Source organism: Phenylobacterium sp. LjRoot225 (assembly GCF_964252855.1).
GTDB lineage: Bacteria > Pseudomonadota > Alphaproteobacteria > Caulobacterales > Caulobacteraceae > Phenylobacterium.
In genome coordinates this window covers 386697-500002 of sequence record NZ_CAXUPL020000001.1, presented here as the reverse complement: position 1 = coordinate 500002, position 113306 = coordinate 386697, and the positions used below count along the sequence as shown (strand labels likewise).

Sequence of the window (113306 nt, the reverse complement as noted above, 5' to 3'; positions counted from 1 at the left end):
CGATCGAGGTCCAGGTCGGGCGCAACTTCGCCATGGATCTCGACCTGGCCGTCCAGGCCTACCCCGAGACCAATATCGAGAACGTCATCCGAATGTACCGCGGCATCCGCCGCTGCAACGACATGAAGCTGCGGCGCGAGCTGACGCACGGCGCCCGCTACGACCATGTGATCCGCACCCGGCCGGAGATCCAGCTCGCCTCGACCTTGGACCTGGCCAGGTTCATGCCGCTGACGCGGGAATTCATCGTCTTCCCCGAGAACGGCCACTGGCGCGGGGGCCTGAACGACCAGTTCGCCTTCGGCGCCTCGGAGAAGATGGACATGTACTCCCTGGTGATCGACTACATCCCGGAGCACTGCGCCAACGGTTGTCCCTTCCACCCGGAGACCCTGCTGCGCTTCCATCTCACCCGCATGCAGATCATGCCGATCCTGGCGCCGATCTCGGTGCAGCTGGTGCGGACATGAGCCAAGCCCTCGCCGCCGCCGAGCAGCGGCGGGCGAGGTTTGGTCGGTCAGCCGATGTCGGAATAGCTGATGTCGCTCAGCGATTTGCCGACCAGGAGGACGGCTGACTCGACCACCTGGTCGCGGCCGTCGGTGAACACCAGGACGTCAGAGCCCACCTGGACCGCGACGTAGTGCGTGGAGCCGCTGGCGAACAGGGCGTTGGCGCTGCTCAGCGCGCTGTCGAAGTCCGCCGCGGTGCTGGTGGCGTAGTTCGACGCCGTCGCCGCGCCGTGGCCCAGCTTCAGGTGGTCCTCGCCGCTGGTGAAGTCGGTGATCTGGTCGACCGTAGCTGCGGTCAGGGTCTCATGGCCGCGCGAGTGATCGATGCGGAAGACATCGTTCCCTGCGCCGCCCGTCAGCACGTCGACGCCCTGACCGCCGAAGAGGGTGTCAGCGCCGGCGGTTCCGTCGAGCGTGTCTGCGCCGGCGCCGCCGATCAGGACCTCGTCGATCGTGGAGCCCGCAATCGAATCATCGCCGGCGAGACCGTTCACCACCGTGTGGACGCCGTCCGCAACCAGGCTGTCCGCACCGGTCGTTCCGATCTGCATGTCGGCGGGCGTCGGCGGGACGCCGCCATGACCCGGCCCGTGGCCACGCGGCCCAAATCCCCCAGAACCCTTCATTCTCGCCTCCGTCATCTGTTTCGAGCCTCGCGCACGTCTGAAAGCGGTGCGGCTCGGTCAGTTCAGGAAGGCTGGGGACCTACGCCGGCCTAAGTTTGGCCGGCCGGTATCGGCAATGTATCGGGACCGCAATCTTGCGTCTGGACGGCAAGCCCCTAGCCGCTGGTCAGTCGCTCCATCCGGCGCCCAGCGCCTGGCCGACGCGGACGTAGGCGAGCGCCGAGCGGGTGCGCGCCACCGCCAGACTGTCCTCGAACCCGGCGAGGGTGCGTTCGGCGTCGAGCACCGCGAAGAAGGGATCGGCGCCCTCGCGATACCGCAGGCGGGAGATCCCGGCCGCGCGCCGCGCCGCCTCCACCGCGGTCGTGTAGTTCGCCTCGGCCTGCAGCGCGCCGGCGAGGCTCGCGAGCGAAGCGTCGAGATCCCGCGCGCCGCTCAGCACCAGCTTTTCGTAGCGCTGGTACTCCACGTCCGCCCCGGCGCGGGCCGCTTCCAGCCGCAGGGCGTTGCGGCGGAAGTCGAGCGCCGGCCAGTCGATGCGCGGCCCCAGTACGAAGGAGAAGCCGGCGTTGTTGTTCAGCGCCGCCACATTGGCGCCCGTCGCCGCCCCCTGGGCGACGAAGCTCAGGCGGGGCCACCAGTCGACCTTGGCCGCGCGGGCGCGCGCCTGGGCGGCGGCGAGCCGCGCCTCGGCCTGGCGGATGTCCGGACGCCGCCGCAGCAACTCCTCCGGCGTGCCGATCGCCAGCCGCCGCGGCGGGTCCGGCACGAGGCTCTGCGCCTTCAGCGCAGCCGTCATTTCCGGCGTCAGGCCGGCGGCGAGGACGTCGAGCGCGGCGATGTCTTCGGCGATCTGCGCCTGCAGCAGGGGCCCGGCCGCCCGGGTGGCTTCCAGCTGCGCCTGGGCCCGCATGACGTCGAGCGGCGTCGAGCGGCCGGCGTCGCGCAGCACCTCGGTGAGGCGCAGGGTGGCGGCCTGGGCCGTGGCGTTGGCTTCGGTGGCGGCCAGGCGGGTCTGGGCGCCCCGCAGCTCCACATAGGTCGAGGCGATCTGGCTGGCGATGGCGGTCATGGCGCCGCGGCGCGCCTCCTCGAGGCTCAGGGCGTCCAGCCGCGCGGCCGAGACATTGGCCCGCAGCCGGCCGAAGACGTCCGCCTCCCAGGTGACCTCGCCGCCCGCGGCGACGAACCCGCCCTGCTGGTCCAGGCTCGCGTCGCGCTGACGACCGCCGCTGACGTTGAGGCCGCCGAGCGGCAGCAGGCTCCAGCCCTCGGCCTTGGCCGAGGCGCGGGCCTGTCTCACCTGCGCTTCCGCAGCCCGCAGGTCGCGGTTGCGGCTCATGGCGTAGGCGACGATCTGGTTCAGCAGCGGATCTTCCAGCCCGGCCCACCAATCGACGCGCGGCGCGGCCGCCTCGACCGGCAGGGTCGAGACCAGCTCCGGCGCCGCGGTCGCCGAATGGGCGGCGACCGGCGCGGTCGCCAGAGCGGCGACAAGCGCCGCCAAGACCGTCTTGTTTCTCACCACTGCACCCATGACAACTTTCCTCATTCCGCCGGCGCCGGGCGACGGCGAAGACGGATCTGCGGCAGCCAGCGCGAGAGGCGGCGGCTGAGCACGTAGAAGGCGGGCGTCAGGATCAGGCCCAGGATGGTGACCCCGATCATGCCCGCGAAGACCGCCGTGCCGATGGCGACCCGCTGCTCGAACCCTGCGCCCGTCGAGAAGACCAGCGGCGACACGCCCAGGATGAAGGCGAGCGAGGTCATCAGGATCGGCCGAAGCCGCAGCCGCGCTGCGTCGATGGCGGCCTTCTCCGGGCTGAAGCCTTCCTGATCCTCCAACTGCTTGGCGAATTCGACGATCAGGATGGCGTTCTTGGCCGCCAGCCCCACCAGCACGATCAGCGCCACCTGGGTCAGGATATTGATCTCCAGTCCCCGCAGCAGCAGCCCTGCGAGCGCGCCCAGGATGGACATCGGCACGACCAGCAGGACCGAGATCGGCAGGGTCACGCTCTCGTACTGCGCCGCCAGCACCAGGAAGACGAAGAGCGCGGCCAGCAGGAAGACGCCCAGTGCGCCGCTCGCCTCGGTCTTCTGCAGATAGGCCAGCTCAGTCCATTCGAAGGCGAAGCCCGGCGGAAGCGCCTTCTGGGCGGCGCGCTCCATGGCGTCCATCAGCTGGCCGGACGAGGATCCCGGCCCGGCCGCGGCGCTGAGGTCGGCGGCGGGGAAGAGGTTGTGGCGCGGGACGCGAGCCGGCCCGGTCGCGTCATGCGCCGTGACCACGCTGGCGAGCGGCGTCATCTTGCCGTTGAGATTGCGCGCCCATAGCCGGTTTAGGTCGTCCGGCGTGCGGCGGAAGTTGCCGTCCGCCTGGGCGGTGACCCGGTAGGTGCGGCCGAGATAGTTGAAGTCGTTGACATAGGCCGAGCCCAGATAGACCTGCAGGGCGTCGTTGATCTCGGAGACCGGCGTTCCGGCGGCCTCGGCCTTGTCGCGATCGACGTCGACCTTCAGCCGCGGCGTGCGCGCCTCGTAGGGGCTGAAGGCGAAGGCCACATGGGGGTCCTTCATCATCTCGCCGATCACCGCCTGGGTCGCCTGGTCGAGCGCGGCGTAGCCCTTGCCCTCGCGGTCCTCGATCAGCATCTTGGCGCCGGCGCTGCTGCCCAGGCCCATGATCATCGGCGGGCTGACGACCACCGTCACCGCGTCCTGGATCGGCGCCAGCGCCTTGCGCAGGTCCGCCTGGATCGCCGCCTCGGTCCGATGCGACCTCGCCCGCTCCTCGGCGTCCGCATAGGGGACGAAGATGGTCGCGATATTGGTCGACTGCGACCCGGTCGCCGCCGAGAAGCCGACGAAGCTCACGTCGTGGATGACGCCGTCGACGGTGTGGATCCGCTTGACCGCGTCCTGCACCACCGCGCGGGTGCGCTGCAGGGAGGCGCCCTCCGGCAACTGGGCGAGCACGATGCCGTAGCCGCGGTCCATCTGCGGGATGAAGCCCTTGGGCGTGGCCAGGAAGGCGCCGCCAGTGGCCAGCAGCAGGCCGCCGTAGAGGATCCCGACGATGGCGATGTAGCGGACCGTGCGCGCCGTCAGCTGGCCGTAACGTTCGCCCAGCCACTCGAAGCCGGTGTTGAAGGCCCTGAAGAAACGGGCGAGCGGCCCGCGTCCATGGCCCTCCGCATGCGGCTTCAGGAGAATGGCGCAGAGCGCCGGCGACAGGGTCAGGGAGACGAAGCAGGAGATCAGGGTCGCGCTGCCGATGGTCAGGGCGAACTGGCGGAAGAACTGGCCGGCCACGCCGCCGGTGAAGGCCACCGGCAGGAAGACGGCGGTCAGCACCAGGGCGATGGCGATCAGCGCCCCGCCCACCTCGTCCATCGAGACCCGTGCGGCTTCCTTGGGCGAGAGGCCCCTGGCGATGTTCCGCTCGACGTTCTCCACCACCACGATGGCGTCGTCGACGACGATGCCGATGGCCAGGATCAGGCCGAACAGGGACAGGGTGTTGATCGAGCCGCCGGTCATCGCCAGGAAGCCGAAGCTGCCGAGGATCGAGACCGGGATGGCCAGCACCGGAATGATGGCGGCGCGCCAGCTCTGCAGGAAGACGAAGACCACCAGGACGACCAGCAGGACCGCCTCGAGCAGGGTGTGTTCGACCTTGTCGATGGAGGCGTTCACGAACCGCGTCGTGTCGTAGACGATCTCGTACTTCAGCCCGTCCGGAAAGCTCTTGGAGAGGGCCGTCATCTCCTTCTTGACCTCGGCGGCGGTCTGCAGCGCGTTCGAACCCGGGCGCTGGAAGATGCCGATGGCGACAGCCTTCTTGCCGTCGAGCGAGGCGTCGGCCTGGTAGGTCTGGGCGCCCAGCTCCACCCGGCCGATGTCGCTGACGCGGACCAGGGCGCCGTCGGGGCTGCGGGCGACCACCACCTGGGCGAACTGCTCCGGATCGACCAGCCGGCCCGGGGCTTCGACGGTCAGCTCGTAGGCCGCGCCATTGGGCTGCGGCTCCGCGCCGAGCGAACCGGCGGCCACCTGAACGCTCTGGCGGCGCAGGCCCGCCAGGACGTCGCTGGGCGAGAGGTTGAGAGCGGCGATCTTCTCCGGATCCAGCCAGATCCGCATCGAATAGTCCCGCCCGCCGAACAGCTGGGCGTTGGCCACGCCGGGAATGCGCGCCAGCTCGTCGCGGACCTTCAGGCTCGCATAGTTGGAGATGTAGAGCGGATCGTAGCGGCCGTCGGGCGAAAGCAGGTGCACCACCATCAGGAAGGTGGGCGAGCTCTTGTCGACGACGACGCCCAGCCGCCGCACCTCTTCCGGCAAGCGCGGCTCGGCGGTGGCCACCCGGTTCTGCACCAGGACCTGGGCCTTATCGAGATCCGTGCCGAGCTTGAAGTTGGCGTTGATCGTCAGCTGGCCGTCCGACGTGGCCTGGGAGGTGATGTACATGATCCCCTCGACCCCGTTGACCGCCTGTTCGATCGGCGCAGCCACGGTTTCGGCCAGGGTCTCGGGGCTCGCGCCCGGATAGGTCGCGGTGATGGAGATCGTCGGCGGAACCACGTCCGGATATTCCGAGATCGGCAACTTGCCGACCGCCAACACGCCCAGAAGGGTGATGACGACGGACAGAACGGCGGCGAAAACCGGCCGGTCAATGAAATAGCGTGGCAGACTCATCGTCGCCCCCCTTCGCCCAAACCTGGCGTCGTAATCTGTTCGGATCAGCCCTGAGGCGCGGCCGCTTGGCCGATCGAGGCGGCGGTGATGTTGGCGATCTGGCCCGGCGTCGGATGGACCTTCTGGCCCGGCCGGGCGAGCTGCACGCCGCGGATGACCAGGCGCTCATTGGCGGCAAGGCCGGTTCTCACCACCCGCAGGCCGCCCACCACCGGCCCAAGCTCGACCTGCCGGTACTCGACCTGGTCAGCGGCGTTCACCACCAGCAGGAACTTGCGCGACTGGTCGGAGCCGATCGCCGTCTCAGGAACGAGCATGGTGGGCTTGGGCGCGCCGAAGAAGACCCGCACCCGTCCGAACTGGCCCGGCGTGAAGGCGCCGTCGGCGTTGGCGAGCTCCACCCGTCCACGGATCGCGCCGGTGCCGGCGTCGACGCGGTTGTCGATGAAGTCGAGGCGGCCCGGATGGCTGAACTGGCTTTCGCCCTCCAGCTTGAGCAGAGCCTGTTGCGGCTGGGCCTGGGCCTGCAGCGGGAAGGCGCCGTCCGGCGCGGAGAACTCGAACCGGATCGGGTCGACGGAGACGATCTGGGTCAGCACGGTCTCGCCGTTGGCCACCAGATTGCCCGGATCCACCCGCCGGTCCGAGATGCGGCCCGAGATCGGCGCGTAGACGCGCGTATAGCCGAGGTCCAGCGCCTCGCTCTGTAGCGCCGCCCGGGCCGCGGCCAGGGCCGCCACCGCCTGAGCCTGGGCCTCCTTGCGGCTGTCGTATTCCTCGGTCGAGATCGCGTCCGCCGCCCGCAGGGTCTCGGCGCGCTTCAGCTCGCTGCGGGCCCGGTCGAGACGGGCGTCGGCCTGCGCCAGTTCGGCGCGGGCGCGGTCGGCGCGGGCCTGGAACGGCAGCGCATCGATGGTGAAGAGCAGCTGGCCCTTTTTCACGAACTGGCCGTCCTTGAAGTGGACCGCGCTGAGATAGCCGGAGACACGGGGGCGGACATCGACGGTCTCGGCGGCGACGAAACGCCCCGACTGCTCCGACCAGTCGGCCTCCATCCGCACCAGCGGCTTGGCCACGGTCACCGTCGGCGGCTCAGGCGCCGGACCCTGGGCCTGCGCACGGGTGCAGGCCTCGAGGCCCGCGGCGGCGAGCACGACGACCGCGCTGGCTGCGATCAAACGACGCCGGAAAAGCTGCGGCATGGCGAAACCCCTGACCCACACTATATGACGATCGTCATGCGTTATGACGTACGTCATAGTACAATGACGATCGTCATGTGGCGTTGTGAAGCTGGCGTTCAAGGGGTGACGGCTTTGGGGCGCAAAAAAGTTGCTGCACCGCAACGTCCACTCTTCGATTGGAGCCGAAAGTGAAACTGCTAAGAGTTGGACAAAGCGAGAGGAAACGCCGTTGAACCCGCTACTCAGCCGCAAGGAGGAAACCCGCCGACGCATCGTCGACACCGCGGCGCGGCTTTTCCTGGAGAAGGGCGTCGACCGCGTGGGGGTCGACGAGATCATGCGCGAGTGCGGCCTGACGCACGGCGGCTTCTATGGCTACTTTCCCAGCAAGGAGGTGCTGATCTCCGAGGCCTGCATCGCCGCCCTGGATGAGGCCGCGCACCAGTGGGAAGACCTCGCGCGCGCCCTGGCCGACGACCGGCTGTGGATGACCTTCATGGAGACCTATCTGGCGGGCGACCTGGTCTCGGCGAACAACCCCGCCTGCCCCGCCGCCATCCTCGGCGCCGATGTGGCGCGCCGCCAGGACACGCTGCAGACCACCTATATCGCCCGCCTCAAGGGGATGATCGACATGTTGACCGTCGAGTCCGGCGGCAGCCGCTCCCACGCCATCCTCAGCTTCGCCGCCCTGGTCGGCGCGACCTCGCTGGCGGCCCAGGTCGGCCAGGACAAGGACCTGGCGGCCGAGATCCTCAACGCCACCCGCGACGAACTGCTGAAATGCCGGCCGATCGCGGCCAAGACCGCAGGCTAGGGGTCCGCGGGCGGCTCGATCACGAACTTGTCGTCCTTCGCCGAGGGCAGTTTCACCACCACCGTCACCACGTCGGTGAGCGCAGTGAAGTCGGTCGCCTCCCCGGGTTCGATGGTCAGGACGTCCCCCGCCCCCCATTCCTGGCCCAGCATCCGCACCCGGCCGGAGACGATGGCGGTGAGTTCGGTGGCGACGGCGTGGTAGTGGGCGGCCTCGTGGTCTCCGGCGGCGTAGTGTTTGATGGCGACTTCGCAGTGCTCGCTGCGGATCGCGACCGGCGCGAAGTCGCCGACGAACCAGCCCTTGACCATCCCCTCCAGACGATCGTGCTTCATGCGCGGCGGGCTTCCAGCGCCTGTTCGTAGGCCTCGACCTGGGCTGTCGCCTTCAGCGGATGGTACTGGTTGGCGGCCAGCGGGAAGGTGGCGATCTTCTTCTGTTCGAGGATGAACTCGTTCAGCGCCGGGCTGATGAAGAAGCGGTCCTGCACCTGGGCGTCCTTCAGGATCATCTGCTGCAGGGCGTCGAAGAAATCCCCGGCCCGCTTGAACCAGAAGAAGCCGGCGTTGGCCGTGCGGCTGATCGGCCGCTTCTCGGCGGCCTCGGTGACCCAGCCGTCCTGGTCCGTGCGGACGTAGGAATAGCGCGGATGCAGGCTCTCGAAGGTCATGACGCCGGCGTCGGCGCCCTTGGCCCGGAAGCGCTTGATGACGGCGGCGTAGTCGACCTCGATATGGTCGGTGGCGCTGGCGACGATCAGCTCCGCCTCCAGGTCCATCTGGCCCACGGCCAGCATGGCGGTGCAGGCCGCACCACGGGTGTCGCGGCGGATCTCGGTCACCGCGCAGTCGGCGGCCATCAGGCCCACGATGTCCTTCAGGTGGTAGCGCTCGACGTCGCTGCGGCGGAAGCAGAAGACGAAGCGCGCCTTCTTGTCGAAGGACAGCGCCTTGACCTGGCGCTCCAGCACCAGGCCGTCCTCCATCTCCGACAACCAGATCGGATAGGGATCGGCGGCGTTGGGATCCACCGGCTCGCCGGCGGCGAGGATCAGGACGTTCATGCCGCCTCCCGCAGCGCCGTCTCGATCCGGCGGTCGATGTTGGCGAGGTTCACGTCGTTCACGTCGCGCACCACCAGCACATGGGCGCCCGAGGCGCGCGCGGCCTGCAGGCCGTGCTCGTTGTCCTCGACGATCAGGGTCTCGTGCGGCGAGACGCCCAGCTTCAGCATGGTGGCGATGTAGATGTCCGGCGCCGGCTTCGGCCGCTCGACGTCCTCGTTCGACAGCATCAGGTCGAGATATTTGGCCAGGTGCGCCCGCTGCATCATCGCCTCGACCGTGTTGCGCACGGAGTTCGACGCCACCGCCAGCTTCAGCCCCCGCGCCTTGAGGCTGGAAAGCGCAAACTGGTGGATGAAGCTCGGTTTGCAGCGGGTGTTGACCATCTCCATCGTGTAGCTCTGCTTGAGCGTATTCAGGAAGGAATGCAGCTCGCGCGGCAGGTCCTCGGTGGTCGAGAGGATCTCCAGCTTCTTCTTCGTCGGCAGGCCGTCGAAGGTGGTGAGGTGATCAGCGCGGCTGATCTCCAGGCCGAACAGGCCGAGCGCCTTGTTCAGCGCCTCGTAGTGCCATTCCTTGGCGTCGATCAGGACGCCGTCCATGTCGAAAACCACCGCCTTGATCATAGGTCCAGCGCCGCCTTCGCGGTCTCGGGCCAATCGGTGCAGAGCGTCACCCGAGCCTCCCCCTTCAGTTCGGCCAACCTGTCCCAGAGCGGCCGGGGCTCGCGCCCGTGAAGCTCGGAGGAAACGACGCAGACAGACTTGCCCGCATCCAGGTGCCTGCGGACCAGATCAGGCCGAATCCATTGATCGTCGGTAAAGGAATCCAGCCAGACGCCGGCGGCCGCGGAATAGAGGATCGGTTGCGGCTCCACATCGCTGTGCCGGGTGTAGAAGGGCAGGCCCTGCCGGGCGAAGACCACCGTCTGCGGCCCCGACATGTCGAAAGCGAACCAGGGCGTGGCGCTCTCGGCGAAGGCTTGCAGCAGCTGCGGCGCGAGCCCGTCGGACTTCACATTGACCGCCAACGGCAGGCCCGAGCCGTCGAACAGGGCCAACAGCTCGGACCAGGCCATCTCGCCGCCGATCGGCGGATCGTGGGAGACCACCAGCTTGCCGGCGAGGTCGCGCACGTCGGTCTCGGTCCCGAAGCCCGCCTCGATCGTGCGGGCGAAGGCCGCGCGGCTGTTCTTCTCCGCAGGCTCTTTCCAATAGCCGCGGTGGCTGATGATCTGCACGCCTAGGCCGCCACGCGCTCGGCGATCGGCAGGCTCAGGAACAAGGCCAGGTCGGAGGGCACGCCCAGGCCGTACATGCCGTCGGCCTCGGCGCCGATATTGTGGATGGCGATCTTCGCGCCCTGCTCGATCAGCATGTTGTAGACGGGCGCGACATAGAACTCGCCGTTGACCCTGAGGTCCTTGGCGATCATCTCCCGCGCCGCCTCGGCGAAGTCCCGGCCGCGGGCGAAATTATAGACCCCGACGGTCGCCTCGTCGGAAATCGGAACCTTCTCGGCCACCTCTGTGACGAAGCCCTGGTCGTCCACGGCGACGAAGGACCACTTCGGATCGCTGGCCGTCATGGTCATGATCAGGCCGTCGCAGCCCTCCATGGCGTCCAGATAGTCGTCGATGGCGATGTCCAGGTACTGGTCGCTGTTGGCGATCATCAACGGGCTGTCGTCAAGCCAGGCCTCGGCCGTCAGCACGCTGCAGGCGGCGCCCTCCGTCACCCCGTCGAGCTGGACGATGGCTGAACCCGGAGCCCAAAGGCCCAGCAACCGCTCCAGGTCGTAGGCGGCGACATGCTCACGCTGGCAGATGAAGACGAAGCGGTGCGGCCGGCTGGGCCGCAGGTTGTCGATGACCAGCTTGATCATCGGCACGCCCTTCACCGGGATCAGCGGCTTGGGATCCTTGAAGCCGGCGTCGGCGAAACGGCTGCCGCGGCCGGCCATGGGAACGACGATGGTGAGAGGCTTCTGGGGCATGAGGCGGTCCCGATTCGCCCGGGATTGTAACGCCTTCGCCCGAGTCGCGCCCCGCCGCGCCGAAGCGTCGCAGCTAGGCCGGCGTCTCCATCCGCTCAGCCCGCTCGAAAACCATGCGTCGCCCCCGCGACGGCTTGGCGGCGGAGAGGGCCGAACAGCTGCCGTAGAACTCCACCTCGGCGGACTTCAGGGTGACGCGGTAGTGGCGCCCTGCGACGCTGGCCTCGATCTCCGACGGGCTCTGTTGGGTGACGGCGATCGGCGCGACCGAGTCGTTGACCAGGCCCTGACGCGCCAGGCCGGCGCGAACCAGCTGCGTGAGCTGGGGATCGAAAACGCCGCCGCGATAGCGCGCCGGGTCGAGCCGGCCCTCCGCCTCGGCCACGCACAGCGCGCCCAGTCCCGCCTCGTCCAGGTGGGCGTACATGCTGCCGGAGGGAAAGAAGATGCCGGTCGCGGCGAACCGGTCGCCGCCGAGGTGCGAGGACTCGATCGGCGCGAAGACGGACTCTCCGCTCTCGAACAGCCGCCGCGCCGCCTGGAAGGCCGCAAAGCCGAACTTGGCGCAGCAGCGGTCGCGTGTCCCGTGGGTGCAGATCGCCAGTCGGGGCGCGCCCGTCGCGTCGATCCGCCAGCGCCGGCCGAACATCGCCAGGAGCGTCGCCAGGCCCTCGGCGGGGTGGTCGCCGCGCATGTGAACCAGCACCGGCGCATCGTCGTCGGGGGGATTGTAGAGCCGCGCCACCACCCCGGCCCCGCGCGCCGCGCGGATCGCCAGCAGCTCCTCGCGCGACGCCCAGTGGGCGTTCATCTCCGCATCGTGCCAGACTTTTTTGGGGACCGGCAGGAAGACGTAGGTCTCGCCCCGCACGCCGGTTCCGGCGAAGGCCTCATGGGCGGCGAGCGAGACACGCGAACAGAACTCCACCTAGTCCTCCTCTTCGCGCGCCACGAAGGCGCCGCGCCGGACCATGTCGCGCAAGAAGGCCTGCACGTCGGCCTCCGACGCGGCATCGGCAAAGACCGCGGCGCTTAGGGTCTCTCCGGCGAGCAGGCGTCGCAGCGGGCTTTCCAGCACCGGCGCCAGGGTGAACTCGACGCCGCGCCAGCTCAGCACCAGGTCCTCGCCGTTGCGCTCGAGGCGCGCCGGCCCCTGGGCCAGGGAGATCCTCGCCGTCGGCGCCAGCAGGGTCTCGTCGCCGATATAGGGGAAGGCCAGGCCGGGCCGCTGCGGCAGCATGGCTTCGACGTGGCGGCGATAGCTGCGGGCGAGCGCCTCGGGATCGCGCGCGGCGAGCCCGGCCAGGATCTCGGCGATCCGGGCGCCGACCGCCGCCGCCCCGGCCTCGAACGGCAGGTCGGCGCGGCCCAGCGTCTCGGCCAGCAGGTCGTCGGCCAGCCAGTGCAGCAGGTCGGAGCCGGTCTTGCGGGTCAGGCCGATCGTCAGGTGCAGGGTCGGTCCGCCCAGCCCCACCGCGGCGTGCCAGTAGCCGCGCGGCAGGTAGAGCACGTCGCCGGGCTCCAGCACGATCCGCTCCGGCTCATAGGTCGGCGGACTGGCCTGCGGCGCCGGTCCGCGCCGGGTCGGCGCAGCCTCGGTGGCGCCGTAGAGCGCCCACTCCTTGCATCCCTCGATCTGGACCACGAAGACGTCGTGGTCGTCCCAGTGGACGTCGAACCCCTGGGTCGTCCCCCAGCAGGCGTAGAGATTGGCCTGGCTGGAGGCGGTGAACTCCGCCGACAGGCCCGAGCAGAGCTGCTGCAGGGGCGGACTGATCTCGTTCACCGCATCGACGATCAGGGTCGCCCCCTCGCGCAGACGGTCCATCAGGACGGACGGATCGAGATCCTGCATGGCCGCGCCGCGCCGGGTCCGGCGGGCCTTGAAGACGCCCTGGGTCACGTCGCCGCCGGCCCGCTCCAGGCGCAGCCGGGGCGGCGTCAACCTCTGCTCGGCCAGGGCGGCGTTCAGCTGCGGCCAGCCGAACAGGCCCTGCGCCACGCCGGGCGCAAGGCGGGTCCGATGCGCCGCCCTGCCGAGCGTCTGTTGGAGAAAGACTGCAACCTCCGCCGTCCCGACCAGGGCGGCGAGGCTGCGAAACGGCGTGGCGGACTCAGCTGTCGCCGTCGGTTCCGTCGGCGTCGGCGCCGTCGGTTCCGTCGGTGTCCGTTCCATCGGTCCCGTCGGTGTCGCTTCCGTCGGTTCCGTCCGTGTCCGCGCCGTCCGTTCCGTCACCGTCGTTCTCGTCCGTGCCATCGCCATCTGGATCCTTGCCCTGCATCCGGAGCGTAGGGTCCACCGGCTCGTCGATCGCGCGAATGAGCGAGCTGTCCGATTGTACGTCTTGATTCATCACCCGTCCTCTTGGCCGAGGGGGCGGCCGCGCAGGCGTCGCGCCCCCGTCAGCCAGAACTCCGTGCGGCGCAGTTTGATCCCGCATCGCCGGGCGAATGTAGAGGTTCAGTGGATGGTGCGACGACGGGCGACGTCGGCGCCCGTGCAAGGGGCGAGGTCCGGCCTGGAAAGCCGCCGGCCGCGGTCGGACAACAGCTCGGCGACGTAGCGGAGGGCCGAACTGAGACTGGCGTCCAGCGGGCCGCCGACCAATCGCACGAGGCCCGCGTCGGCCGCGGCGCGCGCATCGCTCAGGCCTTCGTCCTGCACTGCAGCCAGAGCCGCCAGGATCAGCACCTCGTCGCGGCTGACCGCGCTGCAGCCCGGCATGTGCAGCCGAAATCCCTCCGCCGAGCGCACGCCCAGCAGCCTGACCATCACCAGAAGGCCGCAGAGGATCTGGTCCGCGGCGGGCCCGTAGAGGTCGTAGAAGGTGCGTCGCAAGGAGGGACAATCGGCCCTCCCCACCGCCACCGATCGCATCGCCCATAGAACCGCGCGATCGAGATCGTCGAGTTCCACCGAGCCGTCCAGATCCGTCGCCGAATGCAGCTGCATTATCCGCCTCCGTGAAACCCAGATTGGAAGGTTCCATAGTTGCGACTAATTCGCAATAGCACTTTATCGGCGCGCGACGCGTGCTGAGCCGACGCGATGATGACGGGCCGACAGCAGATTTTTGCGTCGGACCGAATCTGACGGGCGCCTGTGGGTTCAGCAGCCCCTGCATGCTGGAAAGCTCACAGGATCTTGTACAAGTCCTCCGTCGTCACGCGCAGCGGCGGGCCGCCGCACAGAGGCTCACGGGGTGCGACGGCGCCCGCCATGGCCCGGATCGTCGCGCAACCCCTGGCCGGGCGCCTTTTTCGCGCCGCCGCTGCGGCGTCACCTATAGGCTCCCTCCTCGCCGCCGCCCTGGACTGCGCCGTGGAACCGGCTGACGAACAGCGCGCTGCACAATATTCGATCACTCTCGACGCCCCCCAGAAGACCAGTCTCACATTAAGTTTAACGGCCGAGGCATTTGATCGCGGAGAAGGGCGGCGTATGTCCTCGGCCCATGGAAATGATCGAAAACGCCCTCGAACATCTACCTAGGTTCGCTACAATTCTTGTGGCGTTCCATTCAGAGCCATATCGCCATGAACTCATTGAAACGCTTGAAAATCGGCACCTTAGCGTGCTCGGCCCGGTCTATACTTCAGAACAGGCGCTGACGCTGGCCTCCCAGGCCGGAGCAGACCTGGCGATCGTCGAGCAGGCCGAGGACGACAGCAGCCAGGCCCTGGTCCGCCAGCTGGAGGAGACATGGGGCATCCCCTGCGTCCTGCTCGAGGCGCCGGCATGAGCAACGGCTGCGACATCGGCCGCCAGTGGGGAGGCTCGCGATGCCGCGCCTGATCGTCATCTCAAACCGGGTGAACGCGCCCACAGACGAGAACGACGCCAGCGTCGGCGGCCTGGCGATGGCCCTTTCGGCCGCGCTTCGCGAATACAGCGGCATCTGGTTCGGCTGGAGCGGCCGAACCACCACCGAGTTCACCGGCCAGCTGTCCCTGCAGCGCAGCGCCGGGGTGACCGTCGCCACGGTCGATCTCGAAGAGCAGGATCGCCAGGAATACTACAACGGCTACGCCAACCGGACGCTTTGGCCGCTGTTCCACTACCGGATCGACCTGTCGGCCTATGAGCGCTCGTTCGACAAGGGCTATGCGCGGGTGAACGCCCGCTTCGCCGACACGGTCACCCCGCTGCTGGAGCCGGACGACCTGATCTGGGTGCATGACTATCACCTGATCCCGCTGGCCCAGGAGCTGCGCCAACGCGGCGTGCGCAACCGGATCGGCTTCTTCCTGCACATTCCCTGGCCGGCGCAGCGCCTGTTCACCACCCTGCCCAACCACAGCGACCTGGTGCGCGCCCTGTTCGACTACGACCTCGTCGGCTTCCAGTCCGAGGACTCGCTCTCGGCCTTCCGGGAGTACGTCACCGACGAGATCGGCGGCAAGATGACGGATACGGGCCAGGCGACGGCGTACGGCCGCCAGCTGCAGGTGGGCGCCTTTCCGATCGGCCTGGACGCGGAGGCCTTCACGGCCGGCGCGGACAGCGAGCCCGCCCGGACCTGGCGCGGCCGGATGGAGGCGAGCCTCGCCGGCCGCCAGCTGATCATCGGCGTGGATCGCCTCGACTATTCGAAGGGCCTCGAGGAGCGGTTCCTGGCCTACGAGGAGTTCCTGGCCAACCACTCCGAGGCGCTGGAGCACGTCTCGCTGATGCAGGTCGCGACGCCCAGCCGGGACGAGGTCTCGGCCTATCAGGACATCCGCGCCCGCCTGGACGCGGTCAGCGGCCGCATCAACGGCGCCTACGCCACCGCCGACTGGGTGCCGATTCGCTACGTGAACCGGACCTACCGCCGCGACGAGCTGGCCGGAATGTACCGCGCCGCCGCCGTGGGCCTGGTCACCCCGCTTCGCGACGGGATGAACCTGGTCGCGAAGGAATATGTGGCCGCCCAGGATCCCGCCAACCCCGGCGCCCTGGTCCTGTCGCAGTTCGCCGGGGCGGCGGAGCAGATGGGGGATGCCCTGATCGTCAACCCGTTCAGCCGCGAGGACATGTCCGACGCCATTCACCGGGCCCTGACCATGCCGAGGTCCGAGCGCATCCGCCGGTGGGAGCGGCTGATGGACGGCGTCCGCAAGAACGACGTGACCGCCTGGCGCGATCGCTATGTGCAGGCCCTGGTGAGCCTGCCGGAGCCCGCCCAGCTCGAAGAAGCCGCCGTCTGCTGAACCGTCGGCGGCCTATTCCAGCAGGTGCGCCTCGAGGCGGCCCAGGGCGTCGCCGGTCAGGCCCAGTTGGTCCTGCAGATAGCGCTCCACGGAGCCATGGGCGTCGTCGATGGCGGCGAGCGCGGCGCGGATATAGCGGTCGTCCACCCCCAGGATCGCCGCGGTCACCTCCGGGTCGATATGGGCGAGCGCGGCGGCGGTGGCCGAGGCCGCGCGATCATAGGCGAGATTGGAGAGCAGATAGTCCTCGACGATCGTCTCCTCCGGTACGCCCAGCGCTTGGAGGATCAGGGCGGCGGCCACGCCGGTGCGGTCCTTGCCCGCCGAACAGTTGAACACCAGCGGCGCCTCGCCGTCGGCGAGCCGGCGGAACAGCTCTCCATAGGCCGGGGCCTGTTCGAACGGCAGCTCGCGGTAGGCGGTGACCATGGCGGCGCTGGCCTGTTCGGCGGTGGGCAGGTCCGAGGCGATGACGGCGCGGAGGTCGCCGAAGCTCAGGTCGTAGTCGCGCGCCCAGTAGCTGAGGTTGGGGACCTTGCGCCAGTCCACGGGACTGGTCTCGCGCTCCGAGGTGGTGCGCAGGTCGCAGATCACCCGCACCCCGAGCTCGGCCAGCTGGACGTAGGCCGCCTCGGTCAGCGCCGCCATGCTCCCCGAGCGATAGAGCCGGCCCCACTTCAACCGACGGCCGTCCCGCGCGACGTAGCCGCCGAGATCGCGGAAGTTCCGCCCGCCCTCGAGAAGAATCACCCGCTCCACTGTCCCGACCGTCTCCACCGCGTCACCTCTTGTTATGTGGGCTCCAGTTTGCCGGGCTTTGGCCCGGCCTGGAATAGGCCGCGACCGTCGGCGGGCGATGCTCGACTTGACGCAAGGCGTCCGCCGGCTAGCGCTCGAGAGCGGCTTGGGGCCGCGCGGTCGAAAAATTGGTAGGCCGGGTGAGGTTCGAACTCACGACCATTCGATTAAAAGTCGAATGCTCTACCACTGAGCTACCGGCCCGCATCGTCGGCGCGAAGCCCAGGACGAAGCGGCGCGGACCTTAGGCGCCGAGCCTCGCCGGCGCAAGGGCGGCGGGGCCATAACTCCACAGCCCAACTTGCGATCGGGGGTCATTCCGCGGCCTAACCTTGGGCGCAGCCCGGCTCGGGCGCGAACGCGGCGCCGGCTGGGCCGGCGCCGCATCAGGCGATCAGACGCTGATGTCCACGTGTTTGCCGACGTCGGACGGCGTGGCCGCCTTCACCGGGGCGCTAGAGTCGGTGTCTTTGGCGCCATCCGAAACGCCGGCCGTCGGCTTTGGCGGGGGAATCGGCGGCGGCGCCTGCGTAGCCGGCAGCGGAATTGAACTGACTGAACTTATGCTCATCTCGTCGGCCTCCATAGTTGACCGAGAGCAGGATACGATACCAGCGTTCTATATATATTAATTACTGATTATGATATTGTTATACACGTTCCCGTCCACCGTATACTCAACAACAATTAAGCACGTTGGCCGCACATCGGGCCCGTCCGGCAGGATCTAGGCGACCCGCTGACGCGCCCGGAAGTCAGCCCGGAAGGCGTCCAGGCGGCCCTCGGCGATCGCCGAGCGCATCTGCGCCATCAGCCGCTGGAAGAAGGCCAGGTTGTGCCAGGACAGCAGCACCTGGCCGAGGATCTCCTCGGCGCGCACCAGGTGGTGCAGATAGGCCTTGGAATAGTCGCGGCTGGCCGGGACGTCGCTCGCGGGGTCGAGGGGCGCATCGTCCTCAGCAAATCGCGCGTTCTTCAGATTGACCGGGCCTTCCCAGGTCCAGGCCTGGCCGTGGCGGCCGGACCGGGTGGGCAGGACGCAGTCGAACATGTCGACCCCGCGATAGACGGCCTCGACGATGTCGATCGGCTTGCCGACCCCCATCAGGTAGCGCGGCCGGTCCGCCGGCAGCATGCCGGGCGCGAAGTCGAGCACCTCGCACATCGCCTCATGCCCCTCGCCCACCGCCAGCCCGCCCAGCGCATAGCCGTCGAAGCCGATCTCCATCAGCCGCTCAGCGGATTCGCGCCGGAACGCCTCGGACAGGCCGCCCTGCTGGATGCCGAACAGGTTCTGGGCGTCGCGGTCGCCGAAATAGGCCTTGCAGCGCGCACCCCAGCGGGCCGATCGGCGCATCGCCTCGGCCGCGCGTCCCTCTTCCGCGGGCAGGGCCACCAGTTCGTCCAGCTGCATGACGATGTCGGACCCCAGCAGGTCGGCCTGGATCTCCATCGACCGCTCCGGCGACAGCACGTGGCGCGAGCCGTCGATGTGGCTCTGGAAGGTGACGGACTCCTCGGTGACCTTGGCGATGTTCGACAGCGACATCACCTGGAAGCCGCCGGAGTCCGTCAGGATCGGCTTTTCCCAGCGCATGAACCGGTGCAGGCCGCCCAGCCGCTTCATCCGCTCGGCGGTCGGCCGCAGCATCAGGTGGTAGGTGTTGCCGAGGATGATGTCGGCGCCGGTCGCGGCCACTTGGTCGACGGTCAGCGCCTTGACGGTCGCCGCCGTGCCCACCGGCATGAAGGCCGGCGTGCGGATCTCGCCGCGCGGGGTGGCCAGCACCCCGGTGCGGGCCTTGCCGTCGGTGGCGGCGATGGTGAAGGGAAAGCCGGTCATCAGGTCTCCGCCCGCCAGAGCAGGCTGGCGTCGCCGTAGGAATAGAAGCGGTAGCCGGTCTCGATCGCGTGGGCGTAGGCCGCGCGCATGGTCGCCAGTCCCGCGAAAGCCGAGACGAGCACGAAGAGAGTCGACTTCGGCAGGTGGAAGTTGGTCATCAGCCCGTCCGCCGCGCGAAAGCGATAGCCCGGGGTGATGAAGATGGCGGTCTCGCCGTGGAAGGGCCGGATCACGCCGTCCTCGGCAGTCGCCGACTCCAGCAGCCGCAGCGAGGTGGTGCCGACGCAGACGATCCGACCGCCCGCGGCGCGCACGGCGTTGAGGCGCTCCGCCGTGGCCGCGTCGACCTCGCCCCATTCGGCGTGCATGCGATGCTCGGAGAGGTCCTCGGTCTTCACCGGCAGGAAGGTGCCCGCGCCCACATGCAGGGTGACGAAGGCCGTCGCGACGCCGGCGTCGGCCAACCGCTGGAACAGCTCGGGCGTGAAGTGCAGCCCGGCCGTGGGCGCGGCCACCGATCCGTCCTCGTCGGCGTAGACGGTCTGGTAGTCGGCGCGGTCCTGGGCGTCCTCGCCCCGCTTGGCGGCGATATAGGGCGGCAGCGGCATGGCGCCCCGCTCGGCGATGGAGGCGTCGAGGTCCGGTCCGGAGAGGTCGAAGGCCAAGGTCACCTCCCCGCCCTCGCCCTTTTCCTTCACCGTGGCGTCGAGCGCGCCCAGCAGGCAGGCGCGGTCACCCGCCTCATGCGCCTGCTCGCCGAAGACGATGCGGTCGCCGACCGCGAGCTTCTTTCCCGGGCGCATGAAGGCGGTCCAGACGTGGGGCGCGGTCCGCCGGTGCAGGGTCGCCTCGACCCGCACCCGGCTCTCGTCGCGATGACGCACCCCCTTCAGACGCGCGGGGATCACCCGGGTGTCGTTGAGCACCAGCACGTCGCCTGCGCGCAGCAGACCCGGCAGGTCGCGCACGGCGAGGTCCTGCAGGGGGCGGCCGGGCTCGACGAGCAGCAGGCGCGCGGAGTCCCGCGGGCTCGCCGGGCGAAGGGCGATGTGGTCGTCAGGCAGGTCGAAATCGAAATCGGCAAGTTTCATGAACCCGCGCCTGAGGCCACGCGACGCCGGGCGCGTCAAGCGCCGGGCGTGCTAGAGCCGCACGGATGCGTGCGCTGCGACTCGCCCTGAACCTTCTTCTGTGGTCGCCGGTCTTCCTCATGGCGGCGCTTTGCGCGCTGGCGGGGATCGCCGCGCAATGGGGCCGAGTGAGCCTCCAGTGGGACGTCGCCGCCCAGTTCGCTCCGATCTGGCTCGCCGGATCCGCCCTCTGCCTCGTCGCCTCGACGGTCTTTCGCCGCGGGCTGCGCTGGAGCCTGGCGGCTGTGAGCCTGGTCGGGTTCGCGGCCGCCGCAACCCTGATCGTTCCGGAGTTCCTGCGCCCGACCGGCCCTCACGCCGCCGCGGACGCGCGCGACACGCTGAAGATCGTCCAGTTCAACGTCTGGCATGAGAACCCCGACCCCAAGGCGGTCCTGGACTGGCTCGACGCCGAGCGGCCCGACATCGTGGTGATCGAGGAGAATTCGTGGCGCTTCGCACAGGCCGCCGCCGCGCGCTCCCGGGGCTGGTCGGTCGCCTGCGCGCGCTGCGAGGTGATGATGCTGTCGCGTCGGCCGGCGCTGCATGTGGAAAAGGGCCGCCGCGCCCCCAACGCGCCGCCGACGCCGCTGACCCGCGCGGTTTTCCGCGACCGGCACGGAGTCTTCGAAGTCATCGGCGTCCACAACGCCTGGCCGACCGACGCCGACCAGCCCTTTCAGGAGCGGCGCCTGGCGGCCCTGATCGCCAGCCGCCCACGCGAGCGTCTGATCGTCACCGGCGATTTCAACTCGACGCCCTGGTCCTTCCAGCGGCGGCGGTGGGACGCGGCCTTCGGCCTCACCCGCCGCGACCGGGCGATCGCCTCATGGCCGGCCCGGAACTACGGGCGGCTGCGCTGGCTGGGCCTGCCCTTCCTGCCCATCGACCACGTCTACGCCGGGCCCGGCTGGGCCACGGTCAGCGTGCGTCGCGGTCCGCGGCTGAGCTCGGACCACTATCCGATCGTGCTTACCCTAGCGCCTGTCGCGCCGCGCTGAGCGCCGCCTCCAGCTTCGCCCGCCGGCTGGCGTGGTCGGCGTCCTGGGCTTGCGCCCGCCGGTCGAGCTCGGCCCGTTCGCGCGCGAGCGAGGCGCGCGCCTGATCGTGGGCGGCGTCGAGCGCCGCCAGACGCGCCTCGAGGTCGGCGACCTTCTTCAGCGCCGCCTTGGACGGACCCTGGGGCTTGGGCGGCGGTTTGGCGAGAGCCAGTTTGGCGAGCTCGTCGCGGGAGCCGGCCGGCCGGCGCAGGACCTCGCCCGGCTGGGCGGCCGCGGCCGCCTTCAGCTCGGGGTCTTCGGTCTCATGCGCCAGGCCTTCCTTGAAGAGGTCCTGACGGACCCCCCAGGCGGCGAGCGCCTTGGCCTTCGAGCTGGTCGCCACGACGTAGTCGGTCAGGCCGTCGGACATGACGAAGGCCTTCAGCCGCGGCGCCATGCCCAAACGCCCCTACTCTGCCGTCCTTAGGGCAGAAGCTCGGCGGCGTTATCGACGTCGGCGGCGACCTTCATGCTGACGATCTTGCCCGGGCTGCGCGGCGGCTCGCCCTTCGGCAGGGCGTCGATCTGCTCCATGCCGGAGACCACCTCGCCCCACACCGTGTACTGGCGGTCGAGGAAGCCGGCGTCGTCGAAGCAGATGAAGAACTGGCTGTTGGCCGTGTCCGGGTTGTTGGTCCGGGCCATCGAGCAGACGCCGCGGCCGTGGTGCACGTCGTTGAACTCGGCCTTCAGGTTCGGCTTCTTCGAGCCGCCCGAGCCGGTGCCGGTCGGATCGCCGCCCTGGGCCATGAAGCCCGGGATCACGCGGTGGAAGACCACGCCGTCATAGAAGCCTTCGCGCGCCAGCTCCTTGATGCGGGCCACGTGGTTCGGCGCCACGTCGGGACGCAGCTTGATGACCACCGGGCCGCCCTCGAGCGTCAGGATCAGGAAGTTCTCGGGATCTTGGGCCATCATTTCACCTCTGAGGGAATTTTCACGTCGCAGGCCGAAAACGCGGCCCCTTCTTGCGCCCGCACGCGGGCGAGTTCGGCTTTGAACCAAGGACCGGCCGGGTCGATCACCCGAACGTTCGGGCGATCCCCAGGCGGCAAATCGGCGAGCAGGCGCACGCGTTCCATCCGGTCCTGCGGATCGGCCACCGGTTCGCCCGTCTTGATCGCCAGGACGACGTCCTGGCCGGCGATCACACGGCCGAAGGCGGTGTATTGCTTCTCGAGCTTGGGATATTTCGCCCGCATCAGGAAGAATTGGCTGTTGGCCGAGTTCGGCTCCCCAGACCGCGCCGCGCCGGCGACGCCGGCGCAATAGAGCGGCCAGGCCTGGACCTTCCCGTCGCGGGTCATCGGCGCCAGCATCATGCTCTGGCTGACGACCGGCAGCGACTTGATGAAGCCGACTTCTGCGGCGCTCTGCACATAGCCCGGGACGAAGGGCGTGTCGGCCCCGCGCCGGAAGGTGAACTCGGCCGGCACGTCAGGCTGGGTCGAGCCGCCCATGCCGTTGTTCTGCGGATCGCCGGTCTGATCCATGAAGTCTTCGATGACCCGGAAGAAGGTCTGGCCGTCGTAGAACTGCTCGTGCGCCAGCTGGCGCGCGCGGGCGGCGAACTGCGGCGCCGCCTCGGGAACGAGCTCGACCAGAATCCGCCCCTTGTTGGTGTCGATCACCAGCACGTCGTTCGGATCGGGCGTGCGCCAGTCGGCCGGGCCCGGCGCCGCCGCCACGGGCGGCGCGGAGGGCGCAGCAGCCACCGGCAGGGACAAAAAGGCGAGCGCCAGCGTGCTCGCCAGCAGGACGGATTTCATGGGGCGTACTCAGTATCGGGACAGACAGCCGCGGACCAGCCCGGCGCAGCAGAAAAAATAGGGGCTCAACTCAGGCCCGGCCGACCTTCATCAGCAGCCGATCGGCGACGCTGGGGCTGACGAACTTGCTGACGTCGCCGCCCAGCTCGGCGATCTCCTTGACCAGTTTCGAGGCGATCGCCTGGTGCCGGGGGTCGGCCATGAAGAAGACGGTCTCGATGTCGCGGTCGAGCTGCTGGTTCATCGCGGTCATCTGGAACTCGAACTCGAAGTCGGCCACGGCGCGCAGGCCGCGCACGATCACGGTGGCGCCGACCTCGCGGGCGAAATGCATGGTCAGCCCCTCGAAGGGCAGGACGACGACCTCGGTCGCGCCGCGCAGCGGGGCCACCGCCTCCTCGACGATCGCCACCCGCTCGTCGAGCGTGAACAGCGGGCCCTTGCCTGCGTTGACCGCCACGCCCAGCACCAGCCGGTCCACCAGCTTGACGGCGCGCCCGATGATGTCGGTGTGCCCGTTGTGAATCGGATCGAAGGTGCCCGGATAAAGCCCGACGCGGATCATGCGGCCTCGCTAAGCCCAACTACCATCTTCGCCTTTCGCCGGGGCGGAGCGGTCTGGCAAGATTAATCTTTCAATGCACGCGCGATGCGCGGGGCGCAGGCTAGACCCTTCCCGGTTCAGGCGGAATCATCTGAACCGGACAAGAAGGGTCTATCTTCAAGAGCTTAGAGCGTGACGGCCGCCGCAACCGGCATCCACTTGCGGCTGTCACGCTCTAGGAGCTGTGGACACTTAGCGTAGCCAGAGGACGATGGCTGCGAGGGTGACGATGGCGAGATAGTTCCTGGCGGTCTTCTCGAAGCGTGTAGCGACGCGCCGGAACTGCTTGAGCCTGCTGAAGCAGCACTCGACCAGGTGGCGCTGGGCGTAGAGGTGCTTGTCGAGCGGGTGCTTGCGGGATCGGGACGGGTTGTTGGGGATCACCGCGACCGCGCCCTTCTCGGCGATCGCCTGGCGCAGGCGGTCGGAGTCGTAGGCGGTGTCGGCCATTACGGCCTGGGCTGGCAGGCCTTCGATCAGCGGGCCGGCCTGGGGCGCGTCGCCGCGCTGGCCAGCGGTGAGCGTGAACCGCACGGGACAGCCCAACCCTCGCACGGCCATGTGGATCTTGGTGCTCAAGCCCCCGCGGGAGCGGCCAATGGCCTGATCTTCAGGCCCCCCTTTTTCGCCCCCGCCGCGTGCTGGTGAGCGCGGACGATGGTCGAGTCGACGATCAGGTACTCGAAGTCGGGATCATTCGAGAGCGCCTCGAAGATGCGCCACCAGATCCCCTTGGCGCTCCAGCGGCTGAACCGCCGCCAGACGCTGTTCCAGTCGCCGAACACCTCCGGAAGATCCCGCCACGGCGAACCGGTGCGCACCACCCACAGCACGCCTTCGACGAACATCCGGTTGTCCCGGCCCGTCGAGCCCTTCTGATCCGGACGGCCGATGACCAGCGGGGCGATCCGCTCCCACTGGTCGTCGCTAAGCACCAAGCGGTCCATCACCCCCAAGACTGCCCCCAAAAAGCAGTCTTGAATCACGCTTCGGAGTCGCAGGGAATCCTAAGAGTCCACAGCTCCTAGGCCACACGGTGAGCCGGCCGGGCGTACGCGCGCTCGGTCTCGCCGATGTAGTCGCGGGTGATCGGCAGCACGTCCAGGCGCTTGGCCAGCTGGATCTGGAAGATGAACTGGCGGCGGTGGCGGAAGCTCTGCTCGGCGATCCCGAGATAGAACTCGAACATCCGGCAGAAGCGCTCGTCGTACAGGTCGGCGATCTCGCCCCGTTGCGCCTCGAAGCGGTCGCGCCAGTGCCGGATCGTCTCGGCGTAGTGCAGGCGTAAGATCTCCACGTCCGTGACCATCAGGCCAGCCCGCTCGATCGCCGGCAGCACCTCGCTGAGCGCCGGGCTGTAGCCGCCCGGGAAAATGTACTTGTCGATCCAGGCGTTGGTGACGCCGGTCTCAGGCCGGCCGATCGAGTGGATCAGCGCCACCCCGTCGTCCTTCATCAGCCGCGCGACGCCGTCGAAATATTCCTGGTAGTTCGGTCGCCCCACCGCCTCGAACATCGCCACCGACAGCACCCGGTCGTAAGTCCCCTTCAGGTCGCGGTAGTCCGTGAGCGAGAAGCGGGCCTTATGGGCCAGCCCCTTCGACTCGGCGCGCGCCTGGGCCACCTTGAGTTGCTCGATGGAGAGGGTGATGGCGTCCACCTCGACACCCGACTCCTCGACCAGGGTCATGGCCATGCCGCCCCAGCCGCAGCCGATCTCGACGACGCTCTGGCCAGGCTCCAGGGCCAGCTTGGCGGCGATGTGGCGCTTCTTCGCGAGCTGGGCCTCCTCCAGCGTCATGTCCGGGCGCTCGAAGTAGGCGCAGCTGTACTGCATGTCCTCGTCCAGGAAGCGCCGGTACAGCTCGTAGGACAGGTCGTAGTGGTGGGCCACGTTGCGCAGCGACTGCACCCGGTCGTTGGCCTCGCGCAGCGTGCGCCGCAGCCACCGGCGGAAGGGGCCGCGTCGCTTCTTGGTCTTGTACTTGGCGTTGGCGCCGATCAGATCGATGAACTGGCCGATCTCGCCCTGTTCCAGCACCAGGCCGCCGTCCATATAGGCCTCGCCGACGCCCAGGCCCGGCTTGGCCGCGATGCGGGCGGCCCAGGCGGCGCTGGTGATGCGCGCCACCAGCTTCGGCCCGGTCCCGTCGCCCAGCCGCAGCTCACTCCCGCCGGGCAGCTTCAGCGTCAGATCGCCTTCGCGGGCGAGGTTCCGCAGCACGGTTTGCAAGGACATGACGCCCCTCCCTATCTGAACGCGCAGACTACCGCCGTCCGGAGGTGGCCACTACCTGCCCTGCCGGACGACGACCATGCCGTGCGCGGATGCCGGTCTTCGCCATGCGACTCAGCAGGCCGCCGATCATGCGGCCCCGTAAGCGATCCGGCCTCAGGCGTCCGGAGCCTCGCCGACGTCGGCTTCCGGCGCGATCTCGTCATCGCCCTCGCCGCTGTCGGCCAGGCGGTCGACGGAGACCACGTGCTCGTCGACGCCCGTGCGGAAGATGATCACGCCCGAGGTGTTGCGGCCGACCATCCGGACCTGGCTGACCGGCGTCCGGATCAGCTGGCCCTGGTCGGTGACGAGAAGGATCTGGTCGCTGTCGTCGACCGGGAAGGAGGCCGTCAGGCGTCCTCCCCGCTTGGTCAGGTCCTGGGCGAGCAGGCCCTGCCCGCCGCGGCCGGTCCGGCGGAACTCGTAGGCCGAGGTCCGCTTGCCGTAACCCTCGGTGGAGACGGTGAGGATCACCTCTTCCGCCGCTCCGAGCTGGGCGAAGCGTTCGAGCGAAAGCGCAGCGTCGCCGGCCGCTTCTTCCTCGTCGTCCGCCGTCGCGACATCCTCGACGTCCTCGCCCTCGCCGCTCATGGCGCGGCGGTTGGCGTTGGCCTGCTTCACATAGGCGGCGCGCTCATCGGCGGTCGCATCGACGGACCGCAGGATCGCCATGGAGATGACCGTGTCGCCCTCCGCCAGGCGAATGCCTCGCACCCCCGTCGAATCGCGGCCGGCGAAGACCCGCACGTCGTCCACCGCAAAACGGATGCAGCGGCCCAGGGCGGTGGTCAGCAGGATATCGTTCTGCTCGGCGTTGCAGACCCCGACGCCGACGATCGAATCGCCTTCGTCCAGCTTCATCGCAATCTTGCCGTTGCGCTTGATGCCGATGAAGTCGCTGAGCTTGTTGCGGCGGACGTTCCCCGAACGGGTGGCGAACATCACGTCGTACTGGTCCCAGGTCGCCTCGTCTTCCGGCAGCGGCAGGATCGAGGTGATGCTCTCGCCGGGCTCGATGGGAAGCAGGTTCACGAAGGCCTTGCCACGCGACGTGGGGGTTCCCACCGGCAGGCGCCAAACCTTGAGCTGGTAGGCCTTGCCGCCCGAGGAGAAGAACAGCATCGGCGTGTGCGTATTGGCCGAGAACACCCGGGTGACGGCGTCCTCTTCCTTCGTCTGCATCCCCGAACGGCCCTTGCCGCCCCGGTGCTGGGTCCGATAGGTCGCGAGCGGCGTACGCTTCACATAGCCGCCGTGGGTCACGGTGATCACCATGTCCTCGCGGGGGATGAGATCCTCGTCCTCGACGTCGGCGTCGCCTTCGACGATTTCCGTGCGGCGCGGCACGGCGAAGTTGGTGCGAACCTCCACCAGCTCCTCGCGGACGATGCCCATGACCCGCTCGCGCGAGGCCAGGATGTCGAGGTAGCCCTGGATCGAGGCCGCGAGCGTGCGGGCCTCGCCGAAGATTTCGTCGCGGCCGAGACCCGTGAGGCGCGAGAGGGTCAGCGCCAGGATGGCGCGAGCCTGTTCGTCGGTCAGCCGGATCTGCGAGCCGTCGATCACCAAGGTGCGCGGATCGGCGATCAGCTCGACCAGCGGCAGCATGTCGCCCGCCGGCCAGTCGCGCGCGACCAGCCGCTCGCGGGCCTCGCTGGGGTCCTTGGACGAGCGGATGATCTGAATGAAGTCGTCGATGTTGGCGACGGCGATGGCCAGGCCGACCAAGACGTGACCGCGGTCGCGGGCCTTGGAGAGTTCGTACTTGGTCCGGCGGACGACCACTTCCTCGCGGAAATCCACGAAGGCCGTGACCATGTCGCGCAGGCCCATCTGCAGGGGCCGGCCGCGGTTCAGCGCCAGCATGTTGACCCCGAACGAGGTCTGCAGCGGCGTGAAGCGGTAGAGTTGGTTCAGCAGCACCTCGGCCGAGGCGTCGCGCTTCATCTCGATGACGATGCGCATGCCCTGGCGGTCGCTTTCGTCGCGCAGGTCGGAGATGCCCTCGATGCGCTTCTCGCGCACCAGTTCGGCGATGCGCTCGACCAGTCCGGCCTTGTTGAGCTGGTAGGGGATCGAGGTGATGACAATCGCCTCACGATCCTTGCGGATCTCCTCGACGCTCGCCTCGCCGCGCATGATCACCGAGCCGCGGCCGGTCATCAGGGCGTTGCGCGCGCCGCTCCGGCCGATGATCTGGCCGCCGGTGGGGAAGTCCGGCCCAGGGACGATATCCAGCAGTTCGTCGAGGGTGACTTCGGGATTGTCGACATAGGCCAGGCAGGCGTCGATGATCTCGCCGAGATTGTGCGGCGGGATGTTGGTGGCCATGCCGACGGCGATGCCGCCGGCGCCGTTGACGAGCAGGTTGGGGACGCGCGAAGGCAGCACCACCGGCTCGCGTTCGGAGCCGTCATAGTTGTCCTTGAAGTCGACCGTGTCCTTGTCGAGGTCCGCCAGGATCGCCATGGCGGCCTTGGTCATGCGGCTCTCGGTGTAGCGCATGGCCGCCGGCGGGTCGTTGTCCACCGAGCCGAAGTTGCCCTGACCGTCGATCAGCAGCAGGCCCATGGAAAAGGGCTGCGCCATCCGTACCAAGGTGTCGTAGATCGCGACGTCGCCGTGCGGGTGATACTTACCCATGACGTCGCCGACCACGCGGGCGGACTTCACATAGCTGCGGTCCGGCGTGTGGCCCTGCTCGTTCATCGAGAACAGGATTCGTCGGTGCACGGGCTTGAGCCCGTCGCGGACGTCAGGCAGCGCGCGGCTGACAATGACGCTCATGGCGTAGTCGAGGTACGAGCGCTTCAGCTCATCCTCAATGGCGATAGGGGCGATGGCCCCGCGCCGATCGTCCGGTGGGTTCGTAGGATCAGTCAAAGGTGGGATTTGCCGTTAGAATCGGACTGGTTATGAAGGGTCGTTGTTAGCATTTCGAAGGCGGGCGCCACAACTCTCGCGCGGGTGCGCAGGGCGATGGGCCTGAAGGTCTCCTTATCATGCCGCTCAAGCCCGGCGAGCCCGCCCCCTGGTTCCGCGGCGTCACGCCGTCCAACCCGGAATTCACGTTCGAGAGCGTGGCGGGACGTTACATCCTCCTGGCCTTCCTGCCCATGGCCGACGGCGCACGCCTTGAGGCGCTGAAGGCGCTGGCGGCCCGCCAGGCGATGTTCGACGACGCGCGGCTCTCCACCTTCGCGATCATCCGCGACGCCCAGACCGCGGCGGGGGCCCGGGACATGACCGGCCTGCGCTGGGTCATCGACCTGGAGGGAAAGGTCAGCGCCCAGTTCGCGCCCGCCGGCGAAGCGCCGCCGACCTGGATGGTGCTCGACCCGACGCTTCGGCTGCTGCGCAGCTTCGAGCTGGCCGAGGCGCCGGCCCTGTTCGACTACCTGACCGCCCTGCCCCCGGTCGCCGAGCACGCCGGCGTCGCGGCGCACGCGCCGATCCTGATCGCGCCACGGATCTTCGAGCCCGAGCTGTGCGAGAGGCTGATCGGCCTGCACGCAGAGACCACGGGGCAGTTGACGGGGGTGATGCGCGACCGCGGCGACCGCACCCACTATGTCATGGACGAGCTGAAGAGCCGCCGCGACGTACTGGTCAGCGATCCCGCCCTGGTCGCCGAGATTCGCGAGCGGCTGGAAAAGCGGCTGTTCCCACTGGTCGAAACCGCCTTCAGCTTCCGGGCCACCCGGATCGAACGCTATCTGGTCAGCTGCTACGCCGCCGACGACGGCGGAGTCTTCCACGCCCACCGCGACAACACCACCTACGGCACCGCGCACCGCAAGTTCGCCGGCTCGATCAATCTCAACGACGGCTTCGAGGGCGGCGACCTCCGGTTCCCGGAGTTCGGCCCGACCGTCTATCGGCCGCCGGTCGGCGCGGCTTGCGTCTTCGCCTGCGGCCTGCTGCACGAGGCCACGCGGGTCACGGCGGGGCGCCGCTACGCCTTCCTGCCCTTCTTCTACGACGAAGCGGGCGCGGAGGTCCTGGCGGCCTACCGGACGCGGACGGGCGTCGGGGCGCCCGAGGCATGAACAGAAAAACCCTCGGACGTTGAGCCGCGGTTCATATGCGGTGCGTCATAGTCCTCTACGAACTCCAGCATGAGACCCATGAAAGCGATCCTCCCCCTCCTGGCCGCGGCGGCGCTCGCCGCCCCGGCCGCCGCCCAGCCGTCGCAGCCGGACAGCACGATCCTGCCGGGCTACTGGGAATCGACCAACCGGCTGCTCTCGCCAATCCGCACGAGCAAGGTCGAGCGCCGCTGCATCACCCCCGCCGACGTGGAGAAGTTCCTCGCCGGGCCAAGCAACCGTCACTACGACTGCAGCTATCCGTCGAAGGTGATCGACAACGGGGTGATCCGGATGGCGGGAACCTGCGTCAAGCGCAAGGGCGGCGGCGGCAAGATCAAGGTCGCCGGCGAAGGGGCTTATACCCAGACCAGCTTCAACATCACCGCGACCATCGCCACCGAAATCGCCGGCATCCCGTTGAGCGGCCGCGCCTCGACCGAGGCGCGCCGCATCGCCGACAGCTGCCCGACGCCGCCGCCGGTCTGACGTCGGTCGCTAGACCTCCTGGATCCCGGCGACCTTAGCCGGCTCGCTGAGCGTCGCGCCGACGTCGAGCACCAAGGCCAGCGCCCGGCTCATGTCCGGCAGTTCGTAGGGCTTGGGCAGGATGATGAACTCGCGACCGACATTCTCGGCGTTCTGGCTGTAGCCGGTCGTCAGAAGGATCGGCAGCTCCGGCCATTCGCCCCGCACGCGCCGCGCCAGCGCCAGTCCGTCCATCGCCCCGGCCATGACGATGTCGCTGAACAGCACGTCCGGCCGGGCGCCCTCCTGAAGCGCTCCGAGCGCCGCTTCGGCGCTGGACACCACCTGCGGCCGGCCGCCGAGCTGCTCCAGCAGCGCCGCGGCGGTTTCAGCCACGATCGGGTTGTCCTCCACCACCAGCACGCGGAGCCCGTGCGGCAGACCGGTCACGACCTTCGGCGCGTCCTCGGCGGGCGGCTTGCGGCTGCGCGGCAGATAGAGGGTGAAGGTCGCGCCGCGCCCGAGTTCGCTCTTGACCGTGCTGCGGCCGCCTGACTGCTCCACGAAGCCATAGACCTGCGACAGGCCGAGCCCGGTTCCGCGGGAGACGTCCTTGGTCGTGAAAAAGGGCTCGAAGACGCGAGCCAGGATGTCCGGCGGAATGCCGACGCCGCTGTCGAGCACCGTCAGCGCCACGAACTCGCCCGCGAGCTCGGCGTCCACCTCGCCGGGCTTCAGCTTCGCATTGCGCGCCGACACCACCAGGGTTCCGCCGTTGGGCATGGCGTCGCGGGCGTTCACGGCGAGGTTCAGCAGCGCCAGCTCCAGCTCGCCCGGGTCCACCTCCACCGGCCAGACGGTCTCCGGCAGGTCCAGCTGCAGCTCGACCGCCTCGCCGAGGCTGGCGTCCAGCAGTTCGCGGAAGTTCGACGCCCGCTCGGCAAGGGACAGCACCACCGGGTTGAGCCGCTGGCGACGGGCGAAGGCCAACAGCTGGCGGGTCAGGTCCTGTCCGCGCTTGGTCGAGACCTCGATCGCGTCCAGCGCCCGGGCCGCGCGCTCGTCATCGCCGATCTTCCGGCGCAACAGCTGGGCCTGGCCGCTGACCACCATCAAGAGATTGTTGAAATCGTGCGCCACCCCGCCGGTCAGCTGGCCAATGGCCTCCATCTTCTGCGTCTGGGCGAGACGGTCGTGGGCCGTCTGCAGTTCGATCTGCGCCTGGCGGCGCTCGGTGACGTCGCGGGTGACCTTGGCGAAGCCGACCAGATCGCCCTTCGGGTCGCGGATGGCGTCCAGCACGACGTTGGCCCAGAACAGGCTGCCGTCCTTGCGCCTCCGCCAGCCCTCGGCCTCGTAGCGGCCGTGCTCGATGGCCGCCTGCAGCGCCTTCATCGGCGCGCCCGCGGCGCGGTCGCCTTCGGTGTAGAAGACGCTGACGTGCTGGCCGATGATTTCGTCGGCCGTATAGCCCTTGATATGCTGGGCGCCGAGGTTCCAGTGGGTGACCACGCCGTTCGGGTCGAGCATGACCAGGGCATAGTCGACGACGCCCGCCACCAGCGTGCGGAACTGCCGCTCGCTCTGGGCCAGGGCCTCCTGGGCCGCCTTTCGCTCGGAGATGTCGCGGGTGATCTTGGCGAAGCCGATGTGACGCCCGTCGTCGTCGTGGATCGGGTCGATCACCACCGAAGCCCAGAAGCGGCTTCCGTCCTTGCGCAGCCGCCAGCCTTCGCTCTCCCAGCGCCCCTCTTCGAGGGCGAGCTTGAGGGCCCGCGCCGGGACCCCGTCGCGACGGTCTTCCCGGGTGTAGAAGACGCTGAAGTGCTGGCCCACGATCTCGTAGGCGCGGTAGCCCTTGGCCCGCTCGGCGCCACGGTTCCAGTTGGTCACCACGCCGTTCACGTCGAGCATGTAGATGGCGTAGTCGATGACGCCTTCGACCAGGTAGCGGAACCGCCGCTCGCTCTCGAGCAGCTCCTGCTGCGCGGCGCGCTGGCCGGTCATGTCGCGGGTGACGCTGGCGAAACCTGAAATCTGCCCGTCGTCGCCACGGATGGCGTGCACCGAGGCCATCGCCCAGAAGCGGCCGCCGTCCTTACGCGCCCGCCAGCCCGCGCTCTCGATGCGGCCGTCCGCGCGGGCGCGCGCCAGGACGCGTTCCGGAAGGTCGGCGCGCTGGTCCTCGAGCGCGAAGAGGCGGGCGAACGACTCCCCCTCGACTTCCTCCCGCCGCCAGCCATGGATCCGCTCGGCCGCAGGGCTCCACGTCATCACGCGTCCCTCGACGTCGAGCCTGTAGATGGCGAAGTCGCCGACCGCCTCGACCAGTTGTTGGAAGGTCTCCTTGGATCGGGACGTCACCGCCAAATCTCCCTGCGAAGCGTGAACACGGCCGCCCTGCTCCGCCAGCGCGATGGCCCCAGCCTCGTCAGCACCGATGAAAATCCCCCATCACCCATCACTTAAAAACGCCACACTCCCGACTTGTTTCCCGCTGTCGTTCGATAGCTAAGCTTGCCCTATTGGAGGGGGTGTGCCGACCAACACGTCAATGTCGTTAACAATATTTCCGGCTCGGACAGGAAATTGGCGTTGGTTTTCGTCGACAGACGACGATCGCGGGGTTCGCGCGAGACGTCCGCTCGCGGATCATGCGGGGATGTTGGCGCGCGACTCAGTCTTCCAGGGCCATCTCTTCGGCCGCACGCGATAGTCGGCGGCGCGGGGTCGTTTCGCCGGCCCGGGTCAGGACCGCGGCGAGGCCCTGCTGTTCGGCGAACGCCCAGGCGCGCGCCTCGCCCATGACCACCAGGGCCGTCGCCAAGGCGTCGGCGGCGGCTCCGCTTCGGTGCAGCACAGTGGCGGCGAGTACGGTCTCGTCCACCGGCGCGCCGGTGGCGGCGTCCAGCGTGTGGCTGTAGCGCCGGCCGCCGTGCTCGAAGTGACGCCGGGCGCCGCCCGAGGTGGCGATGGCGATCCCGCAGGCGGCGATGAGCAGCGGCGCGTCCTCACCGCCAGAGGGATGCTCCAGCGCGACCCACCAGGGCCGGCTGTCGGGCTTGATCCCGCAACCGCGCACCTCGCCGCCGACCTCCAGCAGATAGGAGCCGACGCCGAGCGCCTCGATCGCCGCGGCGGCGCGGTCGAGGGCGTAGCCCTTGGCGATCCCGCAGAGGTCGAGCGACAGGCCGCCGGGCTGGCCAAGCCAGCGGCCGTCGAGCTGCAGATGCCTCCAGCCGACCAGTCGCAGCGCCAGGGCGACCGCGGTCGGATCCGGCGGCCCGCCGGTGAAAGGCGCGGGCCCGAAGCCCCAGAGGTCGGTCAGCCGCCCCAGCGTCGGATCGTAGGCGCCCTGGGTCTCCCGGGCGATCTCCAGCGCCGCCGCGAGCGTTTCGGCGAACTCCACGGGCAACTCATGAACGGTGGACGCCTGCGCCCGGTTGAACCGGACCAGGGCCGAATCCTGCCGCCAGGGGCTCATCTGCGCCTCCACCCGGTCCAGGGCCTGCTGGATGGCGGCGTGCACGACATCGAGCGCCACGTCCGCGGCTGCGATCTTCACCGACCAGCCGGCGCCCATGCTGAAGCCTGAAAGCGCCCGAACCGCCGCGCCGCGCGGCCGTGGCGGGAGGCGCGACATCGGCGGGACCAGAACCCGGACCACGGGACTAGCGGACCGTCAGGCTGACCGCGCCAAGCTCGGCCTCACCCGCCGCGCGCGCCGTCTGGCCGCGCGGCGAGGGCCAGGCGAGCGGCAGGCGCAGGCTCTCGCGGCCGCCCGCCTCGCGCGCGGCTTCGACGACCACGGCGTACTGTCCGGGCGGCAGGGCCGCGAGAACGGCTGAGCTGCCCTTGACGCGGGTTCGTTGCGGCCCCGGCGCGCGCGTCGGTCCCGAGACCGCGTCCGCCGAGACCCCCTGCTCACGGCCGATCTTGCGCCACCACTGGCGAAGCTCCTTCAGGTAGCGTTCGCCGCGATCGCCACTGTCCGTCTCGTACCAGGTCGCCAGGGTGCCCACCGGCGTCTGGTCGGTGCGCTCCAGCCAGACGGCGACGTAGGGCCGGTGATATTCGGCCGCCGCCTGACGCGGCAGGTCGATCTGCAGCACCAGGTCGGCGGCGGCGGCGGGCGACGCCGCCGCGGCGGCGAGCGAGCCCAGGGTGACGAGCCGGAAGGTCGAGCGCATCGGATAGCTCCTTACGTCGGATGCCAAGGCGAAGACTGGGAGCAGGTTCCGTAGGGGCGCCCGGCCTTAGCCTGGTCAGTCGTCGTCCTTCGGGATGGGGTCGTCGGCGCCGACCGCGCCGTCCTTGTTGGTGTCGTGCCGGGCGAACATCATCCAGCCGGAGTGGTCGAACTCGGGCGGGGTGATCTTGCCGGACTTGTCGCTGTCCAGGATGCCGAAGCGGACCTCGACCTGGCGCATCTCGCGCACCCGCTGCTCCTCCCGCCGCTCCGCCGGCAGGGTCGGCAGCTTGGCGGCGAGGCGCGTCTTGAAGTCTTCGACGTATTCCTCACGCGTCAGCCCGCCGTCGTGGTTGGCGTCCATCCGGGCGAACTCCTGCGCCCGGCCCGCGGAGAACTCGTCCTTGGAGACCTTGCCGTCCGCATTGCGGTCCTGCTCCCGGATGAAGGTGTCGCGGTTGTGCGAGGCGGCGTGGGCCTGGCCGGCGAGGCCCGCCAGCGTCAGCGCCGCACCGGCGGCGATCAGTTTTCTAAACAAGGCGGTCTCCTATCGGACGGCTTCGAACGTCAGGGCGTAGGTCAGGCTGCGGCCGGGCTGGCCGTCGACCGGCGCGATACGGTAGCGCGTCATGGCGAGATAGGCCCCAGGGCGCCCCGCCTTCAAGGCGAACCGGCCGGCGGCGTCGGCGACGATCTCCTGGGGCTTGTCGCCGTCGGCGTCCGCGTCGGCGCGGACCAGCAGGATCTTCTGTCCGGGCAGGGGTCGGCCGTCGAGCAGGGCTTCGAAGCGGGCCTCCTGGTCCACCGAGATGCTGTTCGGGTGCGTCAGCGGGTGCAGCTCCAGGCCGCGGCCAAGCGGCGCAAGCGCGACCTGGTTCGGCGCGCCGCGGCTGACGTAGGTCTCGGCGGTGGTGATGCTCTGCATGTCCGCCGGGACGACGCCGGCCGGAACCGGCTTGCCAGGCTCGAGGAACACCCAGTCCTCGCCCTTGCGGATCACCTTGGACATGCGCCCAGCCCGCGCGCCGCTGCTGAAGCGCCAGGTGCCCTGCCCCTCGACCGGCGCCTCGAGCACGGTGAGGTCGCGGAAGTAGCTCGGCGTCAGCGGCCGCGTCGCGCCGGTCGGGTCGGTCACGTGGAAGTGCTCGGACTTCATCACCACGTCGGGGATGAACGGATGCTCGGTGAAGGACGCCTGCAGCGTGACATGGTCGCGTCCGCTGAGGTCGAAACCGTTCGGCAGCAGATAGGGCGAATGCGCCTGCGCCCCGCCGGCGACCGCGAGCGCCGCCCCTAGAACCATCAGCCTCAGCATTTTTCGACGCATCTCCCTAGAGTCTCGAATCGCAAATGCGATGCAGTCGCATGTTAGCTTGACGATCTGCCCGCTCAACTCATAGTGAAGTTGATATTGCGAACGACTCGCATTTGCAAGACACTTTGGGGCAAGACATGACCGGGCGGTTCCGCGCAATCCTGATCACCACGACGGCGCTCGCGGCCCTGCCGCTCGGGGCTTCGGCCCACGCGGCCGAGACCGCCAGCGCCGAGGCGGCCGCCCTGCTGGACGGCGTCACCATCACAGCGACCCGCTCGGAAAAGCGCCTCGACGAGGCGCCCGCGACCGTAACGGTGATCAGCCACGAGCGCATCGAGGACGAACTCGCCACCGACATCAAGGACCTGGTGCGTTACGAGGCCGGGGTCTCGGTGCGCAACAACCCGGCGCGGTTCACGGCGGCCGGGTCCTCGACGGGACGCGACGGCAACAGCGGCTTCAACATCCGCGGCATCGAAGGCAACCGGGTGCTGATCCTGGTCGATGGCGTGCGCGCGCCCGACGCCTACAGCTTCGGCGCCCAGTCCATGGGACGCGGCGACTATCTGGACCTGGAGACGATGAAGAGCGTCGAGATCCTGCGCGGCCCGGCCTCGGCCCTCTATGGCAGCGACGGCGTGGCCGGCGCCGTCAGCTTCGTCACCAAGGATCCCGCCGACTATCTGACGGCCGCCAAGCCCTGGGCCTTCGAGACCCGCCTCGCCTACGCCTCGGCCGACGAGAGCTGGGCGAAGTCGGCGACCGCGGCCGGCCGCAGCGGTCCCTGGAGCGGGCTGCTCAGCTACACCCGCCGCGACGGGTCCGAGCAGGAGAACCAGGGCTCGAGCGGCGCGCGCAACGCCACGCGGACCAAGCCCAACCCCCAGGACATCGTTTCCAACGCCGTGCTGGCGAAGCTGGTCTTCGCGCCCGACGCGCACAGCACCGTGCGGTTCACCGTCGAGCACGACGAGCGCAAGATGGACGCCGAGGTGCTGAGCGCGATCGCCGCGCCGCCCCTCGCCTCGACCAGCGTGCTTGGTCTGATCGCCCAGGATTCCCTGCGACGCGACCGGGCCAGCCTCGACTACCGCTACCGCGGCGACGGCTGGGTCCGCGAGGCCCACGCCGCCGCCTACTGGCAGCAGTCGAAAACCAACCAATTCTCCGCCGAGGACCGCAACACCGCCGCCGACCGCACCCGCATCGGCGTCTTCGACACCCGCGTGGTCGGCGTCAGCCTCGACGCCCGCAGCCGGCTGACCACCGCAGGCCTGGACCACGAGCTGGTCTACGGCGCCGACTATTCCGTCACCCGCCAGGAGGGCCTGCGCGGCGGGACCGTCCCCCCGGCCGGCGAGACCTTTCCGACCCGCGCCTTCCCGACCACCGACTTCACCCTGGCCGGCGTCTTCCTGCAGGACGAGATCGGCTTCCTCGGCGGTCGGCTGAAGGCCTACCCGGCCCTGCGCTACGACCACTACGAGCTGGAGCCGAAGACCGGCGACCCGCTGTTCACCGGCGCCGCGCCCGCCAGCCAGAGCAAGTCCCACGTCTCGCCGAAGCTCGGCCTGGTGCTGCAGGCGACGCCGTCGGTCGGGCTCTTCGCGAACTACGCCGAAGGCTTCAAGGCGCCCGCCCCGAACCAGGTGAACAACGGCTTCGCCAACCTGGTCTCCAACTACCGCTCGATCTCCAATCCGAGCCTGCGGCCCGAGACCAGCCAAACCTACGAGGGCGGCGTGCGCCTGCGCGGCGACCGCTGGTCGGCGAGCGCGACGGCCTTCTCGGGCGAGTACAAGAACTTCATCAGCCAGGTGCTGGTGGCCGGAAACTTCACCGCCGCCAATCCCGGGCTCTACCAATTCGTCAATCTCGCGCGGGTGAAGATCCACGGGCTGGAAGGCCGCGCCCAGGCCGACCTCGGCGGCGGCTTCCGGCTGAACCTCGCCGCGGCCTACGCCAAGGGCTCGTCGCAGAGCGGCGGGGTCAAGACGCCGCTCGACAGCGTCGATCCGGTGAAGGTGGTCGCCGGCCTCGCCTGGCGGGATTCCGAGGGACGGTTCGGCGGCCAGCTGATCGCCACCCATTCCGAGGGCAAGGCCCAGAGCCGGGCCGGCGGGACCTGCACCGGCGGCTGCTTCACGCCGTCGGCCTTCACCCTGCTCGACGCCACCGCCTATTGGAACCTGACACCGACCGTGAAGCTCCGCGCGGGCGTCTTCAACATCACCGACAAGAAATACTGGTGGTGGAGCGACGTGCGCGGCCTCGCCCAGACCTCGACCATCCTCGACGCCTACAGCCAGCCGGGCCGCAACCTCGCCGTCTCTCTCGCGGCGCGGTTCTGAAACCGCCCCGGCCCGGTCCAGGGCTGCGCCGGGCAGCCTTGCATCGGCCGGCCGCGGCGCCCACCTAGGCTGCAGGCGTCACTATGAAAACCTCCCCGCGCATGACAATGACCGGCGTCCCATTGGGCGGACCCCTGCCGGTCGACATCCTCAGCCCCAATCTGGAGCTGATCGCCGCCTTCGCCTCACCGCTCGAAGCCTATCGTTACGCCGCCCTGATCTATCAGCCGCAGTTCGTGCCCAGGCTTCGCCGCGCCCAGGACGGCGCGATCATCGTGTTTCGGCCGCAGGCGGGGGTGTCGGCGCTGACCGCCTGGCTCGAGGCGGCCTAAGGCGGTCGCTCAGAGGCCGATCCAGTCGTGGGAAGGCTCTCCCGCGGCTCGGATCGGGTTGGCGCTCAGCAGGACAAAGCCGTCCGGCGCGCCGTCTCCGTCGATATCCACCTCCACACGCTGGTCGGTCACCGTTTGGGTCTGGGTCTGAGGCTGCGCCTGCGTCCGCGGATCCAGGTGGGTCTCGCTGGTCTGCGAAACGCTGGTCACCACCCTCCCGTTGACCGTGACCAGGCGGTCGCCGTCGGCTGGGCGGAAGTCCATGACCACGCCCAGAAGGGTCTGCGGGCGATCCATGACCGCAGGCGCCTGGATGACGAAGGTGTCCGCGCCCGATCCGCCGATCGCCACCACCTCGCCGGTCAGCTCGATGCGGTCGTCGCCCTGGCCGCCGTTCAGGCTGTCGCGTCCGCCGCCCCCGGTCAGGGTGTCGTTTCCGGCGTCGCCCTGCAGTCGCTCCGCGCCCGGGCCGCCTGCGAGATGATCGTCTCCGGCGGTTCCATGGACATCCGCCCAGGGCCCGTCCCTGGCGGCGACCTGCGGATCCGGGCGGATCGGCCCCGCGGACGGAGGCGAAGCCGTGATCGATGGCGGTTCGTTCGACGTCGGAACCAGGTCCTGAACCGGCGCGACCGCAGAGCGCCCGCCTGCGCCCTGCGGGGCGGGATCCACGTGCGAAGGCGACGACGCGGGCGCCGGCTCGACCGACGGCTGCGAGACCAAGGCGCCGGCGGCCGGCGTCGCCTCTGTCGCTGCGGCGAGCGCGGCCTGCGCGACAGGGTGCGTCGGCGCCTCGGATTGCGCCGGCGGCGGACTGGGGGCGACCAGAGCGGCCGGGGCGGATCCGTGAATCTCCTTGTCCAGGACCGCGACCGCCAGCAGCACCGCCAGCAGGGACTGGCCTTCGCGGCCGGCGCGGTTGAAGGCCACCACCACGCCGTCCTCGTGCGTCCTCAGCCACTCGCGCAGGGTGGAGTAGAGGTCGGCGCCTTCGGCCAGCGTGTCCTCCAGCGGGAAGTGGGCCACGAACCGTTCGCCGATCCGCGCGACATGGACCAGCACCTCGCCGTCGGGGTCCTTCACGACGCACCAGGGATCGCCCGCGTCGCTGGTTCCGAACGCCAGCTCGAGGCCCTCGCCGCCGCCACCGCCGCCGACGCTGTCCGCCAGGGCTTCCAGCCGCGCCCGCTCCGCGGGCGTCCATTGGCCGTCCTCACGGATCCGGTGAAGAAAGGGAAGAAGTTCGCCCACGACCCGACGCCCCGCGCTTTCCGGTTAGGCCGTCGCCCGGCTCTGGGCGCCGCCGGCCCCGAAGAGCAGGCGGTAGAGCTCGGGCTCGTAGTATTCCAAAAGCGTCTTGGCGAATTCGGACGGATCCAGTCCCAGCGCCTCGGCCCAGGCGGCCTGGGTCTCGATCGGCAACCGGCCGACCCCGCCCTCAACCTGCGACACGAAGGTGTAGTAGCGCAGCCCCACCTGCTCGGCGAGCTGGGCCTGGGTGAGGCCCGCAGCCTCGCGCGCCGCCTTCAGCCAACGTCCGGCCTGGGTGCGCAGAACCTTGGTCTGGGCCGCCTTCGCCGGATCGGGCGCGGATCGCGACATCGCTGCTCCTCACGCGCCGGCTTGCCAGCGCACCGTCGACTACAGTAATTACTGAACTAGCATCAAATCGACGCTGGAGCGCTTTCGATACCATGGCGCTCCACGGGGGAAAAGCTATGAAGCGCCTGTTCCTGTCCGCGGCCTTGGCGCCGCTGATCCTTCCCGACATGGCCCAGTGCGAGATCGTCATCTCCACGGCCACCACTACGCCGGTGAGGACCTCCACCGTCGCCTCCGGCCAGCCGGACAGCATCACCATCGACACGGCGGGCTCGATCAAGCCTGCGGCGGCGGGCGCGGCGGTCATCCTGGACGCGGTCGGCCGCGCGGTGACCAACAAGGGCGCCATCGCCTTCGACGGCGTGAACGGCGCGACGGGGGTTCTGCTGGTCGGCGGCGCCGGCGGCGGTTTCGTCAACAGCGGACAGATCAGCCTGACGGAGACCTTTGCGCCAACCGACGCCGACAAGGACGGCGACCTCGACGGCGCGTTCGCGCAGGGCTCCGGACGCTACGGCCTGCGCGCCGTGGGCCCGGGCGTCTTCACGGGCGACGTCCGCAACGCCGGGACGATCACGGTCAAGGGCTCGGACTCCGCCGGGATCTCGCTGGAGACCATGATCTCCGGTTCGGTGACCAGCAGCGGCGCGATCTCGGTGCTGGGGGACCGGACCAAGGGCCTGGCGGCGACGAGCGTGACCGGCGACGTCCGCATCACCGGGGCCGTGAGCGTACAGGGCGAAGGCGCCGTCGGCGTCGCGCTCGGGGATGTCGGCGGCGCGGTGGTGCTGCAGAGCAGCGTCACGGCCACGGGCTATCGCGACAGCCAGAGATTGGCGGACGCCGCGCGCGCCAAGCTCGACGCCGACGACCTGAAGCAGGGCGGCGGCGCGGTGCGCATCACCGGCGGGGTCGCCAAGGGCGTACTGCTCGACCGCGCGCCGGCCGACAAGGATCCCGACGACGCCGACGAGGACAAGGACGGGGTTCCGGATGCGCAGGAAGGCGCAGCCATCCTGACGGCCTTCGGATCGGCCCCGGCGCTCGACCTCGGCGGCGCCCAGGCGACGGCCCTGGGCGCGGTCGGTTCGGGCGACCTGGCGTTCGGACTGGTCAACAAGGGTCAGGTGCTGGCGCGCGGTCTGAACGACGGCGTGGCCGCCACAGCCCTGCGGGTGGGCCAGGACGGCGGCGGCGTGGTCACCGTCCAGGGCGGGATCAACAACCTCGGCGGAACAATCGACGCGGCGAGCTTCGGCGCCCAGTCCACGGCCCTGCTGGTCAACCCGAACGCCGTCGTCGCAACCTTGCGAAACTCTGGCGCGATCACAGCGACGCAGACGGGCGGCCAGCAGGACGCGCGCGCCATCGTCGACCGGTCGGGGAGCCTGACGCGGATCGACAACTCCGGCGTCATCCGCGCCACCATCGTCGGAACGTCCGGCCAGACGTCCGCCGGCCGGGCGGTGGCCATCGATCTGTCGGCCAACACTTCGGGCGCGCTCGTCCGGCAGGCGAAGGTCGTCGACGCCGACCAGCCGGAGATCACCGGCGACGTCCGGTTCGGCGCCGGAAACGACCGCCTGGAGCTGCTCGCCGGCAAGCTCACCGGCGACCTGACGTTCGGGGCCGGCGCCGACAGCCTGGTGATCGACGGATCGGCCCAGGTCTCGGGTCGGCTCAGCGACAGCGACGGCCGGCTCGACATCGATCTTCGCAACGGCCGGCTGGCGGCGAGCAATATCGAGACCGTCCGCCTCACCGGCCTCAACGTCGGGGCCAAGGGCGTGCTGGCGGTGACGGTCGATGCGGAGGCGAACGCCTTCACCCGGTTCGAAGTCGCCGGCCAGGCCAGCCTGGCGGACGGGGCGAAGGTGGACGTCGCCCTGAAGTCCCTGGTCCGGGGCGCGAAGTCGTTCGAGATCCTGCACGCACAAACTCTACAGGCCGGCCAGGCGGCGACCGCCCTAGACGGCGCGCCCTTCCTCTATCAGGCCAGCCTGCGGACCGAGGTCCAGGCCGGGTCGGTCTACCTGGACCTGCGCCCGAAGACCGCCGCCGAGATCGGGCTGAACCGGTCCGGCGCCCAGGCCTACGCCGCGGTCTTCGACGTCCTGGACCGCAACCCCGCGATCGAGGCCGCCGTCCTCGCCCAGACCACGCAGGCGGGCTTCACAGGACTCTACGACCAGATGCTGCCGGACCACTCCGGCGGCGCGCTGATGTCGGCCGCGGCCATCTCCAGCGCCATCTCGTCCGCCACGGCCGCGCCGATGAGCACGGGCCAGGCCGGAACCGGAGTCTGGGCCCAGGAGATCACCTTCGGCCTGCGGCGTGACCGCGACCAGGCGCAGGGGTACAAGGCCGACGGCTTCGGCCTCGCCGCCGGCATGGACCTGCTGGGCGATCGCCATGCGCTCGGCCTGACCGCCAGCCTGGTGACCGCCGACTACAAGGATCGCGGCGCGGCCGCCGGCGAGCAGGTCTCGATGAACCTGGCGAGCGGCGGGCTCTACTGGCGTCTCAACAATGGCCCTCTGCAGGCTCAGGCGCGCGCCGGCCTCGGCTACGTCTGGTTCACGAGCAAGCGGCGGCTGGTGGGTCCCGACCTGTCGCTGGAGACCAAGTCCGACTGGACCGGCTGGACCGCCGACGCCCATGCCGGAGCGTCCTACGCCCTTCGCCTCGGCGCCTTCTCCGCCCGCCCCGAGGTCTCGGTCGACTTCGTCCGCCTGAGCGAAAGCGGCCACCGCGAGCGCGGCGGCGGCGCGGGGTTCGACCTTGCCCTCGACGACCGACAAGGCAGGCTTCTGACCGGCGAAGCGACGTTGGCCTTGGGCGCACGCTTCGGCGACGAGACCAGCTGGTCGCCCGAGCTCAAGATCGGTTGGCGCGAGCGGCTGGCCGGCGACGCTGGCCGCACCACGGCGCGGTTCGAGACTGGCGCCCCCTTCACCCTTGATCCCGAGGCGCCCTTCGACAACGCGGTCGTCGCGCGCCTGGGCCTGCGCATCGAATCCTCCGGCCTGCTGTTCGCCCTCGACGGCGGCGGCAGCTTCGAGGAGGCCTACAGGGAATACGACGTGCGGGCTCTGATCCGCTGGCAGTTCTAAGCCGCTTGACGAGCGTACAGTTTTAACTAGACTATGAATTGCCTTAGTGCACCCGTCGCCCGGACCGGCAGAGCCTGCGATGCCCCGGTTCCCTTCATCGCAGCCGGCCCGGGCGCCGGACCCTGAATGACGCGCACGCCGCCACTCCAGCGTGCGCGCGGAACATCTCGCCACCCCATGCGTTTTAGTCAGCTTTGAGCGATTTCGGGGGGCGAGGCGTGATCGGTGTTGAACTGTAGCTTGGAGCGCCCCGCGTTCCTCGACCACCCCGGCGAGATGGCGCGCCGCATCGCCGGTCACGACTGGTCGCGCACCCTCGGCCCGATCTCCAGCTGGCCGACGAGCCTGCGGACCACCGTCGGGCTGATCATCCGGTCGGCCACGCCCATGATTCTGCTGTGGGGCGCCGACGGCGTCATGATCTACAACGACGCCTATGCGGCGCTCGCCGGGGACCGGAATGAGAGCCTGCTGGGCATCGGGTTGCACGAGGGCTGGCCCGAGATCGCCGACTTCAACGACCACGTGATGCGCGTGGTCCTCTCTGGCCAGACGCTGGCCTATCGCGACCAGGAACACACCTTTTATCGCTCCGGCCGGCACGAACAGGTGTGGTTGAACCTCGACTATTCGCCGGCGATCGACGACTCCGGCCGGCCGGCCGGCGTGATCGCCGTGGTCGTCGAAACCACCGAGCGGGTCGCCGCAGAGCGCCGGGCCGACGCCGAACGTCAGCGCCAGTTGCGAATGTTGCGGCAGACGCCGGGGTTCGCCGCGGTCGTGACTGGACCCGATTTCGTCTACGAGTTCGTCAACCAGGCCTTTGTCGCCATCTCCAGGCGTACGGACTTCATCGGCCGGCGATTGCGCGATGTCTTTCCGGATATCGCCGGACAGGGCTTCTTCGAGCTGCTGGACCGGGTCTGGCGGACCGGCGAGGCGGTGGTGTCGCGCGGCATGGAGGTCCGGCTGCACGGCGAGGAGACGCCGCAGTACATCGACTTCGTCCTCCAGCCGATCAGCGACGACGGGACGATCACCGGCATCTTCATTGGCGGCTATGAGGTCACCGACGCCTACCGGGCCAATGCGGCGCTTCGCGAAAGCGAAGCGCGGCTACGGCTCGCGCTCGAGGCCTCCGACATTGGCGCGTTTGTCTGGTATCCCGACGCCGATCGCGCCGAGGCTGATCCCCGCGCCCTGGCGATCTTCGACCTGCCGCCGGAGGCCGAGAAATCGCTGGCCTCGGCGCTCGCCGAGCGCATCCATCCGGAGGACGGGCCGATGTACGCCGCGTCCGTGGCCCATGCGCTCGAACCGTCCGGGGAGGGTCGCCTGCAGGCCCGAATGCGGATTCGGCTCACCGACGGATCGCTGCGATGGGTGGCTGTCACTGCACAGACCGAATTCGCCGCCGCGCCGCGCCGGGCGATCCGGCTGGTGGGCGCCGTGCGCGACATCACCGAGGCGGAACTGGCTGAGGAGGCGCTTCGCGCCAGCGAGACGCGCTACCGCACCCTGTTCGAGGCGATCGAGGTGGGCTTCTGCCTGATCGACATGATTTTCGACGAGGACGGCGATCCCGTGGACTACGCCTTCGTCGAGGCCAATCCGGCCTTCGAGCGCCAGGCCGGATTCGTCCATGTCAGCGGACGGCGGATGCGCGAGATCGTGCCCGATCACGAACCCCACTGGTTCGACCTCTACGGGCGCGTGGCGACAACCGGCGAGAGCGCGCGTGTCGAGGCCGGCTCCGGGTCGCTTGGCCGCTGGTGGGATGTCCACGCCTTCAAGGTCGGCGGCCCGGCGAGCCGCCGCGTCGCGGTGCTGTGCAGCGACGCGACCGCACGCTACCGCAATGAGCTGGCGCTGCGCGAGCTCAACGACACCCTGGAGCGGCGGGTGGCCGAGGCGCTTGCTGAGCGCAAGGTCCTGGCGGACATCGTCGAGGGCACCGACGCTCTCATGCTCATGGTGGACGCGGACGGCCGCTGGCTGGCGGTGAATCGTGCCGCCGCTGACGAGTTCGAGCGGGTCTATGGCGCGCGTCCAGTGATCGGCCAGCCCATGGCCGAGGCGTTCCAAGGCGAGCCGGAAGCCATCGCCGGCCTAGAGGCGCTCTGGGCGCGCGCGTTCGCGGGCGAAGTCTTCACCGAGACGGGCTCCCTCCCCCCCGCGGGGCGCGATGAACGCTTCTACGAGATGAAGTTCAGCCCCTTGCGCGACGCCGAAGGCCGCGTGATCGGCGCCTACCAGTTCGTCTACGACATCACCGAACGCCATCGCGAGCAGGCGCGGCTCGCCCTGGCGGAAGAACAGCTCCGCCAATCCCGGAAGATGGAGGCGATGGGCCAGCTGACCGGCGGCGTCGCCCACGACTTCAACAACCTGCTCACGCCCATCGTCGGTTCGCTGGACATCCTGCAGCGCCGAGGCGTCGGCGGCGAGCGCGAGCAGCGGCTGATCGCCGGGGCCATGCAGTCGGCCGAACGGGCCAAGACCCTGGTCCAGCGGCTGCTGGCCTTCGCGCGGCGCCAGCCGCTGCAGCCCACCGCCGTCGATGTCGGCGCGCTCGTGAAAGGCATGGCCGACCTGGTCGCCAGCACCTCGGGACCGCAGATCAAGGTGACGGTGGAGGTCGCCCCGGACATGCCGCCGGCGAGGGCCGATCCGAACCAGCTGGAGATGGCGCTATTGAACCTCAGCGTGAACGCGCGCGACGCCATGCCCGACGGCGGACATTTGCGCATCAGCGCGTCGGCTGAAGACGTCGGGACGGCGCATCACACCCAACTGCCGCCGGGCCGCTACGTCCGCCTCTCCGTCGCCGACGACGGCGAGGGTATGGACGAGGCGACGTTGGCCCGCGCGGTGGAGCCCTTCTTCTCGACCAAGGGGCTCGGCAAGGGCACCGGTCTGGGGCTTTCGATGGTGCACGGCCTGGCGCTGCAGCTCGGCGGCGCAATGACGATCCACGCCCGTCGCGGCCTGGGCACGAACGTCGAGCTCTGGCTTCCGCCCAGCACCGACGCAGTGGCCGCGCCGCTCAGCGCCCCGGCGGCGGAAGGCCCGGTGCTCAACGGCGTGGCCCTGCTCGTCGACGACGAGGACCTCGTGCGCGCCAGCACGTCGGAGATGCTGCAGGAGCTCGGCTATTCGGTGCTGCAGGCCAGCTCCGCCGAGGAGGCTCTGCGGAAGGTCAATGCCGGGCTGCGGCCGAACGTGCTGGTGACCGACCACCTGATGCCCGGCATGTCGGGCGTCCAGCTCGCCCGCGCGCTGCAGAACACCCTGCCCGGCCTGCCGGTGCTGATCGTCTCGGGCTATGCCGAGCTGGAAGGGATCGACCCGGACCTGGCGCGGCTGACCAAACCGTTCCGCAACGACGACCTCGCCGCCAGCCTCGTACGGCTGCTGTCCAAGCCGGCCGGCGACGCCACGCCGAACGCCTGACGCCGACGCGCGGCGCGCATCTACCCCGGGCAAGGCCCGCCGTGCGCCAGCTAGAGGTCCAGGCTCGCCAGGGCTGCATCCAGGTCCGCAATCAAGTCCTCCGGCGCCTCCAGCCCGATGGAGAGCCGGATCATGCCTGCGACGATGCCGAGCGCCTCACGCTCGGCGCCCGGCACGCCAGAATGCGTCGTGGTGCCGGGATGGCAGGCCAGGGATTCCGTGCCGCCCAGGCTGACGGCGAGCTTGAAGACCTTCAGGCCATCGAGAACCTTGAACGCGGCCGCCTCCCCTCCGATCACCACGAAGGAAAAGGTGCCGCCGTAAGCTCCGCATTGACGAGCGACCACCTTGGCTGCGGGAGAGTCGGGGGCCAGCTTGCCGAGATAGGCCACCTTCTCGACGCGTGGGTGGGCGTACAGCCACTCCGCCACGACAGCCGCGTTTGAAAACGCCTGGTCCATCCTCAGTCGCAGCGTCTCGAGCGAGCGGGTCAACATCCAGGCGCTATGCACGTCCAGCTGGTTGCCGATCAGATTGCGGATCGACCGCACCTTCCTCATCAGATCCGCCAGCCCCAGGACGGCCCCCGCGACGAGATCGCTGTGACCGCCGACGTACTTGGTCAGGGAATAGACGACGGCGTCGGCGCCGTGCGCCAACGGCGACTGATGGAGCGGGCCCAGCAGGGTGTTGTCGACGATCACGCGAGGCCGCTCGTCCTGGCGCGCAGAGACCTGCTCGGCGACCTCGGCCATGAGTTCGAGATCGACCACGGCGTTCGTCGGATTGGCCGGCGTTTCGACAAAGATGGCCGCCAGCGGTCCCAGCGCCAGGGCCTGCTCCACCGCCTCGCGCACGGAGGCGGCGTCCACGCCGTCCCGAAAGCTGACGTTCTTCACGCCCAGGCCGGCCAGCAGGCTATCGAACAGGGTCTCGGTGCCGCCATAGAGCGGCCGGCTGCGCAACACGACCTGACCTGGCTTCGCAACCGACAACAGGATGGTCGTGATCGCCGCCATGCCGCTGGAGAACAGAGAGCAGGCGTCGGTCTGCTCCAGCATCGCGAGCCGCTCCTCGACGATCTGCAGATTGGGATTGTTGAAGCGGCTGTAGATGAGCCCGGGCTGTAAACCGGGCGGCAGGGGGACGCGCCCGCTCATGTAGTCGAAGAGCTGCTTGCCCTCGGCGCAGGTCTTGTAGGCGAAGGTGGAGGTCAGGAAGATCGGCGTCTTCACCGCCCCTTCGGACAGCACCGGATCAAAGCCGTAGCTCAGCAACAGGGTCTCGGGAGCCAAGCCCTGACCAGCTGTCGGCGGTTTGCGATTGTCCCGGGCCATCAACGTCGCTCCACACGCCACAGCAACGCCTGAGGGTCGTGGTTGTGCCCAACCTTCGTCGGACGGGCCGACTCCGGACAAATCCGCAGGCGGCCACCGCAAAGGACAAGCCTGTCCCGGGTCAGCTCGAATACCGCGCGCATCATAACATTGGCCCAAGAGCCGCCGATCTCGTATAATTCCAACGTTCGCCCGTCGCGGCTGACGACAGAAACGAACGGGCGCTATGCTGAATTCGGCAGCCCGACCATGGCCCAAAATCTCGCGCAAAAGTTGATCCGGTCGCACCTGTTGGACGGAGACACGACGCCCGGCGCCGAGGTCCAGATCCGGATCGACCAGACGCTGACCCAAGATGCGACCGGAACCTTGGTGATGCTCGAACTCGAGGCGATCGAGCTGGAGCGGGTGAAGACCGAGGTCAGCGTTCAGTACGTCGACCACAACCTCATCCAGGCCGATAACAAGAATCCCGACGACCACCTCTTCCTTCGCAGCGCCTGCGAAAGGTTCGGCGTCTGGTATTCAGGACCCGGCAATGGGGTGAGCCACCCCTGCCACCAGGAGAACTTCGGCAAGCCCGGGAAGACCCTTCTGGGCTCCGATAGCCATACCCCGGCCGGCGGCGCGATCGGCATGTTGGCGATCGGGGCCGGCGGCTTGGAAGTCGCCCTGGCCATGGCCGGCGAGCCCTTCTCGATGCCGATGCCGAAGATCTGGGGGGTGAACCTCGTCGGCGCCCTGCCCGATTGGGTCAGCGCCAAGGACGTGATCCTGGAGATGCTGCGCCGCCATGGCGTAGACGGGGGCCTCAATCGGATGATCGAGTATCATGGCCCTGGCCTGGCTGGCCTGAGCGCGATGGATCGCCACGTCATCGCCAACATGGGCGCCGAACTGGGGGCGACGACCAGCGTCTTTCCCTCCGATCAGGAGGTTTGGCGCTTCCTTCATGCCTGGCGGCGGGAGGAAGACTGGATCCCGCTCTCGGCCGATCCCGGCGCGTCCTACGACGTCGAGGACGAGATCGATCTCGCCAGCCTCGAGCCGCTGATCGCCATGCCGTCCAGTCCCGGCAATGTGCAGCCGGTCCGCGAGGTCGCGGGCCGGCCGATCTACCAGGCCTATATCGGCTCGTCGGCCAACCCGGGTTACCGGGATTTCGCCGTCGCCGCGGCCATGGTTCACGGCCGACGGACGAGCGACCAGGTGTCGTTCGACATCAATCCGACCTCTCGGGCGCAGCTTGAGACCCTGGTGCGCGACGGCCATGTGGCCGACCTCCTTCATGCCGGCGCACGCCTGCACCAGGCCGGCTGCAATGGCTGCATCGGGATGGGCCAGGCGCCGGCCACCCACCAGCTCTCGCTGCGCACGACGCCGCGCAACTTTCCCGGACGCTCCGGAACGCGCGAGGACCAGGTCTGCCTGGTCAGCCCGGAGACCGCCACAGCCTCGGCGCTCACCGGGGTGATCACAGACCCGCGCACCCTGGGCGTGCCCTACCCGCGGGTGGCGGATCCCGTCGATCCGATCGTCAACCGCGCGATGTTCGTTCCGCCGTCGCACGAAGCCGGCCCGCGGACGCCCCTTGTGAAGGGCCCCAACATCGCATCCCTGCCCACATTCGGTCCCCTGCCGGATTCCCTGGAGACGCCGGTCCTGCTCAAGGTTGGTGACGACGTCTCGACTGATGAGATCATGCCCGCCGGCGCGCGGGTGCTCCCGTTCCGGAGCAATATTCCAAAGATCGCCGAATTCTCCTTCGATCGCATCGACCCGACCTACGCCGCCCGAGCGGCGAAGATCGGGGATCATGTCGTGGTCGGCGGCGCCAACTATGGACAGGGGTCCAGCCGCGAACACGCCGCCCTGGGCCCGCGGTTTCTCGGGCTGCGAGCGGTGCTGGCCAAAGGATTCGCCCGGATCCATGAGCGAAACCTGGCGAATTTCGGCGTCCTGCCCCTGACCTTCGTCGATCCGGCCGACTACGACGAGCTGTCGCCCGGCGACGTTCTCCGCCTCGCCGGCGTGGCCGCGGCGCTCGCCGAGGACCGTCCCCTCTTCGTCGAGAACCTGACCCGCGGCAGAACCTTCCAGGTTCGTCACGCCCTGTCGCCGCAGCAGGTTCAGCACCTGCTCAGCGGGGGTTTGATCAACTGGACGAAGGCGCGTCTCGCAGGGGTCGCGGCCTAAATCATCCGCCACTTCGACGCGGTTCATCCGTTGAGCCTGCAGGCGACAGCGCCGGAGGCTCACATGGGCGGATTTTGCGGAAGTCCGGACGGCCAGACGCATGAGGTGCTGAACCAGCCCACGCCGCTCGCCGACCTCGACCTCTTCACCTCCGACCGCGTCCTGGCGGAGGCCTCGGCCCGCGAGGGCGCGGCGTGGGCGGCCGCGCGCCTGAGAGCCCTTGGTCGAAGGCTTGGCTCCGCAGAAATGATCGAGGCCGGTTTCCTGGCGAACCGCAATCCGCCGATCCTGCGCAGCTTCGACCGGTTTGGTCGCCGGCGCGATGAGGTGGAGTTCCACCCGGCCTGGCACGCCCTGATGGAACTGGCGGTCGCCGAGGGCCTGCACACCGGGCCGTGGTCGGATCCGCAGCCCGGCGCCCATGTCGCCCGCGCCGCGGCCTTCTACATGCTGGGTCAGGTGGAGGCCGGCGTCCAATGCCCGATGGCCATGACCTATGGCGCGGCGCCGGTGATCCGGCGCGAGCCGGACATCGCCGCCGAATGGCTGCCGAGGCTGTATTCCCGCCGCTACGACCCCCGCTTTGCGCCCGCCGCGGGCAAGGCGGGCGCCCTCATGGGCATGGGCATGACCGAGAAGCAGGGCGGCTCGGACGTGCGCGCCAACACCACCCGCGCCGAACCGATTGTGGGGGAAGATCGGGTCTTTCGCCTGGTCGGCCACAAATGGTTCTTCTCGGCGCCGATGTGCGACGCCTTTCTCGTGCTCGCCCAGGCGCCGGCAGGACTGTCCTGCTTCTTCCTGCCGCGATGGACGCCGGATGGCGAGCTCAACGCGCTGCGTCTGCAACGGCTGAAGGACAAGCTGGGCGACCGCGCCAACGCCTCCAGCGAGGTGGAGTTCGAAGGCGCCTGGGCCTGGCTGATCGGCGAGGAAGGCCGCGGCGTGCCGGCCATTCTCGAAATGGCGACCTACACCCGGCTCGACTGCGTCGTCGCCAGCGCGGGCCTGATGCGCCAGGCCGTCGCCCAGGCGACGCATCACGCCGCCCAGCGCACGACCTTCCAGCGGCGGCTGACCGACCACCCGCTGATGACCAATGTTCTCGCCGACCTGGCCCTGGAATCGGAAGCCGCCACCGTCCTGGCCTTGCGGCTGGCGCGGGCGTTTGACCGCCTGGACGAGCCGCACGAGGCCGCGCTGCGCCGCCTGCTCACCCCGGCTGCGAAATATTGGGTCTGCAAACGCACGTCCGCCGTGACGGCCGAGGCGCTCGAAGTCATCGGCGGCAACGGCTTCGTCGAGGAGAGCGTGATGCCGCGCCTGTATCGCCAGGCGCCGCTCAACTCCATCTGGGAAGGGTCCGGCAACCTCATGGCGCTCGACGCCCTGCGCGCCCTCTCCCGGTCTCCGGAAGCTGGCGAGGCGGTCGCCGCGGAACTCGAGCCGGCCCGCGGCGCGGATGCGAGATTGGATCGCTACATCGCCGGCGCCCTCGACGCGCTCGCCCGAACGCCGGACGAGGCCGACGCGCGCCGGCTTTGCGAACGCCTGGTGCTCGCCGTCCAGGGCGCTCTGCTGGTGCGCTTCAGTCCGGGCGAGGTCGCCGACGGCTTCTGCGCGAGCCGCATGGACGAAGGATCCGGCGGCGCCTTTGGAACCTTGCCCCAGGGGTTGAACCTGAAGCCGATCGTCGAGCGCGCAATGCCCCTGTGAGCGCCAGGTGCTCGCCGCGGCGGCTGGCGCGTTGAGAACGACAGGCATCAAGAACGAAGGAGCGCGGCATGTTCGTGGCCGTCTACTGGTGGCGCGTGCACCCAGGGAAGGAGGCGCAGTTCCGCGAGGCCTGGCGACGCGGAACCGAACAGATCACGCGCCTCTACGGCAGTTTCGGATCGCGCCTGCATCGCGATCGCGACGGACGCTTTGTCGGCTACGCCGAGTGGCCCGACGAGGCGACCTGGCAGGCGGCGTTCGACGCCAAGATGGTCTACGACGACGCCGAGGCGCGACGCATGTTCGTCGACGCGGTCGCCGAGAGCCCGCCGCACGGCGAGCCGGTGTTCGCGATGACGGTGACCGACGACCTTCTCGTCCGCGCCGGCGGCGGGGGATCGCCGGAAGATGCGCCAGGGCGTCGTCGATGATCTCCAGCATCGCAAGGAGCGCGCGAGCGAGGGCTTGATCGGACAGGTTCAACGCCTCGGTGAGCATCAGCAACAGCGACGCCTTCGGCAGCGCGGCGGCGCTGGACGACTACAAGAAGATATTCAAGACGACCGTAGCCGGCCCCAAGGGCGTGACCAAAGGCGTCGCCGGCTACATCAACTATCAATTCACGCCGAAGTTCGGGACCTCCCTGCGCCTTGAACACCTCAATCTCAAGAACGACGTCGCCGGAACCTCCTACAACCTCGACGAAGCGATGCTCACCGGGACCTACAGGGCGACGAGCAACTTCCGCCTCAACGCGGAGGTCCGCTACGACAGAGGATCTGTCCCGGCCTTCGCCGACGGCTTCATCGCCGGAACGAGCACTCCCCGTCTCAGCAAGCACGACGGCGAGGTGAAAGTCTCCGCCGTCTACAGCTTCGGCGGCATCTGAGCGAAGACGCGGCCCGACAGCGCCGGGGCGAAACCGCCGCCGGCGCTGTTTTGCCGATCGCCAGATCGCCGCGGCTCGCTTCCCTGAGGCGGTGGCGCTCTTGAAATCGGCGTTGCTCATCCACGCTCAGGAGCCGCGCCTTTGGACGACCCTCGGTCTTGCCCTGACTTACGCCGGCCGTGCGACGGAGGCGCTGACCTTCTGCAACGAAGCGATCCGGCTGGCCCCCAATCTACCTGGCCCCCGGCATCGCGAATGTTCGATAATCGAAAGAGCTCGTTGCTGAGCCGCTCAGCCCAGCCCGGCCAGGGCTAGCTGGCAGACGCTTGGCTGATCCCAGCATCGATCCAGGCCCGCGTCTGTTCCAGGACCTCATCTGAAAGCGCGGGGTCGTCGATCGCCCGCGCGAGGATCACCGCCCCCACCATCGCCGCCCAACTGCCGATCGCCGCGCGGCGCCTGTCCGTCGCGCTTACCCCCGGCAGCGCCTCGCTGATGCGGTCGATCTGCGATCGGAATCCCTCTGTCATTGCTGCGCGCGCCGGCGCCGTCTGGTGGCGGAGGTCCGCGGCCAGACCTGCCGTCGGGCAACCATCGGCGGCGTTGTCGCGATGCCTGGGCGAAAGGTATGCCGCGATAAAGGCGCGAAGATCGCCCTCTCCGCTGCCGTCCCCGGCAAGCGAATGGGCGAGCGTCTGGGCCACCAGGTCGTCCTTCGAGCTGAAATGGCCGTAGAATCCGCCATGGGTGAGGCCGGCGGCCTTCATCACTTCCGCCACGCTGACCGCGTCGAACCCCTTCGCGCGGAACAGCCGGCTGGCCGCAGCCAAAATCCGCCGACGGTTCTCCGCCACCTGCTCTCGACTGACTCTCATTTCGGAAAATTCTCCGCCGGGGCCGTCGACATTTACATGATGGTCGTCATCTTTAGGATCATTGATGACAACCATCATCAATATGGATCCAGCCAGAGAAGAGAGCAATCCCATGGCCGCCAGCCCCTCCGTCCTGATTACCGGAGCATCCTCTGGTATCGGCGCCACCTACGCCGAGCGCTTCGCCCGCCGCGGCCACGACCTCGTGCTGGTCGCGCGTGACCGGGCGCGTATGGAGGCTCTGGCGACCCGGCTGCGTCAGGAAAGCGGCGTGGCGATCGACATCCTGCAGGCGGATCTCACCCAGCCCGGCGACCTGGCTGCGGTGGAGACGCGGCTGCGCGACGACGCTCGGATCGGAATTCTCGTCAACAACGCCGGCGCGAATGTGGGCGGAAGCTTCATCGAGCAGGCGACCGACGACGTCGCGCGGATCGTCGCGCTCAATACGACTGCGCTCCTCCGGCTCGCCAGCGCCGTGGCCCCGCGTTTTGCGAGGGCGGGCGAAGGCGCGATCATCAATATTGGTTCCGTGGTCGGCCTGGCGCCCGAGTTCAACGCGACGGTCTATGGCGCGACCAAGGCCTTCGTGCTGTTTCTTTCCCAGGGGCTTAGCCTCGAGCTTGCGCCAAGGGGCGTCTACGTTCAGGCGGTGCTCCCCGCGGCGACGCGCACCGAAATCTGGGAGCGCTCCGGCGCCGACATCAATACGCTCCCCGCTGTGATGGAGGTGGGCGAGCTGGTGGATGCGGCGCTGGTGGGCTTCGACCGCCGTGAAGCCGTGACCATCCCGCCGCTGCACGATGCTGCGCAGTGGGAAGCCTATCAGGCGGCGCGGCAAGCCATGCTTCCGGGCTTTTGGCAGGAACATGCAGCAGCGCGTTATCAAACTGCACGCTCATGAAAGCCTTCATCGTCGATCGATACGAGAAGAAGGCCGCTCTGCGGCTTGGCGAGCGGCCGGAGCCGGCGCTGCGGGATGACGATGTCCTCGTCGCGATCCACGCGTACTCGATCGTGAACATGTCCCACGGGCCGACCCAGGCGTATCTCCTCAGGGCTCATCAACTCCGCGCGCCCTGTTCGTTGTCCGGTTGGCTGTCTCGGCACGCCTAGAACATTTTGTAATTCGAACTACGCGCTGACCAACGATCGTGTTAGCTCACGGCGAAACCAGACTTTCAGAGGTGCGCCGTGGGCCTTAGCCGTCGGGATTTGATTGCAAGCGCAGCCGTCATGGCGGCGACTCCGGCCATCGCCGGAGCGGGCGCGAAGCCGTTCCCGAAGGGTTTTCTCTGGGGTGCGGCGACGGCCGGTCACCAGGTCGAAGGCAACAACGTCAACGCAGACCTCTGGCTGCTCGAGAATGTGCAGCCGACGACCTACGCCCAGCCGTCCGGCGACGCGAACAACAGCTTCGAACTGTGGCCGCAAGATCTGGATCTCGCCCGTCAGATGGGGCTGAACAGCTATCGCTTCTCGCTCGAATGGTCGCGGATCGAACCTGAGCCTGGCCGCTTCTCGATTGCGATGCTCGACCATTACAAACGCATCATCGACGGATGCCGGGCGCGCGGTCTCACGCCCATCGTCACCTTCAACCACTTCACGACGCCCCGATGGTTCGCCAGCCAGGGCGGATGGACAGATCCGGGCTCGCCGGACCACTTCGCACGCTTTTGCGAACGGGCCGCCCGCCATCTGGCGGCGAACATCGGCTACGCAACCACGCTCAACGAGCCGAACCTGCCGCGCGTCCTACGGCTGAAGGCGCCGAGCGGCAGGGCCGAGCGGCAGCGCCAGATGCTCGCCGCGGCGGCGACGCTGGCCGGGACGGCGAAGTATGTCGCCGGCAACGCCGTCAATCCCGAGGACATCGAGGTCTTCTCAAGCAATCTCCTGCTCGGGCACAAGGCCGGCCGCGCGGCGATCAAGGGTGTGCGCCCCGACCTGCCGGTCGGCGTCAGTCTGGCGATGATCGATGACCAGGCGGCCCCAGGTGGGGAGGCGCGGCGCGACGCGGTTCGGGCGGACCTCTACGGCGCCTGGCTGGATGCGGCGCGCGGGGACGACTTCGTCGGCGTCCAGAATTATGAACGGGTGGTGTGGGGGCCGAACGGGAAGTTGCCTCCACCCGCCGGCGCCGAGATCAACGGCTTCAGAGGCGAGGTCTATGCGGCATCGCTGGCCGGCGCCGTCCGCTACGCGCACCAGGCGTCAGGCGCGCCCGTCCTCGTCACGGAGCACGGCGTCGTCACGAAGGACGATGCGATCCGGGCGCGCTTCATCCCGGCGGCGCTTCGCGAGTTGCAGCACGCCATTGAAAGCGGCGTGCCGGTCAGTGGCTACGTGCACTGGTCGCTCGTCGATAACTTCGAGTGGTCCCTGGGCTATTGGCCGACGTTTGGCCTTGCCGCGGTCGATCGGACCACTTTCAAACGAACCGCCAAGCCTAGCGCCGGTGTGCTCGGCGCGATCGCACGGAGGAACGCGATCTAACGTCCGCTCAGGCGTCAGTCGATGACCTTCCGTTCGAGATCACTGAGCCGACACGGGACGCGATTGTCGCCTGGCTCAACGCTCTTCCCAAGCCGCAGTCGCCCGGAGGATCACGTCACGACGCGTCAGTACGGCCGGTCGGTCGATCAGTGGGTGGCCGCGGTTGGGCTGGAACCGCGCTCCTATGGAACCCATAGCCTGCAACGGACGGAGGTGGCGCTGATCTACAAGCGCACCGGTAATCTCCGAGCCTGCCAACTCCTCCTCGGGCGCCGCAAAATCGAGAGCACGGTTCGATACCTCGGCATCGAGGTCGACGACGCGCTCACCATGTCCGGGCAGGTCGAGTTCTGAGCCAGCCGTCCGCTGCGCGGCAAGTCGCGGTTAAAAGGGAGGCCGCGCCGCGGACGTTCGGAATGACGGTTGGCGGTGGTTTGCTGCCGTTAGCTGTTAAAGCCGACGTAGGCGATCAGACCTTCGATGGACGTGGGAAGCTCTCCTCGTTCTTCGGACCGGCTGAGCATCGCCTTCCCTCTTTGAGCCTTGGCTCTCCGCGCATCCAGGACGCCGCCGGCGTGGGCTCGAAGCCAACCCCATACCACCTCCCCGCCGTCGGGCACGGCCTGCTGGCCGGTGACCGTCACCCTGTCCTTATCGTCCACACCGAGCGTGAGGCGGTGTCCCGCGGCCGTGAACGCGAAGCCCTTGCCGGTTTCGACCCACCAATGCTCCAACCAGCCGCAAGCCTCGCCCGCACTCCGAAAGACGGAGACGTCACCAGCCGTGGCCTCGTTGCGGCTTTCATTCACTACAACTATGTCGGCAAGCCAACCGTCCACCATCACCTGATGGTGCCCACGGGCGCTAATTTCCGCAACGGGTCGCCAGCGCGCTTTGGCGCCGGCGCGGGAACCGGACATTGCGATCGGCTGAAACGGGTGGATTGCCGCCCATTGAGTTACAGCGCTTTCTCGCTCAACCTCTGGCGGAGCTCGATGGGCGATCGAGCGCTTCGACGGCAGCGTGCCCAATGGACGAAGCAGGCGCCCCCCCATCTGGCTCAAGGGGCCCGCAGCAGTCAGGCGGCATGGCCGCCAAGGGGCTAATCCTACTGCGCGACCTAGTCGCTATCGTGCTTACGGCGGTCGGGTTCGGCTTTGTGATGGCAATGGGCCTCAACTCCATTGTCGCCGGCGCCGCTGTGCCCATGGCGCTTGGGTACGCGCTGATCATCGCCTTTCCAATGGCGATGCTCGCCCGAGCCTATGAACACCATGGAGTGCTTATGGCGGCTGCGTGGGGCGCAGGAGCCGGCGTTCTGCCCGGGCTCTTTGCTCTCACCGGCAGCCTGTGGGGATTGCCCCTAGTCATTGGCGTGGGCGCGCTCGGCGGCGTGGTCGCTTGGATCGTTGTTCAATTCCAAGCTGCGATCGCATCGAGATTGCCCGTACGACTCAAGGTGCCCGCTGGATACGCACTGACACTCGGAATTGGAGCTGCAATCATCGCAGGCCTTGGCCTCAAGCTTCAGCCCGGTCAGGTCGTGAGACCGGTCGCCGCCATCGAGGCGCCCATCAGCACCGCCGCGGACCGGGCAGACTTAGTGAAACTTCTAACCAAGGAGGCTGCGGCCGATGGCGGTCTGCATGTCGACGATGCCACCGAGCGTTGGGCCAGCCTGTATGCCGCCAACAAGCGCGACGGCCATCCACTACCGCCTGAGATCCGCGCTACGATCGACATCGGAATCTGGCGAGGTAGTCGCGATGACGACCTTGAGGCCTCTGCGGATGACCGCGGGCACTTAGGACGGGTCTGGATAGTATTCTTCGAAGGTGAGCAACCGGAGAAGTCGGCAAAGGCTCGGGCAGGCATATTGGCGGCCGTCAGAGGTCGCTGGCCAGAGGCGCGTGACATCCCATTGATGCCTAACGGCGAATTGCCATCAGCAGGGGATTTGGTTTGGATGGGGCGGGCCTACACCGTAAAGCCAGAACGGCTCGCTTCCTACTCGGGCTCGCAACCTTAAGAGCTCAGTCGCGGATTTGCAGGGCTTGGCAAACGCAAGGCAGGCGGTGAGAGACAGCCCAGGCCAGGGTCCGCAAAGGGTCGAGGCTGTGAAAATTGTCGGCCGTGGCGTTGAGCGCTGCTGGCGGGCTCGGGCCATCGTCTATGCCGATCTGCAGCCGTTTCGCCCTATCGGCCGTAGGCCGCGGCGGGGACGTGCTCCAGGGCGTCGTCGATGATCTCCAGCATGTGGCGGCACTGATCGCGATTGCTGGGTCCGCCAAGCCCCACGCGGACGGCCTCCGGAGGCTTGCCGGTCACCGTGAAGGTGTCTGAAACGATCACGCCTACGCCGTTGGCGCGCAGATGATTGGCGAACTCCACCCGGTTCCACGGCTCCGGCACCGACAGCCACAGATGGAAGGCTTCGGGCTTGCTGACGAAGGTCGAGCGGGTGATGACCTGGGCGGCCAGCTTCTGCCGGGCGCGAGCCTCTTCGCGAAGCGCCAAGGTCGCCGCCCGCACAGTGCCATCGCCGATGAAACGCGTCGCCAGCCGGATGGTGAGCGGCGCCCCCATGATCACCAAGGACCGAAGGGCGGCGGAAATTCGAGCCGTGTAGCGAACATTGGGCGTGACGATGTAGCCGATCCGCAGGCCCGCTCCGAGGATCTTGGCGAAGCCGCCGATATAGAAGGTCAGTTCCGGCGCGATCGCCGCCAGGCAGGTGTGACGCTTTGCGGGCAGGCAGCCATAGGCGTCATCCTCGATGATCGGCACGCTATAGGTGCGGGCGATCTCCGCCACCGCCTCGCGGCGCGCCTGCGACATGGTCGCCGTCGTCGGGTTCTGCAGCGTCGGGTTCAGGTAGAGCGCCTTCGGCGGATCGGCCCGGCAGAGGTCGCGGAAGGCTTCCGGATCGATACCCTCGTCGTCGAGCGGCAAGCCCACCAGGCGCAATCCCAGCTGGGCGGCGATGCCCTTCACCCCCGGGTAGGTGATGGCCTCGCAGGCGATGGTGTCGCCCGGGCGCGCCAGGGAGGCGAACAGTCCGAGGATCGCGCTCTGGATGCCAGGACACACCAGCACGCGAGACGCGGTCACCCCAGGCAGATGCCGGGAGAGCCAGGCCGCGCCCGCTTCACGGTCCTCGTAGGATCCGCCGAATTCCTGATACCGCAGATAGGTGTAGAGGTCGGGCTCGTCAGCCAGGCTGGCGATCCCCTCACGAATTTGCCGCAACAGTCCGCGGTCCTGCGGCTCGGGCGGGAAGTTCATGGTCATGTCGAGATGGCTGATCGGGCTCGGCCGATGCACCGGCGTCGGAACGAATTCGCGCACGACGGTTCCGCGGCCGGCCTTGGCGTCGATCAGGCCCCGCTGCTTGGCCTCGCCATAACCCCTGGCGACGGTGGTGAAGTTGAGATCGAGCGCGACGGCGAGCGTGCGCAGAGGCGGCAGATGCTCGTTGGCCGCCAGCTTTCCCGACTGGATGTCCTCGCCGATCGCATCGGCGAGCGCGATATAGGCAGGCTTGCCGCTCCCGCGAATGGCTATCGCCCACCGGCTCGCGTGATTCGTCATACAGTCAGATCCCCAAGGTCTTCCATATCAATGATGGGCCATTGATCGCATGTCAATGCAGATGAATGCGATCATCTCGCCCTGACTGCTCCACGTCGGTCCGCACCGCGCCGACCCAAGCTTCGATAAACGATAACTATCTATTTTATATAGTAATTTTTGGCCGCAAGCGCGGATGGAGGCGTTCCACCGCCCAATGATCGGCAGGTGTATGGACGGCCTTCGTTTTCATCAAGCGGATTGATCGGGTGTTTACGGCGCGAACAATACGATCATTTTTCCAGACTTTGATCGGATCATCGTTGGCCTCTGCCGGGCGGCGCCGCATTCCATGGGGCGTCAACCAGCGAGGAGCTTTCCCCCATGCCCGCCGTCGCCGCACCTGCCCACAAGAAGGGCGACCACTTCGTCGACTACGAACAGAAGGTCTTTGAGGACATCAAGGCCGAGCCCGGCGAGAAGGCGCTGGTCACCTTCCACACCGTCGCCTTCGAAGGCTCGATCGGCCTGGTCAACATGCTCCAGGCCACCCGCCTGCAGCGCAAGGGCTTCGAGACCTCGGTCCTGCTCTACGGCCCGGGCGTCACCCTCGGCGTCCAGCGCGGCTTCCCGACGCTCGGCGACGAAGCCTTCCCCGGCCACCTCGCGGTGAACAACCAGATCGAGAAGTTCATCAAGGAGGGCGGCAGGGTCTACGCCTGCCGCTTCGCCCTGCAGGCGCTGTACGGCCACGGCGAGCCGTCGCTGATCGAGGGCATCACCCCGATCGCCCCGCAGGACGTGCTGGACCTGATGCTGCTGCATCGCAAGGCCAACGCCTTCGTCATCAACACCTGGACCCTCTAGGTCCACCCCCACGGGTCGGGAGCGCCCCCCATGTCCACCCCCTTGTCCAACTCGCCTGCCGACAAACGCGTCGTCCGAGCGGCCGCGGTGCAGATCGCGCCGGTCTTCGACCAGCCCGGCGCGACCCTGGAACGGGTCCTCAACGCCGTCGGCGAGGCGGCGGACAAGGGGGCGCAGCTGGCGGTCTTTCCCGAGACCTTCGTCCCCTACTACCCCTACTTCAGCTTCATCGAGCCGCCGTACCGCATGGGCGCGGCCCATCTGAAGCTCTACGCCGAAGCCCCCGTCGTGCCGGGCCCGGTCACCGAGGCGCTCGCCGCCGCCGCCCGCGCGCGCCGGATCGTGCTGGTGGTGGGGGTCAACGAGCGGGACGGCGGATCGCTCTACAACACCCAGCTGATCTTCGACGCCGACGGCGAGCTCAGGCTCAAGCGCCGCAAGATCACGCCGACCTATCACGAGCGCATGGTCTGGGGCCAAGGCGACGGGGCGGGTCTGCGCTGCGTCGACACCGCCGTCGGGCGTCTGGGCGCCCTGGCCTGCTGGGAGCACTACAATCCCCTGGCGCGCTACGCCCTGATGGCCGACGGCGAAGAGATCCACGCCAGCCAGTTTCCGGGCTCCATGGTCGGCCAGGTGTTCGCCGACCAGATCGACGCGGCGATCCGCCACCACGCCGCAGAGGCCGCCAGCTTCGTCGTCAACAGCACCGGCTGGCTGACCGACGAGCAGATCGCCGCGATCTCGCCGGACGAGACGCATCGCAAGGTTCTGCGGGGCGGCTGCTTCACCGCCATCGTCTCGCCGGAGGGCCAGTATCTCGCCCCTCCCCTGACCCAGGGCGAAGGCATGGTCGTCGCCGACCTCGACCTCGCGCTGGTCCTCAAGCGCAAGCGGATGATGGACTCGGTCGGCCACTACGCCCGCCCCGAACTGCTCTCCCTCACCCTCGACGACCGCCCGGCCGCCCCGGTGCGCCGCGTCTCGTCCCCGTCCGAACCGGAGGTCTGCGATGGACTCTCAAGCCCCAGCCCTGAACCGCGAGCAGCTGATCAACGAGTTGCAGTCGTTCGGAGTGCGGCTGGCTGATCCCGGCGTCGGCGCGCCGAGCCGCCGCGGCGGCGCCGGCCCCTCCGACCACAAGGCGGTGGTCATCGACGATCATGTGGTGATGGCGCCGGTGCACACGGTGGGCGCCTTCGACAGCCCCTATCTGGCCGAGCCGCCCGCCGCCGATGGGCTGAGCACGGTGATCCGCGACGGCCGCGTCGTGGGGCGGATGAGCTTTCCGCCGCAACCGAAATTCTACGGCCTGCAGACCCTTGACGGCGTGCCCTATTCGAAGATCGCCACCCTGCATGGCCGCGACGTCCTGGCGACCACGGTGCTGCAGACCTGCATCCGCTACGCGAGCCGCAAGAACACCTGCCAGTTCTGCGCCATCGGCCAGTCCCTGGCCGCCGGCCGGACGATCGAGCGCAAGACGCCCGAGCAGCTGGGCGAGGTCGCCCGCGCCGCGGTCCTGCTGGACGGCGTCAAACACATGGTCATGACCACCGGCACGCCGAACGCCACCGACCGGGGCGCCCGGATCCTCTGCGAAAGCGCTTTCGGCGTGAAGGCGGCCGTCGACCTGCCGATCCAGGCCCAGTGCGAGCCGCCGGACGACGACGCCTGGTTCCAGCGCCTGAAGGACGCCGGCGTCGACGCGCTCGGCATGCACCTCGAGACCCTCTCGCCCGAGGTCCGCCAGGCCATCATGCCCGGCAAGGCCAAGGTGTCGATGGAGCGCTATTTCGAAGCCTTCGCCGCCGCCGTCGAGGTGTTCGGCCGGGGCCAGGTCTCGACCTATATCCTGGCGGGTCTCGGCGACAGCGCCGAGGTCATCCTGGAGACAGCCGATCGGCTGATCGCCGTCGGCGTCTATCCCTTCGTCGTTCCCTTCACCCCGATTTCCGGCACCCCGCTGGAGGGCCATGCGACGCCGACGCCGGCCTTCATGCACGCCATCCTGCAGCCGCTCGCCGCCAAGCTCCGGGCCGCCGGCATGACCTCGGCGGAGGTGAAGGCCGGCTGCGGGCGCTGCGGCGCCTGTTCGTCGCTGTCGGCCTACGGGGGCTGACATGCTGGAGCCCTTCCGCCCCTTCGTCGCCCCGACCTATCGCGTGAAGTTCGCCACCGAACACTGGGAGTTCGACGGCGCCCGCGACCTGCGCCGCGCCGTCTTCTGCGACGAGCAGGGGGTGTTCGAGGTGGACGACGCCGACGCCATCGACGCCTACGCCCTGCCGATCGTCGCGGTGGACCTGGTCGCCGGCGATCCGCACCAGGTGGTGGGCGCCGTCCGGATCCACCAGTCGGAGCCCAGCGTCTGGTGGGGCTCGCGGCTGGCGGTGGCGCAGGGGTTCCGGCGCGTGGGCGCCCTGGGCGCCGGCCTGATCAAGGTCGCGGTGGGCTCGGCCAAGGGACTGGGCTGCCAACGGTTCTACGCCCACGTCCAGGCCCAGAACCGGCCGCTCTTTGAGCGGCTGCACTGGCGCGTGCTGGACCCGGTCGAGCTGTGCGGACGGCCGCACTGGCTGATGCAGGCCGATCTCGAGCACTACGCGGTCATCGAGGCGCCCGACCTCGGGATCAGCGTCCGGAGGCTGGCGGCATGACCGGCGCCCCTCCCCTCGCGGCCCCTCACTTGCCTGCCCTGGTCGCCGAACTGCAGGCCGCCGCCGGCCTGGCCCACAAGGGCGACATCGCCGGCGTGACCGCGGCCCTAGGCCTCGGCGCCCAGAGCCCGGTCCGGGTCGGCGACGACTGCGCCGCCCTGCCAAATGGCGCAGGCTGGCTGCTGCTGGCCGGCGAAGGCTTTCTGGGAGGCTTCGTCAACGCCGACCCCTGGTTCGCCGGCTACTGCAGCGTGATGGTCAACCTCAGCGACATCGCCGCCATGGGCGGCCGTCCCGAGGCGATCCTCGACATCCTCTGGGCCCAGAACGCCGCCCAGGCCGCGCCGATCCTCGCCGGCATGCGGGCCGCGGCGGAGGCCTACGGCGTTCCCGTGGTCGGCGGCCACTGCAACCTGCGGAGCGCCAACGCCCAGCTGGGCGCCGCAGTCCTGGGACGCGCGCACAAGCTGATCACCAGCTTCGACGCCCGGCCGGGCGACCAGCTGGTCTACGCTGTAGACTTGCGCGGTCGCTTCCGCGAGCCCGACGCCTATTGGGACGCCAGCACCACCAGCCCGGCCGCCCGGCTGCGCGAAGACCTGGAGATCCTGCCTGAGCTGGCGGAGGCCGGCCTGGCGCGCGCCGGCAAGGACATCAGCATGGCCGGCTTCGTCGGCACGACGCTGATGTTGCTCGAAGGCTCCGGCGTCGGCGCGCAGCTCGACCTCGCCGCCATCCCCCGCCCTGCGACGGCGCCGCTGAAGCGCTGGCTGACCGCCTTTCCGAGCTTCGGCTACGTCCTGTCCGTCGCCCCCGAACAGGCCCAGGCGGTGATCGAGCGGTTCGAACGCCGCGGGATCGCCGCGGCCGTCGCCGGCGAGGTCGTCGCCCAGCCGCAGCTGCACCTGCGCCTCGACGGCGAGGAGGCCCTGTTCTGGGACCTGGCCGCCGCCCCCCTCACGGGCTGCGGCGTCCTTCCTTCACATCCGGAGACTGTCCATGCCTGAGGTCCGCTTCCACGTCCGCTGGCCCGACGCCCGGGCCGAGGTCTGCTACTCGCCGTCGACCTCGATCAAGGACGTCTTCGTCGCCGGCGAAACCTATCCACTGGCCGACTTCATGGCCCGCGCCGAGGACGGCCTGACCCGCGCCAGCGAGCGCGTGCGGCAGGTCTACGGCTACGCCTGCTCCAGCGCCGCCGACCAGCTGCAGCGCCTGCGCGAGACCGCGGCGGCCTACGCCGAACAGCCCGACGCCAGCGTCACCGTCGAACGCATCGACGGCTGACGCCCCCTAGCCAAAGGAACCATGCCATGGTCATCGACGACGACGATCACCTCGCCGCCCCCGCCGCCGGCGAAAGCCTCCACCTCCCGGTCATCGTCATCGGCGGCGGCCAGGCTGGCCTCTCAGCGAGCTACCATCTCCAGAAGCAGGGGATCGAACACCTGGTGCTGGAGAAGAACCGCGTCGGCCACGCCTGGCGCGAGGAGCGCTGGGACAGCTTCTGCCTGGTGACGCCGAACTGGCAGTGCCTGCTGCCGGACTTCCCCTATCAGGGCGACGACCCTAACGGCTTCATGCTGAAGGATCAGATCGTCGACTATCTCGAGGCCTTCGCCGCGTTCGTGAAGCCGCCGATCCGCGAAGGCGTGGCGGTCACCGCCCTCAGCCGCGCGCCGGACGGTCGGTTCCGTCTGGAGACCAGCGATGGAAACTACACCGCCGACCAGGTGATCCTGGCGATCAGCGGCTATCACGTGGCCTCGGCGCCGCGCGTGGGCGAGCGGCTGCCGAGCCGCCTGTTGCAGATCCATTCCCAGGAGTATCGCAATCCGGACCAGCTGCCCGACGGCGCGGTGCTGGTGGTCGGGACCGGCCAGTCCGGCTGCCAGATCGCGGAGGACCTGCATCGTGTCGGCCGCAAGGTGCATCTCGCCACCGGTTCGGCGCCGCGCTCACCGCGCAAATACCGCGGCCGCGACGCGCTGGACTGGCTGCACGCCATGGGCCAGTACGACATCACGGTCGACGACCACCCCCTCCGCGAAAAAGTGCGGCTGAAGGAGAACCACTATTTCAGCGGCCGCGACGGCGGGCGTGAGATCGACCTGCGCCAGTTCGCCCTGGAAGGCATGAAGCTCTACGGCCTGCTCGCCGGCGTCGAGGGTGAACGCGTCACCTTCGCCGACAACCTGAAGAAGAACCTCGACGCCGCCGATGCGGCCTATCTGAAGATCCGCAAGCAGATCGACGACTACATCGCCGCCAATGGCATCGCCGCCCCCGAGGCCTCGCCCTATGTCCCGGTCTGGCAGCCCCCGGCCGAACCCGAGGCGCTCGACTGCGCCGCCGCCGGCGTCAACAGCGTCGTCTGGTGCACCGGCTTCCGCCCCGACTGGCGCTGGATCGACCTGCCGGCCTTCAACGGCGAGGGCTACCCCGTCCATCATCGCGGCGTCTGCAAGACCGATGGACTCTACATCGCCGGCCTTCCATGGCTGACGACCTGGGGCTCCGGCCGGTTCTCCGGCCTCGCCCGCGACGTGGCCCATATCGTCGACCATCTCACCGCCAACATGCCGGTCGCCCAGGTCCCAGGCAGCGCAGCCGCGAGCGTCGCAGTCCCGCTGGCGGCTCAGGCGGCGCTATGAATGCCCAGGCGGCTCTGCGGCCGACTAGGCCGGCTCGCCCGATCTCGCGAGCCCGAGAGCCGCTCAGGCGAGCTGTTCGATCGCCAGCTTCAGGGCGTTCATGTCGAATGGCTTCTGGATGATCGCGAAATCGCCGGTCCCTGCGACGCGGGCGTCAGCGGTCCATCCCGAGAAGAGCAGCACCTTCGTCTCCGGACGTCGCCTGCGGGCCCATTGCGCCAACTCAACGCCGGTCAGCCCCCCCGGCATGATCAGGTCTGTGACGAGGAGGTCGAATGAGCGGGTCTCGAGCGCGCGCTGCGCCTCTGGGCCGTTTGCGACGCTGACCACTTCCATCCCGAGCTCCGTCATCATGGCCGCGGTGACGCTGGCGACGGTTTCGTCATCCTCGACGAGCAGCACGCTTCCGATCGCCAGTGAAGGGGTCGCCTCGGAGGCTGCGCCAGACGCCGCATCTTTGCCCGCGACGCAGGGAAGGATGAGCTTGAAGGTCGAGCCCGCGCCGGGCGTGCTGACCACATCCACGCCGCCGCCCGTCTGGCGGGCGAAACCATGGACCTGACTCAAGCCGAGTCCGGTGCCGCGGCCCGTTTCCTTGGTCGTGAAGAAGGGGTCGAAGACGCGTGGCAGGACGTCCGGCGCGATGCCCACGCCCGTGTCCCTGACCGTGATGGCGACAGCCGTCGCCTCGACTTCGGCCAGGGCTAGCTCCTCGGCCGTCGCCGGTCTTGCCTCGACCTCGATGTCGCCCCCGCTCGGCATGGCGTCGCGAGCGTTGACGCACAGATTGAGGATGGCGGCCTCGAACTGCGCCGACTCCATACGGACGTGCAGACAATCACCAGCGTGTCGCACCTTCACTTCAACCGCCTCACCCACAGCCTTCTTGAGCAGAGGCTGTAGGCTGTGGAGAGCCGCGCCGACATCGACGTCCTGCGCGGCGACGGGCGCGCGCCGAGCGAAGGCCAGAAGCTGACTGTTGAGAGCCGCGGCCTTCTGGGCCGCTTCCAGGGCCGCCTCGATCAAGGCCTCGCGGTTGGCCTTTTTCGGGCCCCGCACGACCATGTCGAGCGCGCCGATCACCACGGTCAGAAAGTTGTTGAAGTCGTGAGTGATGCCGCCCGTGAGGAGGCCAAGCGCCTCCATGCGTTCGGCTCGACGGGCGCGCTCTTCCGCCGATCGCGTCGGGGTGAGGTCACGGCCTTCGAGCACAATGAAACGACGCTCGCCGCCCAGCCGGGTGCGGACGGGCCGGATCACCACATCGAACACGCGCCATTCGTTCGACGCAAGAATGCGGGATTCATAGTGCACGGTCCCGCGGGCGGCCCCTTTCACCGCGGCCTCGACCTTGGCGGCCTCCTCTGGGTTTCCCCCATACAGCGGGACCTCCCAGATGAATTTGCCGACGCAGTCCTCGATCCGAACGTCACCGAGCGCGAGGGACGGACCGCTGACGTCCAGCACCACCCCTTCGGCCGTGCAGAGGCACATGAACGTCATCGACGAGTTGAAGACAGCCTCATAACGCGCTTCGCACTCCCGTAGAGCGCGCGCCTGCTCCACACATCGTCGCCTCAGTTCCTCGTTCTCAGCGGCGATCAGCTTGCGGTCAGGCATTTCATCCTCGGACCACCTGTCCAGACGTCTGTCTCCTGACAGGAGCAAATGGCGTTCAGGTAACGTATGAGCGCGAACAAGGGTTGAGGGTTCATGCATTCCATAGTGTGAGCGATCTGGCACGCCATCTGCCGCAAATCCGAACCTATGGGCGTCGGCGTCCGCCCCGGCGACACCGCCGCATGGCCCCTTCATCAGCCAGGCGGCGAAGGCCGTCCTGTCCTTTGATAGATTCGCCTGGCGATTTCTCCGGATAGCTGGCGCCGCTTTTTCAGGGCGCCGGCCGCGCCTTTCGTGGCCGCGGCGCTGCCGGACGCAGACCCTTCTGGCCGCTCCAGCTTACTCATAGGTAGAAATACGGGGGGAATCCCCCGGAATTTCGCGGGCAGATTGATTGCTGGATATTGGCCTCAACAGGCGCTGATCAGCGCGCCACGACCGCCGCCTGCAACTGACTCTCAGAGCGCGGGGAAGGAGGACAGCATGGGACGAGAACAACTTATCCGCGAGGCTGAAGCGGCCGAGGAGCTGGCCAAGATGATCAGCTCCCATCCGGACAAGGACGGGTGGCTCGACCTGGCCGCGCGTCTTCGCGACGCGGCCGCGACGATGGAAGAGCGGTCCTGGACGACGACCGTGTCGCCCCTGCATGCGCAGACGCCTCAACGCCTCGACCACTGAGGCGGGCGGCTCTCCCCGCATTGCGCCACAGGAGCATCAGGCGTAAAAGGGAGCTTAATAACTATCCAGTCAGTTATTAGAGCAGAGCATGCCGTCCCCCAGCACGCCCAAGTTCCGTCGGCGCAAGGCCGACCGGCCGGCGGAGATCGTGCAGGCGGCGCTGGCGGTATTCGCCGAGAAGGGCTTTGCGGCCGCCAAACTCGATGAGATCGCCCGTCGCGCCGGCGTCTCGAAGGGCGCGCTCTATCTCTACTTCGCCACGAAGGAGGAGCTGTTCCACGCCGTCGTGGAGCAGGTGATCGCGCCGAACATGCGGGCGATGCGGGCCATGGTCGCCGGCCATCCGGGTCCCATCTCAGACCTCCTCGGGATGTTCGTCGCGCGGTTCTCCGCCCTCGTGGCCGACCAACCGGTGGGCGGGGTCGCCAAGATGGTGATCGGCGAAGCGCGCAACTTTCCGGAGCTCGCCCGGGTCTGGCACGACGAACTGGTCGCCCAGGCCCTCGGCGGCCTCGCCGAGGCTGTCGCAGCCGCCCAGGCGCGCGGCGAGGTCCGAGCCGGCGACCCGCGGGTTTACGCCCTGCAGATCGCGGCGCCGCTGATCGTCGCCGTCATCTGGCGGGAGACCTTCGTGCCTGTGGGCGCCGAGCCGTTCGACCTGCCGCCGCTCGGGCATCAGCATGTGGCGACCCTCCTGAACGGCCTGCTGGTGGAGGGTCCGGCCGCATGAACCGCCAGCGGCTCCTGGTCATGGTCCTGCTGCTCGCAGCCGCGGCGCTCGTGACGGGGCTGGTGCTGATCCCCCGCTTTGGGCGGGTTCACACCCTGTCCGGCTATGTGGAGGGCGAGCCGCTTTACCTCGCCGCCCCGGTGGCCGGAACGGTGAAGGCGGTGTTCGTGGACCGCGGGGCGGAGGTGAAGGCGGGCGCGCCGCTGTTCATCGTCGACCCCGAGCAGCCGCGCAGCCAGCGCGACCAGGCCGCGGCGGATCTGGCGGCCGCCGAAGCCCAGGCGCAGGACGCGCGCAAGGGCCAGCGCCCCGTCGAGCTCGCCGTCTTCGAGGCGCAGATCGCCGAGGCGGAAGCCCGGGCGCGGGAAGCCGGCGCCCAGCTTCGCCGAGTGGAGGTCCTCGCCCGCAAGGGGATCTACGCCCCTGCCCGGCTGGACGACGCCCGGGCCGCGGCCCAGTCCGCCAACGCCCAGGTCGCCGCCGCCCGGCGCCAGCGCGACGCCGCGGGGCTGGGATCGCGCCAGGACCAGATCCGCGCCGCGGACGCCAGGGTCGAGCAGGCGCGCGCGGCGCTCACCGGCGCCCAGGCGCGGCTCGGCGACGTCGCCCCCAGGGCCCCCGTCGCCGCCCGGGTCGAGGACGTCTTCTACCGTCCCGGCGAGTGGGCAGCCGCCAACCAGCCGATCCTCTCGCTGCTGCCGGACGAGCGCATCAAGGTGCGGTTCTTCGTGGCGGAGGCCGCGCTTTCGGCCTATCGCGTCGGGCGCACCGTCCGCTTCGCCTGCGACGGCTGCGCCAAGGGCCTGACCGCGCGGATCGCCTTCGTGAGTCCGCGGCCGGAATTCACCCCGCCGGTGATCTACAGCCGCGATGCCCGCGACCGTCTGGTCTATCTGGTGGAGGCCCAGCCCTCGGCCCGGCTCAACCCGGGGCAGCCGGTGGACGTCGAGCCGCTGGAGCCCGGGCCGTGACGCTCGCCATCGACATCGCCGGCCTGAGCAAGAGCTTCGGGACCAAGCGGGTCGTCGACGACTTCTCCATCCAGCTGGAACAGGGGCGCATCTGCGGCTTCTTGGGGCCCAACGGCTCGGGCAAGACCACCACGCTGCGCATGCTGTGCGGCCTGCTGACGCCCGACGCCGGACGCGGGACCTGCCTCGGCTTCGACATCCAGACCGAGGCCGACAGGATCAAGCGCGAGACCGGCTACATGACCCAGAGGTTCTCGCTGTACGAGGACCTGACGCTCGCGGAGAACCTCCACTTCACCGCCCAGGTCTACGGCCTCGATCGCCGGCGCGCGCGCGTGGATGCGGCGCTCGACCACCTGGGGCTCGCCAGCCGCAGGGACCAGCTGGCGGGGACGCTCTCCGGCGGCTGGAAGCAGCGGCTAGCGCTGGCCTCGGCCACTCTGCACGAGCCGAGGCTGCTGCTGCTGGACGAACCCACGGCCGGCGTCGATCCCAAGGCCCGCCGCACCTTCTGGGACGAGATCCACGAGCTCGCCGACCGCGGCCTGACCGTGCTGGTCTCCACCCACTACATGGACGAGGCCGAGCGCTGCCATGAGATCGCCTACATCAGCTACGGCCGGCTGATCGCCCGCGGGACGGCGGAGCAGGTGGTGAAGGACTCGGGCCTGATCACCTTCCATGGCGAGGGCCCGGAGGTTGGTCGCCTCGCCCGTGAGCTCGCCGGCAAGCCCGGGGTCGAGACCGTCGCCCCCTTCGGCGCCGCCCTCCACGTCAGCGGCGTGGACCGCCCCGAGCTGGAGGCGGCGATCGCGCCCTGGCGGCGCGAGCCCTACCGCTGGACCGAGCTCGAGCCGACGCTGGAGGACGTCTTCATCCAGCTGATGGGCCAGGCGCAGGACAATTTCGCATGAGCCTCTTCTCCGCTGATCGGGTGCTGGCCGTCATGGTCAAGGAGTTCAAACAGCTCACCCGCGACCGGCTGACCTACGCCATGATGCTGGCCATCCCGATCGTGCAGCTGACCCTGTTCGGCTTCGCCATCAATTCGGAGCCGCGGCATCTGCCGACCGCCGTGCTGATCCAGGAAGACAGCCGGTTCGCCCGCTCGCTCGTGGCCGGGCTGAAGAATTCGCGCTATTTCGACTTCGTCGCCCAGGCGCGGAGCCCGGCCGAGCTCGACGCCATGATCCGCCGCGGCGAGGTCCAGTTCGCGATCACCGTGCCCGGCGATTTCACCCGCCGCGTGGTCCGCGGCGACCATGCGCAAATCCTGGTGGAGGCCGACGCCACCGATCCCTCGGCGACCGGCGGCGCGGTGGCCGCCCTGGCCGCCCTGCCGCAGCAGGCGCTGGCCCACGACCTGAAGGGGGCGCTCAGCCCCCAGGCCCAGGGCGCCGCCCCCTTCGAGGTCGTCATCCACAACCGCTACAACCCCGAGGCCATCACCGCCTACAATATCGTGCCGGGTCTCCTCGGCGTCATCCTGTCGCTGACCCTGGTGATGATGACGGCGCTCAGCGTCACGCGGGAATCCGAGCGCGGCACCATGGAGACCCTGCTCGCCACCCCGCTGGAGCCGATCGAGGTCATGGTCGGCAAGCTCGCGCCCTACGTCCTGGTCGGGCTGGTGCAGACCGGCGTGGTTCTGACGATGGCGAAGCTGCTCTTCCATGTGCCCATGGCCAATCTCGGCCTCGGCCTGATGCTGGGGGTGGCCCTGTTCATCGTGGGCTCGCTGGCGCTCGGCTTCCTGATCTCCACGGTGGCGCGTTCGCAGCTGCAGGCCATGCAGATGAGCTTCTTCTACATGCTGCCCTCCATCCTGCTCTCGGGCTTCATGTTCCCGTTCCGCGGCATGCCGCTCTGGGCCCAGGCGATCGGCCAGGTGATCCCGGTGACCCATTTCCTGCGGGTGGTGCGCGGCGCCCTGCTCAAGGGTCAGGGGCTGGCGGACCAGTGGCGCGAGCTGCTGGCGCTGCTGGCCTTCGTCTGCGTCGTAGCCGCCCTGGCGATGATCCGCTACCGGCGCACGCTCGATTGAGGTAGGTCGCCGGCTATTCCGAGCCGAGGCCGGCCAGCACCGCCGGCAGGGTGTCGTGGCCCAGCCGTCGCGAAGCTTCGATGGACCAGCCTGCGACGGGGTCCGGGGTCTCCATGCTGTCCTTGAACGGCATTTCAAGCGTCAGGCTGACGGCGCCATAGCGTCGGGCGACAGCGCGCGTACACATTCCGGGAGCTTCGTCGCCGGCATAGGTCGGCGGATAGCCGACCCTGGTCTGGAAGGCGGGACTGGCGACCAGCAGAGCCGACTTGAACCGCTCGACGCCGGCGATCTGCGAAGCGGTCGCCTGCGGGTCCACGTCGGCGCCGTCGACGAAGACGTGCGGCAGGGTTTCGTCACCGTGCACGTCCAGGCTCAGGTCGACGCCAGCCGCATCCATCGCCGCCAACACCGCCGCCACCTCGGGCGCCCGGGGGTCGGGCCCATGCCATTGGCGATTGAGATCCACGCCCGCCGCGTTGCCTCGCAGATTGCCGCGCGCCGCCCCATCGACATTGATCAACGGCGCGATGTGCACCGTCGCCGCCGTCAGCAGGGCGTGGCCCGTGGCGTCGGCGGGATCGAGCAGCCGATCCAGCGCGCCCTCCATCCACCAGCTGGCCATGGTCTCCCCGGAGTGCTGGCGGCCAAGCAACCAGACCTGGCGGCGCCCGGTTCCCAGCGTAAGGCGGTCAATCGCCCTGCCCTCCACTGACCGTCCCAGCACGTCGGCGCGGGCTCCGGCGGCGATCGCGCGGGAGAGCAGCGCTTGGTGGCGCCGGCCGTCGTAGGGTGGGAAATAGGCCACCCAAAGCTCGTCGGCCGGCGGCCGATGGCGGATTTCCAGCACGCCGTCAGCGTAGCGGGTGTCGGTCCGCGTCCAAGCCTCGCCGTCCGAGCTGACGCACGCCCGGTAGCCGATCCAGCCGTCGGGATAGCTCGACGCCCCCGCATTGACGATCCGCAGGGTCAGCGCCTGTCCGGCTGCGCCCCGGACGCGGAAAAAGAACCACTGAAACCAAGGGCCATTGGAGTCCTGCCGAAGGGTCAGGTCCGCCGTGGCCTTGCCCACGGTCTGGACGAGGATATTGCCGCCATGGAAGTCGGCGTCGATCACGAGGCTCATGCAGGGCTCCTCACGGGCGTCAGGCCGCCACGGAAGTCGGCCGCGGTCAACAGGCCGAAACCGGTCGCATTCCAGGCGTCCTGGCGCACCGACGGCGACGATTTTCGGATTTCGCGGCGAGCCGGCTTGCGCCGGCTTGAGGTCCGGAGTGTTGTTGACGCGGCCCGGCGACGTCTGTTGCGCATCTGAGTTCGGGCCTTGTCAGCTTCTGGAGGCAGATGATGTCCAAGACCGAGCGCGCCGTCCTGGCTGGCGGCTGTTTTTGGGGCATGCAGGACCTGATACGGCGCAAGCCGGGCGTGATCTCGACCCGCGTGGGCTATAGCGGCGGGGACGTGCCCAACGCCACCTATCGCAACCACGGCACGCACGCCGAGGCGATTGAGATCATTTTCGATCCCCAGGTGATCGGGTTCCGCGATCTGCTGGAGTTCTTCTTCCAGATCCATGACCCCACCACCCTGAACCGGCAAGGCAACGACATCGGGCTCAGCTATCGCTCGGCGATCTTCTACACCAGCGATGAGCAGAAGCGGGTCGCCGCGGACACCATCGCCGATGTGGAGGCGTCCGGCCTATGGCCCGGCAAGGTGGTCACCGCCGTCGAGCCGGTCGGCGACTTCTGGGAGGCCGAGCCTGAGCACCAGGACTATCTCGAGCGGATTCCTAACGGCTACACCTGCCACTTCCCGCGGCCGGACTGGAAGCTGCCGCATCGCGCCGAGGCGGGGACTTGATGGCGGAGCCTCGGCTGTAGGGGCGATTTCCCGATACCTCAGCGCTGGCGGGGCGCGCGGCGGAGCAGTCCGCGCGCCATAGAGGCGGCCGAGGGCCCGAACCGGGCCGAGCGGCCGTTCTGGTCCATGCCGCCCTGCAACGGCGCGTGCACGAGCGGAAACAGCGCCCCCGCCACCAGGCCCCAGACCAGGAAACAGGCGAAGAAGCCGGTGGCGGCGCGCCCCGCCGCGATGGTCCCGCCGCCGACCAGCGGCAGGACCACGACCGGAGCGGCCATCCAGAGCACGAAGCCGAACGCCGCCCCAAAGAGCCATCCGCCGCGCCGGTCGTTCGCCGCCCGGCGGAAGACAAGTCCGTAGAGCGCGCCCGCCAAGGTGAAGGCCGCCACCAGGATGACGGCGGTCACCGGCCGCGGGAGCCGCATCACCTGGTCGGCCACGACGGTGAAGGCGCCGAGCGCGGCGAACGCCGCCCCCGCCGGCGCCGCTGCGATCAACCCGGTGATCGCGCCGGCCAGCAACGGCCGCTGCAGGGGTCCGGGATCGATCCCGTGGGCGAGCAGGAAGGCCATCATGAGAGGAGCTCCTTCAGCGCCGGACATTCCCGCATCTCGGGCGTGTCGCGGAAGGTCTCGATGAGGCGCTTGTAGGCGAGCGCGACCGGGCGCGGGTCGCGGTTCAAATCGAAGAGGCCCACCGGATTGACGTTGCCGAGGGCCTCGGACAAGGCGATGTCCCAGTCGACCTGGTCGGTCAGGCTGTACCAGGTGAAGCCCACCACCGGCACGCCGGCCTTCTGGATGAGCCGGACATTGTGCCACTGCCGCCAGAGCCAGCGCGGCGCCTCGCGCGCGTCCAGGTGGTTGGTCTCGGTGTGCATCAGCGGCTTGCGGTAACGGTCCCAGTACTGGTGGGCCACCACAAACCAGCCAAACAGCTCGCCCAGCGCCTGCGCCCGCCCCTCGGTGTCGACGAGCTTTTCGTTCCAGTCGTAATAGTCGACGCCGAGCACGAGGCGCCGGGACGGCTTGCGGCCCATGAACCATTGGTATTCCTCGGACGGCATGCCGGTCGCCAATAGATGGCCGCGCATGAGCTCGCTCACCGGCTTGGCGTAGACGAGGTCGAGCGGCAGGAAGCGGCGCTCGTTCTCCAGGTCGGCCACCTGGACGACCTCCGGATCCGGACAGCACGCCTGGTAGAACTCGCCGCTTTCGCTCGTGACAAAGACCGCGTCCGGCCGCGCTCGCTCAATCTCCTGCATCATCAGCACATTGGCCTTGGCCAGATGCCGGGCGGCCGTGGTGAAGGCCCGCTCGTCGCGCAGCTGTTCGTTCCAGAGGCCTTCAAGCGCCGAGAGCTTCGCGCAGACGTACATCTCGTTGATGGGCGTGAAGAAGCGCACCTGCGGGAAGCGCTGCGCGAAGGCTCGCGCGTAAGCGGCGAGCGCCTCCGGGACCTCCGGGTTCTGGAAGTCGGCCAGCCAACCCGGCAGGCCAAAATGGCAAAGGTCGACGATGGGCGTCAGGCCCTGCCGCTGCATGGCCTCCATCGGCCCGTCGGCCGCCGACCAGTCGAACCGTCCCCGCGCGGGATAGGTCAGGTGCAGCGGCGGTCCGTAGCGGAGGTGGGTGAGGCCCGTCTCGACCGCCCGGGCGAGGTCCTCCGGCCAGCGGCGATAGTGGCCGGTCGCCTCCATCAGGTCGCGCCGCCAGCGGCCGCCTTCCAGCGTCGGATAGCTGCATTCCACTCCGCTGGCGAAGATGAAGGCGAAGGGCGGCCGCTCAACCACCTTCGGCTCGCGACCGCAGCGACGCGGCCGGGGCGGCTTGGGCGCGCGCTCGGCCGGATAGCCCACGGGGCGCGTATAGAGCGCGCCCAGCACCGCGCCGAACACCAGGTGGCCGAGCAGCAGGCCGCCCCGCTCGCCCCAGCTGACGTCCTTCAGCAGCGTCCAGGCGTCGCCGTGCGCCACCAGCTGGTCGGCGTGCATCAGCTTCAGCTGCGGGTACATGATCAGGAGCGCGAGCGCTGCCGGCACGGACGTGAAGACGAGTCCCTGGATCAGCGGCCGCCAGGCGAACAGGGACCAGAAGAAGTAGGCGTAGAAGACCGCCCAGAGCACGCCGACGACCACATGAAGCATCAGTCCCGCCCCCCAGGCCGCCCAGCCAGGGCCGTCCGGAAAGACCAGCGCACCCAGGGCGCTCACGATGTCGGCGAGCGGCAGGCCCGCGAGGAGCAGCGGGCGCAGCAGCGCCTCCCAGGCGAGCGCGCCGGCCGCGCCCGCCACAACCGCCTTGCGGACGGAGATGATGCGGATCATCCGACAGCCTCAGGCGAGGGTCGGACCTGGGCTAGCGGTCGCGAACGCGGACGCGGGCGGTTTCCATTTCGTCCGTCACGCCGACGTGGCCGCGGTAGACCATCTCCCAGCCCATCCAGCCGTTGAACAGCAGGAGCACCACGACCACGGCGGAGATCGTCACGCCCGAAGGCGCGATGGCGTCGCGCATGTCCCCGGCCGCGCGCAGGTAGAAGTTCACCGCCTGAAGCGCCACGGCCAGCACATTGCCCACCATGTGCAGCCAGGCCTGGCGCATCCGCCGCACGCGCCTGTCGCCGAGGAAGTCGGTGAGGCCCAGGACGGCCGCCAGCAGCGCGCTGGCCAGGCCCGCGCCCAGCAGCCACATGGACGCCTCCGCGAAGCCGGCGCGGCCAGTGTTCAGGTAGATCAGGTCGGTCGCCAGGGTCGAGACGAAGAAGGCGATCGGGAACGGGATGATCATCGGATGCAGCGGGTGCCCCGCGATCTGCGCCGTGCTCTTGGGATTGTGGGTCTCGATGTCGGACACGTTCGATCCTCCACTCTGCTTCCAGGCATTGGACGACGCCGGGACCCGTCGAGTTCCCACGAGCCCGACGCGCCTCGCGCCGTTTTCACTCTGACGTCACAACGCCGGAGGCCGCGAAACGGCGCAGGCGGCAGGCTCAAAGCCTGAAATCGTGGTGATCGCCGGGGCGCCTCCGGAGAAGGCCGGCGGGCGATGCGCCCGTCGCCCCTCACCAGACGAGGCGGCAGGGTCGCTACCCGAAGCGGACCCTCACGCGCATGCCGTACATGCGAGGCGCGCCAAGTTGCGCCGTCTCGAACCCTGTCCCGGCGACGAGACCTGGGACCCAGGTATAGTATTCCTCCTTGGTCACGTTGGTTGCGAACAGTCCAATATCGACAGGCTTCCCTGCCACCGAGGACCACGTGACGTTGAGATTCAACAGGTCGTAAGCCGAAATAACCCCGAGATTCTCGAAAATCGTATTGGGGAAGGTTCTGTCGATGTAGTTGGTGACCACCTTGTCCGTGTGCGAGAAATCCGCCCCTAGGGAGATCTTCCCAATCGCTTCGTCCAGCGGCAGAGCGTAATTGGCCGAAACGACGAACTTGTTCTTCGGCGACAAGGCCAGGGGGTCGCCCTTCTGCTGGGCGCCATGGATGACGTACGGCGAACCGGGCTGAACGGTGAACACCGGGATCGAGAGGATCTTGGTGTTCAGATAGGTGTAGTCGGCCTGAAGGGTGAAGCCCTCGAACAGGGTGAGCGTCGTCCCGATCTCCAGGCCGTAGATGCGCGACTTGCCGGCGTTGATCGGCGCCGCGGTCGGAGAGATCGGCACCCCCGGCGCCGGGTCGAACCCGAGCTGGAGTTGCTGATTGCGGAAGTCGTTGTAGAAGGCCGCGGCGTTGAACGTGCCTTTGATTGGCGCGTCGAAGCTGGCCTTCAGGCCGGCTTCGTAGGTGTCCACAGTCTCCGGTTTGACGATGTTGTAAGGCGCGGTCACGTTCGGCGCGATGGTGCCGGCGCGATAGCCGCGCGCCCACTTGGCGTAGACCAGGAGGTCCGAGCTCGGCGTATAGTCGAGGCCGATCAGCCAGGTCGGCTTGTGCGACTTCTGTTTGAAGGTCAGCGTGCAGGTGGCCGCCGGCGCGGCCGGGTTGGTGCACAAGCTGAACGAAGACACGGGGATCGGCTGGAAGGTCGCCAGGTCCAGCGGGTATCCGAAGATGAAGGTCCGCTGCAGGCTGACGTTGGTCTGCTTGTCGGAGGTGTAGCGAATACCGCCGGTCAGTTTCAGCTCTTCGGTGAGCGTGTAGGTGGCCTGCGCATAGGCGCCCAGGTTCTTGAATGTCGTGCGGCCGGCCGTGAGATTGACGGCGCCAGCATGCTGCGGCGAGCCGGCCGCAAGCGTGCCGAGGAAGCCCAGGATGTCGTAACATTGCAGGGTGTTGGAATCGGTGCAGGAGATCACCACCGGTGACTGGGAGCCCACGGTGGAGAGCGGCTTGGCGCTCTCGAAATAGCCGCCCGCCTGCCAGGTCAGGCGATCGTCCATGGCGCGGCCCTGCAGTTGCAGCTCCTCGGTGAAGGTCGACTCGTCCGAAGTGTGACCGCCGGGGATCGGCGTGCTGTTGGCGAAGCCGAACCGGAAGCTGGCCAATCCCAAGGCTGGGATCGGCGGCGACGAGAAGGCGGTCCCGAAGATCGCCGACTTATAGTCGTTGGTGAGTTCGGCGTAGCTGATGATGTTCTTGACCGTCAGGTTGTCGGTCGCCAGCCAGGTCGTCGTATTGATGATCTGCCATTGTTTGAGCTTGGATCTCGGATCGACGACATCCTGCCGTGCGTCGTAGAAGCCCTCGCCCTTGGCGGCCTGATCGGCGAGTTGGGCGGCGGCGAACCCGCCCAGCCCGAACGACGGATCGGCGGCGATCAGCTTCTGGAACGTGCCGTGCGTGTTCGAGTGGGTGTAGGACGCGATCGTATAGGTCTCGAGGTCGGGCGTGACGTCGAGGACGACGCTCGCGCGTAGCGCCGTATAGTCGATGTCGGCGAAGTCGCGCGGCCCGACGCCGCTGGTGTTGCGGATGAAGCCGTCCCGCTTCTGTCGATCGACGCCGAGGCGCACGCGCAGGCTCTCGTTGAGCGGCAGGTTCACAACGCCCTGGAGGCGACGCATGTCGTAGTTGCCGATCGAGCCTTCGGCGTAGGCTTCGAAGTCGCGGGCGGGCTTCTGCGGCACCAGCAGCACCGCGCCGCCTGTGGTGTTGCGCCCGAACAGCGTGCCTTGCGGGCCCTTCAGCACCTGCACGTTCTGCAGGTCGAAGAAGCTGCCAGGTCCGGCGCCGTCGCCGGAGGTTATGCCGTTCGAGGCGCCCCGCGGGGCCACCACGTCGGCGAAATAGACGCCGACCGACGGCGCCGTACCGATGTCCTGGACGAAGCCCCGGATCACGTAGCTGGAGTTCTCGCTGCCGAACATGTTGGCCGACGACAGCGACGGGGTGAAGGTCGCCAGGTCCGCGGCGTTGACGATGTTGCGGTTGTTGATCTGGTCTTGATTGATGACGGCGATCGAGATCGGCACGTCTTGAAGCCGCTCCTGCAGACGCCGCGCCGTCACGATGATCAGGTTGGGATCATTGGGTGCGGCGTTCTGCGCGTAAGCAGGTGCTGAAAGCCCGCAGCAGGAAATGGCTGTCCCAACAAGCAAGGCCTTGATGTAGGAATCTCTCATCACGTCCTCCCAGTAGATTTTGTTTATTATGGTCATAGGCTTAGCCGGCAAATCAGAACTGGGGAAGCTTTGCCTTGGGAATAGAGCGGCAATAACCGATGCGATCGTGCACGCTACGGCCGGACCAGAACACTTGGCCGCCGAATGACAGTTCGTCGACGGCCCTTCACGATCTCTTCCGAACCGGAATTGCGCTAGCAGACTGTTTTGCAGTGGGGGCATCGGAAGGCGTTTGACATCAGGTCGAACGAGCACCGTCGCGCCGGGCTCATTTGCGCCTCTCGACCGGGGGCCTGCCCACGATCTGGCGGCTCAGGGACTGGGTGGCCGAGCAATAAAAAATGGCCGGTTCCAGAGGGAACCGGCCACTTGTAGATAGTGCAGAGCTAGGTAAGCGTCAGAACGGAATCTCGTCGTCGAGGTCGGCCGAGAAGTCTTCGCGCGGCGCCGAGCTCTGCTGCTTCGGGCCGGACGAGAAGCCGCCGCCGGACCCGCCGCCGGCGTAGCCGCCGCCATAGCCGCCCTCGTCGCCCGCCGAGTCGCCGCCCTTGCCGTCGAGCATGGTCAGTTCGCCGCGGAACTTCTGCAGCACGACCTCGGTGGAAAACTTCTCCTGGCCGGACTGGTCGGTCCACTTGCGGGTCTGGATCGCGCCTTCGACATAGACCTTGGAGCCCTTACGCAGGTAGCTCTCGGCCACCTTCACCAGGTTGTCGTTGAAGATGACCACCCGGTGCCATTCCGTCCGCTCCTTACGCTCGCCCGAGCCGCGATCGCGCCAGGTCTCGGAGGTGGCGAGGCGCAGATTGCACACCCGATCGCCGGAATTGAGAGTGCGGATCTCCGGGTCGGCGCCCAGATTGCCGACCAGAATGACCTTGTTGACGCTGCCCGCCATGTCGATGTCCTAGTTTCCGTAGCTGCGGGCGCTTCTGGCCCAGGGGCGCACGCTAACGACTCGTTAAGGCCTGAGCAAGCGGATGTTCTTGCTACGTTCCAGTCCGTCCACAGCCTATTGGGGCGGCGGCTGCGGCATGGCGCCCGGGATGGCCAGCCGGCCGTCGCCGGTGCGCACCAGAGCCAGATAGCGCGGACCGTCCAGGCTGGCGGCGCTGAAGATTCCGGCTCTCTGCACGAAGATGAAGTTGGACTGGTAGGCGCCCAGGATTTCCTGGGCCGTGCCGCCCATCCGCAGGAACTTGATGCGCATCGCCTCCAGATTGGCGGCGCAGGTCTCCAGGTTCGGGGCGTTGACCAGCTTGTGATAGACGAGCTCGCCGTTGGGCTTGAAGCTCACATTGTAGCAGACCCCCGCATCGCCCGGCGGCATCACCTCCTTGCTGCAGGCGCCGAGCGCCAGGACGGAGACGAGGGCGGCGGCGAGAACCATGCGGGACATGCCGGCGAACCTACACGCGCGCCGCGCCGCAGGCGAGACCGCCCGCCCGCCGCAGGCGAAAACCGTCAGCCCGGCCCGCCGGGAACGCTGCAACCCGGCCCTTGCTCGGCGAGGATTCGGAAGCTGTGGTTGTCCGCGGAGATCTCGATGCGCCCCGGGACCAGCCTCAGGGTCTGCTGCGCCCAACGGCCGTAGCTCGCGCCGCCGGCCGTTTCGCAGCGGCCGGCGAACAGGGCCTGGGAGCAGCCGTTGAGGGTGGTTTCGCTGGGCAGCTTGCGCCAGCGGTTGTCCGCGTAACGCCAGCACTCGCCCATCGCCGAAGCCCCGGCGCCCGGCGTGGCGACCTCTCCGCCGGCGGCGGGCGGCGCCTGGGCGGCGACCGGCGGCAGCGGGGTCACCGCCGCCGCGCCCGGCTGGCTGGCGGCGAGCGCGCCGGACACGTCCAGGCCGACATCCAGGGCGTCGGTCGTCACCCCGTTGCGCTTGGCGCAGTCCTTCAGGGTGAGATCGCCCACATAGAGCCCGCCGACGAAGCAGCGCAGCGGCTTGGCCGCATCGATTCGGCCGGCACCTGCGCCTGAGGCCTCGATCACCAGACCGCCCTGCGAGGCCGGCGGCGGCGGGGCCACCTCCCCGCGATGGGCGCGGATCATGGCGAAGGCGATCAATCCGCCGGCCGCCAGCGCAGCCAAGGCGCCCCAGAGCGCAAACCGCAGGCGAGGTTGAGCAAGAGTCATATCCTCCCGCTAGACCGCGCCGCGGTCGCTTTCAACTCGTGATGCCGAACAGGGTGAGCGTGGGATCGGTGGTGGTCGTGGTGGTGTCGCCGACCAGCCGGTCGAGCGCCGCCTGATAGTTGGAGATCTGGTTGGTCATATAGGCAGGCACCGCGCCGCTCTTGGCGAGCGCGGCGGCAGCGGCGGCGGCGTTCAGCTGCGACTTCGGCGTCGCCGCGGCGACCAGGTCCTTATAGGCGGTGCGGATCATGCCCTGGGCGTTCGCCAGCACGGCCATCGCGTGGCTGATCTGATCGGCGTTCGACAGGTTCAGATCGCTCTCCAGGCCGAGGCCATAGATGTTGGACTTGCCGTCCGCCGGCACCGTCGCACCCGCCGCATTGGTGGTGGTGGCCCGCAGGACGCCTTCCGGAATGCCGAGCTGCGACAGGCCGTCCTTGTCGCCCTTGCCAGGGCCGAAGGTGACCACGGCGCCCGGATAGGCGGGTTCGAGCTTCAACTGCTTCTGGCCGTCGGTGGTCGCAACGACGCTCATCTTGACCGAGAAATTCGAGGCGCGCTGGATCTTCAGCATCAGGGTCTCGAAGGTCTCGCCCTGGTCGATGGTGACGGTGGAGGCCGGCGCGCCGCTCTTCGAGACCGTGAACTGGTCGCCCGCCCGCAGTGCACTCACGGCCGAGAGCTGCTTGGACTCATCGAGCGTGAGGTCGCCGCTGGGCAGTCCCAGGCGGTCCAGCACGCTGGAGCCTGTCGGAGCGATGGCGATGGCGGTCGGCGCCGCCTTGCCTGAGGTCCCGGTGAAGCGACGGGACCAGTCGACCGCGCCGCTGTCGACGTCGAGGTTGGCGAGGAACCCGTCCTGCGTCCCCACCGGCGCCTCGCCCGGCAGGTCGGTTCCAGCGGTTCCGGCGATCCACACCTTGCCGTTCGAGACCGCCAGGGCCGAGGCCTTGTCGTCGCCGCTGCCCCCATAGTAGGCGAGCCGGTCGCTGGCGTTGATGCTGAGGTCCGCGGCGATGCGCGCAGCGAAGGCGTCGGTTCCGCCGGACGCGGCGCTGCTGACGGTGTCGACCGAGAGCTGCGGGTTCGCCGTGGTTCCGGCGATCACCAGCTGACCGTTGGAGTCGAGCGCGAGGCCGGCGATGTCGCCGCCTTCCAGATCGCCGAGGTCGCGGTTCGCCGTCTCGACCGGCGCGCCGCTGGAGATGTCGAAGCGGCGCAGCACGGCGCGGCCGCCCTCGACGCTGGCGGTGACGATGGACGTCCCGTCGATCACCATCCCCTTGGGCTTGTCGGCCCCGGTCGTCCCGAACCCCTGCGTGAACAGGGTGCTGACCTTGCGGTTGGCGTCGGTGGCGAAGGCCTCGATATAACCGTCCCAGTCGCCCTGGGCTGCGCCGCCGCCGGGCATGGCCGATTTCGTCTGGCCGGCGACATAGACGGTCCCGTCCGCGCCGAAGGCCACCTGATTGACCTGGTCGTCCTGGCGCGCCCCGCGGCGCTGGGTCCAGAGCTCCTGGCCGTCGTCGTCATAGAGGGTGACGAAGCTGTCGGCCTGGCCGGCGTTGGAGCCGGTGGTCCCGGAGTTGAGCGCCCCGTCGGTCGAACCGTTGAGGGCGCCGCTGACCGAGCCGCCCACCGCCACCTTGCCATCGGCCGAGACCGCGAGGCTCAGGCCGGTCGCCGTGCTCGCGGCGCCGAGGGTGCGGGTGTAGATCAGCTTTCCGGCGGCGTCGTACTTCATCAGGGCGACGTCCTGCGTCCCCTTGATGCCCTGGCCGGCGACGGTCCCGGTGACGTCGGCCAGCATATAGACCGATCCATCCGGCCCCACCGTCTGCGCATGGACGGTCCCGACGGCGCTGTCGAGCGCCTTGGCGAAGACCCGGCCATCCACCCAGTTCGCCTGGCCGGAGCCCTGCAGCGGCGCAGCGACGTCCTGGGTGTCGGTCTGGAACTTCAGCAGCTGTTGCCGGATGGTGCTGTCGCTGGTCTTGGTGTTGTCATCAGGATCGGCGTCGCCCACCTGCTGCGCCAGATAGACGGCGCCCGCGGTCTGCGGCGCCGAGAAGTTGACCGTCTCGGACGTGCCGATGGTGACCTTCAACGCCCACTGGTCCGGCCCGGCCGGCAGGGTGACGGTCTTGGTTCCGACCTTGATCTCCTGCGCGACGCCAGCGGTGCGGCTGGTGCCGAAACGGGTCTCCACCCCGGCCGCCGACAGCTGGTCGTTGACGTAGTTGACGACGTTGGCGACGCTCCGCGTCTGCTCAGGCATCTGCGAGAGGTCGATCGGGATGTCGTAGGTCTGGTTGACCCGCGTCACCTTGATATTGAACCGCACGTCGCCCTCGAAGGCCGCCGTCGCGTCCGTCGCCGAGGTGGCGAGCGGCGGGGTGATGTACTGGGTGGCCGCCTTGGGAACGGTGAGCGTCGACTTGGCGCTGGTGTTCGCATCGCCCTGCACCAGGCGCAGCTTGTCGAAATCGGCGGAGCTTATGTAGCTCGACATCTCGGACATGCCGGTCAGGAAGGCCTTCTGCAGCTGCGTCTTGCTGATGCTGGAGACGCCGGACGCCTTGATCTGGGTCGCCATGTCGCTGAGCGTGCCCAGCCCCTGGTAGAGGGCGAACAGCTTCTTGTAATCGGCGCTGGCGCCCGAGAGGTCGAGCTTGGCGGCGTTCTCGTCGATGATCTTGTGGCCGGCGAGCGCGGCGGTGACGTTGGCGCTGGCCTGCTGCGGCGTGACCTGGGACGTCCAGGGCGCGGTCGGCGCCACCTTGGGCGTGATGACCGAGCTCGTCGTGCCGTCGCTGTAGGTGACCGGCAAGCCAGCCTTGGCCTGGTAGTAGCCAAGCAGCATGCTCGAATCGATGCTTATGACCATCGGTACCGCTCCACGGGCGTGAGCCCGCGCCCCAAGGTTATCCGCGGTGGAGCTTCCAGCTCGTTAACGTCGCGGTAAAACAGCCTGGCGTGCGGCCGGCTCATCCGAGCGGACGCCCAAGACCATCACCCCTTGAACAGCTGCAGGATCATCTGCGGCGCCTGGTTGGCGATCGACAGCGCCTGGGCGCCCAGCTGCTGCTGAACCTGCAGGGCCTGCAGCTTGGCGCTTTCCTTGGCGAGGTCGGCGTCCACCAGGTTGCCGACCCCGGTCTGCAGGGTGTCGCTCAGCTTGCCGACGAAGTCGCTGTGCGCCGTGATCTGCTTGGCCTGCGAGCCCAGCGAGCCCAGCGCCTGGTTGACGTTGCCGATCGATTCGTTGAGCTGGGTCAGGACCGCGCCGGCGATGGTCACGCTGTCCAGCGAGGCCCCCACCGACATGGTGATGATGATCCCGGCGCCCGGGGACCCTGAGCTCGCCAGGCTCATGTCCTGGGCCGAAAGGGTGATGAAGGAGCTCGCCGAGGCGTTGGCGAGGAACTGGATGTTCGGCGTGCCCGAGTGCTGCAACCCGTTCAGCAGGTTGGCGCCGTCGAAGGCCGCATTGTCGGTGACCTGGCCGATCTGACGAATGATCGACTTGAATTCCGAGTCGAGGGCGGTGCGCGAGGCGGTGTCGATGGAGGTGTCCATCGCCGCGACAACCTTCTCCTTCAACTGCACCAGCAGGTCCGAGACAGTCTGCCCCGCGGCCATCGAGACCTCGGCGATCGAGTTCGCCCGGTCCAGGCTCATCTTCACCGCATTGAGCGCGCCGATGTCGGCCCGCTGGTTCTGCGCGATCGACCAAACTGCAGCGTTGTCGCGCGCGTTGGCGATCTTCAGACCGGTGTTGATGTGGTTCTGGACTTCGCCGATGTCGTCGTTGGTTCTGTTAAGATTTTGCAGCGCAACCAGGGCGGGCTTGTTCGTGTGCACGCTGATCGACATGACGGATTCTCCTAGTCACATGAGCCCGACTCGCTTCGGGCGAGTCGCGTGGGCTTCCAAGGAGGCTAGGGATTTTATGGTAATCGAAAGGTTAACGACCAGAGCGCGGAGCGGCCCAAACAGACAGTTCGATTAACCACGATCGATTTTCCGGTAACCATAACGCCACCGACGCGGGCGCAAATTCACACCGCCCCTCGCCGCGCCTGCCGCGAGGATCCGCATACGTCATAACCGGGGGATCTTGGCCATTTCGACGGCCGTCGCCGCATTCCGCAGCAGCCCCCAACTAGCCGTGATTCCGCGCCGGCGACCACCTCTGCGTTCAAGCGACAACGGGGTCGCCAGGCCAGCAGGCGATCGCCCGCAGATCGACAGCGGCGGCGCAGGTTTGGCGCAACGGTCATCGCCGCCGCCGGCGGGCCGGGGCGGGGGAAGTTTCGAAACCAGCCGCGTGGACTGGCGGATCAGGCCTTGGTGCGGATCACTTCGCCAACCTGGTAGGCGGCGGCGTCCCGTAGCCGCAGGATCTCTTCCCGCGGGTACTGCTGGACGACCTCGCCGGTGCGCCGGTTGACGGTCTTGTAGACATAGGTGCCGCTGACCTGATCCTCGACGATCTCCAATCGCAGATCGACCTCTTCCGGCGCTGCGGCGACGCCCTTGGCTCCGGCCGCGTTGGGCGCGGGGAGGGAGCCTGAACGGCCGTAGGTGGGATCGGAGGCGTTTGCGAAGGGGGTAACCTTGTTCTGCATGTCTCCTATCGCCGACGCCTAACGCCAGCGCTCCGCGTTGAGCATGAACGGCGGGAAGGTCCCCTCCCCGCCGCCACGCTGGCGCGGCCCCCGAGGGGACCGCACCGCCTTGACCCTAACGGAACAGGCCGAGAAGGATCGACGAGGACTGGTTCGCGATCGACAGGGCCTGGACGCCAAGCTGCTGCTTGGTCTGCAGGGCCTGCAGTTTCGCGCTTTCCTTCGCCAGGTCGGCGTCGACGAGGTTGCCCACGCCGGAGTCGATGGTGTCCTGCAGCTTGCCGACGAAGGTCAGGTGCGAGGCCAGCGACCGCGAGCCCGTGCCCAACTTCGAGAGCGCGCTCGAGACGTTGGTGATCGCGCTGTTGACGATCGTGATCATCGAGGCGGCGGTGGACTGCGCGCCGATCGAGGAGGTCGCGGTGATCCCCCCCAGCGCCGTCGACCCCAGCGACAGGTCCTGGGCCGCCACGGTGATCGTCTGGCTGCCGTCGGCGTTGGCCAAGGCCTTCACCGTCGCGGGATTGCTCGCGGCCGCCTTGACCATGTTGGCGCCGTTGAACTCGGCGTTGTCGACGGCCTTCTGGATCTGATCGCGAAGCGACGTGAAGTCGTCGTTCAGCGCGGTCCGGCTGTTGGTGTCGAGGGTGGTGTCGGAGGCCGCCAACGCCTTCTGCTTCATCTGCAGCAGCAGATCGGAGACGCTTTCCCCGGCGGCCATGGCCACGTCGACCGTTGACTGGCCGCGCTGCAGCGATTCCTTCACCGCGTTCAGCGAGCCGGAGGTCGCGCGCTGGTTCTGGGCGATGGCCCAGATGGCGCCGTTGTCCTTGGCCGAAGCCACCTTCAGGCCGGTGTTGATCCGGTTCTGGGTGGTCGAAAGGTCCATCTGGGTGGAGGTGAGGTTCTGCAGCGCCGCCATGGCGCCGACGTTCGTATTGACGCTATTCAAAGGCATACGACTGTTCCTTTCTCAGGGAGCCGGCGTCGTTTTGACGACCGGGGGCTTTTTGCCCGGCAAAGATTGCAGCAAGGAACAAGCCAACCCGGCAGACTTTGCCGGAACGCGTAACTCATTGATTTTATGTCGTTATAGGTCTGTTATCGACGTTTCGACCCGGCAGTTTCTGCCTAGATTGACCGGACGGACTGCAGATTTTGCCCACCCCGCACGGCAAAAATTACCTGCCACCAGGCAAAAAAAGGGCCGGACATCTCCGCGCGAAGCGAAGTGTCCGGCCCGGAACTGCCCGCCTACCTGAACAGCGACATGATGCTGTTCGGCGCTTGGTTTGCGATGGAGAGGGCTTGAACCCCGAGCTGCTGCTTTGTCTGCAGGGCCTGGAGCTTCGCGCTTTCCTTCGCCAGGTCGGCGTCAACCAGATTGCCAATGCCGCCATCAACCGTGTCCTGCAATTTGCCAATGAACGTCAGATGCGAGCCCAGGGATTTCGACCCCGTGCCGAGCGCCGACAGGGAAGCCGAAACATTGATGATCGCCTGATTGATCGTGGTGATCATCGCAAAGCCTAGCGCCTGAGTTCCAATGGACGACGTGTCGGTCAAAGCCGTCAGCGCGCCGGTGCCCAGATCCATCGGCTGGGCCAGCACCGTAATCACGGCGGTCCCATCCGCGTTCGCAAGAGCCATGATCTGCGTGGCGCCTGTGCCCAGCAGCATGTTCGCGCCGTTGAAGTCGGCGTTGTTCACGGCCTTCCGGATCTGGTCGCGCAACGACACGAAGTCGTCGTTGAGCGCGACGCGGCTGTTCGTGTCGAGGGTGGTGTCCGACGAAGCCAGCGCCTTCTCCTTCATCTGAAGAAGCAGGTCTGAGACGGTCTCCCCCGCGGCCAAGGCCACATCGACGGTCGACTGACCTCGCTGCAGCGATTCCTTCACGGCGTTCAGCGATGAGGAAGTGGCCCGTTGGTTCTGAGCAATCGCCCAGATCGCGCCATTGTCCTTCGCACTCGCCACCCGCAAGCCGGTGTTGATGCGGTTCTGTGTTTCGGACAGCTCCCTGTTGCTCTTGTTCAGGTTCTGGAGCGCCGTCATGGCGCCCACGTTGGTGTTCACTGAATTATACAGCATCGCGTCACATCCATTCTGGAGGGGTTCGGCCAGCTTCGGCTGGCGGGCGATTTTTCGCCGCCGTACGCGTCGCAAGCTCTGGGCCAGATATGGTAAACGACCTACTCGTCTGTTTTTATTAGCTTATCCTCGCCCCGACAGGGTCTCGGCGGCCACGGCGACATGGTTAACACCTGCCGCCCGGCACATGCTGCCCGGCGCCGAACGGAATTTCAGCGCTCGCTTGGCGCGGTGCGACAGGGCCGGATTGTCGCACCCCGAACTTCCGGCTTGCGGCCGGTCTAAACATCGCTCAGATTGGGGTTGCCCTTCCTGGGCGTTTCCTCCCTATGACTGCCGCGCCTTCGGGCGCGGCCTTTTTTTTGGCCGAATGGGTTCACCCGAGATCCCGCTTCGGCCGCCGCCCCGCCGGGGGCGGTCAGGAGACGCCCAACGAAAAAGGCCGCGGCGGGCGCCGCGGCCTTTCTGATGTCTCTGATGGCGCCCGCCCCCTAGGCGGCCGCCGCCTGTCCATTGCCGCGCAGGCCCTGCATGACCATGCGGTTGACCTCGATCAGCGGCTCGATCTCGTCGGTCCGGCGGATCACCTCGCTGGTGTGCTTGCCCACCCAGATGCTCAGCGAGATGATCGAGGCGCGCAGGGCTTCCGGCAGGGCGTTCTCAGGATCCGCGCACGCCGTGCCCAGCACCGACCAGACACGCCGATTCCAATCGAGCGCGTCGATCCGGCCGCGGATATCCGTCGGCTCGCACTTTGCGGCCTCCATGAGGGCCAGCGTGACCTGAGCGAAGAGACGATACTCCGTCTCCCGCGGGGTTTCAGCCCTGGTCGACGCCTGCTGATACGCTTGCAGGGACATTCCCCAACCTTTCGTCTTCGTACTCGATCAGCTTCCGACACAACATGAGCGCCTTGTAGTACTCGCGCTCCATGCAGTACTTCGAAACATCAACGCAGTCGGCGAGAACGTTCGGGTTACCAATAACCCCCATGAACTCGCTCATCCGACGCACGAATTCATCATAATAGCGCTCGGCCCCCGACTCATCGAGGTACATCATCATCACCGGGAAGTAGATTCTCCGCGCCGGCGTATTGGCCTGCTCCTGCTGCATGATGTCCTTCTCGCGAAGGACCGAGGCCTTGTTCTGCAGCACGAGGACGCCGCGACGGTCGCCGTTCTGGACGACCGCACCGTTGAGAACGAACTTCTCCCCAGGCTTGAGCGACAACTTTAACGGCAATCTCGCCTCCCGATTTCAGGCTCGCGAACCGTCATTTCTCGATTCGACTCACACATTGTCGCCTTGTCTTGGGTCGAGCGCACTTCACAACGGTTACCGGGTGACCGTTAACGGCGTCTTGCCCAGCTGCACGATCCGCGACTTAAGGTTTGATTAAACATAAGGGCGCGACCAAGGGACGTACCATCGAGGGGAATCGTCCATGCCGCGTCACGGCCAGCAGAGCGCGACGTCCGTCCAGGCGCTGGCCGCCAGCACGGCCCCGGTCCGGCCCCGCGGGGTCGACATCGCCGACGAGCTCGGCCAGGCGGGCTCAAAGGACGCCCTGGCGCGGCTGAATGCCGCAATGGCCGACATCAGGGCCCTGGCGGTCGCTCCCCTGATCCAGCGCGCCGTGGATGCGATCCGCGACGACGACGCCAAGGCCGCCACCGACTGGTCGCTGAAGGCGCTGGAGAAGGACGATCAGAGCGGCCTTGGCTGGTACACCCTGGGCATTGCGCGAGAGAAGGCCGGCGACTTCGCCTCCTCAGTCAGCGCCTATGAGTCGGCGCTCCGCCTGCTGCCCGACCACGCCGAGGTGGCCAATGACCTCGGCCGACTGGCGTTCCGCATGGGCATGCTCCAGCAGGCCGAGCAGCTGTTCCGCCACTTCCTGGTGCGCCACCCCGGCCACCCCGAGGCGGTGAACAACCTGACCTGCGCGGTGCGCGCCCAGCAGCGCTACCAGGAAGCCATCGAAATCCTCAAGCCCGTGCTGCTCCTGGCGCCGGAAAACGCGATGCTGTGGAACACCATGGGCTCGGTGGTCTCCGAGCAGGGCGACTACGCGACCGCCAAGATGTTCTTCGAGGAGGCCGTTCGGCTCGATCCCGACTTCTTCAAGGCGCGCTACAACCTCGGCAACTGCCTGCTGATGCTGGAGGACACCCCGGGCGCGCTGGAGGCCTGCGACGCCGCCCTCCTCCACGTCCGCGCCGAGGACGAGCGGCAGATGATGCGCATGGCCCGTTCGACCATGCTGGCGACCCTGGGCCGTCTCGGCGAAGCCTGGGACGAATACGAGTGCCGCCTGCACCCGCAGTTCGGCGAAGTCACCTATTTCGTCGTCGACAAGCCGCGCTGGCAGCCCGGCGCGGACGTCAAGGGCAAGACCCTGCTGGTGATCGGCGAACAGGGACTGGGCGACGAGATCCTGTTCGCCAATCCGCTGGGCGACCTGATCGCCGATCTCGGACCCGACGGACGGCTGATCCTCGCCGTCGAACGCCGGCTGGTCCCCCTCTTCCAGCGCGGCTATCCCGAGGTCGAGGTCTGCACCCACGCCACGGGCGCGATCGGCCTGCGACCTGCCCGGATCGTCCCGAGCACGGTCGACATCTCCGGAGTCGACGTCTGGACCCCGATGGCCTCGCTGTTGCGCGCCTACCGCCGCACGGTGGAGGACTTTCCGGCGAACCCGGCCAACATCGCCGCAGATCCCAACCGCGTCGCCGAATGGCGCAAGCGCCTGGCCGAGTTGCCCGGCCGCAAGGTCGGCATCCTGTGGAAGAGCAACATCACCAAGGACGCACGGCACCGCTATTTCGCCGGCTTCGAGGCCTGGGGCCCGGTGCTGAGCCAGTCCGGCGTCACCTTCGTCAATCTGCAGTATGGCGACTGCGCCGAGGAGATCGCCCAGGCCAAGGCGCAGTTCGGCGTCGACATCTGGCAGCCGCCCGGCGTGGACCTGAAGCTCGACCTCGACGAGGTGGCGGCGCTCTGCGGCGCGGTCGATCTGGTGATCGGCTTCTCCAACGCCACCTTCAACATCGCCGCGGCCTGCGGCGCGCCGTCGTGGCTGGTCACCATTCCCGGGGCCTGGCCGAGGCTCGGCCTGCCCGACCGCTACGCCTGGTATCCGCAGGTGCGGGTCTTCTCGCTCGACGCGTTCGGCGACTGGGGACCGGTGATGGGCCGGCTGGCCGAGGCCGTCGGCGAGTTCGCCCACGCCGACTGATCGATCGCCGGACGGTGGAGCCCAAGCGGCCCCTGAACCAGAAGGCGTCTTGGGAATTTGGTCTGCAGGACGAGCCGAAAGGCCGCGCCCAATCGCAGGAGCCAGCCCATGCCCGGAACCGGTTACGAGAGCGAACAGGACTTCGACGCCCAGGATCGGGCCGAGACCTTCGACGAGAGCATGACCGTCGGCGGCGAAGGCGATGTCGCGCTGGGCGGCGAGTCGCCGCTCGAGATCGGCGAAGACATGCGCACCTTCGAGGAAATGCCCGACGTCTATGACGTCACCACCCGCGCAGGCGATCGCGACCCCGACGAGGGTCTGGCGCTCGACGCCGCCGAGTTCGATCCCGACGCCATCGACGACGACGACGCCGAAGCGGACAACGAACTCGACTACGGCGCGGTGGACGCCGAGCACGAAGACGACCTCGACGGCCTGGGCGCAGAGCCCGGCGCAGGCTTCGACGAGGACCAGTTGTCGGCCCGCGACATCGAAGGCCTCGACGAGGTGCGCGACCGCGACGAGGTCTCCGGCGGCGAGGACGACTTCACCAACTTCCAGTCCCGCAACGTCGGCGACGAGGATCTCAAGCGCATGGGCTATTCCGAGACCCGCGACGGCCAGACCCGCGCCAAGCCGGACTGAGCAGAGGCAGACGCGACCCTGCCCGCCCCTGGACAAGCCAAGCGGCTTGCAACCGCCTCTGCGGCCTTTAGTTTGAGCGGCTGAAAACAGTCGTTCGATCGCGGGCCCGCGCGTCCGCCGCGGGAGCCGCAATGAGTCAGCGTTTCGAGGGCACCGACAACTATGTCGTGACCGATGACCTCAAGGTCGCCGTCAACGCGGCGATCGCGCTCGAGCGGCCGCTGCTGATCAAGGGCGAGCCCGGCACCGGCAAGACGGTGCTGGCCGAGGAGATCTCCCGAGCGCTCGGCGCGCCGCTGATCACCTGGCACGTCAAGTCGACCACCAAGGCGGTCCAGGGACTCTACGAGTACGACGCCGTCTCGCGCCTGCGCGACAGCCAGCTGGGCGAGGAGCGGGTCAAGGACGTCCGCAACTACATCCGCAAGGGCAAGCTCTGGGAGGCCTTCGAGGCGCCCGTCCGTCCCGTGCTGCTGATCGACGAGATCGACAAGGCCGACATCGAGTTTCCGAACGACCTGCTGCAGGAACTCGATCGGATGGAGTTCTTCGTCTACGAGACCAACGAGACCATCAAGGCCGCCGTCCGGCCGATCATCATCATCACCTCGAACAACGAGAAGGAGCTGCCGGACGCCTTCCTGCGCCGCTGCTTCTTCCACTACATCAGCTTCCCGGACGCCGAGACGATGAACGAGATCGTCGAGGTCCACTATCCGGGCATCAAGCAGAAACTGGTCTCCGAGGCGCTGCGGATCTTCTACGACATGCGCAAGGTGCCGGGCCTGAAGAAGAAGCCCTCGACCTCGGAGCTGCTCGACTGGCTGAAGCTGCTGATGGTCGAGGACGTCGGCGTCGAGGTGCTGAGCGAGAGCGATCCGACCAAACTCATTCCGCCGCTGCACGGCGCGCTGCTGAAGAACGAGCAGGACGTCCACCTGTTCGAGCGGCTGGCCTTCCTGGCGCGGCGCGACACCGTCCTGCGCCCGGGACAGTGACCGCCCCGGTCCAGACCGCTGCGGCCCAGTCCGCTTCGGCCCAGTCCGCTTCGGCCTGAGCCGGCTTACGGCGAATTCACTCGCCTCGAACTGCGCTCCCGGCCAGATTCCCCGCGAACGCGCCGGAGTCGTCTCCCACATGAAGTCCCTGCACCTGGCGTTCCTGGCGACGGCGGCGGTTTCGGTCGCGGGCTGCAATCGGCCGGCCGACGCGACGCTGCGCACCGCGCTTGACTGTCCGCCGAGCCAGGGAGACCTGACCCGCACCGGCCTCTCCGCCGACCGGCGGACCTGCACCTATGTCAGCGCCAAGGGCGACCAGGTCTCGCTGCGCCTGCTCCCCGTCTCGACCACGCCGGACGCCGCGCTGCGGCCTGTCGAAGCGGAGCTCCGGTCGCTGATCCCGCCGACCACGCTGCCCAGGGCCGCGAGGGCGGCCTCCGGCGGCGGAAACGAGGCCGGCGACAGCGACGAGGGCGACGGCCACCAAGCACGCGTCTCGCTGCCCGGGATCCATATCAACGCCCAGGGCGACAAGGCCGAGGTCAAGATCGGCTCGCTGCACGTCGACGCCCATGACGGCGGAGCGGTGGTCCGCGAAAGCCATGACGTGCGGCTGCGCGGCCAGGCCCTGGCCTTCAAGCGCCGCGGCTATCGCGCCCTCTACATCGTCGCGCGCGGCGACCTCCCCGGCGGCATGACCTCGGTCGGCTACGAAGCGGGCGGCCCCCGCAAGGGCCCCCTCGCCGTCGCGGTCGTGCGGATGAAGAGCCACGGCGACGACATCTACAGGGACGTCCGCCGTCTGGTGCGCCGCAACGCCGGGATCTGACGCGGCGCACCGCCTCCGCCGGCGGCCGTCACAATTATGACGGGAATCAGGCAAACGTGACTATGCAGAGTCGCATTTGACCCCCTAGACCTTGTCGCGAGGGAGGCCGCGGGCGGTCATCGCCGGCGCAATGTCCAGACATCCTCATCGTTCACCCGCCGACCAGCGGGTTGGCCGACTCACGTCTGGGTCATGGGAGGACAGCATGGCAGTGTTCACCGGCGGCGCGGGCGCCGACAGCTTCTATGGCACCACGGGCGCCGACACCCTCTCCGGCCTGGGCGGGGCGGACAGCCTGGTCGGCGGCGGCGGCGCCAACCTGGTCAAGGGCGGCGAAGGAAACGACGCCCTCACCACCACCTGGGGCGTCGACACCATCGACGGCGGCGCCGGGATCGATTCCTGGACGGGATTGCGCGGCCCGGCGACCGCGAACCTGACCTTCACCTACGACGGAGCCGCCGGCAGCGGCAGCCTGACCGGGGGGACCACGCTCAGCAACATCGAGATCGTCAACCTGACCACCGGCAGCGGGAACGACGACATTACGATCAAGAACCCGCTGAATTCGCTCCTTCTGCGCTCCAGCGTCGACGGCGGCGCCGGAACCGACAAATTGACCATCGACAACTCCGGCTCAGCGGTGGACAGCCGGATGGACGTCTTTGTGGACGGCGGAACGCTCGATGGGGACTTCAGCACCCAGTACGGCGTCAACGGCCTCGCGTTCCAGAACCTCGAGCGACTGAACATCAAGTTCGGCAGCGGCTCAGACCGCGCCTTCATCCACGATTCGCCGTTCACGGCCGGCGCCCAGCTGACGCTTGACGGCGGCGCTGGCGACGACCTGCTGAGTCTCCATCTTGGCCCGCTCCCGGGAACGATCTTTGATGTTTCGGGAGGCGCGCCGGTGACCAACGTCCCCGGATTGTCCTTCACGAATTTCGAGCGGTATTCCATCTCCGTCGGCGGCGGCGGCGACTATGTCGCCCTCAGCGGCGGTGACGACCTGCTCACCAGCGGGCCTGGCCCCGGCGCCGACACGCTTGATGGCGGTGGAGGCTCCGACAAAATCACCAGCTACATGAACGATAATCTTCTGAAGGGCGGCGCGGGCGACGACATCATCGACTCCATAAGCAGCTCCCCAACGCCCGGCGCCGACACCGTGGACGGCGGCGCAGGCGACGACACCTGGAATTTTGAATATTTCAGCTCTGCTGACATGACCTTCGTCTACGACGCCGCCAGCGGAACCGGCAGCCTCACAGGCGGCACGACGCTCACGAGCATCGAACACGCAAGCGTATTCACCGGGTCGGGCGACGACGATGTAACCATCAACAACGCGCCCTATAATCTCGCTGGCGGGTATTATAGCGGCGGCGAAGGCTTCGATACGCTCACGGTCAATGGGATAGACGTCTCCCCCGACACCTTGACCACGATTGACTCCGGCGACCGTGGCGGCCTGGCGGGGACTTTCGACGACGGCAGTTACTACTGGTTCAACGGATACGAAGCCGTGAAGCTCGCCTTAAGCTCGACGGACGAGACCATCCGCGTCAACGCCTTAGCTTTGACGTCGGGAAACAGCCTTACGATCGACGGCGGCGCCGGCGACAACACGCTGGCTGTCTACCTCGGCATCGGCAGCCCCGGCGGCATGACGTTCAAGGTCGTCGGCGACACCCTGACCAGCAATGTGCCCGGCCTGACGGCGCTCAACTTCAAGACCTATTCTCTCGACCTGGCGGGCGCCGACAGCAGCCAGGTGATCGGCGGCGCCGGCGACGACACGGTCGTGGGCGGCGACGGCGATGACACCATCGAAGGCGGCGCCGGGAACGACGTCCTCGACGGCGCCGGCGGGGCCGACATGCTCAGCTACTACCACGCCACGGCCGGGGTGACCGTCAACCTGACCTTGGCCGCCGCCCAGAACACCGGCGGGGCCGGGATCGACACGCTGAGCGACTTCCAGGATCTGCACGGCTCCCAGTACGGCGACACCCTGCGCGCCGGGGCCGGCGCCCACACGGTCGAGGCCTTCGGAGGCTCCGATCTGATCTATATCGACACCGGCTCCTCCGGCCTCTACGACGGCGGCGCCAGCGTCGACATCCTGTCGTTCGCCAACTCGACCCTGGGCGTGACCGCCTCGCTCGCGGTGACCACCAGCCAGGCGACCGGCATCGGGTCGATGACGCTGCTCAACTTCGAGCTGGTCACGGGATCCGCCTACGCCGACAGCCTGACCGGCAGCAGTGCGATCAACACCCTGACCGGCGGCGGCGGGGCCGACACGCTCGCCGGCGGCGCGGCCGCCGACGCCTTCCGCTACCTGCAGGCCGGCGACTCCACCATCGCCGCCGCGGACCTGATCACCGACTTCCACCAGGGGACCGACAAGATCAGCCTGACCGCCGTCCGCACCGGCGCGAGCGACAGCTACGCGATCTCCACCGTCGGCCCGAACACCCAGCTCGACGTCGACCTGCACGGGGATGGGTCGATCGACATGCGGATCCTGCTCGTCGGCCAGAGCGTGCTCACCAGTTCGGACCTGATCTGGTGAGCTAGCAGGCGGCGGCGCTAGCGCGCCGCCGCCTGCTTCACCTCGACCACCTTATAGGTGAGCGGCCGGCCGTCCTCATCGGTCACGGTGACATATTCCCCCACCGCGAAACGGTGCGTGCCCAGCCGGTGCACCGGCTCATCGTCGGCGGCGTCCTCCGCGTCGTAGTCGAAGAACCAGCGCTGGCCACGACGGTTCAGGCGCCCATCGACCGGATCCTCGTCGGGGGCGAAGCGGCGCACGGTGCAATTGGCGCGGGTCTTCGAGAAGGCCCCCTCGTCCAGGTGGCCGTCGTCGGTCAGAGGCGCCGTCAGCGTGTAGCCGCGATGGTCGTCGCCGCCGGCGAACTCTGTGCCAGGGTTGCGGGCGAGCCGCATGACGATCCGCGACAGGTTCATTTTCACACCCTTAGTCAAACTCAATGAGAGAGAAACAGCGATGGCCCGGCGGAGTTCAGGAGGGTCCTCGTGGTCCCGCCGAAAATGAATTCCTGGAGCCTCGGATGGCCGAAGGCGCCAGCGACCAGGATATCAGCCCTGGCCCGCGTGGTCGCCTCCAGCAGAGCATGGCCGACGTCGCTGCTGTCCGGCAAGAGCTCGATCTCGGCCTTCACCCCGCGCTGGGCGTAGTAGGCCTGCAGCAACGCCGGATCGAAGCGCCGGTTGCTGGCCTGGGGCGCGGAGACGATGATCACGCGCCCCGCCTTCTCCAGCAGCGGGGTCGCGAGCCGCGCAGCTCGCGAGGCCTCCTTGCCGCCGTCCCAGGCGACCATGACGCAGCCGGCGGCCTTGAAGCCTGGCCGCACGATCAGCACCGGACGCTGCTCGCCGGCGATCATCTGCCGGAAGTGATCCGCAAGCGCCCCGCGGCCACGCGCGGTCTCGTCGAGGAAGACCACGACGTCCGAAAGCCTTCCCTCCGCGCAGAGCCCGGCCCAAACTGGACTTTGCAGGCTGACAAAACGCCGGTTCCAGTAGCCGCAGCCCTCCAGCGCGCCGCGGGCGCGCCCTTCGCCGATGGCGGTGGCTTTCGCCAGGGTCTCCAGGGCGCTCGCCTGCACGCCGCCCATGAAGTCCTCGCCCATCCAGGGCATGACGTCCGCCGCGTCGATCGGCGCGAAGACCCCGGCGACCTCGGCGCCGAACGGCTCGGCCAGAATCGCTGCGGCGGCCAGGACCGCTGCATCTTCCTGCCCGCCCGAAAGCGGCGTCATGATCCGCGCCCAACTCATTGCATCGTCTCCTCGCCGCCTATCCATTGAACACTAGCTTCCGCCCCCGCATTGATCTTTCGCAGATGATCCTCCAGTGACGACTTGACCGTGAAAGGAATGCGCAGGTGACGAAAGGGCTGCGTCGTACCGCGAGCGCGCCGCGAGCCTGGCAGCGAATGCTGTCCGGTCGCCGGCTGGATCTGCTCGATCCATCTCCGATGGACATCGAGATCGAGGACATCGCCCACGGCCTGGCCCGGGTGGCGCGCTGGAATGGCCAGACCACCGGCCAGCACGCCTTCTCGGTGGCCCAGCATTCGGTGGTGGTCGAGGAGATCGTCGCCCACGTCCGGCCCGACGTCGAGCCGCGGTGGCGGCTCGCGGCCCTGCTCCACGACGCCTCGGAATATGTGATCGGCGACATGATCTCGCCGTTCAAGGCCGCCCTGGGCGTCGACTACCGCACCTTCGAGGACCGGCTGGAGGCCGCGATCCACATCCGCTTCGGCCTGCCGGCCAAGGCGCCCGTCGCGATCAAGAAGCTGATCAAGCAGGCCGACCGCGCCTGCGCCTTCTTCGAGGCGACCGAGCTCGCCGGCTTCAAGCGCGCCGAGGCGCTGGAGCTGTTCGGCGCGCCGCCCGAGGGCTACAGCCTGACCGTCGAACCCTGGCCTGCCCAGCTCGCGCAGACGCGATATGTGCAGCGCTTTCACCTGCTGTCGGAGGCGGCCGGCTATTCGCCCGCCCCCGCCGCCTTCGATACGGAGTAGCCTTGCCGAATTCGGTGGTCATCGGGCTGTCGGCGGTGGTCGTGGCGATCCGCGAGGGCGAGGCCGTGGTGCTGACCGTGCGCCCCCGTGGCCCGGAATTTAAGGGCCAGCAGGTCCAGGGCCTGCCCTTCGGTCCCTTCGATCCGGCCGGCCACCGCACCTTCGAGTTGGCGCTCCGCGCCTTCGTGACCGAGCAGACCCGTTTCAACCTGGGCTATGTCGAGCAGCTCTACACCTTCGGCGACAAGGGCCGCGACGCGCCCCTGGCCGACATGGGCGAAGGGCCCGGCGACGGCGCCTCGCGGGTGATCTCGGTGGGCTATCTTGCCCTCGCGCCGGCCGCCCTTGAGCGCCATACGCCGGATTCCGACTGGCAGCCCTGGTCGCGCTTCTTTCCCTGGGAAGACTGGCGCGAGGGCCGTCCGAGCGCGCTTGGGCCCATCGAAGAGGCCTTGCGCCGCTGGGCGGACGGCGACGCCCAGCGGCTGTCGCGCGCGCGCCTGATGTTCGCCCTCGACGGCGCGACCTGGAACGAGGAGCGGGTGCTGGAGCGCTACGAGCTGCTCTACGAGGCGGGCCTGGCGCACGAGGCCGCCCGCGACCGCGGCGAACACCCGCTGGACCAGCCGGAGCGCCTGAAGGCGGCGCTCGGCGAGCCGATGATCTCCGACCACCGGCGGATCCTGGCGACCGCGCTGTCCCGCCTGCGCGGCAAGCTGAAGTACCGTCCGGTGGTGTTCGAACTGATGCCGGAGGCCTTCACCCTCTCGGCCCTGCAGCGGGCCGTGGAGGCCATCGTCGGCGCGCCCCTGCACAAGCAGAACTTCCGCCGCGCGTTGGAGCGCGCCGAACTGGTCCAGGGCCTGGGGCGGCTGGAGACCGACACCGGCGGACGCCCCGCCGAACTCTTCCGCTTCCGGCGAGAGGCGCTGCGCGCCCGGCCGGTCTCCGGCCTGACCATTCCGCTGGTGCGGGACTAGGTCCCTTGCATGCAAAAGCCCTCCCGGATCGGGAGGGCTTCGCTGTTCCTGATGGAGGAGCGCCTAGAACTTGCGGTTGTAGGCCACGGCCAGGACGTCGGCGTGGCCGTCGCCGCCCTCGAACTCGTAGCGCGTGTAGTCGGCGCGGATGCCGTTCAGCCCGTCGATATTGTACTGGGCGCCGCCGCCGAAGTTCCACGACTGCTGATTGTCCGAGGCCGAGACCCCGCCAGATGAGGTGCGGATCCGCGTGTTGCCGTAGCCGACCCGGCCGATCAGATCCCACTGCGGGGTCAACGGCAGGAAGCCCACGCCGTAAATCGCTTCCTGGTGCTTCAGCTTGACCTTGGCGTCGACGCCCGGCGCGATGCTCACCTCGTCGCTGCCGAGACCGCCGGAAAGTTCACCTTCGACCCCGAACCAGTTGTTCACGCGATATCCGATCCGTCCTTGGATCGTGTCAAGATCAGCGTCGCCCGGACTCGAATGCGCATAACCGAGGTTTGCGTAAACACCCGTTGTTGGCGCGACCTGGTCTTGTGCAAAAGCAGGGGCCGCAATGGCAGCGACAGCGACAGTGGCCACAGCGATGAGAGATTTCATTGATTGTACTCCAACACTCGAACTGAGCAGCTGCCCCCAGCCGCATCTTACTTCGGGGCCAAACGCGGCGTTACAAGGTCGGTTCAGTGACTCGTCGGTGAGGCTGCGGCCGCTGTTGCCATTTCGCCACAGCGACCGCGGGCGGTCTCAGCTCCAGTCGACATCCGGCCGCACCTTCCAGGCGCGCGCCGCCTCGCGGATGTCCTGTAGGTTCACCGGGTCGCTGAGCGGGTCCTGGTCCAGCCGGGTGACGCGCTTCAGGCGGCGCTGCCAGCGCCTGAGTTCGGCGCAATAGGCCCAGACCGGGGATCTGCGCAGGTCTCCGCGGTCCTCGACCAGGTCGCAGAGGCCGTTGTGCACCCAGATCCCCTTGCCCCAGTCCGGCATGTCGACGGCCGGGAAGAGGCAGAGGCCGTGCAGATCCACCCCGCGGTCGACCGCCGCGAGCGCTTCCTGGACGACGTCGCAGAGCCAGTCGGCGCGCCCCGAGTCCAGACCGCTGGTCTCGCCGACGATCATCGGCCGGCGATAGCGCTCGTAGGCGAAGATCAGCAGCTCGCACAGCGACACGATGCGGTCATCGCCCGGCGGCAGCGCCGCATGCGGCCCCTGCTCGCGGTACTCCATCTGACCGAAGGAGTAGCAGTTGACGCCCACCACATCGAGGATGTCGGGGGCGCCGCCCAGTTCGGGATGGCGCTTCCCGCCAATGACGTCCCAGGCCAGGAAGGTGTCGTCATAGGTCTCGCGCCAGGCGACGGGCGCCAGGTCCGGCCGATCGCGTGGGGCCACCACGTTCACCAGCGGATCGATGTGGATCATCCGCGCCTGCGGATCCACCCGCCGGATCGCCTGCACGGCGGCGATGTCCGCCTCGCAGAGCTTCAACCGGAAATCGAACCGCGTCTGCCGCGAGGTTCCATAGGGCGCGGCCCAACCCCACTCCCCGGCCATGTAGGCGAAGAAGGTGATCTCATTGATGGGCGTGAAATAGTTCGGCCCGCGCAGGCGCGGGATCACATGTTCGGCGGTCGCCTGGGCATAGTCCGCGAAGCGCCGGACGAAGTCGGGTCCGAAGGGGTCCAGGCCATCCGGATAGCCATAGTGGCAGAGGTCCCAGATCGGCAGGACGTGCTGGGCGTGCATCGCCTCGAGCAGCGGCTCCAGCGGGCTGAAGTCGTAACGTCCCCCGCCCTTGTCGATCAGCGGCCAGGGCGCGCCTTCGCGCGCGACCCCGATGCCGAGGTGGCGCAGGAAGGCGTAATCCTCCTGGGCGTGCTCCAGGTGCCGGGTCTCGGCCGCGAGGTTCCGTCGGCCGGCGTGCTGCCAGTCGAAGGTGGAGCACTCGAAGCCCGACAGAAAAAAGGTCGGAAAGATGCTTTCCGCGGCCAGCATGTGCGCCTAACCGCCGAAGCTGAACAGTGTTCCAGCCCGCCGTCCGCACGCGGCCGACGGCTGCCCCGGCGGATGCAGTCTTCCGACGCTTTTCAGCGACTTGGCTTCGGCGATCACGATTCCGCACACACGTTCACGGCGGCTCTTGACCAGCTTCACAGCTTAGCGTTGAACTCATTCGAATAACGTTGGTTTTCGGAGGGCTCGGTGGAGGGCGGGATCAATCTGCTGGCGCTCGCCTTGGCGTGCGCCCTGCCATTCGCGCTCTTCGCCTCGCGCGTCATCGTGCGTCGCCAGCGGGGCGCGCTCTATAACGACCTCGTCGCCGTGCTTTATCCCGACAACGAAGCGGCCTTGCCGCTCCTGGAGCTGGTGCGGTCGAAATATGACACCGGCCTGGCGAAGACCGCGAACGGCGTCGGCGGCGCGCGACGCGAACCCCGCGGGCTCATCCTCACGGCCACGCTCTTCGCCTTCTTCAGCTATCTCGGCTTCACCCTGCTGCTCACGCCGAAATCGGACCTCTTCACGCCCGGGTCGGCGGGAAGCTCGCCGCTGGCGCTCGGCCTCTATGACGCCCTGATCTGGTCAGGCGGGCTCAGCCTGGCCGGTGTGGATGAAGCCAAGCGCGTCTCCGCCGTCGCGAGCGTGGCGGTGGCCGCCTTCCTGGGCGCCTATGTCACCGCCACGACTGTGTTGATCCGGCAATTGCTCAACTATGAACTCGGCGCCATCAGCTTCCTGCGCAGCACCTTCCAGCTCCTGCTGGGCGTGACTGTAGCGACGGTGGGGTTCCGGGCGCTCTCGCCGCTCATCGGGGCTGTACCGCAGATCTTTGGCGCGCCGGCCACGCCGCCAGGCGTGGAGCCGACATGGTGGCTGGGCGCCGCCTTCCTGGTCGGCCTGGCGCCGGAGGCGGGCCTGAGCTGGATCGCCTCCCAGCTGAAGCTGAACCTGCAGAAGCGGATCGATCTCGCCTCTCTCGACCTGGTCAGCGTGACTCCGGTGGAGGTTATCGACGGGATCGACTCGGCCACGCGCTTCCGTCTGGAAGAGAACAACATCATCGACATCCAGAACCTCGCCACCGCCAATCCGGTCGAGCTCTATGTCGAAACGCCGTACGGCTTCCTCAGGGTGTTCGACTGGGTGCTGCAGGCTCAGCTTTGCGCCGTCGTGGGCGTAGAGGCCTTCCACGTCCTGCGCACACATCACATCCGGACGATCTTCGATCTCGAACGGGCGGTCCTTCCTGAGGACGCCCCGCCGAACTACGTGCTCGCAATCGGCGCGGTCCTGTTCGAGCACGCCAGCGAGACCTTCAAGAAGCAGATCCAAGCGGCGGGCGGAACCCTGGACGTCGACGTGATCCGCCATGCGGTGGGGATCTCCTGCGACGATCTCCACGTCCATCGCCTGCGCGCGCTGTGGCAGCAGGTGATGGCCCGTAGCGGAGCGCGCGAGGCGCGGTGGCTTTACCGTCGCGGCCCGCTGCCCGGCGACATCTGGACGCCGAGCGCGATCGAAACCGCCCGACAGGCGATCAATCTCGCCGAAGCCGCCGCGGACCAGTTCCGCTCTCAGAAGGGCGACGACCCGCCGCGGTTGGAACGCCTGGAGACCGCTGCGCTCAACGCCCTGAAGGCGGCCCTGGCGCTCGCCCCGGAGCTCAGGCCGCTCATCGCGGAAAAGCTGAAGGGCGCAGGCGACAGCCCGCTCGCCTACTTCGGCGCGATCGCCGAGTTCAAGCAGCTTGTCGAAGATCCCGGAGCATCCTCAGAGGCAAGGAAAGGCCAAGATGGTTGATGATGTCGGAGACGTCAGCTTCAAGGGCGCGGCGAAGCCGCTCTCCGAGGGCGCGACCGCGCTCGCGGCCCGCACCTTGGCCTGCGACGAGGCCGCCATCCAGGCGGTGATCGACGCGGAAAGCCACGGCGGCTTCCTCGCCGACGGCCGGCCGCGGATCTTGTTCGAGCGGCACTACTTCCGCAAGCTGACCAACGGCGCCTACGACGCGCAGGCGCCCGACATCTCCAACGCCAGCTGGGGCGGCTACAAGGGCGGAGCTGCGGAGTACGTCCGGCTCCAGAAAGCCTTCGCCCTGGCGCCGGACGAGGCGTTGAAATCCGCCAGCTGGGGCGCATTCCAGATCATGGGCGCGAACTACCAGGCCGCCGGATACGCCGACGTCCGGAGCTTCTGCGACGCCATGTGCGCCTCCGAGGACAACCACCTGCAGGCCTTCGTCAACTTCGTCCAAAGCAATGGCCTGAGCGACGAGCTGCGCCGGCGCGACTGGGCGGGCTTCGCGCGTGGTTACAACGGCCCCGACTACGCCAGGAACAAATACGATGCGAAGCTGGCGGCGGCCTACGCGCTGCACGCCGCCGGCGGGCCCCGCGCTCAGGGCCCGCGCCCGCTGCGCATGGGCGATGAAGGCCCCGACGTCGTCGCCCTGCAGCAGAAGCTCGGACTGACGGCGGACGGCGACTTCGGCCCCACGACGAGGGCCGCCGTCGTGCAGTATCAGCAGCAGCACGGCCTGCTGGCCGACGGGATCGTCGGCGCGGTCACCCGCGCCGCGCTCGGCCTCTGAACGAGCCCAGGCTCCAGCCCGGGCTCGCCGATCCTAGCGGTCCTTTTCGCGCTCGCCGATGGCCGCCTGGGCGGCGGCGAGGCGGGCGATCGGCACGCGGTAGGCCGAGCAGCTGACGTAATCCAGGCCGATGCTCTCGCAGAACTGGATCGAGGCCGGGTCGCCGCCGTGCTCGCCGCAGATGCCGAGCTTGACGTCCGGCCGCACCGCCCTGCCACGCTCGGTGGCGATGCGGACAAGATCGCCGACGCCTTCCTGGTCGAGGCTGACGAAGGGGTCCTTCTCGAAGATCCCCTTCTCGATATAGGCGTTGAGGAACCTGCCGGAGTCATCGCGGCTGATGCCGAAGGTGGTCTGGGTCAGGTCGTTGGTGCCGAAGGAGAAGAACTCGGCGTTCTCCGCCAGGTCGCCGGCGCGGATCGCCGCCCGCGGCAGCTCGATCATGGTGCCGACCTTGTAGACGATCTCGCAGCCCTTCTCCTCGATCACCGCCTTGGCGGTGCGGTCGGTGAGGACCTTGAGGAACTTCATCTCCTCGCCCTTGGCGACCAGCGGATGCATGATCTCCGGGATCGGCGCAGGCCGGCCCTGGGCGACGATCTCGCAGGCCGCCTCGATGATGGCGCGGACCTGCATCTCGTAGATCTCCGGATAGGAGACCCCCAGGCGGCAGCCGCGGTGGCCCAGCATCGGGTTCACCTCGTGCAGCTCCTGGGCCCGGCGCAGCAGCTTGGCGGCGTCCAGCCCGGTGGCGGCGGCGACCGCGGCCACCTCCTCCTCGGTGTGCGGCAGGAACTCGTGCAGCGGCGGGTCGAGCAGCCGGATGGTGACCGGCAGCCCTTCCATGATGCTGAACAGCTCGACGAAGTCCTGGCGCTGCATCGGCAGGATCTTGGCGAGCGCCAGGCGGCGGCCGGCCTCGTCGTCGGCCAGGATCATCTCGCGCACGGCGGCGATCCGATCGGGATCGAAGAACATGTGCTCGGTGCGGCACAGGCCGATGCCCTCCGCGCCGAACTCGCGAGCGGTCCGGGCGTCGAGCGCGGTCTCGGCGTTGGCGCGCACCTTCAGCCGGCGCACGCTGTCGGCCCAGGCCATCAGGGCGGCGAAATCGCCCGAAAGCTCCGGCTGGACCATCTTCACATGGCCGGTCAGCACTTCGCCGGTCGAGCCGTCGATGGTGATGACGTCGTAGGCCTTGATGGTCTTGCCGCGGGCGTGGAACTCGCCGGCCTTCATGTCGATGTGGATCTCGCCGGCGCCGGAGACGCACGGCCGGCCCATGCCGCGGGCGACCACGGCGGCGTGGCTGGTCATCCCGCCCCGGGCGGTGACCACCCCGCGGGCGGCGTCCATGCCGCGGATGTCCTCGGGGCTGGTCTCTTCGCGCACCAGGATCACCGCCTCACCGGCGCCGCCCAGGCGTTCGGCCTCCTCGGCGGTGAAGACCACCTTGCCGGTGGCGGCGCCGGGCGACGCCGGCAGGCCGGTGGCGATCACGTCTCGCGGGCTGGCCGGATCGATGGTCGGGTGCAGCAGCTGGTCGAGCGAGGCGGGCTCGACGCGCATCACCGCTTCGTCCTCGGTGATCAGGCCTTCGGAGGCGAGGTCGACGGCGACTTTCAGCGCCGCCTTGGCGGTGCGCTTCCCGTTGCGAGTCTGGAGCATGTAGAGACGCCCCTGCTCGACGGTGAACTCGATGTCCTGCATGTCGCGGTAGTGGGTCTCGAGCTTCTCCACCACGGCCTTGAACTCGATGAAGACCTCGGGCAGCGCCTCTTCCATCGAGGGCTGGCGGTCGCCCATCTCTTCCCGGGCGATCTTGGTCAGCGCCTGGGGCGTGCGGATGCCGGCCACCACGTCCTCGCCCTGGGCGTTGATCAGGAACTCGCCGTAGAGGCGGTTCTCGCCGGTGGAGGGGTTGCGGGTGAAGGCCACGCCCGTCGCCGAGGTGTCGCCCATGTTGCCGAACACCATCGACTGGACGTTGACCGCCGTGCCCCAGCTCTCCGGGATGTCGTGCATGCGGCGGTAGAACTTGGCGCGGTCGTTCATCCAGCTGGTGAAGACGGCGCCGATCGCGCCCCACAGCTGATCGTGGGCGTCCTGCGGGAACGGCTTGCCGTTCTCCTGGGCGACCGCCTTCTTGTAGTCGGCGACCACGGCTTCCCAGTCGTCGGCGGTGAGCGCGGTGTCGACCTGGATGTCGAGCCGTTCCTTATGATCGTCGAGGATCTCCTCGAACATGTGGTGGTCCAGGTTGAGGACCACGTTCGAGTACATCTGGATGAAGCGACGATAGGAATCGAAGGCGAAGCGCCGGTCGCCCGAGAGCTTGGCCAGCCCCTCGACCGTCTGGTCGTTGAGCCCCAGGTTGAGGACCGTGTCCATCATCCCCGGCATCGAGGCCCGGGCGCCCGAGCGCACCGACACCAGCAGTGGGTTGGCCGGATCGCCGAAGCTCTTGCCGGTCAGCTCCTCGACGCGCGCGAGGCCTGCGGCCACCTGGTCCTTCAGGTCCGCCGGATAGGTCTGCTCGCCGGAATAGTAGTGGGTGCAGCACTCGGTCGTGATCGTGAAGCCCGGCGGCACCGGCAGGCCGAGCGCCGACATCTCGGCGAGGTTGGCCCCCTTGCCGCCCAGCAAATTCTTCATGGAGGCGTCGCCGTCGGCGGCGCCGCCACCGAAGGCATAGACCCAACGCGTCTTCACCATCGTGTCGGCCACCATATGCGTGGTCCCCTTTTTCAACCGGTCACTTGCGCGAAATCCGCTACGCGCCCCATGGCGTCACGGACCTTCACCAGAAGGCGCAAGCGATTGTCGCGCTCTTCTGGAATATCGGAGTTGACGAGCACCTTCTCAAAAAACGCATCGACCGGCAGGCGGAGATTCGCGAGTTCGCGCATGGCGCCCTCGAAATCCTCACGATCGAGCGCTTTTCCGACTTCCAGCTGAATATGCCCAGTCATGTTGATCAGAGCGCTTTCTTCTACCGGCGCGTTCGGCATGTCCACTGGCTCGCCGCCAGGTAGCACGCCTTTCTTTTCCTCGGCCCTGAGGATGTTCACCGCACGCTTGTAGCCGGCCAGCAGGTTTTTGCCGTCCTCGGTCCCCAGGAAGCGGTCGAGGTGATCCACCCGGCTGACGATGCGGACCAGGTCGTCGTCGCCCAGGGCGAAGACCGCGTCCACCAGGTCGTGCCGCTGGCCCTGTTCGCGCAGCAGCACCTTCAGCCGGTCGGCGAAGAAGGCCAAGAGGTCAGCCGAGGCGAAGCGCTTGAGCGGCAGGCGGGTGCGGCTCTGCAGGATGATGCGGATGACGCCCAGGGCTGCGCGGCGCAGCGCATAGGGGTCTCTCGAGCCTGTCGGCTTCTCGTCGATGGCGAAGAAGCTGACCAGGGTGTCGAGCTTGTCGGCCAGGGCCACGGTGGCGGCTGTCGCCTGCACCGGGACGTCGTCGCTCGGGCCTTGCGGGCGATAGTGATGGCGGATGGCGTCGACCACGTCCGGGTCGAGGCCTTCCTTCTCGGCGTAGTAGGCGCCCATGATCCCCTGCAGTTCGGGGAACTCGCCGACCATGCCGGAGACCAGGTCGGCCTTGGCCAGCCGCGCGGCCTGGACCACCTTGCTCTTGGTCTCCGCATCGTCGCGGACGAAGGGCGCGAGCTCGGCGGCGAGCGCGGCGATCCGCTCGACCCGCTCGGACATCGTCCCGAGCTTGGCGTGGTAGGTCACGCCCTTCAGCTTCTCCAGCCGGTCTTCCAGCCGGGTCTTCAGGTCCTCGTTCCAGAAGAACCGCGCGTCGGACAGCCGCGCCCGGAGCACCTTGGCGTTGCCCTTCGAGATCGTCTCGCCGCCGTCGGTCGCTTCGATATTGGCGACGGTGACGAAGTGCGGGACCAGGAAGCCGGTCTGCGGATCGCGCACGGCGAAGAAGCGCTGGTGCACCCGCATCGAGGTGCGGATCACTTCCGGCGGCAGGTCGAGGAAGGCCGGGTCCATCTCGCCCATCACCGGCGTCGGCCACTCGGCCAGGCCAGCGACCTCGTCCAGCAGGCCCTCGTCCTCGACCAGCTCGAAATTGCGCGCGAAGCAGAGGGTGCGCGCGGCGTCCATGATCCGCTCCTTGCGCTCCTCGGGATCGAGGACCACGAAGTTGCGGGCCAGGCCGTCCTGGTACTGGTCGAAGTCCTTCGCCCGGAACGACTGACGCGAGCCCATGAAGCGGTGGCCCTCTGTCAGGTCGCCGCTTTCGATCCCGTCGACGGTGAACGGCACGATCTCGCCGTCGAAGACGCAGAGGATGCGCTTCAGCGGCCGCACCCAGCGCAGCCTGCTGGTCCCGGAGACCATCGACTTCGGCCACGGGAAGCCGCGGATGATCGCCTCGACCATTTCAGCGACGATCGCCGGCGTCGACCGGCCCGGCTTGTGCGTATGGGCGAAATAGACTCCGTCGCGCTCGGTCAGCTGGTCGCGCGAGAGCCCCGTCTTGCGCAGGAACCCTTCGATGGCCTGGTCCGGAGACCCGACGCGCGGGCCCTTGGCCTCCTCGTGCCGGTCCGGCTGGGCCGCAGGCAGGCCCTCGGCCACCAGCGTCAGCCGACGCGGGCCCGCGAAGGTCTTCAGCGCCTCGGGCAGGAAGCCTTCCTTGGCCAGGGCGTCGCGCGCCATCCGCTCCAGATCCCGCGCCGCCTGCGCCTGCATGCGCGCGGGGATTTCTTCGGAGAACAGTTCGAGCAGAAGCTGGGGCATTAGTTAACGTCAGATTCCAGGGGTGTCGGCGCGAGATTGGCTTCCATGAGGGCGCGCTCTTCGGGCTTTGCGCGGTTCATCATCGAGCGCGTGACGAAGTGGCCGTAGAGCTTTCCGTTCTTTAGATACGACCAGTCGACGAGATCCTCCGGCGGGACGTGGATGACGTCGCCCAGCTTTGGCTCAGCCAGGTAGACGGGCTGGTTGGCGAGACGCACGACGACGTCGTCTTGCGCGTGTTGCAGCGGTTCGGCCCAGACGACCTCGTCGCCCCCGCCCTTTGCGTGCAGGGCGACCTTGACGAGATAGTGGCTGGCGCCCGGCTCCTTCGCGTCGAACTTCGCCCAGAAGACCGGCAGCGCCTTGATGGCTTCGCTCTTAGCCGCGTTCACGGCCTGATCGTCGGGGCTGATGAGGATGGTTCCGTCGTCCGCCTCAGCCTTGCGCGTGCACGCCGTTCCGCCGAGCAAAACCGCAAGCACGACGACGACGGCGCATTTTGGAAGCGACCTCACGCGTTCACGCCCTGCTGGGCCACCCAGGCCTCCGCGCACATTTTACACAGGTCGCGGATGCGGCCGATGTAGCTCTGGCGCTCGGCGACGGCGATCGCGCCGCGGGCGTCCATGATGTTGAACAGGTGCGAGGCCTTCAGCACGTGGTCGTAGGCCGGCAGCACCAGCTGCTGGCCCTGGCGGCCGCGGCTGGCCAGGATGCGCGGCACCTCGCGCTCCATGTCCTCGAACTGGCGCTGGAAGGTCGGCACGTCGGCCACCTCCAGCTCGAAGGCGGAGAACTGCTGCTCGTTGGCCAGGAAGATCTCGCCGTAGGTGAACTCGTCGTTGTAGGCGAGGTCGTAGACGCTCTCCTTATTCTGGAGATAGAGCGCCAGGCGTTCGAGCCCGTAGGTGAGCTCGCCGGCGACGGGGAAGACGTCCAAGCCCCCCACCTGCTGGAAGTAGGTGTACTGGGTGATCTCCATGCCATCGCACCAGACCTCCCAGCCGAGGCCCCAGGCGCCCACGGTCGGGTTCTCCCAGTCGTCCTCGACGAAGCGGATGTCGTGCACCAGCGGGTCGATGCCGATCGCCTCCAGCGAGCCCAGATAGAGCTCCTGCAGGTTCGGCGGATTGGGCTTCAGGATCACCTGGTACTGGTGGTGCTGGTGCAGCCGGTTCGGGTTCTCGCCATAGCGGCCGTCGGCCGGGCGGCGCGACGGCTGGACGTAGGCCACCTTCCAGGGCTTGGGGCCCAGGGCGCGCAGCACCGTCATCGGGTTCAGGGTGCCGGCGCCGACCTCCACGTCGTAGGCCTGGACGATGGTGCAGCCCTGGCGGCTCCAATAGTCGTGCAGCTTCAGGAACAGGGCCTGAAACGAAAGCGGCTTGTCAGACATGAATTGGGACGGTTTCGCAGGCGCAAAAAAAGTCGGCGGACCATAGGGCCCGCCGACCTTGGCTTCAACCCACGCTGCAGGCGCCTCTGCCTGCAATTTGGGCCTGCGTCTTGGGGACTGGGATCGGGCTCAGTCGCCCTTGGCGCTCGAGCGGCGGCCGGCGTGAGACATCGGTCCACCGTATTTGGCGCGGTTCTCGGCGGTGTCGGGAACCGGTCCGTTGGTGGTGGTCGTCGTCGTGACGCTGGCGCTCTGGCCGTAGGTGGTGGCCGAGGTCGCGCTCACGCCGGTGGTCGGGTCGGTCGTCGTGGTTGTCGTCGTGGCGTCGGCGGGCGCGCTCTCGCTGGTGTTGGGGCCGGCCCCCATCGCGCCGCTCGGGCCGGTCGCCGGATCCGTGGAGCCGCCCCCCGGAGCCGTCGCAGCGCCCGAAGCCCCCGCGCCGGCGGCGTCGGGGGGCGCGCTCGTGGGGGCGGACTGGGCGTAGGCGGTCCCGGCGATCAGGCCGCAGGCGGCCACAGCGCCGAAGAGATAGTTGAGCTTCATCGCATGTCTCCTAAGGTTGGTCGGCGCCCGCCCTCTGCCCCGTCGCCCCTCACCGCTTGCCCCGATCGCTGTCGCCGGACGGAGCGCTCTTGGCGTCCTTGTCGCTCGCTGGCGCCTGGACGGTCGCCGCCGCCGGCGCGGCGCTGGTCGTGGCGGCAGCCGCGGAGGCGCCCGGCGCGCCGGGCGTCAGCACCCGGTCGACCACCTGCAGCACCCCGTTCGAGGCGATCACGTCCGGCTGGACGATGGCGGCGTCATCGGCCCTGAGCGTCTCGCCCGATCCGTCGAGCTGGATCGAATCGCCAGCTGCCGAGGGCACGGGGCCCTTGGCGCCGCGGAACTTCGAAGAGTCCACCCGGGCGTTGACGATGTGATGGGTGAGCAGCTTCTGCAGTTGCGGCTTGTCGGCCATCAGAGCGTCGAGTCTGCCGGGCGGCAGGGCGGCGAAGGCCGCGTCCGTCGGGGCGAACACCGTCAGGTTCTGGTTGTTCTTCAGCACCCCGGTCAGGTTGGTCGCGTCCGCCGCCTTCAGGAAGGCGGTGAACTGACCCGAAGCGCGCAGGGTCTCCACCAGGTCGCCGCGGGCCACGACGCGAGCGGGCGGCGCCGGCGAGGCGGCGACAGGCGCGCCCGCTGTCGGCGCCGTCGCCTGCTTCACCGCCCAGGCCGCGCCTTGCGTCTGGGTTGCAGCTGGGGCGTCGGTCGTGGCCCTGCCCGTGGCCTGGGCGGCGGTCGCCTGCGTCTTGGCGTCCGGGCCGGGCGCCGCCTGGGCGAGGCCGAGGTTCGGCGCCGCGACAGCCGCCAGGATGGCCGTGGCGGCGGCGGCGTTCAGAAGCGCTTTCATCAGCATTGAAGTCCTCGGTCGGCGCCTCGACCGCGCCTTGCGCGCAGACCTGACGTCCCGCTCACTACGCCCGCGAAGCTTGGGAGTTCCGGGTTCACGCCCTCGTGACCTGGGGTCCGCCCCCGCATTTCTGGCCCGCAATCCTGCGACGCCCGAAATATTGCCCAATAATGATGCTATTTTGGATTCATCTGCACATATTGAGAGCAGCTTGGCCCTTGTTGTGACCGTTTGGCGCCGGTCGGCTCCGGTTCTGGCGCCACGCCGCTAGCGTCGCCAAGTCGTCACGCCTCGTCCCAAGCGCTGGCGTGCGGCGCAATGCAACAACGAGGGGCGGGCCTCCCTGGGGGTCACGCGGGAGCGAGCGATGAAACTGATCATGGCGGTCGTCAAACCCTTCAAGCTGGACGACGTGCGCGAAGCGCTGGTCGCGGCCGGCGTGGAGGGCCTGACGGTCTCGGAGGTCAAGGGCTACGGCCGACAAAAGGGCCAGACCGAGATCTATAGGGGGGCGGAATACCAGGTGAACTTCCTGCCCAAAGTGCAACTCGAAGTGGTGGTCGAAGACTCCACCGTGTCCAAGGCCGTCGATGCGATCAAGCAGGCCGCGGGCACGGGCAAGATCGGCGACGGCAAGATCTTCGTGCTGAACGTCGAAGAGGCGGTGCGTATCCGGACCGGCGAAACCGGCGCCGCGGCGCTTTAAGAGGGGAACGATAAAGACATGAAGCTCATCAGTTTGAAGGGGTTGGCGGGCCTTGCGCTCGCCGCCGGGATGGCGTTCGCGCCGTTCGCGCCCGCCCTCGCCCAAGATGCCGCCGCGCCGGCGGCGCCTGCAGCCGCTTCGAGCGAAGCGCCGCCGGCCGCCGAAGCCGCTCCGGCCGAAGCCGCACCCGCCGCCGCGCCGGCCGAAGCCGCCGCGCCCACGCCCGATAAGGGCGACGTCAGCTGGATGCTGCTTTCGAGCCTCCTCGTGCTGCTGATGATCCTGCCGGGCCTCGCCCTCTTCTACGGCGGCCTGGTCCGCGAGAAGAACATGCTCTCCATGCTGATGCAGGTCTCCACCGTGGCCGTCATCGGCATGATCTGCTGGGTGCTGTGGGGCTACAGCCTCGCCTTCACCGACGGCGGCGGCCTCGACAAGTTCGTCGGCGGCTTCAGCCGGGTCTTCCTCAAGGACGTGACCCCCGCCAGCAACGTCGCGACCTTCTCGACCGGCGTGGTCATCCCGGAACTCGTCTTCATCTGCTTCCAGATGACCTTCGCCGCCATCACCGCGGGCCTGGTCCTGGGCGGCGTCGCCGAGCGGATGAAGTTCGCCGCCGTGGTGGTCTTCGCCGTGATCTGGCCGCTGCTGTCCTACTATCCGCTGGCCCACATGGTCTGGTGGTGGCCTGGGCCCGACGCGATCGCCAACGCTCCGAAGGATCCGATTCGGGCGGGGCTCCTCTGGGGCTACGGCGCGATCGACTTCGCCGGCGGCACCGTGGTGCACATCAACGCCGGCATCGCCGCCCTGGTCGGCTGTCTGATCCTCGGCCCCCGCAAGGGCTACCGCTCGGAATCCATGGCGCCCCACTCCCTGACGCTGACCGCGGTCGGCGCGGGCCTTCTCTGGGTGGGCTGGTTCGGCTTCAACGCCGGCTCCAACCTGGAAGCCAACGGCTACGCCGCCCTGGCCATGATGAACACCTTCATCGCCACCGCCGGCGCGGGTCTCTCCTGGGTGGTCACCGAATGGGTCACGCGTAAGAAGGCCAGCATGCTCGGCCTGGCCTCGGGCCTGGTCGCCGGCCTGGTCGCCGTCACCCCGGCCGCCGGCTTCGCCGGTCCGA

At 68.3% G+C, this 113306-nt stretch carries 103 protein-coding genes, 1 tRNA gene and 1 pseudogene (2 of these 105 cut by a window edge); 44 read left to right on the top strand and 61 right to left on the bottom strand.

What is annotated here, in order from left to right; genetic code table 11:
• Positions 1–470, top strand: partial view of a hypothetical protein gene (locus ACSQ2B_RS02425; protein ID WP_436047013.1) — the 3' portion only. The gene continues 187 nt to the left of window position 1, outside the view; 470 of the gene's 657 nt are visible here — the last part of the coding sequence; the start codon falls outside the window, past its left edge; the stop codon is at positions 468–470.
• A 47-nt stretch (positions 471–517) separates the two neighbouring features.
• On the opposite strand, the gene ACSQ2B_RS02420 is transcribed toward ACSQ2B_RS02425, so the two are convergent.
• From ACSQ2B_RS02420 to ACSQ2B_RS02405, 4 genes are all read right to left on the bottom strand, one after another.
• Positions 518–1138 carry a calcium-binding protein gene (locus tag ACSQ2B_RS02420; protein WP_436047012.1) on the bottom strand — a complete coding sequence of 207 codons (621 nt, stop codon included), beginning with the start codon at positions 1136–1138 and terminating at the stop codon, positions 518–520.
• Positions 1139–1304: 166 nt separating this feature from the next.
• Positions 1305–2675: an efflux transporter outer membrane subunit gene (locus ACSQ2B_RS02415; protein WP_436047009.1), complete on the bottom strand. Its 1371-nt coding sequence runs from the start codon at positions 2673–2675 to the stop codon at positions 1305–1307.
• Between the two features lie 11 nt (positions 2676–2686).
• Entirely contained in the window at positions 2687–5842 is a 3156-nt protein-coding gene (locus ACSQ2B_RS02410; protein ID WP_436047008.1) for an efflux RND transporter permease subunit, read from the bottom strand.
• Positions 5843–5886: 44 nt separating this feature from the next.
• Positions 5887–7044, bottom strand: a complete 1158-nt coding sequence (locus tag ACSQ2B_RS02405; RefSeq protein ID WP_436047007.1) for an efflux RND transporter periplasmic adaptor subunit — start codon at positions 7042–7044, stop codon at positions 5887–5889.
• Positions 7045–7255: 211 nt separating this feature from the next.
• Here ACSQ2B_RS02405 and ACSQ2B_RS02400 point away from each other — a divergent pair, with 211 nt between their 5' ends.
• The gene (locus ACSQ2B_RS02400) at positions 7256–7843 is read left to right on the top strand and encodes a TetR/AcrR family transcriptional regulator (protein WP_436047006.1); all 588 of its coding nucleotides are present in this window, start codon (positions 7256–7258) and stop codon (positions 7841–7843) included.
• On the opposite strand, the gene ACSQ2B_RS02395 is transcribed toward ACSQ2B_RS02400, so the two are convergent.
• From ACSQ2B_RS02395 to ACSQ2B_RS02355, 9 genes are all read right to left on the bottom strand, one after another.
• On the bottom strand, positions 7840–8178 hold the full coding sequence (locus ACSQ2B_RS02395; RefSeq protein WP_436047004.1) for a hypothetical protein: 339 nt from the start codon (positions 8176–8178) through the stop codon (positions 7840–7842). The two genes, ACSQ2B_RS02400 and ACSQ2B_RS02395, sit on opposite strands and share 4 nt — an antisense overlap.
• On the bottom strand, positions 8175–8906 hold the full coding sequence (locus ACSQ2B_RS02390) for a hypothetical protein (protein WP_436047003.1): 732 nt from the start codon (positions 8904–8906) through the stop codon (positions 8175–8177). The genes ACSQ2B_RS02395 and ACSQ2B_RS02390 overlap by 4 nt, the downstream gene beginning before the upstream one ends.
• Complete coding sequence (locus ACSQ2B_RS02385) at positions 8903–9532, bottom strand: HAD family hydrolase (RefSeq protein WP_436047002.1); 630 nt, start codon at positions 9530–9532, stop codon at positions 8903–8905. Before ACSQ2B_RS02385 ends, ACSQ2B_RS02390 begins: the two co-directional genes overlap by 4 nt.
• Entirely contained in the window at positions 9529–10146 is a 618-nt protein-coding gene (locus ACSQ2B_RS02380; RefSeq protein ID WP_436047001.1) for a hypothetical protein, read from the bottom strand. The genes ACSQ2B_RS02385 and ACSQ2B_RS02380 overlap by 4 nt, the downstream gene beginning before the upstream one ends.
• A 2-nt stretch (positions 10147–10148) precedes the next feature.
• Entirely contained in the window at positions 10149–10901 is a 753-nt protein-coding gene (locus ACSQ2B_RS02375; RefSeq protein WP_436047000.1) for a glycosyltransferase family 2 protein, read from the bottom strand.
• A 73-nt stretch (positions 10902–10974) separates the two neighbouring features.
• Entirely contained in the window at positions 10975–11829 is an 855-nt protein-coding gene (locus ACSQ2B_RS02370; RefSeq protein ID WP_436046999.1) for a sucrase ferredoxin, read from the bottom strand.
• Positions 11830–12903 (bottom strand): cupin domain-containing protein, encoded by a 1074-nt coding sequence (locus ACSQ2B_RS02365; RefSeq protein ID WP_436046998.1) that lies wholly within the window; start codon positions 12901–12903, stop codon positions 11830–11832.
• Positions 12904–13015: 112 nt separating this feature from the next.
• Positions 13016–13255 (bottom strand): hypothetical protein, encoded by a 240-nt coding sequence (locus ACSQ2B_RS02360; RefSeq protein WP_436046997.1) that lies wholly within the window; start codon positions 13253–13255, stop codon positions 13016–13018.
• A gap of 107 nt (positions 13256–13362) precedes the next feature.
• Positions 13363–13854: a hypothetical protein gene (locus ACSQ2B_RS02355; RefSeq protein WP_436046996.1), complete on the bottom strand. Its 492-nt coding sequence runs from the start codon at positions 13852–13854 to the stop codon at positions 13363–13365.
• Positions 13855–14356: 502 nt separating this feature from the next.
• Here ACSQ2B_RS02355 and ACSQ2B_RS02350 point away from each other — a divergent pair.
• Together ACSQ2B_RS02350 and otsA are read left to right on the top strand one after the other, a co-directional pair.
• Complete coding sequence (locus ACSQ2B_RS02350; RefSeq protein WP_436046995.1) at positions 14357–14644, top strand: hypothetical protein; 288 nt, start codon at positions 14357–14359, stop codon at positions 14642–14644.
• Positions 14645–14684: 40 nt separating this feature from the next.
• Complete coding sequence (otsA, locus tag ACSQ2B_RS02345) at positions 14685–16094, top strand: alpha,alpha-trehalose-phosphate synthase (UDP-forming) (RefSeq protein ID WP_436046993.1); 1410 nt, start codon at positions 14685–14687, stop codon at positions 16092–16094.
• 12 nt (positions 16095–16106) lie between these two features.
• On the opposite strand, the gene ACSQ2B_RS02340 is transcribed toward otsA, so the two are convergent.
• The 4 genes from ACSQ2B_RS02340 to queA form a co-directional block, all read right to left on the bottom strand.
• Positions 16107–16871 (bottom strand): tyrosine-protein phosphatase, encoded by a 765-nt coding sequence (locus ACSQ2B_RS02340; protein ID WP_436046992.1) that lies wholly within the window; start codon positions 16869–16871, stop codon positions 16107–16109.
• Between the two features lie 150 nt (positions 16872–17021).
• Positions 17022–17096 (bottom strand) — tRNA-Lys (locus tag ACSQ2B_RS02335).
• A gap of 523 nt (positions 17097–17619) precedes the next feature.
• On the bottom strand, positions 17620–18735 hold the full coding sequence (gene tgt, locus ACSQ2B_RS02330) for a tRNA guanosine(34) transglycosylase Tgt (protein ID WP_436046991.1): 1116 nt from the start codon (positions 18733–18735) through the stop codon (positions 17620–17622).
• Positions 18735–19826, bottom strand: a complete 1092-nt coding sequence (gene queA, locus ACSQ2B_RS02325) for a tRNA preQ1(34) S-adenosylmethionine ribosyltransferase-isomerase QueA (RefSeq protein WP_436046989.1) — start codon at positions 19824–19826, stop codon at positions 18735–18737. Before queA ends, tgt begins: the two co-directional genes overlap by 1 nt.
• Positions 19827–19891: 65 nt before the next feature.
• On the opposite strand from queA, the gene ACSQ2B_RS02320 reads away from it, so the two are divergent.
• The gene (locus ACSQ2B_RS02320; protein ID WP_436046988.1) at positions 19892–20866 is read left to right on the top strand and encodes an endonuclease/exonuclease/phosphatase family protein; all 975 of its coding nucleotides are present in this window, start codon (positions 19892–19894) and stop codon (positions 20864–20866) included.
• On the opposite strand, the gene ACSQ2B_RS02315 is transcribed toward ACSQ2B_RS02320, so the two are convergent.
• The 7 genes and pseudogenes from ACSQ2B_RS02315 to gyrA all read right to left on the bottom strand — a co-directional run bounded on the left by ACSQ2B_RS02315 (position 20838) and on the right by gyrA (position 28439).
• On the bottom strand, positions 20838–21302 hold the full coding sequence (locus ACSQ2B_RS02315) for a hypothetical protein (protein WP_436046986.1): 465 nt from the start codon (positions 21300–21302) through the stop codon (positions 20838–20840). The two genes, ACSQ2B_RS02320 and ACSQ2B_RS02315, sit on opposite strands and share 29 nt — an antisense overlap.
• A gap of 26 nt (positions 21303–21328) precedes the next feature.
• Positions 21329–21820 carry a peptidylprolyl isomerase gene (locus ACSQ2B_RS02310; protein ID WP_436049556.1) on the bottom strand — a complete coding sequence of 164 codons (492 nt, stop codon included), beginning with the start codon at positions 21818–21820 and terminating at the stop codon, positions 21329–21331.
• Positions 21820–22674 (bottom strand): peptidylprolyl isomerase, encoded by an 855-nt coding sequence (locus ACSQ2B_RS02305; protein ID WP_436046984.1) that lies wholly within the window; start codon positions 22672–22674, stop codon positions 21820–21822. Before ACSQ2B_RS02305 ends, ACSQ2B_RS02310 begins: the two co-directional genes overlap by 1 nt.
• 70 nt (positions 22675–22744) lie before the next feature.
• Positions 22745–23236, bottom strand: coding sequence for a pantetheine-phosphate adenylyltransferase (gene coaD / locus ACSQ2B_RS02300; RefSeq protein ID WP_436049554.1), 492 nt, complete (start codon positions 23234–23236; stop codon positions 22745–22747).
• Positions 23237–23470: 234 nt separating this feature from the next.
• Positions 23471–24225 (bottom strand): annotated as a pseudogene (locus ACSQ2B_RS02295) (IS5 family transposase).
• Positions 24226–24302: 77 nt separating this feature from the next.
• Complete coding sequence (locus ACSQ2B_RS02290) at positions 24303–25517, bottom strand: class I SAM-dependent methyltransferase (protein ID WP_436046982.1); 1215 nt, start codon at positions 25515–25517, stop codon at positions 24303–24305.
• A gap of 153 nt (positions 25518–25670) precedes the next feature.
• On the bottom strand, positions 25671–28439 hold the full coding sequence (gene gyrA, locus ACSQ2B_RS02285) for a DNA gyrase subunit A (RefSeq protein ID WP_436046981.1): 2769 nt from the start codon (positions 28437–28439) through the stop codon (positions 25671–25673).
• A 119-nt stretch (positions 28440–28558) separates the two neighbouring features.
• On the opposite strand from gyrA, the gene ACSQ2B_RS02280 reads away from it, so the two are divergent.
• Complete coding sequence (locus ACSQ2B_RS02280; protein WP_436046980.1) at positions 28559–29605, top strand: 2OG-Fe(II) oxygenase; 1047 nt, start codon at positions 28559–28561, stop codon at positions 29603–29605.
• 78 nt (positions 29606–29683) lie between these two features.
• Entirely contained in the window at positions 29684–30133 is a 450-nt protein-coding gene (locus tag ACSQ2B_RS02275) for a DUF3617 domain-containing protein (RefSeq protein WP_436046978.1), read from the top strand.
• A gap of 9 nt (positions 30134–30142) precedes the next feature.
• On the opposite strand, the gene ACSQ2B_RS02270 is transcribed toward ACSQ2B_RS02275, so the two are convergent.
• The 5 genes from ACSQ2B_RS02270 to ACSQ2B_RS02250 all read right to left on the bottom strand — a co-directional run bounded on the left by ACSQ2B_RS02270 (position 30143) and on the right by ACSQ2B_RS02250 (position 35616).
• Positions 30143–32476, bottom strand: a complete 2334-nt coding sequence (locus tag ACSQ2B_RS02270; protein ID WP_436046976.1) for a PAS domain S-box protein — start codon at positions 32474–32476, stop codon at positions 30143–30145.
• Positions 32477–32789: 313 nt separating this feature from the next.
• Complete coding sequence (locus ACSQ2B_RS02265; protein WP_436046975.1) at positions 32790–33755, bottom strand: FAD:protein FMN transferase; 966 nt, start codon at positions 33753–33755, stop codon at positions 32790–32792.
• Between the two features lie 28 nt (positions 33756–33783).
• Positions 33784–34302 (bottom strand): DUF2271 domain-containing protein, encoded by a 519-nt coding sequence (locus tag ACSQ2B_RS02260; RefSeq protein ID WP_436046974.1) that lies wholly within the window; start codon positions 34300–34302, stop codon positions 33784–33786.
• 75 nt (positions 34303–34377) lie between these two features.
• Positions 34378–34839, bottom strand: coding sequence for an EF-hand domain-containing protein (locus tag ACSQ2B_RS02255; protein ID WP_436046972.1), 462 nt, complete (start codon positions 34837–34839; stop codon positions 34378–34380).
• A 9-nt stretch (positions 34840–34848) separates the two neighbouring features.
• Positions 34849–35616 carry a DUF4198 domain-containing protein gene (locus tag ACSQ2B_RS02250; protein WP_436046971.1) on the bottom strand — a complete coding sequence of 256 codons (768 nt, stop codon included), beginning with the start codon at positions 35614–35616 and terminating at the stop codon, positions 34849–34851.
• A 137-nt stretch (positions 35617–35753) separates the two neighbouring features.
• On the opposite strand from ACSQ2B_RS02250, the gene ACSQ2B_RS02245 reads away from it, so the two are divergent.
• Together ACSQ2B_RS02245 and ACSQ2B_RS02240 are read left to right on the top strand one after the other, a co-directional pair.
• Positions 35754–37970 (top strand): TonB-dependent hemoglobin/transferrin/lactoferrin family receptor, encoded by a 2217-nt coding sequence (locus ACSQ2B_RS02245; protein ID WP_436046969.1) that lies wholly within the window; start codon positions 35754–35756, stop codon positions 37968–37970.
• 83 nt (positions 37971–38053) lie between these two features.
• Complete coding sequence (locus tag ACSQ2B_RS02240) at positions 38054–38302, top strand: hypothetical protein (RefSeq protein ID WP_436046967.1); 249 nt, start codon at positions 38054–38056, stop codon at positions 38300–38302.
• A gap of 9 nt (positions 38303–38311) precedes the next feature.
• Here the strand turns inward: ACSQ2B_RS02240 and ACSQ2B_RS02235 are convergent, their stop codons facing one another.
• Complete coding sequence (locus ACSQ2B_RS02235) at positions 38312–39553, bottom strand: hypothetical protein (protein ID WP_436046965.1); 1242 nt, start codon at positions 39551–39553, stop codon at positions 38312–38314.
• Between the two features lie 24 nt (positions 39554–39577).
• Positions 39578–39904, bottom strand: coding sequence for a helix-turn-helix domain-containing protein (locus ACSQ2B_RS02230; protein WP_436046963.1), 327 nt, complete (start codon positions 39902–39904; stop codon positions 39578–39580).
• 116 nt (positions 39905–40020) lie between these two features.
• On the opposite strand from ACSQ2B_RS02230, the gene ACSQ2B_RS02225 reads away from it, so the two are divergent.
• The gene (locus tag ACSQ2B_RS02225; RefSeq protein ID WP_436046961.1) at positions 40021–43017 is read left to right on the top strand and encodes an autotransporter outer membrane beta-barrel domain-containing protein; all 2997 of its coding nucleotides are present in this window, start codon (positions 40021–40023) and stop codon (positions 43015–43017) included.
• A 240-nt stretch (positions 43018–43257) separates the two neighbouring features.
• Entirely contained in the window at positions 43258–46470 is a 3213-nt protein-coding gene (locus ACSQ2B_RS02220) for a PAS domain-containing protein (protein ID WP_436046959.1), read from the top strand.
• A 50-nt stretch (positions 46471–46520) separates the two neighbouring features.
• Here ACSQ2B_RS02220 and ACSQ2B_RS02215 read toward each other — a convergent pair whose 3' ends face one another.
• On the bottom strand, positions 46521–47807 hold the full coding sequence (locus tag ACSQ2B_RS02215) for a cystathionine gamma-synthase family protein (RefSeq protein WP_436046957.1): 1287 nt from the start codon (positions 47805–47807) through the stop codon (positions 46521–46523).
• A gap of 249 nt (positions 47808–48056) precedes the next feature.
• Between ACSQ2B_RS02215 and ACSQ2B_RS02210 the strand changes: the two genes are divergently transcribed.
• The 4 genes from ACSQ2B_RS02210 (at position 48057) to ACSQ2B_RS02195 (ending at position 52608) form a co-directional block, all read left to right on the top strand.
• Positions 48057–50003 carry an aconitate hydratase gene (locus ACSQ2B_RS02210; protein ID WP_436046955.1) on the top strand — a complete coding sequence of 649 codons (1947 nt, stop codon included), beginning with the start codon at positions 48057–48059 and terminating at the stop codon, positions 50001–50003.
• A gap of 63 nt (positions 50004–50066) precedes the next feature.
• Positions 50067–51719 carry an isovaleryl-CoA dehydrogenase gene (locus ACSQ2B_RS02205; protein WP_436046953.1) on the top strand — a complete coding sequence of 551 codons (1653 nt, stop codon included), beginning with the start codon at positions 50067–50069 and terminating at the stop codon, positions 51717–51719.
• A 68-nt stretch (positions 51720–51787) separates the two neighbouring features.
• Complete coding sequence (locus ACSQ2B_RS02200; protein WP_436046951.1) at positions 51788–52150, top strand: antibiotic biosynthesis monooxygenase family protein; 363 nt, start codon at positions 51788–51790, stop codon at positions 52148–52150.
• 59 nt (positions 52151–52209) lie between these two features.
• Positions 52210–52608, top strand: a complete 399-nt coding sequence (locus tag ACSQ2B_RS02195) for an outer membrane beta-barrel protein (RefSeq protein ID WP_436046950.1) — start codon at positions 52210–52212, stop codon at positions 52606–52608.
• A gap of 311 nt (positions 52609–52919) precedes the next feature.
• Here ACSQ2B_RS02195 and ACSQ2B_RS02190 read toward each other — a convergent pair whose 3' ends face one another.
• Positions 52920–53561 carry a TetR/AcrR family transcriptional regulator gene (locus ACSQ2B_RS02190; protein WP_436046948.1) on the bottom strand — a complete coding sequence of 214 codons (642 nt, stop codon included), beginning with the start codon at positions 53559–53561 and terminating at the stop codon, positions 52920–52922.
• On the opposite strand from ACSQ2B_RS02190, the gene ACSQ2B_RS02185 reads away from it, so the two are divergent.
• The 4 genes from ACSQ2B_RS02185 to ACSQ2B_RS02170 all read left to right on the top strand — a co-directional run bounded on the left by ACSQ2B_RS02185 (position 53548) and on the right by ACSQ2B_RS02170 (position 56336).
• Positions 53548–54387 carry an SDR family NAD(P)-dependent oxidoreductase gene (locus ACSQ2B_RS02185; protein WP_436046946.1) on the top strand — a complete coding sequence of 280 codons (840 nt, stop codon included), beginning with the start codon at positions 53548–53550 and terminating at the stop codon, positions 54385–54387. The two genes, ACSQ2B_RS02190 and ACSQ2B_RS02185, sit on opposite strands and share 14 nt — an antisense overlap.
• On the top strand, positions 54384–54599 hold the full coding sequence (locus ACSQ2B_RS02180; RefSeq protein WP_436046944.1) for a hypothetical protein: 216 nt from the start codon (positions 54384–54386) through the stop codon (positions 54597–54599). Before ACSQ2B_RS02185 ends, ACSQ2B_RS02180 begins: the two co-directional genes overlap by 4 nt.
• A 120-nt stretch (positions 54600–54719) precedes the next feature.
• A complete protein-coding gene (locus ACSQ2B_RS02175) occupies positions 54720–55982 on the top strand; it encodes a family 1 glycosylhydrolase (protein WP_436046943.1) in 1263 nt (420 codons plus the stop codon).
• A 21-nt stretch (positions 55983–56003) separates the two neighbouring features.
• On the top strand, positions 56004–56336 hold the full coding sequence (locus tag ACSQ2B_RS02170; RefSeq protein ID WP_436046942.1) for a tyrosine-type recombinase/integrase: 333 nt from the start codon (positions 56004–56006) through the stop codon (positions 56334–56336).
• An 89-nt stretch (positions 56337–56425) separates the two neighbouring features.
• On the opposite strand, the gene ACSQ2B_RS02165 is transcribed toward ACSQ2B_RS02170, so the two are convergent.
• Positions 56426–57046, bottom strand: a complete 621-nt coding sequence (locus tag ACSQ2B_RS02165; RefSeq protein WP_436046941.1) for a hypothetical protein — start codon at positions 57044–57046, stop codon at positions 56426–56428.
• Between the two features lie 23 nt (positions 57047–57069).
• Here ACSQ2B_RS02165 and ACSQ2B_RS02160 point away from each other — a divergent pair, with 23 nt between their 5' ends.
• Positions 57070–58011 carry a hypothetical protein gene (locus ACSQ2B_RS02160; protein ID WP_436046940.1) on the top strand — a complete coding sequence of 314 codons (942 nt, stop codon included), beginning with the start codon at positions 57070–57072 and terminating at the stop codon, positions 58009–58011.
• Positions 58012–58178: 167 nt separating this feature from the next.
• On the opposite strand, the gene ACSQ2B_RS02155 is transcribed toward ACSQ2B_RS02160, so the two are convergent.
• On the bottom strand, positions 58179–59573 hold the full coding sequence (locus tag ACSQ2B_RS02155) for a PLP-dependent aminotransferase family protein (RefSeq protein WP_436046939.1): 1395 nt from the start codon (positions 59571–59573) through the stop codon (positions 58179–58181).
• 363 nt (positions 59574–59936) lie between these two features.
• Between ACSQ2B_RS02155 and ACSQ2B_RS02150 the strand changes: the two genes are divergently transcribed.
• The 7 genes from ACSQ2B_RS02150 to ACSQ2B_RS02120 are packed head-to-tail and all read left to right on the top strand — an operon-like array spanning position 59937 to position 65733.
• Complete coding sequence (locus ACSQ2B_RS02150) at positions 59937–60419, top strand: MSMEG_0572/Sll0783 family nitrogen starvation response protein (protein WP_436046937.1); 483 nt, start codon at positions 59937–59939, stop codon at positions 60417–60419.
• Between the two features lie 30 nt (positions 60420–60449).
• Positions 60450–61508: a Nit6803 family nitrilase gene (locus ACSQ2B_RS02145; protein ID WP_436046935.1), complete on the top strand. Its 1059-nt coding sequence runs from the start codon at positions 60450–60452 to the stop codon at positions 61506–61508.
• A complete protein-coding gene (locus ACSQ2B_RS02140) occupies positions 61432–62541 on the top strand; it encodes an MSMEG_0568 family radical SAM protein (protein ID WP_436046933.1) in 1110 nt (369 codons plus the stop codon). Before ACSQ2B_RS02145 ends, ACSQ2B_RS02140 begins: the two co-directional genes overlap by 77 nt.
• 1 nt (position 62542) lies before the next feature.
• Positions 62543–63079, top strand: a complete 537-nt coding sequence (locus tag ACSQ2B_RS02135; RefSeq protein WP_436046931.1) for an MSMEG_0567/Sll0786 family nitrogen starvation N-acetyltransferase — start codon at positions 62543–62545, stop codon at positions 63077–63079.
• Complete coding sequence (locus ACSQ2B_RS02130) at positions 63076–64086, top strand: sll0787 family AIR synthase-like protein (RefSeq protein ID WP_436046929.1); 1011 nt, start codon at positions 63076–63078, stop codon at positions 64084–64086. The genes ACSQ2B_RS02135 and ACSQ2B_RS02130 overlap by 4 nt, the downstream gene beginning before the upstream one ends.
• The gene (locus tag ACSQ2B_RS02125) at positions 64079–64366 is read left to right on the top strand and encodes an MSMEG_0570 family nitrogen starvation response protein (protein WP_436046927.1); all 288 of its coding nucleotides are present in this window, start codon (positions 64079–64081) and stop codon (positions 64364–64366) included. The genes ACSQ2B_RS02130 and ACSQ2B_RS02125 overlap by 8 nt, the downstream gene beginning before the upstream one ends.
• A 26-nt stretch (positions 64367–64392) precedes the next feature.
• Positions 64393–65733, top strand: coding sequence for an MSMEG_0569 family flavin-dependent oxidoreductase (locus ACSQ2B_RS02120; protein WP_436046925.1), 1341 nt, complete (start codon positions 64393–64395; stop codon positions 65731–65733).
• A 63-nt stretch (positions 65734–65796) separates the two neighbouring features.
• Here ACSQ2B_RS02120 and ACSQ2B_RS02115 read toward each other — a convergent pair whose 3' ends face one another.
• A complete protein-coding gene (locus ACSQ2B_RS02115; RefSeq protein ID WP_436046923.1) occupies positions 65797–67353 on the bottom strand; it encodes an ATP-binding protein in 1557 nt (518 codons plus the stop codon).
• Positions 67354–67836: 483 nt separating this feature from the next.
• Here ACSQ2B_RS02115 and ACSQ2B_RS02110 point away from each other — a divergent pair, with 483 nt between their 5' ends.
• From ACSQ2B_RS02110 to ACSQ2B_RS02090, 5 genes are all read left to right on the top strand, one after another.
• Complete coding sequence (locus ACSQ2B_RS02110) at positions 67837–68034, top strand: hypothetical protein (RefSeq protein WP_436046921.1); 198 nt, start codon at positions 67837–67839, stop codon at positions 68032–68034.
• Between the two features lie 88 nt (positions 68035–68122).
• Complete coding sequence (locus tag ACSQ2B_RS02105; RefSeq protein ID WP_436046919.1) at positions 68123–68764, top strand: TetR/AcrR family transcriptional regulator; 642 nt, start codon at positions 68123–68125, stop codon at positions 68762–68764.
• Positions 68761–69735 carry an HlyD family secretion protein gene (locus ACSQ2B_RS02100; protein WP_436046917.1) on the top strand — a complete coding sequence of 325 codons (975 nt, stop codon included), beginning with the start codon at positions 68761–68763 and terminating at the stop codon, positions 69733–69735. The genes ACSQ2B_RS02105 and ACSQ2B_RS02100 overlap by 4 nt, the downstream gene beginning before the upstream one ends.
• A complete protein-coding gene (locus tag ACSQ2B_RS02095; RefSeq protein ID WP_436046915.1) occupies positions 69732–70649 on the top strand; it encodes an ATP-binding cassette domain-containing protein in 918 nt (305 codons plus the stop codon). The genes ACSQ2B_RS02100 and ACSQ2B_RS02095 overlap by 4 nt, the downstream gene beginning before the upstream one ends.
• Positions 70646–71779 (top strand): ABC transporter permease, encoded by a 1134-nt coding sequence (locus ACSQ2B_RS02090; protein ID WP_436046913.1) that lies wholly within the window; start codon positions 70646–70648, stop codon positions 71777–71779. Before ACSQ2B_RS02095 ends, ACSQ2B_RS02090 begins: the two co-directional genes overlap by 4 nt.
• A gap of 13 nt (positions 71780–71792) precedes the next feature.
• On the opposite strand, the gene ACSQ2B_RS02085 is transcribed toward ACSQ2B_RS02090, so the two are convergent.
• Complete coding sequence (locus ACSQ2B_RS02085) at positions 71793–72905, bottom strand: M14 family metallopeptidase (protein ID WP_436046911.1); 1113 nt, start codon at positions 72903–72905, stop codon at positions 71793–71795.
• A 221-nt stretch (positions 72906–73126) separates the two neighbouring features.
• Here ACSQ2B_RS02085 and msrA point away from each other — a divergent pair, with 221 nt between their 5' ends.
• Entirely contained in the window at positions 73127–73642 is a 516-nt protein-coding gene (msrA, locus tag ACSQ2B_RS02080) for a peptide-methionine (S)-S-oxide reductase MsrA (protein WP_436046909.1), read from the top strand.
• A gap of 38 nt (positions 73643–73680) precedes the next feature.
• Here the strand turns inward: msrA and ACSQ2B_RS02075 are convergent, their stop codons facing one another.
• From ACSQ2B_RS02075 to flbT, 14 genes are all read right to left on the bottom strand, one after another.
• A complete protein-coding gene (locus ACSQ2B_RS02075; RefSeq protein WP_436046907.1) occupies positions 73681–74217 on the bottom strand; it encodes a hypothetical protein in 537 nt (178 codons plus the stop codon).
• Positions 74214–75968: a family 1 glycosylhydrolase gene (locus ACSQ2B_RS02070; protein ID WP_436046905.1), complete on the bottom strand. Its 1755-nt coding sequence runs from the start codon at positions 75966–75968 to the stop codon at positions 74214–74216. Before ACSQ2B_RS02070 ends, ACSQ2B_RS02075 begins: the two co-directional genes overlap by 4 nt.
• 31 nt (positions 75969–75999) lie before the next feature.
• Complete coding sequence (locus ACSQ2B_RS02065) at positions 76000–76497, bottom strand: DUF2231 domain-containing protein (RefSeq protein ID WP_436046903.1); 498 nt, start codon at positions 76495–76497, stop codon at positions 76000–76002.
• A 232-nt stretch (positions 76498–76729) separates the two neighbouring features.
• Positions 76730–79216, bottom strand: a complete 2487-nt coding sequence (locus tag ACSQ2B_RS02060; protein WP_436046901.1) for a TonB-dependent receptor — start codon at positions 79214–79216, stop codon at positions 76730–76732.
• A gap of 397 nt (positions 79217–79613) precedes the next feature.
• The gene (gene ssb / locus ACSQ2B_RS02055) at positions 79614–80114 is read right to left on the bottom strand and encodes a single-stranded DNA-binding protein (RefSeq protein ID WP_436046899.1); all 501 of its coding nucleotides are present in this window, start codon (positions 80112–80114) and stop codon (positions 79614–79616) included.
• Positions 80115–80228: 114 nt separating this feature from the next.
• The gene (locus ACSQ2B_RS02050) at positions 80229–80615 is read right to left on the bottom strand and encodes a hypothetical protein (RefSeq protein WP_436046897.1); all 387 of its coding nucleotides are present in this window, start codon (positions 80613–80615) and stop codon (positions 80229–80231) included.
• Positions 80616–80680: 65 nt separating this feature from the next.
• A complete protein-coding gene (locus ACSQ2B_RS02045; protein ID WP_436046895.1) occupies positions 80681–81352 on the bottom strand; it encodes a hypothetical protein in 672 nt (223 codons plus the stop codon).
• 31 nt (positions 81353–81383) lie between these two features.
• Complete coding sequence (locus ACSQ2B_RS02040; RefSeq protein WP_436046893.1) at positions 81384–84239, bottom strand: hypothetical protein; 2856 nt, start codon at positions 84237–84239, stop codon at positions 81384–81386.
• 125 nt (positions 84240–84364) lie between these two features.
• Entirely contained in the window at positions 84365–85228 is an 864-nt protein-coding gene (locus ACSQ2B_RS02035; protein ID WP_436046891.1) for a flagellin, read from the bottom strand.
• Positions 85229–85695: 467 nt separating this feature from the next.
• Positions 85696–85983, bottom strand: coding sequence for a hypothetical protein (locus ACSQ2B_RS02030; RefSeq protein WP_436046889.1), 288 nt, complete (start codon positions 85981–85983; stop codon positions 85696–85698).
• A 115-nt stretch (positions 85984–86098) separates the two neighbouring features.
• Positions 86099–86941 carry a flagellin gene (locus tag ACSQ2B_RS02025; RefSeq protein ID WP_436046887.1) on the bottom strand — a complete coding sequence of 281 codons (843 nt, stop codon included), beginning with the start codon at positions 86939–86941 and terminating at the stop codon, positions 86099–86101.
• A gap of 296 nt (positions 86942–87237) precedes the next feature.
• Positions 87238–88074: a flagellin gene (locus ACSQ2B_RS02020; RefSeq protein WP_436046885.1), complete on the bottom strand. Its 837-nt coding sequence runs from the start codon at positions 88072–88074 to the stop codon at positions 87238–87240.
• Between the two features lie 491 nt (positions 88075–88565).
• On the bottom strand, positions 88566–88934 hold the full coding sequence (gene flaF, locus ACSQ2B_RS02015; protein ID WP_436046883.1) for a flagellar biosynthesis regulator FlaF: 369 nt from the start codon (positions 88932–88934) through the stop codon (positions 88566–88568).
• Positions 88894–89319, bottom strand: a complete 426-nt coding sequence (flbT, locus tag ACSQ2B_RS02010) for a flagellar biosynthesis repressor FlbT (RefSeq protein WP_436046881.1) — start codon at positions 89317–89319, stop codon at positions 88894–88896. The genes flaF and flbT overlap by 41 nt, the downstream gene beginning before the upstream one ends.
• Positions 89320–89521: 202 nt before the next feature.
• Here flbT and ACSQ2B_RS02005 point away from each other — a divergent pair, with 202 nt between their 5' ends.
• The 5 genes from ACSQ2B_RS02005 to ACSQ2B_RS01985 all read left to right on the top strand — a co-directional run bounded on the left by ACSQ2B_RS02005 (position 89522) and on the right by ACSQ2B_RS01985 (position 96374).
• Positions 89522–91318: a tetratricopeptide repeat protein gene (locus ACSQ2B_RS02005; RefSeq protein WP_436046879.1), complete on the top strand. Its 1797-nt coding sequence runs from the start codon at positions 89522–89524 to the stop codon at positions 91316–91318.
• Positions 91319–91426: 108 nt separating this feature from the next.
• Positions 91427–91966 (top strand): hypothetical protein, encoded by a 540-nt coding sequence (locus ACSQ2B_RS02000; protein ID WP_436046877.1) that lies wholly within the window; start codon positions 91427–91429, stop codon positions 91964–91966.
• 131 nt (positions 91967–92097) lie between these two features.
• Complete coding sequence (locus ACSQ2B_RS01995; protein WP_436046875.1) at positions 92098–92964, top strand: AAA family ATPase; 867 nt, start codon at positions 92098–92100, stop codon at positions 92962–92964.
• A gap of 139 nt (positions 92965–93103) precedes the next feature.
• Positions 93104–93796, top strand: coding sequence for a hypothetical protein (locus ACSQ2B_RS01990; protein ID WP_436046873.1), 693 nt, complete (start codon positions 93104–93106; stop codon positions 93794–93796).
• 205 nt (positions 93797–94001) lie between these two features.
• Positions 94002–96374, top strand: coding sequence for a beta strand repeat-containing protein (locus ACSQ2B_RS01985; RefSeq protein WP_436046872.1), 2373 nt, complete (start codon positions 94002–94004; stop codon positions 96372–96374).
• Between the two features lie 17 nt (positions 96375–96391).
• On the opposite strand, the gene ACSQ2B_RS01980 is transcribed toward ACSQ2B_RS01985, so the two are convergent.
• On the bottom strand, positions 96392–96772 hold the full coding sequence (locus ACSQ2B_RS01980; RefSeq protein ID WP_436046870.1) for a hypothetical protein: 381 nt from the start codon (positions 96770–96772) through the stop codon (positions 96392–96394).
• Between the two features lie 20 nt (positions 96773–96792).
• Positions 96793–97605, bottom strand: coding sequence for a universal stress protein (locus tag ACSQ2B_RS01975; protein WP_436046868.1), 813 nt, complete (start codon positions 97603–97605; stop codon positions 96793–96795).
• Positions 97606–97712: 107 nt separating this feature from the next.
• On the opposite strand from ACSQ2B_RS01975, the gene ACSQ2B_RS01970 reads away from it, so the two are divergent.
• A complete protein-coding gene (locus tag ACSQ2B_RS01970) occupies positions 97713–98357 on the top strand; it encodes an HD family hydrolase (protein WP_436046867.1) in 645 nt (214 codons plus the stop codon).
• 2 nt (positions 98358–98359) lie between these two features.
• Entirely contained in the window at positions 98360–99337 is a 978-nt protein-coding gene (locus ACSQ2B_RS01965; protein ID WP_436046865.1) for an NUDIX hydrolase, read from the top strand.
• A gap of 63 nt (positions 99338–99400) precedes the next feature.
• Here ACSQ2B_RS01965 and ACSQ2B_RS01960 read toward each other — a convergent pair whose 3' ends face one another.
• Together ACSQ2B_RS01960 and ACSQ2B_RS01955 are read right to left on the bottom strand one after the other, a co-directional pair.
• Positions 99401–99940, bottom strand: coding sequence for a porin family protein (locus tag ACSQ2B_RS01960; protein WP_436046864.1), 540 nt, complete (start codon positions 99938–99940; stop codon positions 99401–99403).
• Positions 99941–100087: 147 nt separating this feature from the next.
• Entirely contained in the window at positions 100088–101335 is a 1248-nt protein-coding gene (locus tag ACSQ2B_RS01955) for a hypothetical protein (RefSeq protein WP_436046863.1), read from the bottom strand.
• A 207-nt stretch (positions 101336–101542) separates the two neighbouring features.
• On the opposite strand from ACSQ2B_RS01955, the gene ACSQ2B_RS01950 reads away from it, so the two are divergent.
• Together ACSQ2B_RS01950 and ACSQ2B_RS01945 are read left to right on the top strand one after the other, a co-directional pair.
• Entirely contained in the window at positions 101543–103141 is a 1599-nt protein-coding gene (locus ACSQ2B_RS01950) for a hypothetical protein (protein ID WP_436046861.1), read from the top strand.
• Positions 103134–103931: an N-acetylmuramidase domain-containing protein gene (locus ACSQ2B_RS01945; protein WP_436046859.1), complete on the top strand. Its 798-nt coding sequence runs from the start codon at positions 103134–103136 to the stop codon at positions 103929–103931. Before ACSQ2B_RS01950 ends, ACSQ2B_RS01945 begins: the two co-directional genes overlap by 8 nt.
• A 33-nt stretch (positions 103932–103964) precedes the next feature.
• Here the strand turns inward: ACSQ2B_RS01945 and ppdK are convergent, their stop codons facing one another.
• From ppdK to ACSQ2B_RS01915, 6 genes are all read right to left on the bottom strand, one after another.
• Positions 103965–106661: a pyruvate, phosphate dikinase gene (ppdK, locus tag ACSQ2B_RS01940; protein ID WP_436046858.1), complete on the bottom strand. Its 2697-nt coding sequence runs from the start codon at positions 106659–106661 to the stop codon at positions 103965–103967.
• A 17-nt stretch (positions 106662–106678) separates the two neighbouring features.
• Complete coding sequence (glyS, locus tag ACSQ2B_RS01935; RefSeq protein ID WP_436046856.1) at positions 106679–108688, bottom strand: glycine--tRNA ligase subunit beta; 2010 nt, start codon at positions 108686–108688, stop codon at positions 106679–106681.
• Entirely contained in the window at positions 108688–109158 is a 471-nt protein-coding gene (locus ACSQ2B_RS01930) for a DUF2314 domain-containing protein (protein WP_436046854.1), read from the bottom strand. Before ACSQ2B_RS01930 ends, glyS begins: the two co-directional genes overlap by 1 nt.
• A 41-nt stretch (positions 109159–109199) precedes the next feature.
• Entirely contained in the window at positions 109200–110084 is an 885-nt protein-coding gene (locus ACSQ2B_RS01925; RefSeq protein WP_436046853.1) for a glycine--tRNA ligase subunit alpha, read from the bottom strand.
• Positions 110085–110213: 129 nt separating this feature from the next.
• Complete coding sequence (locus ACSQ2B_RS01920) at positions 110214–110627, bottom strand: hypothetical protein (protein ID WP_436046851.1); 414 nt, start codon at positions 110625–110627, stop codon at positions 110214–110216.
• 49 nt (positions 110628–110676) lie between these two features.
• Positions 110677–111471, bottom strand: a complete 795-nt coding sequence (locus ACSQ2B_RS01915) for a fasciclin domain-containing protein (RefSeq protein ID WP_436046849.1) — start codon at positions 111469–111471, stop codon at positions 110677–110679.
• Between the two features lie 367 nt (positions 111472–111838).
• Between ACSQ2B_RS01915 and ACSQ2B_RS01910 the strand changes: the two genes are divergently transcribed.
• Positions 111839–112177, top strand: coding sequence for a P-II family nitrogen regulator (locus ACSQ2B_RS01910; RefSeq protein ID WP_436046847.1), 339 nt, complete (start codon positions 111839–111841; stop codon positions 112175–112177).
• A gap of 18 nt (positions 112178–112195) precedes the next feature.
• Positions 112196–113306, top strand: the 5' portion of a protein-coding gene (locus tag ACSQ2B_RS01905) for an ammonium transporter (RefSeq protein ID WP_436046845.1). 425 nt of this gene lie beyond the right edge of the window; the window shows 1111 of its 1536 coding nt (coding positions 1–1111); it begins with the start codon at positions 112196–112198; its stop codon lies off the right edge, out of view.

Coding starts and splice junctions, on each gene's coding strand:
- ACSQ2B_RS02145 (WP_436046935.1), top strand. CDS start 60,450: ATGTCCACCCCCTTGTCCAACTCGCCTGCCGACAAACGCGTCGTCCGA.
- ACSQ2B_RS02210 (WP_436046955.1), top strand. CDS start 48,057: ATGGCCCAAAATCTCGCGCAAAAGTTGATCCGGTCGCACCTGTTGGAC.
- ACSQ2B_RS02115 (WP_436046923.1), bottom strand. CDS start 67,353: ATGCCTGACCGCAAGCTGATCGCCGCTGAGAACGAGGAACTGAGGCGA.
- ACSQ2B_RS02355 (WP_436046996.1), bottom strand. CDS start 13,854: ATGCAGCTGCATTCGGCGACGGATCTGGACGGCTCGGTGGAACTCGAC.
- ACSQ2B_RS02000 (WP_436046877.1), top strand. CDS start 91,427: ATGCCCGGAACCGGTTACGAGAGCGAACAGGACTTCGACGCCCAGGAT.
- ACSQ2B_RS02125 (WP_436046927.1), top strand. CDS start 64,079: ATGCCTGAGGTCCGCTTCCACGTCCGCTGGCCCGACGCCCGGGCCGAG.
- ACSQ2B_RS02395 (WP_436047004.1), bottom strand. CDS start 8,178: ATGAAGCACGATCGTCTGGAGGGGATGGTCAAGGGCTGGTTCGTCGGC.
- ACSQ2B_RS01945 (WP_436046859.1), top strand. CDS start 103,134: ATGGTTGATGATGTCGGAGACGTCAGCTTCAAGGGCGCGGCGAAGCCG.
- ACSQ2B_RS02205 (WP_436046953.1), top strand. CDS start 50,067: ATGGGCGGATTTTGCGGAAGTCCGGACGGCCAGACGCATGAGGTGCTG.
- ACSQ2B_RS02160 (WP_436046940.1), top strand. CDS start 57,070: ATGGCCGCCAAGGGGCTAATCCTACTGCGCGACCTAGTCGCTATCGTG.
- ACSQ2B_RS01995 (WP_436046875.1), top strand. CDS start 92,098: ATGAGTCAGCGTTTCGAGGGCACCGACAACTATGTCGTGACCGATGAC.
- ACSQ2B_RS02075 (WP_436046907.1), bottom strand. CDS start 74,217: ATGATGGCCTTCCTGCTCGCCCACGGGATCGATCCCGGACCCCTGCAG.
- ACSQ2B_RS01925 (WP_436046853.1), bottom strand. CDS start 110,084: ATGTCTGACAAGCCGCTTTCGTTTCAGGCCCTGTTCCTGAAGCTGCAC.
- ACSQ2B_RS02405 (WP_436047007.1), bottom strand. CDS start 7,044: ATGCCGCAGCTTTTCCGGCGTCGTTTGATCGCAGCCAGCGCGGTCGTC.
- ACSQ2B_RS02030 (WP_436046889.1), bottom strand. CDS start 85,983: ATGCAGAACAAGGTTACCCCCTTCGCAAACGCCTCCGATCCCACCTAC.
- ACSQ2B_RS02110 (WP_436046921.1), top strand. CDS start 67,837: ATGGGACGAGAACAACTTATCCGCGAGGCTGAAGCGGCCGAGGAGCTG.
- ACSQ2B_RS01915 (WP_436046849.1), bottom strand. CDS start 111,471: ATGAAAGCGCTTCTGAACGCCGCCGCCGCCACGGCCATCCTGGCGGCT.
- queA (WP_436046989.1), bottom strand. CDS start 19,826: ATGAAACTTGCCGATTTCGATTTCGACCTGCCTGACGACCACATCGCC.
- ACSQ2B_RS02170 (WP_436046942.1), top strand. CDS start 56,004: ATGACCTTCCGTTCGAGATCACTGAGCCGACACGGGACGCGATTGTCG.
- msrA (WP_436046909.1), top strand. CDS start 73,127: ATGTCCAAGACCGAGCGCGCCGTCCTGGCTGGCGGCTGTTTTTGGGGC.
- ACSQ2B_RS01980 (WP_436046870.1), bottom strand. CDS start 96,772: ATGAACCTGTCGCGGATCGTCATGCGGCTCGCCCGCAACCCTGGCACA.
- ACSQ2B_RS02200 (WP_436046951.1), top strand. CDS start 51,788: ATGTTCGTGGCCGTCTACTGGTGGCGCGTGCACCCAGGGAAGGAGGCG.
- ACSQ2B_RS02360 (WP_436046997.1), bottom strand. CDS start 13,255: ATGAATCAAGACGTACAATCGGACAGCTCGCTCATTCGCGCGATCGAC.
- ACSQ2B_RS02155 (WP_436046939.1), bottom strand. CDS start 59,573: ATGACGAATCACGCGAGCCGGTGGGCGATAGCCATTCGCGGGAGCGGC.
- ACSQ2B_RS02150 (WP_436046937.1), top strand. CDS start 59,937: ATGCCCGCCGTCGCCGCACCTGCCCACAAGAAGGGCGACCACTTCGTC.
- otsA (WP_436046993.1), top strand. CDS start 14,685: ATGCCGCGCCTGATCGTCATCTCAAACCGGGTGAACGCGCCCACAGAC.
- ACSQ2B_RS02410 (WP_436047008.1), bottom strand. CDS start 5,842: ATGAGTCTGCCACGCTATTTCATTGACCGGCCGGTTTTCGCCGCCGTT.
- ACSQ2B_RS02240 (WP_436046967.1), top strand. CDS start 38,054: ATGAAAACCTCCCCGCGCATGACAATGACCGGCGTCCCATTGGGCGGA.
- ACSQ2B_RS02040 (WP_436046893.1), bottom strand. CDS start 84,239: ATGGTCATAAGCATCGATTCGAGCATGCTGCTTGGCTACTACCAGGCC.
- ACSQ2B_RS02120 (WP_436046925.1), top strand. CDS start 64,393: ATGGTCATCGACGACGACGATCACCTCGCCGCCCCCGCCGCCGGCGAA.
- ACSQ2B_RS02225 (WP_436046961.1), top strand. CDS start 40,021: ATGAAGCGCCTGTTCCTGTCCGCGGCCTTGGCGCCGCTGATCCTTCCC.
- ACSQ2B_RS02070 (WP_436046905.1), bottom strand. CDS start 75,968: ATGATCCGCATCATCTCCGTCCGCAAGGCGGTTGTGGCGGGCGCGGCC.
- ACSQ2B_RS02415 (WP_436047009.1), bottom strand. CDS start 2,675: ATGGGTGCAGTGGTGAGAAACAAGACGGTCTTGGCGGCGCTTGTCGCC.
- ACSQ2B_RS02290 (WP_436046982.1), bottom strand. CDS start 25,517: ATGTCCTTGCAAACCGTGCTGCGGAACCTCGCCCGCGAAGGCGATCTG.
- ACSQ2B_RS02130 (WP_436046929.1), top strand. CDS start 63,076: ATGACCGGCGCCCCTCCCCTCGCGGCCCCTCACTTGCCTGCCCTGGTC.
- ACSQ2B_RS01975 (WP_436046868.1), bottom strand. CDS start 97,605: ATGAGTTGGGCGCGGATCATGACGCCGCTTTCGGGCGGGCAGGAAGAT.
- ACSQ2B_RS02245 (WP_436046969.1), top strand. CDS start 35,754: ATGACCGGGCGGTTCCGCGCAATCCTGATCACCACGACGGCGCTCGCG.
- ssb (WP_436046899.1), bottom strand. CDS start 80,114: ATGGCGGGCAGCGTCAACAAGGTCATTCTGGTCGGCAATCTGGGCGCC.
- ACSQ2B_RS02175 (WP_436046943.1), top strand. CDS start 54,720: ATGGCGGCGACTCCGGCCATCGCCGGAGCGGGCGCGAAGCCGTTCCCG.
- ACSQ2B_RS02020 (WP_436046885.1), bottom strand. CDS start 88,074: ATGCTGTATAATTCAGTGAACACCAACGTGGGCGCCATGACGGCGCTC.
- ACSQ2B_RS02215 (WP_436046957.1), bottom strand. CDS start 47,807: ATGGCCCGGGACAATCGCAAACCGCCGACAGCTGGTCAGGGCTTGGCT.
- ACSQ2B_RS02375 (WP_436047000.1), bottom strand. CDS start 10,901: ATGCCCCAGAAGCCTCTCACCATCGTCGTTCCCATGGCCGGCCGCGGC.
- ACSQ2B_RS01960 (WP_436046864.1), bottom strand. CDS start 99,940: ATGAAATCTCTCATCGCTGTGGCCACTGTCGCTGTCGCTGCCATTGCG.
- ACSQ2B_RS02320 (WP_436046988.1), top strand. CDS start 19,892: ATGCGTGCGCTGCGACTCGCCCTGAACCTTCTTCTGTGGTCGCCGGTC.
- ACSQ2B_RS02180 (WP_436046944.1), top strand. CDS start 54,384: ATGAAAGCCTTCATCGTCGATCGATACGAGAAGAAGGCCGCTCTGCGG.
- ppdK (WP_436046858.1), bottom strand. CDS start 106,661: ATGGTGGCCGACACGATGGTGAAGACGCGTTGGGTCTATGCCTTCGGT.
- ACSQ2B_RS02230 (WP_436046963.1), bottom strand. CDS start 39,904: ATGTCGCGATCCGCGCCCGATCCGGCGAAGGCGGCCCAGACCAAGGTT.
- ACSQ2B_RS02025 (WP_436046887.1), bottom strand. CDS start 86,941: ATGCCTTTGAATAGCGTCAATACGAACGTCGGCGCCATGGCGGCGCTG.
- ACSQ2B_RS02035 (WP_436046891.1), bottom strand. CDS start 85,228: ATGTCGATCAGCGTGCACACGAACAAGCCCGCCCTGGTTGCGCTGCAA.
- ACSQ2B_RS02260 (WP_436046974.1), bottom strand. CDS start 34,302: ATGCGCTCGACCTTCCGGCTCGTCACCCTGGGCTCGCTCGCCGCCGCG.
- tgt (WP_436046991.1), bottom strand. CDS start 18,735: ATGACCGGCTTTCCCTTCACCATCGCCGCCACCGACGGCAAGGCCCGC.
- ACSQ2B_RS02350 (WP_436046995.1), top strand. CDS start 14,357: ATGGAAATGATCGAAAACGCCCTCGAACATCTACCTAGGTTCGCTACA.
- ACSQ2B_RS02105 (WP_436046919.1), top strand. CDS start 68,123: ATGCCGTCCCCCAGCACGCCCAAGTTCCGTCGGCGCAAGGCCGACCGG.
- ACSQ2B_RS02085 (WP_436046911.1), bottom strand. CDS start 72,905: ATGAGCCTCGTGATCGACGCCGACTTCCATGGCGGCAATATCCTCGTC.
- ACSQ2B_RS02135 (WP_436046931.1), top strand. CDS start 62,543: ATGCTGGAGCCCTTCCGCCCCTTCGTCGCCCCGACCTATCGCGTGAAG.
- ACSQ2B_RS02045 (WP_436046895.1), bottom strand. CDS start 81,352: ATGACTCTTGCTCAACCTCGCCTGCGGTTTGCGCTCTGGGGCGCCTTG.
- ACSQ2B_RS02265 (WP_436046975.1), bottom strand. CDS start 33,755: ATGTCGCGCCTCCCGCCACGGCCGCGCGGCGCGGCGGTTCGGGCGCTT.
- ACSQ2B_RS02315 (WP_436046986.1), bottom strand. CDS start 21,302: ATGGCGCCGCGGCTGAAGGCCTTCGTCATGTCCGACGGCCTGACCGAC.
- ACSQ2B_RS02090 (WP_436046913.1), top strand. CDS start 70,646: ATGAGCCTCTTCTCCGCTGATCGGGTGCTGGCCGTCATGGTCAAGGAG.
- ACSQ2B_RS02390 (WP_436047003.1), bottom strand. CDS start 8,906: ATGAACGTCCTGATCCTCGCCGCCGGCGAGCCGGTGGATCCCAACGCC.
- ACSQ2B_RS01990 (WP_436046873.1), top strand. CDS start 93,104: ATGAAGTCCCTGCACCTGGCGTTCCTGGCGACGGCGGCGGTTTCGGTC.
- ACSQ2B_RS02280 (WP_436046980.1), top strand. CDS start 28,559: ATGCCGCTCAAGCCCGGCGAGCCCGCCCCCTGGTTCCGCGGCGTCACG.
- ACSQ2B_RS02305 (WP_436046984.1), bottom strand. CDS start 22,674: ATGAAATCCGTCCTGCTGGCGAGCACGCTGGCGCTCGCCTTTTTGTCC.
- ACSQ2B_RS01910 (WP_436046847.1), top strand. CDS start 111,839: ATGAAACTGATCATGGCGGTCGTCAAACCCTTCAAGCTGGACGACGTG.
- ACSQ2B_RS02420 (WP_436047012.1), bottom strand. CDS start 1,138: ATGAAGGGTTCTGGGGGATTTGGGCCGCGTGGCCACGGGCCGGGTCAT.
- ACSQ2B_RS02385 (WP_436047002.1), bottom strand. CDS start 9,532: ATGATCAAGGCGGTGGTTTTCGACATGGACGGCGTCCTGATCGACGCC.
- ACSQ2B_RS01920 (WP_436046851.1), bottom strand. CDS start 110,627: ATGAAGCTCAACTATCTCTTCGGCGCTGTGGCCGCCTGCGGCCTGATC.
- ACSQ2B_RS01985 (WP_436046872.1), top strand. CDS start 94,002: ATGGCAGTGTTCACCGGCGGCGCGGGCGCCGACAGCTTCTATGGCACC.
- ACSQ2B_RS02140 (WP_436046933.1), top strand. CDS start 61,432: ATGGACTCTCAAGCCCCAGCCCTGAACCGCGAGCAGCTGATCAACGAG.
- ACSQ2B_RS02050 (WP_436046897.1), bottom strand. CDS start 80,615: ATGTCCCGCATGGTTCTCGCCGCCGCCCTCGTCTCCGTCCTGGCGCTC.
- glyS (WP_436046856.1), bottom strand. CDS start 108,688: ATGCCCCAGCTTCTGCTCGAACTGTTCTCCGAAGAAATCCCCGCGCGC.
- ACSQ2B_RS02275 (WP_436046978.1), top strand. CDS start 29,684: ATGAAAGCGATCCTCCCCCTCCTGGCCGCGGCGGCGCTCGCCGCCCCG.
- ACSQ2B_RS02185 (WP_436046946.1), top strand. CDS start 53,548: ATGACAACCATCATCAATATGGATCCAGCCAGAGAAGAGAGCAATCCC.
- ACSQ2B_RS02060 (WP_436046901.1), bottom strand. CDS start 79,216: ATGAGAGATTCCTACATCAAGGCCTTGCTTGTTGGGACAGCCATTTCC.
- ACSQ2B_RS01955 (WP_436046863.1), bottom strand. CDS start 101,335: ATGCTGGCCGCGGAAAGCATCTTTCCGACCTTTTTTCTGTCGGGCTTC.
- flaF (WP_436046883.1), bottom strand. CDS start 88,934: ATGTCCCTGCAAGCGTATCAGCAGGCGTCGACCAGGGCTGAAACCCCG.
- ACSQ2B_RS02250 (WP_436046971.1), bottom strand. CDS start 35,616: ATGCTGAGGCTGATGGTTCTAGGGGCGGCGCTCGCGGTCGCCGGCGGG.
- ACSQ2B_RS02190 (WP_436046948.1), bottom strand. CDS start 53,561: ATGATGGTTGTCATCAATGATCCTAAAGATGACGACCATCATGTAAAT.
- ACSQ2B_RS02310 (WP_436049556.1), bottom strand. CDS start 21,820: ATGGCCCAAGATCCCGAGAACTTCCTGATCCTGACGCTCGAGGGCGGC.
- ACSQ2B_RS02100 (WP_436046917.1), top strand. CDS start 68,761: ATGAACCGCCAGCGGCTCCTGGTCATGGTCCTGCTGCTCGCAGCCGCG.
- ACSQ2B_RS02005 (WP_436046879.1), top strand. CDS start 89,522: ATGCCGCGTCACGGCCAGCAGAGCGCGACGTCCGTCCAGGCGCTGGCC.